The organism is Planococcus alkaliphilus (assembly GCF_057031095.1).
In genome coordinates this window covers 397536-512084 of record NZ_CM168060.1, presented here as the reverse complement: position 1 = coordinate 512084, position 114549 = coordinate 397536, and the positions used below count along the sequence as shown (strand labels likewise).

Here is a 114549-nt window from a genome sequence, read left to right as displayed (position 1 = left end):
ACCGGCACTTTGATCGCCCGCACCAACTCATCCGGTTCATCGCCATGAAGCTGCACCATTGTCAGCGGAACCTTTTCCACCGTTTCTTCAATCTCTTCTAAAGACGCATTGACAAAGACGCCGATTTTCTCTGTGCTCACTGGCACAAGCTTCGCTAATTCCGAAGCCCGTTCGATTGATACACGCCTTTTGCTCGGCGCAAAAACAAACCCGATTGCATCGGCTTCTCTTGCCGCTTCGACGTGCTGTTCTTCCATGAGCCCGCAAATTTTCACTTTCGTCATTTGATCGCCTCCTCTGCCGTGGCTTCTTCGATCCATTGCCCTGGATCCTCTGCTCTCATCAGCGTCTCCCCAACCAAAATTCCGGAAGCGCCGCAGCCATAGACAAATGCCGCGTCTTCTTTTGTCCGGAGGCCGCTTTCGCTTATTAATACGCGATCGCCCCCAAAAGGAAATTTCGCTGCCAATTGAGCCGTACGGTCAAGCAATACATCAAATGTTTTCAAGTCTCGGTTATTGACGCCAATCAATTGGGCTTCAATAGCCAAAGCTCTCATCAATTCTTCTTCGTCATGGACTTCGACTAAAACTTCGAGCTCAAGAGAAACGGCATAGCGGTATAATCGCCGCAATTCCTGATCTTCCAAAGCCGCCACAATCAATAGAATAATCGTCGCCCCAGCTTGTTTGGCCCGGTCGATTTGAATTTCACTGATCATGAAATCTTTGCATAAGACCGGAATTGAAACAGCCTGAGCCACTTTCTGTAAATCCAGGATTGAGCCTTTAAAATAACTTTCATCCGTCAAGACCGAAATTGCCGCAGCCCCTGCTTGTTCATATTTCTCAGCTTGAGCAACGATGTCCACATCCATCTGGATAGCCCCTTTTGAAGGGGAAGCCCGTTTTATTTCCGCAATGACCCCCTTCTTTTCCTTAAGTTGGTCTATCAGCTTTGATTTCCCGGGAAATAATAGTGACGTTTGTCCCTCTTGCTTGTAAGCCTGTATTTCCTGCCGTTTAGTTGCGATGATTTTGTCGAGAATATTCACACCAACACCCCCACAGCTAGACGGTGAAGTTCAAATACCCGCGCCGTTTCCCCGTCAACAAGAGACTTTCGTGCCTGATGCACGCCTTCTGATAAGGTTTGTGCACGTCCGCTAATATAAAGTACCACTCCTGCATTTAAAGCCACCGTATCTAAATACGGGCCTTCTTTCCCCTCCAAAACCGACATGAAGATTTCAGCATTCCGCTTCGGATCGCCTCCGCGTATGGCACTGATCGGCACTGACTCCAAACCGACATCATTTGGATGAATAGACATTTTCCGCATCCCTTCTTCATCAAATACAATCAATTCGTTTATTCCGGCTAATGATAGTTCATCCAATCCGCCTGCTCCGTGAATAATGGCGCCGCGCTTTCTGCCAAGCCGCATTAAGGCTTCCGCCATCGGCTCCATCATGTCCCGCCGGTAAACGCCGGTCATCTGCACCGTGATTGGCAACGGATTCGCCAGCGGCCCAACCAAATTGAAGATCGTCGGAGTCTCAATCGATTTTCTGACAGCACGCAAATTGCCAAGTGCCGGATGGATCGCAGGCGCGAACAAAAAGGCAATTCCTGTTTGATCCAGCATTTGCGGAATCGAAGCTACATCCACTCCAGTGGAAATGCCGAGTTCTTCCAACACATCCGAACTGCCCGTTTTGCTCGATACGCTCCGGTTGCCGTGCTTTGCAACTGTCATGCCGCAGCTTGCCAAGACAAATGCGGTCAATGTGCTGATATTAAAGCTATAAGAGCGGTCGCCGCCCGTGCCGCACACATCAACCAATTCCCCTTGAACGTCCGGCAAAGCCACCGCTTTTTTACGCATGGCTTTTACCATTCCAACCAATTCGTCTGCTGTTTCGCCTTTTTCGTGGAGGCCGATCAAAAACTTTCTCACCTCAAGTTCCGGAATATCTCCGTTCAATAAATCCAATGATTTTTCGTACATGCTCTGCTCTGATAAATTCTCTGCTCTTCTCATGCTATCTCTCCTCAGCTCGTATTTTAAATGCAAAAATCCCCGCAACCGGATTCTATTCCGGTTGCGGGGACGGGGGTTAACCGCGGTACCACCACGCATTAATGCAAATTTGCACTCACTTAAAACAGGCTCTTACGCCTTTCCCTTTAACGCAGGGCCTACGTCTCCCTTACTCGCTTCCGCTTTCAGGCCAGCTCTCCTAAGTCCATTCGCGCAAGTCACCTAATCAGCTTCCACCAGCCGCTGACTCTCTACATAGATGTTCTCGCCTACTCGTCTCAATCCTCGATTTAAACACTCTTCTGTTCTTAACTCTTCTAAGCTCTGCTCTCAAATAGACTTGCCGCTCGTCCAACAAGTTGTCACTCATATTAAATTCTTTTGTTTATTCTGTCAAGCATGAAATGCTGAAACGGCCGTTTAGATTCGAAAGGCATAAGACGGACTGCCGAAGCGGCGCTTTTTGCCGTACAGGCTGGACGGCTTATGTCCCGAGAATCTGGCCGTTGAAGCTGGATCATTGAAATGCTGAAGCACCCATCTAGCCTCGACAGGCTTAAGGCAGAACACGCCGGAAATCCTGATTTCCAGAGTGGGCTGACTTAAGACCCCGAGAGGCTGGGTGCTGAAGCTGGACATCGAAATGCTGAAACGACCGTTTAGATTCGAAAGGCAAGAGATGACCCAAATCTCTTTTGGGTCATCTCTTTGCGACGAAGCACGAAGTGCTGCAGGAGCAATAGGGGTTTTAGACGGACTGCCGAAGCGGCGCTTTTTGCTGCACAGGCTGGACGGCTTATGTCCCAGAAGTCCATTATTGAAGTTAGACAACTAGATAAATCGAGATTTATTGAAGCCGCTAAAGGATCAAAGCGATTTGACCGCAGAATTACGCGTTTGAAAAAAAGGATGTTCATGCCGTTCATAACCTTTTAAGACCGGCGCAAGGCAGCAATCAATTTCAAGCGATAGCTGATACCATTCCTGCCAGTCTTTTGTTTTAAAATAGGCTGCGACTTCAGCATGTTTAGAAGTTCCTTGCGCTAAGCCGCACCAAACTTTCCATTCCGGCTTGCACGCGAAATCACAGAAATGGTGCCAGAACTTTTCTTCAAGAGCACCTAAAGTAATGTGGCGTCCATCCTGCGTTTCGTAGATAGCATAATTGAGAATCGCACCCGAAATTTCAGGAACACCATTTTCCGAAAGGCCTTCTCTAAAGTAAATATCATGGTTGCCTTGAAATTCCGCCATCACTTCTGCTAAAGCGATGTCCAAATGAATGCCTTTGCCGCTTCGACTCCTGCTAAATAATGCAGCAAGGATTTTCTCCGAAGCGAGCAACCCGCCTGTATAATCGGCAAAAGTATTTTTAGGATGGACCGGTTTCCCTGCGGCATCTGATAATTGATCGAGTGCACCGGATAAGGCCAGATAATTTAAATCGTGGCTCCCTAGCAACGCCAGCGGACCTTCTTGCCCATAGCCAGACAAGGAACAATAAACCAACCCTGGATTGATCTTATGTAAGACTTCATAATCCAAGCCAAGTTTTTTCATTACACCCGGACGGAAAGTTTCAATCAACACATCGGCGTCCTTCACTAATTCAAGCATGCGCCGCTTGCCTTCCGCAGATTTTAAATCAAGATATACGATCGTCTTCCCTATATTATTAGCCGTATGGACATGGCCGCCGCTTATATGGCTGGCAGGATCGCCTGTGGGCGGTTCCACTTTGACGACATCCGCCCCCATTTCAGCTAGTCTCATGCCAGCATACGGCCCAGGCACATAGTAAGTGACATCCAGAACTCGAATTCCTTGCAATGCACCTTCCATCTTAAAGCCCCATTCGTTTAGCGATGATGGTTTTCATGATTTCATTGGATCCGGCGTATATGGCAGCTACAGGTGTATCCCGGTAGCGCCTTGCAATTTCGTATTCCTCCATATAGCCGTATCCGCCGTGCAGCTGCATACATTCCGCCGCCACTTTTTTCGCCCGGTCCGTCAGCCAATATTTCGCCATCGATACTTTTGAAACAATATCTTTGCTGGCCATATGGTCTTCAATCAACGATTCCAGGAAGGAGTGGCCAAGTTCAATCTCAGTAGCGATTTCCACTAATTTAAATTGCGTGTTTTGGAAAGAGCCGACCGATTTGCCAAACGCTTTTCTGGATTTCACATAATCGAGTGTCATGTTCAGCATTTCTTCAGAAGCCGTCTGCGCAGCAATCGCTACCACTAAACGTTCCTGCTGTAATTTTTCCATTAAATAGGTAAATCCTTTGTTTTCCTCGCCAATCAGGTTTGCAGCAGGCACGACGCAATCTTCAAAATACAATTCGGATGTATCTTGGGCATGCAAACCGACTTTTTCAAGCTTACGGCCTTTTGTGAATCCAGGCATCCCTTCTTCCACCATCAGCAATGAAACGCCCCGATGCTTGGACTCCGCCTTCGGATCCGTTCTGACCACCACTACGACATGCGTCGAATTGATGCCGTTTGTAATGAACGTTTTCTGGCCATTTACGATGTAATTGTCTCCATCTCTCACCGCAGTTGTTGAGATATTCGCCAAATCAGAGCCTGCCCCCGGTTCAGTCATGGCAATGGCCGTGATGTATTCACCTGTCACGCAACCCGGAAGCCAGCGCTGTTTCTGCTCTTCATTGCCGTAAGCTTCGATATAAGGCACGGTAATGTCATTGTGAAGCCCTACCCCCGTCAAGCTCGTTCCTACCCGCTCCAATTCTTCGCCAATAATGACCGCATAGCGGAAATCAAGGCCAAATCCGCCGTATTGCTCTTCAACTTGCGGACATAAAAAGCCCATTTCACCCAGCCGGCTCCAAAATGACTTTGGAATGATATGGTCTTTTTCCCATTGCCCGTATTGAGGAATCGCTTCTTTTTCCAAAAACTTGCGCAATGATTTGCGGAACATTTCGTGCTCTTCTTCTTCAAATCTATATTTTGCCATGGTAATTCCCCCCTTATCCCTTGCTTTTTATTTATTTCGGTTGCATGCGAATCGCACCGTCGAGGCGGATGACTTCCCCATTCAGCATGGTATTTTCAGCAATGCTTTCTACTAATTGAGCAAATTCATCCGGACGTCCAAGCCGCGCTGGAAATGGCACGGAAGCGGATAGCGACTGGACAGCCGCTTCCGGCAGCCCGTCGAACATCGGAGTCTGCATCAAACCTGGCGCAATGGCCATTACGCGGATTCCATCTCTCGCAAATTCTCTGGCAATCGGCAAGGTCATCGAAACGATGCCTCCTTTTGACGCGCTGTAAGCAGCTTGGCCGATCTGCCCTTCGTAAGCAGCGACCGAAGCTGTGGAAATAATCAGCCCCCGCTCACCTTCTGTATTCGATTCATTTTTTTGCATCGCTGCTGCCGCTACCCGAATCACGTTGAAAGAACCGATCAAATTGACGCTGATGACCTTTTCAAATTGCTCAAGCGGCATTGGTTCGCCTTTTGATACGACTTTGCCTGGTGTCCCAATGCCCGCACAATTGATAACAGCTGTAATTGAACCGAACCGTTCAATCACTTGAGCTATATTCGCCTCTACTTGTCCGGCATTTGTCACGTCGGTTTCTATATAAAACACCCGATCTTCCCCAAGTTCTTCGATCAATGCTTCTGCCCGTTGTTTATTGAGATCAAAGATGGCCGCTTTTCCGCCCGCTTTCGCGATGCGGCGAACTGTCGCTTCGCCCAATCCCGAAGCTCCTCCTGTGACTACTGCTTTAACTTCCGCTAACTTCATGCATGGTCCCCCGTCCCTTTATAAACGCTCAATAATCGTTGCATTCGCCATGCCCATGCCTTCACAAATTGCCAGCAAGCCGTACTTGCCACCCGTCCGATCTAATTCATAAAGCAAAGAAACCAACAATTTCGTGCCGGTCGCACCAAGCGGATGCCCCAGTGCAATGGCTCCACCATTGACGTTGAGCTTTTCTGGGTCCGCACCCGTGTCTGCAAGCCACGCAAGCGGAACTGGCGCAAATGCTTCATTCACTTCATAGCGATCCATTTCATCAATGCTTAGGCCTGCTTTCTCCAGCACTTTTTTCGTCGCGGCAATTGGACCGGTCAACATAAGCGTCGGGTCCGATCCAACGACCGCCCGCGCGATAATCCGTGCTTTCGGCTTAAGTCCCAGTTCATCCGCCTTTTCACGTGACATCAGAAGAACAGCAGAAGCACCATCGCTCATCTGGCTTGCATTTCCAGCTGTAATCACGCCATTTTCATCAAAAACCGTCTTCAATCCACCTAATACTTCCATAGTTGTTCCAGGGCGCGGCCCTTCGTCTACAGCAACCAGATGCTTTGCGCCGTCTTCACTTTCTATTTCTATGGGAACGATTTCTTTCTCATAATGTCCTTGATCAATCGCGTTTTTCGCCCGTTGATGGCTCTGTACAGAATAAGCATCCAGCTGTTCCCGGCTCAATCCCCATTTCGCAGCAATCCGTTCAGCCGATAAACCTTGATTGATGATCTCGTACTGTTCAGTCAGTTTTGTGCTGGGTTTGGCTCCCTGCATATTCGAGAACATCGGCACCCGCGTCATGCTTTCTACACCGCCGGCAATGACGATATCCATATCTCCTGCTATAATGGCCTGTGCTCCAAAATGCACAGCTTGCTGGCTCGATCCACATTGGCGGTCAATCGTAACACCCGGCACGTAATCCGGGAATCCTGCGATCAGGGCCGCTGTTCGCGCAACGTTCCCCCCTTGTTCCGCGACTTGCGAAACACAGCCTAAAATGACATCTTCCACTTGCCCTTTGTCTACTCCAGCGCGCGCTACCAGTTCTTCAAGCACCAAAGCAGCCAGTTCATCTGGACGCGTTTCTGAAAACATTCCTTTTCTTCTCCCTACCGCTGAACGAACGCCTTCGACAATCACGACTTCTCTCACAATTTTCACCCCATCATTTCATTTTCTTCTATTATAATGTAATCGTTTTCATTTAATTGAATTGAATGACTATTCACTCATTATTATCATTGTACAAGAAGGTTTTAAGAAATACCATAAAAAAAGAACCGCGGATCATCCCGCGGTTCAAACTTACTCTTCTTCGATCAATCCTTTTTCAATTAAGAATTCACGTGCAACGTCGCTTGCCACTTCCTGATCGACATCCACTTTTGCGTTCATCGCAAGCATTTCTTCTTCCGTAATTTGACCAGCTAGCCCGTTCAGCACTTCTTCCAATTCCGGATATTCTTCCAGGGCTTCTAGGCGGACAACCGGTGCCGCATCGTATTTCGGAAAGAAGGATAGATCATCTTCCGTCGTCTCTAAATCAAATAATCCAATCCGGCTATCCGTTGTAAACGCCGGAATAACATCTACATCTCCGTTTTTCACAGCTTCGTACATGATGGCCGGATCAAAACTTTCTGTAGCTGAAAATTCGAATGGATACGTGGCAATCATGTCATCATAGCCATCGCCTTGGCGTTCATAGAACGGATGCGGTGCACCGAAAGACATTTCTTCCGTCTTAGAAATTTCAGCAAGGTCCGAATAGGTGGCCGCATCATAGCCGCTGTCTTTTGAGAAAGCTAATGTATAGCCATTTTCAAAGCCCAGTGGTTCAAGCCACGTTGCATCCAAGGTTTCTTCATAACCTTTTCGTACGCGATCTAGCACTTCTTCAGATGACTGGCCCGAAACCGCTTCTTCTTTTAATACATCTTTTAATCCCGTGCCCGTATATTCGACATACAAATCAATATCGCCTTTTTCGAGAGCCGGCGTTAAGATTGATACTTCGCCGAGTCCGTCTTCATACTCTACCGTGTATTCAGAATTCGCTTCAATATACTGCCCGAGAATATGCGGGAGAATATACTGCTCCGTCCACGGCTTCCCGCCAATAACGATCGGCTCGCTTTCAGACGATCCTGAGCTGCAGCCAGCCAGTACTGCAGAAGTGAGCAAGGCCATTCCTAATAAAGATTTCTTCATCAATGATTCCCCCTAAAGTTTAAGGCCTTTCGGCGTTGTTCTTTTTTCAATCCATTTTAGTATCAAATCAAAACCGATGGCCAAAAGTGCAACCGGCAATGCACCAGCGAGTACCAAGGAATTGTTGTAGGATTGCAGCCCTCGATAAATGATGTCCCCGAGCCCGCCTGCTCCGACAAAAGTTGCCAGCGTGGCAATTCCTACTGTCAATACAGTCGCAGTCCGGATGCCGGCCATAATGAAAGGCAATGCGAGCGGCAACTCGATTTGCCGAAGAATTTGCGTTCGCGTCATCCCCATGCCGCGCCCTGCTTCAATAACAGAACCGTCGACTCCGGTAATCCCCGTATACGTATTCCGCAAGATTGGCAGCAGCGCATAAATGATAAGTGCGATAAGAGCCGTCGGCGAGCCAATGCCAAGCAACGGCACCAGAAACCCGAATAGCGCCAAACTGGGAATCGTTTGAAAAATAGCAGTTACGGCAATAATCGGTTCTGCGAACCGCCGATATCTCGCAATCAAAATTCCGGTAGGCAAAGCGATGGCGATACCTATGGCCACGGCAATGAAAGACAGGTAAATATGTTCCAGAAAGGCCGTTTGGATCATATCTTGGCGGCTGACTAAAGTATCAAAGAAATTCATCAAACCAATTCACCTTCTTCTTTTAACAAAGCCGCTTTCAATAATTCCCGTTCACTGGCATAAACACGGCGATTGTGACCTACACGGATGGCCAAGTGAGATTGACCGCTCTTTTCCAGCACCTCAAAAGCTTCTTTTACTGAGATCGCGCCGGATACTTCTTGGATATCGTCTGGCCCATCTTCTTTAAACAAGTTCACAAACTCGCTTAAGTTCTTATCTCCAAATGGCCGTTGCCGTTGTATCCGCTCGACGCCGATGAAATTGCGCACAAAATCATTTGCAGGATTGCCCAATATTTCCGCAGGCGAGCCGACTTGCTCCACTTGCCCTTTACGCATCACAATAATGGTATCTGCTATTTTCAGTGCTTCATCCATATCATGGGTAACAAAGACGATCGTTTTTTGGATGGTCTGCTGCAGATTCCGAAGTTCATCCTGCAGCTGCTCACGGCTGATCGGATCAAGTGCCGAAAAAGGTTCATCCATTAAAATGATATTCGGATCTCCTGCAAGCGCCCGGACCACACCGACACGCTGCTGTTGGCCGCCGCTCAATTCCAGCGGATAGCGCTCAAGATACGTGTCGGGATCCAGTCCCGTCAATTCCATCAATTCTTGGATCCTCGAAGCTATTTTTTCTTTTGGCCATCCCAAAAGCTTCGGGACTAGCGAAGCATTTTCTTTAATGGTCATGTGTGGAAACAAGCCGATGCGTTGAATGACATAGCCGATTTTCCGGCGAAGCTCTACTTCTTCCAAGTCGGATATCGGCTTTTCATCAATGTATATTTCGCCCTGCGTAGGCTTTTCAAGTTTATTGACCATCTTCATCAGCGTCGTTTTTCCGCATCCACTCGGTCCGATAATAGCGGTCAATTGATGGGACGGAAAAGTTAAACTGACTTTTTTCAACGCTTCCGTTCCATCCGGAAACTGTTTTGTGACTCCTTCAAAACGGATCATTGCATCCGCTCCTTTCTCTTCAACAAACACCACCTACTTCTTTACCCTTAAGTCGAACGAGTTATTCTCGCGTTTCCGCTTTATAAAAATAAAAAAATCCTCCTGAAAACTTTGGAGGATTCGATAAATGCACCCGTCTGATTGCCAATGCAGAATCCCCGAAATTAAGTCGACCCTAAATTTCAACCGTCTCTATCCGGACCTTTGGTTGTTCTGATTTCCGAGAGCAGGAAGCTTTATTCGTCAGCGGATTCTTCTATGATCAAGTGTACAGGATTCGCGATTTGCTCATAGCCGATTTCTTGGTAGATTTTATTGGAAGTTGGATTTTTCAAATCGGTGTAAAGCATGGCAAAATCATATTCGTTCAATAGTTCTTCCGTCACTTCTGCCACAAGCGTTCTTGCATAGCTTTTGCGGCGGTGCTCTTTCGGCGTGAATACAAATGAGACGGTGATCCCTTTTTTAGAAGGGCGTGATTTCTTCATGCAGGAAACCATTTCCCCTTCCACTTCCCACACATAAATTTCTTTGCCTTCGATAAAGGAAGCGATTTTGCGGCCGGCTTCTACTGCGGAAGAAACGCCAATCCCTGTTTCTTCTTCAAACAGCAAATACCATTCTTCCAATCGCGCCGAATCTTTTCTGTTCGCTACCCGCCAAGTGCCCAGACTTTTAGAAAGCCCTGGATTAACCGAATCGGTGCGGTAAAGCCCTTGATCCATGAATACACGGGCCTGTCCGCCTTTTTTCTCAGTCCAAGCATCGGCAAAATTCCAAGCCGTTTCTTGGTCTCCTATGACTGCATCCACTTCAATCCCGAGATTCAGCAGATGACGAGCCACCCACTTCTCGATGCCAGGCGACTCTCTCAATACGATGAGCTGCAAGGGATGCGGAGGCGTCATCAAACAAACTGCCGCAACTTTCCCGTCTTCTTCTGCAGTGGCCAATAAATATTCTTCATACTTCCCTTCTTTTATCTGATTAAGAATCCCCAAAAACAAGCTATGCACGTCTTCACGCTGATAAAGCGGACCTTCGACTTTATTTGCAAAAGCAATCGGCTCCGTCCAAACAATCCATTCCATTTCCCTCACTCATTTCTTTTCACGCCTCTGTTTTACTCTGTTCTATAATGTATTAGCCATAATAGTGAAAATCCCTTTTTTTCGTCCGGAATTTTTCAAATCCGCCGCTTTCTTTGCAGCAATAAAAAATAGCCTGAACCGGATTGACGGTTCAGGCTACGCAAAAATCATTCCAATTCCACTTGTTTCGTCTCTACGCCCAAGAAAGCTACAGCCAAAGCACCGATGATGATGGAAACACAGAAAATACCGAAAATCCATTCGATGCCGTATCCCGCAGTCAACATAGAACCGACCAATAACGGGCCTAAAATCCCGCCGACGCGCCCGAATGATGCAGCCATTCCCGTTCCCGTCCCGCGGATGACCGTCGGATACTGTTCCGGGGAGTAAGCATAGAGCGCTCCCCAAGCACCTAAATTGAAGAATGACAAAAACGCACCTGCGGCTAACAGCATACCGACGGTTTCAGCATTGCCGAAGACGAGCGCACTGGCAGCCGTACCGATTAAATACGTGACAAGCACAAATTTACGGCCGATTTTTTCAATCAGCCAAGCGGCAGAGAAATAGCCCGGCAACTGAGCCAACGTCATAATCAAGACGTAACCGAAACTCTGGATTAAAGTGAATCCTTTTAATACCATGACGCTCGGCAACCACAAAAACATTCCGTAATAAGAAAAGACGACTGTAAACCAGACTATCCAAAGCATCAATGTCGGTTTCCGATATTTTTTGGACCATACGTCTTTAATATTGGTTGAAATGGACCGCAGCACATCTTTTTTCGCCGAAAACTGCGGCGAATCCGGAAGATTGATGCGCAGGTAAAGCGCATATAATGCAGGCAATGCAGTCAGCAACAACGCAATGCGCCAGCCATATGAAGGAATGACGAAATAAGAGATCAATGCTGCAAGCAGCCAACCCGCTGCCCAAAAACTTTCCAGCAGCACAACGACTCTTCCCCGTTCTTTTGCTGGCACACTTTCAGATACGAGCGTAGAAGCAACCGGCAGTTCGCCGCCTAGGCCCATTCCCACAAAGAAACGCAAAATCATGAAAGCAGCGAGCGTCGTCGTAAGCGCCGAGATTCCGCTTGCCAATGAAAAGAGCAATAAAGTAATGATAAATATCTTTTTGCGGCCGACCCGGTCAGCGTAGATGCCGAATACAAAAGCACCAACCGCCATTCCGATTGAGTTGACGCTGCCGATCCAGCCCATTTGGGCAGTGGTCAAACCCCAATCTTCGTGCAGCGCGGCGATGACGAACGATAGGATCCCTACATCCATCGCATCGAAAAGCCAGCCTAAACCTGCAACGCCCAGTAATTTATTTCTTGAAATAGGCGCTGTATTTTTTTCACTTATCGTAGCCATTTGAACTCCCCTTGTCTTTACACATGTATACTACTGTCTTTACACAGTAACTATACCGTTTATCCATAGAAGTGACAAGGATCTTTAAAAAGTCCAACTTTTCAATTTATTCAACTTCCATTGCCGCTATTGCTTGTAATGATGGCTGCATTGATACTTGAATACATGGCCGCTTGCTGAGCTTGCATAAGCATTTCAAGCGACGTCGAAAAAGTGACGGCTGAGACTTCCTGCGCTTCAATAATATCTTTCATCCCGAATTGGACAGCCGTTGTAAACGCTAAATCTTTATACCACTTGAATGATTTTGTTTTTTCCAGCCGGCGAGTGCCTTCGATAATCTCTTTCAATATCTGGCCATCCGCTTCTGCAACTGCCAAAATTCCTAAAATCGGGTATTGCGGACCCCTGATTTTCAATTTCTCATTCTGGAAGAAATCCCGGATGGCAACGACGCGCCCAACAATATCCGGGCGGTAAGCGGGTGAATTGAATGTCATGATCTGCGAAAGCCATTGAAGGTCGTTGCCCATATAAAATCCATGCTCACGCAAATCTTTGTAATAGGCATTCATGGTAGCTGCCCGTTCTTTAATATCCCCTTCTAAACGCCCGAGCAGCACCGCATAAGGAATATCTTCCTGTGATGTCAGGAATTTATGATGCAGTTTCATTTCTTCGTGCAGTAGTTTTGCCCTTTCCGCTTCTCCCGGATTCTGTACAATCATGGCCGCGATATAGGTATAAGGCGAACGCCGGAAACCAGCTGCATTCAATTCATCTTGCCAAGCATTGATTTTCTTCAATCCTTCTTCCGGCGACTCCTCCTGCAAAGTGAGAAAAGCGGCCGCAATATGATGCATATACGACTTCAAGGGTGATGCCCAGCCTTCATTTTTCTTGATGATCTTCGAACTTTCCATATGGCCTTTTTCATCAAAATCTTTTTCTTGAACCAAATAAAAATTAGCGACAGCAATGGCAATCCGTTTATCGACTGACCAACCAAGCGCTTTCGAAACTTCAGCTACTGTTCCTTCAATTTTCTCGATGTCCATAAAAACGCCTCCTTTTCTCAACATACGAGATCAGGAGGCGTAAAGTTTCATTTATACGATCAAAACTAGGCTGATTGCCATAACGGCCATTCCAGCCACCAAGCCATAAATAGAAAGATGGGCTTCATCGTAGCGTTTAGCTGCCGGAAGCAACTCATCTAATGAGATGAAGACCATGATGCCAGCTACCCCCGCAAAAATAAGTCCGAATAGCGTATCGCTCAAGAAAGGCATTAAAATCAGCCAAGCCGCGATTGCACCGACCGGCTCAGAGATTCCGGAAAGAAAACTGTACTGGAATGCTTTTTTCCGGCTTCCGGTTGCATAATAAATCGGCACCGATACAGCGATCCCTTCTGGAATATTGTGGATAGCCACCGCTATCGCAATGGCCACACCTAAAGTCGGGTCTTGTATAGCCGACATGAATGTCGCAATTCCTTCCGGGAAATTGTGAATACCGATGGCGAGCGCCGTAAAGATTCCCATTTTCCGCAAACGCGCATATTCATCGTTCGTTGGACCATCGTCCATATCCTCGACCGTTTTGACTTCATGCGGATTCCCCAACTGCGGCAAGATCCGGTCCAAGACCGCCATAAAAATCATACCGCCGAAAAACCCGACCAAGGTCAACCAATAGCCCGTACTTTCGCCATGAGCATTCGTCAAGGAATCTTTGGCTTTCACAAAGATTTCGATTAAAGATACGTAAATCATGACTCCCGCTGAAAAACCAAGGGAGACAGATAAGAATTTTGTATTCGTTCTAGATGCAAAAAAAGCGATTAAACTTCCTATCCCGGTTGCTAACCCAGCAAGCAGAGTTAATCCAAGCGCAAATAACACCGCACTATCCATACTCCCAACGTCCTTCCATACAAATTGAATAGGGTAATTGTACGTTAAATGTTTCCTTAATGCAACATTTTTCAACTAAGAAAGATTTCCCATTATTCCTATTAATGAATCATGCAGAATTTGAGCGTCGAATTAACCCAAGTCATTTCATGCGCAATAATTCTCCAAGCTTCTTCCAGTCCTCGTCTTTCAGCACTCGTACGGGTGGATTATAAAAAACGCTGGCAGGATGAAAGGTTGGAAAGACATGATAAGTTTCTTCCGTTTCCACAAATCGCTGGCCGCCTTCGTCCCATTTTAAAATCGGCGTTTCCATCAATACGCCATGTAGTTGAGTCACTTTAGCATCCGGGCCGATCAGGCGCTGCAATCCGATATTCCCAAGAGTCACAATGATAGGCGGTGCCACATCCCTTATTTCCGCATCAAGCAGCGGAGCATGCGCTATAATTTCTTTCTTCTTCGGCGCACGGTTGTATTTTCTCTCTGTAATCCGTCCATCCCGTTCCTTTTTCTTTCCCCATTTATAAGGGCGGCTCCGGACTGCACTTGTTATGTAGACATCTTCCCTTTCCAAACCAACGCTCCTTAAAGAAGCCATCAGCTCTTTGCCTGCTCTTCCGGTAAAAGGAATGCCGGTTTCCAGTTCATTTTCTCCCGGCGCTTCTCCGACGAGCATTAAAGCCGGATGATCCGGCCCCCGCCCACGGACAAACCCCTCTACTGGAAATCCTTTAATCCTTTCGATTCCAAGTTCGACCAACTCATCAGCTAATTTATACATTTCGCCACTCCATTCGGATAAAAATTAGTTTAATGTTAGGTTTACTAACATTAATTAAAATAAAAGCTTGCATTGTCAGAATATATTGTTTAATATGTTAACAAACCTAACATCGAAAAAATGTTAGAAACTTTGTATCAAGGAGGAGATAAAATGAAAAAGATTGAAACGATCATTCGCCCTTCCGTTTTCGCCAATGTCCGCCAAGCGCTGGCTCTTGAAGGCATCGATGGATTAAGCGTCACTGAAATCGCTGGAATCGGCAAACAAGAAGGCCGAGTCGGACTTTTCAGAGGGAACGCTTATACCATGGAATTCTCTCCGAAACTCAAACTTGAAATGGTCGTCGACGATTCAAAAGTCGAAAATATTGTAGAGGCACTGCTTGAGTATGCTTCGACCGGCGAAGTCGGAGACGGCAAAATCTTCATCCTGCCTGTTGAAGAAGCCATACGGATCAGAACGAAAGAACGCGGCGTTGTCGCGGTCGGATAAGGGGGAATTCAAATGGAAGCAGTACAAAGTTCAGTCGATATGATGTGGGTGATGCTCGGCACCATCTTAGTATTCTTTATGCACGCCGGGTTCGCGATGCTTGAAACCGGATTTACCCGTTCTAAAAACACACTCAATATTTTAATGAAAAACTTGATCACGGTAGCCCTTGGCTCTATCCTTTATTTTTTCGTCGGATTTGCACTTATGTTTGGGACTTCAAGTTTCGGGCTTATCGGAACAGACGGATTTTTACTCAGCGGGCGTGAAGATATCGGATTCTTCGTCTTCCAAGCTGTTTTTGCTGCTACTTGTGCAACAATCATTTCAGGAGCAGTCGCTGAACGCATGAGATTAGGCGCTTATATCTTGGTCACTGTAGCGATGACAGCTGTCATCTACCCGATTGTCGGACATTGGGTATGGGGCGGCGGCTGGTTGTCCCAAATCGGATTTATCGACTTTGCCGGATCGACGGTTGTCCACTTGACCGGAGCAACTGCCGCATTCATCACCGCTTGGAAACTCGGTCCCCGCATCGGAAAATACAGCGGGAAAATTGTCAATTCAATTCCCGGCCACAACTTGCCGCTCGGCGCACTTGGTGTGTTCATCCTGTGGCTCGGCTGGTTCGGCTTCAACGGCGGCAGCACACTTGCCGCTGACCCTGAACTTGTGCCGCCCGTCATTCTAAACACATTGCTCGCAGCTTCTGCGGCCGTTTTATCTACAGCAGTCTATACCCGTTTCCGCTTCGGCCGAATCGACCCTTCTTTGACGATGAACGGTGCGCTCGCCGGGCTCGTCGGAATTACAGCAGGTGCAGCCAACGTCTCGTTCATCGGTGCCATTGCCATCGGACTTTTGGCAGGCATCATCATGACAGAAGCCGTTCGCTTGCTCGATTCTAAAATCCGGGTGGATGATCCGGTCGGCGCCGTTGCTGTCCACGGCGTAGCTGGCATCTGGGGAACCCTCGCTCTTGGTTTCTTTGACACAACAGGCGGCTTATTGTACGGCGGCGGCGCAGAAATATTAGGGATTCAAACAGTCGGCATCCTCGCGGTCATCGCTTGGACTTCCGTCACAGCCGGAATTGTCCTATTTGCTGTAAATGCCGTTGTCCCGCTTCGCGTCACAGCAGAAGATGAAGAAAGCGGACTCGATTTTTCAGAACACGGTTCTCAAGCTTATGCTATGCAAGATGTTTTAAGCGGCACTTCCCCAATCAACGAAAGTTTTGCAGAGCGGCTTAATCAGCTCGGAAAGCATAGCGTCGCACAAAAACAGTCATAACACTTTAACAAAAAAGCTGGCGCGAAATTCGCAGCCAGCTTTTTTATGTTCTATTGTTTTTCTTAAGAGCCCGGAGCCTCGATTCATACCAAATGGCCACTGCGATAAACCATGTGTATCCGGCAAACCAGCCTGCCAAAACATCTGAAAAATAATGTTCACTGCCAGCTACCCTGGAAAGCCCGATGCTCAGAACCAATCCAATTGCGATGATCCAGACAATCCACCTCACTGTCTTGGAAAGCCCATTCTCCGCAATGAAATACGCTGCAGTAAAAAGGTAAAGCAATCCCACCATTGCATGTCCTGAGGGAAAGCTGAAACTTTCGAGGCCATGAGGAAAATCCGGCCGCTCTCTTTCAAAAAGATGCTTCAGCAATTGATTTAGCGCATTTCCTGCTCCTACTGATAAAACGACAAAAAGCATAGCCCTATAATTTCGCTGCGACAGCCAAAGGTATAAGAGCAGCGCGATACTAACCGCAAAAATTACCCATTGGTCACCGAGCAGTGACATTCCGTCTAGCACTCTCATGTCTTTAAGGTATTGCGACATCGTCCGGTCAATTTCCCGGAAAGGTTCACTGGAATAACTGAAAAGGATTGCAAAAAAGCCGAGTAAAGTCGCCATTCCGAGCGGATAAAACAAACGCTTCATGGTCCCTCACCTCCCTTTCTTTCTTATCATCAATGATAGTCGTTTTACTCGCTCGTGCAAAATTAAAACCCCTGGCAACTTTCGCTGCTAGGGGTTTTCTCATCCATTTTGTTCTTGTAATTTCAAAACGCCATCCACCATTTTATAGACCTTATCGCAATACTCGACCAACCGGATGTCATGGGTCACGACAATAGTCGTCGTTTTTTTATTTTTCGTTTCGTTTTTTAATAGCTGCATCACTTCATATGCGCGGTCCGAATCTAAAGACGCCGTCGGTTCATCCGCTAAAATAATCGAAGGATTGCTGTATAGCGCTTTCGCAATTGCTACACGCTGCCGTTCCCCGCCGGATAAATCCGATGGGTATTTATTGCGGAGGTCCGCAATCCCAAGATCGTCGTAAAGCTGTTCCAGCTCTTGCTTGTTCATATTATCCTTTTTCACTTTATCCAAGAGCTTCATTTGCTTATCCACCGTTAAAAAAGGGATTAAGTTCGAAGCTTGGAGAATGAAGCCGATTTCTTTCAGGCGAACTTTGGACAACTCTTTTTCATTTAGGGAAGCAATATTTTTCTCATTGATGAAGATATCTCCACTGGTCGGCGACAACAAACCGCCTGCTATCGTTAAAAATGTACTTTTCCCAGAACCCGATGGGCCGATGACGGCAATCAACTCGCCTCTTTCAGCCTGAAAGTCCGTTTTCTTAAGGACGTCCACTTTTTTATGGCCGCTGCCGAATGTTTTGTTGATTTGGTTCATTTCCAATACTGCCATTTGTTTAGCCTCCTATTGCTTTCAATGGATCGATTTTGACAATCGTCAATACAGAGAATACGGCTCCGATGACTGCTACAGCCACCAAGACCACTCCGTAAAAAAGCATTGTCGGGATTACAAACGCAACCGGTACAGCTGCCGGCAGGAATGCGCCTGTTACCAGTGTAAGGATAAGCCCAATCGCTACTCCGATAGCCGCTAGTATGAATGTTTGGGCTACGACCGATCGCGCCAAGTAGCCGCTCGGAATTCCTTGTGCTTTCATCACGCCGAACATGCTGATTTTCTGTACCGTTAGAACGTACAGGAAAATCGCAACAATCACGGATGAGATGCCGAACAAAAAGTAAATCATGAAATTCAACGTCAAACTTTGCGCCGTATAGCCTGGCAAGTTTTCAATGAACGTTTCCGACTCGATGGCTTCCAGCTCGCTATTATCCGTAATAGCTGCTATGTCATCCGTGCGTACGACCACTCCGTTGATTTGGTCTTTATTCGCTTCAGCTGCTTCACCGAATTTCACACGTTGAAAAGTAGCTAAATCTCCGTAAAGAACCGGTGCTGCGTTAAAGCGGGCATCTTCTGTAAAGCCGACAATCGTCAGTTTTTCATCGGTAGAAGACAATTCCAGTTCATCGCCTAAAGCAAAGCCGTCTTCTTTGATGGTGTCGCTCGCAATCACTTCATTGTCTGCCGAAAAACCCTCGCCTTCCGATACTTCCGGCATGATGAATTCATCTTCACGAATGCCGAAAAGAGATATGTTGGCTTTTTGGTCATCTGTGCGGGCAATGGTGTTGATCTGGCCAAGAACTGCCGTCTCATCAGCATTCATAGCCTCTGCTTCATCAATTGTCATCGTTGAAGCCACTAAGCTTTTATCCGATTCTTCGGTTAGGACAATTGCAGAAGCATCCCATTTGTCCACCGCTTCCCGGTTCAAACTAGCCAATCCGTTGGCAAGCCCTGATAAAAAGAACACAAGATAAGCAACTAGCATTAAAACACCGATGATCAAGGTGAATCTAAGTTTATTTTTTTGAATTTCGTTCCAAGCTAAAAACATCTTTCCACTTCCTATTATTTAATATGTAAAACACTTTCACAAACTACCCAATAAGTTGTACAAAACCTATACATTTATTATATACCCATTCCTTCGATTTTAACCGTCTTTTTGAAAATAAAAAAAGACAAACCTGTGACAGTCTGTCTTCGCTTCTATTATTACATGACATGGTAGGTGCTTTGTTCTACTTGGATGATGTGCTCGGGCTTCGGTTTACCGATCTGCGCTTTATGTCCAGCGATGTGGTCGGGATGCTTCTCCCAATTTTTCCAGTCCGTCTCGGATTCCCAGCGCACATACAAAATGACCTCCTCATCGCCACGGCGAATATTTTTCTTCAAAATCGTCCGGTCGATAAACCCTGGCTGTTCAGCCAATTTGTTCTTGCCGGCGAAACGATTAAGCACAAGATCAGATGTTCCTTCCTTCACCATAAAACGCTTCATTTGTACAAACATTTTCAACTCTCCATTCCTAATTGCTGTATTTTATAAAACAACACTCAGCGGGAAGCAGCCCGCTGAGTGTTGTTTGCCTTTTCATTCAGTTGAAGCACCCGGTTCCGCGAATGCTTCAACCGTTCTTGCTGTACAGCTCCAACGGCCAGGCCCTCGGGGCCTTACCGGCCATTTTCGCTTTTCTTACTCAAATGCTGATTGGATGTCTGCTACCATTTGGCTGACCGATTGCAATCCGCCACCTGATAGGTACCAGAAGTCTGGATCCAAGTAGATGATTTTATCGTTTTGGTAAGCCGTTGTTTTTTGCACTAATTCGTTTTCAAGTGAATCTTTTGCACTTGCATCATTTCCTACTGCCGCATTGCGGTCAACTACGAACATCATGTCCGGGTTTGTTTCCAAGATGTATTCGAACGAAATGCTCTGGCCGTGAGTTGAAGCTTCGATGCCTTCGTCCGCTTGTTTTACACCGAATACGTCGTGGATGATTCCGAAGCGTGAAGCTGCTCCGTACGCACTTACTTTTCCTTCATTCGCAAGAACGATTAATGCTTTTTCATCTGTAACGCTTGTTTTCAAGTCTTCGATTTGCTTATCGATTGCTGCTAGTTCTTCTTTCACTTGGTCTTCTTTACCGAAGATTTCCCCAAGCGTGTTCATGTTTTGTGTGAAAGAATCCATGTATTTTGTCGTATCTACACCCATGTGGATAGTTGGAGCGATGTCAGCAAATTCTTCATACATTGCTGCCTGGCGTCCAGAGATGATGATCAAGTCTGGATCTAATGCGTGGATTGCTTCAAAATCAGCTTCTTTTAATGTACCGACGTTCTCGTATTTCTCAGCGTCATTGTATTTTTCCAAATAAGTCGGAACGTTTCCTTGAGGAACTCCAGCTACAGCTTCAATTCCTAATTTATCCATTGAATCAAGAACACCAAAGTCAAAAACCACTACTTTTTCAGGGTTTTTATCGAATGTCGTTTCGCCTAGTTCGTGTTTCACTGTTACCGTTTCAGTTTCCGCTTCTTTTGTATCCGCCTCAGCAGAGTTTGCATCTGTTGCTTCGTCAGAACCGCAAGCTGCAAGGAAAGCAACCATCATCAATGTAAATGCTATTAGTAACCATTTTTTCATCTTTATTCGAGCTCCTCTTTTTTAAGAATTGAAGTATACGCAAATCCGGCAATTATCCAATTGCTGAATCGGAATATCCATATCATAGATTTCTTTCAATGCTGCACTTTGAATAATTTCTTCTGTCGGTCCGTCTTTCACGACTCTTCCGTTTTTCAAAGCCACGATTCGGTCGGAGTAGACAGAAGCAAAGTTGATGTCGTGCAAAACGATAATGACGGTCTTGCCCAGTTCATCGACCAGGCGGCGAAGGATTTTCATGATTTGGACGGAATGCTTCATGTCCAGGTTATTCAACGGTTCATCAAGCAGAACGTAATCCGTATCTTGCGCAATAACCATGGCGATAAAGGCACGTTGGCGCTGTCCGCCGGATAATTCATCCATATAGGAATTTTCCAGTTCCTTCAAATCCATGTATTCGATCGCTTGATCGACCATTTTCTCATCTTCATCATTCAACCGGCCTTTTGAATAAGGAAAGCGGCCAAAAGAAACCAGTTCGCGGATTGTCAAACGGACATTCATGAAGTTCGACTGCTTTAGGATAGAGACACGTTTGGAGAACTCATTGGACTTCAATTTTTTCGTGTTCATCGAATCAATCAGCACTTCTCCTGTATCTGCATCCAATAGCCGGCTGACCATTGAAAGAAGCGTGGATTTCCCCGCGCCGTTTGGTCCGATAAAGGACGTGATCTGGCCGCGTTGAATATCAACTGAAACATTTTCCACCACTTGCTTTTTACCGTATAACTTTGTCAGTTCGCGAACTTGGATCAATTAGATCGACTCTCCTTTAATAGTAAATAAATGAAGTAAACTCCACCGATGAAGTTAATGATGACACTTAAGGTAGTATTGAATGTGAACACACGCTCCACTACCCATTGGCCGCCCACTAACGCAACAATACTAATGACAGCAGCACCGAGAATGACAACCGAATGTTTATAGCTTTTAAAGAATTGATACGATAGATTCGCAACGATCAAACCGAAGAACGTAATCGGTCCGACAAGAGCTGTTGCAATGGCAATCAAAACTGCAGCTAATACGAGCATCTTTTTAACGAGTGCATCGTAGTCGACACCAAGATTGACTGACGTATCACGCCCAAGCGACAGCACATCCAAGGATGAATTATGTCTCCAGGCAAAAATGATCAATACCGCAATGACGATGACCGAAAGCCAAACCAGATCCGAATTGACGTTGTTGAAGCTCGCAAACATCTGATCCTGGACAATTTGGAATTCGTTCGGATCAATCAGCACTTGCAGGAACGTCGAGATGCTTCCGAAAAACGTCCCGCAAATGATTCCAATTAATAGAAGAAAGTAAATCGGCTGATTGTTTTTTCTAAAGAGCAGATGATAGAACAACAAAGCGAAAACGACCATCGCTGCGATTGATAAAACAAAATTGACTTGCTTGTTCATAATGGTGATATGATCTGATCCCAAGAAAAAGATCAGCAGCGTTTGAAGCATCATGTAAAGTGAATCCAAGCCCATGATGCTCGGAGTCAGGATCCGGTTATGCGTGATGGTTTGGAAAACCACGGTTGCATAAGCGATCGCAACTCCGGTAAGAACCATAGCGAACACTTTCACGCCGCGTCTTGGCAAGGCGTAATCGAAACTCCCGTTTAAGTCTTGGAACAGGTAGACGCCGCAAGCCGCTAATGCCAAACCGATCAGTATGAGCATCTTATGTAGATCACGCATAGGCTTTCCTCCTAAACAGAAGGAAGAGGAAAATAAAGCTTCCGATGACACCGACCATTAAACTGATGGAAATTTCATACGGGTAAATTAATACTCTTCCTAAAATATCGCATGCCAGCAAGAAAATGGCCCCAAGCATCGCCGTATGCGGCAATGTTTTTTGAAGGTGGTCACCTTTGAAAATTGAAACGATGTTCGGGATGATCAATCCGAGAAACGGGATCATACCGACCGTCAAGACGACAGTCGCTGTGATCAATGCCACGAGCACCAGTCCGATATTCACGACGCTGCGGTATTTCAACCCCAGATTCTTCGAGAAATCTTCCCCCATTCCAGCCACTGTAAAGCGATTCGCGTAAACATAGGCAATGATAAAGACCGGAACACTGATGTAGAGGAGTTCATAACTCCCTTTCATGATCATTGAGAAATCTCCTTGCAGCCATGCTGACATGTTCTGGATAACATCCGCTTTATAAGCGAAGAACGTCGTAATGGAAGAAAGGATATTCCCGAACATCAATCCGACTAACGGAATGAATATAGCATCTTTGAATTTGATGCGGTCAAGAATTTGCATAAACAGAAAAGTTCCGGCAAGTGCAAAAGCGAATGCCACTGTCATTTTCTCAAGCATCGATGCATTGGCAAACAATAGCATCGAGACGAGAATCCCCAGTCGAGTAGCATCGAGTGTACCTGCCGTCGTCGGAGACACAAATTTATTGCGGCTCAATTGCTGCATGATGAGTCCTGCCATACTCATTCCTGCACCCGCCAACAATATAGCGACCAACCTTGGCAGACGGCTGATCAAGAAAATCTGCGTTTCCTCCGATTGGAAGTCAAACAGATCGACGATGCTGATACTGCTGACTCCGACAAACAGCGAAATAACAGACAGTATGAGCAGTGCTGGTATTAAATAACGTTTTTTCATAGCTGCCCCTCATCCGTGTTCAATAAAACTATTGATTAATTCGAGAGTGATAATCATTATCACTTACTCACAAGTTTTAGTATAGCAGTTTGATGAGAAGAGTCAACGAATAATTGAGAATTATTTTCATTTAGATGAGAAAGTCTCATTTAGCAAATGATCTTTCCCCTCTGTTTTCTTCTTTTCAACGGCTAATCCATCTGAAAACAACAAAAAAACTGCAGAATGGCTAGTTTCCTACCATTCTGCAGCTCATATGATGAATTAAATTTCTTGCGCTTGCTCGATAACTTCTGCTGGTACTGTGATTGAATCAATCTCATCGTATTTGCTGTACTCAGAGTCAACTACCGATTTGATATTCATCGACTCTCCTTCAATTTCCATATCCAGGTCCATATCGATGTTAATGACGCTTGGCAAGAACGTTTCTTTATCAATGAAGATTTCATAAGCTACTTCATTGATTGTCATGCCTTCCAAAACAGTTTGCACTTCCATATCCATTTGTCCGAGCATCTGTTCCATCTGCTCGCCGATCAATTCTTGATACTCTTCACCAGAAGCGTTCAATTTCAATACATAATCATCCGCAGTCTGTTCGAATGTAAAATCATCTTTGAAAGCTTCCAGCTCTTCCATTTGTTTAGACGGATCTGCTGTTTGTTGATCCATCATTGTCTGCAGCTGTTCCATTTCAGTTGATGGCATTTTCATCCACGTTTCCATCGTTGGTTCAAACATATACATGCCTTCTTCTGTGTAATACATTTCCATCGTCATCGGAGGCATGTCGCCCATCTCTTCAGAGTTCATTTTTGTTTCGCCAGTTTGGTAGAATGCCATTGGCTCCATTGTCATGTCCATGGAAATATCAGAAACCGTTTCAATTTCCATTCCTGCTGATTCCACTGTCATCATTTGGCTGGTTGCCATATCGGCATGCAAGCTATTGATTTCTTCAGAAGCTTCATTTGTTTTTGTAAAAACTTCCTCTAAAGTCAAGTCACTGTCTGCCCCTTTTTCTCCTTCACTGCCTGCTGCCGGTTCTGCCGTATCACCGCATGCAGCCAGTCCTAGCGTCAAAATCCCTGCGCCCATTGCCATTGCCCATTTTCTCAAAATAATCATCCTTTCAGTTTCGTCTTACCTAATGATACGATGCTCAATGGAAAAAGTTTCAATATTTATTTCGAATTTTGAAATTGTATTCGTTTATTTGCAGTTTATCGCTTATACTTTTGTTTATGGTCAAGTAGAAACTTCATGAGGAGACTTCGCAATGAGATTAAAAAACTTTTTTAAATACTATAAGCCGCATAAGCGATTATTTGTCATCGACTTTTCCAGTGCTGTCATTGTCGCTATTCTGGAATTGGCTTTTCCAGTAGCAGTCCAATGGTTTATCGATGACCTTTTGCCAAGCGGCGAATGGAACAGCATCGTCACAGTCAGCATCCTATTGCTCGCTGTTTTTGTACTCAGCACATTCCTGCAGTATGTGGTCAGTTACCTCGGCCATAAACTCGGCATCAATATCGAAACGGATATGCGGGAAGAATTATTCACGCATGTCCAGCGCCAGTCTTTCCGTTTCTTCGATAATGTAAAAACCGGCCATGTCATGAGCCGCATTACGAATGATCTGTTTGATATCGGAGAGCTTGCCCATCATGGTCCGGAAGATTTCTTTATTGCCATCATGACGTTCTTTGGCGCTTTCGGCATCATGTTCTGGATCAATCCACAGCTTGCGCTCGTGACATTGATTGTCATTCCGTTCCTGATTTGGCTCATCACTTACTGCAACATTAAGATGAACACCGCTTGGAGCAATATGTACGGCAAAATTGCTGACGTTAACGGACGCGTAGAAGACAGCGTCTCCGGAGCTCGGGTAGTCCAGTCTTTCACGAATGAAGAATTTGAAATCAGCCGCTTCAAAAATGACAATGGTCGCTTCCGTTTAGCGAAACTTGTCGCTTATAAAGTCATGGCTGCGACACATTCAAGCATTTATATGATGACTCGGCTTTTAACGTTGATCGTCCTTGTCTACGGTGCATGGCTGAATTACCAAGGCCAGCTTTCATACGGTGAATTGGTCAGTTTCGTCTTGTTCTTGAACGTTCTCATTAAGCCGATTGATAAAATCAGCGCCTTATTGGAACTGTACCCGAAAGGGATGGCAGGGTTTGGCCGCTTTCAGGAATTGCTCGAGCAGCAGCCGGACATTCTCGACCGTAAAGATGCAATGGAAGTAAACGGGTTAAGAGGCGATATCGTCTTTGACGATGTCCATTTCGGCTACGATGACCACAAACAAGTATTGAATGGCATCAATCTTCAATTGCGCGCAGGCGAAACGATAGCCTTCGTCGGCCCTTCAGGCGCCGGAAAAACGACAATTTGTTCGTTGATCCCCCGCTTCTATGATATTCAAGAAGGAAGCATCTCGATTGATGGCATCGATATCCGCGATATGACCAAGCATTCGCTTCGTTCACATATCGGCATTGTCCAACAAGATGTATTCTTGTTCACTGGCACGATACGCGAGAATATCGCTTACGGACGACGTGATGCAAGCGATGAAGAAATTTTAGCAGCAGCGAGAAAAGCCCATTTGGAAGACTTCGTCAACAAGCTTCCTCAAGGCTATGAAACGCAGATCGGTGAACGCGGACTGAAGCTTTCCGGCGGCCAAAAGCAGCGTCTTGCGATTGCCCGCATGTTCTTGAAAAATCCACCTATCCTCATTTTGGATGAAGCAACATCTGCTCTCGATACCGAGACAGAACGCGTCATCCAAGAAGCTCTTACGGAACTAGCTGAAAACCGCACGACATTGGTTATTGCCCACCGTTTGGCGACCATCCGCGACGCTGACCGGGTCATTGTCGTCACAGAAGACGGAATTGCCGAACAAGGCGGATACGCCGAATTGATCGAACGAAATGGGATTTTCGCCAATCTTCACCGCATCCAATTCCAGCAATCCTAAAGGCTAAAAGCCGGCTCTCATTATGAGGGCCGGCTTTTCTTATTTGCCGATTACAAATTCTTCGAAACGATCGTAGTCGACTTTTCCCAATTCGATTTTCAGCAAGGTCCCTTCTTCCTCGTAGGCTGTTTCCAGAATAGTTGCATGGTCATTCAAATACGCTACTACATCGCCCCGATCGAACGGAACCATCATGCGGCATGTGACATGTCCTGAGAACAGATGCTGTTTGATCATCTCGATCAATTCATCCAGTCCGCGCCCTTCTTTTGCGGAAACCCACAAACTGTCGCCGTTCACTCTCGGGTACGGAATGCCAGCTAAATCGGCCTTGTTGTAGACATAAACAGTCGGCACCCCTTCCACTCCCACTTCATGGAGTGTCGCATGGGTAACGTTCATCATATGGCGATATTCTTCGTTGGACACATCAACGACGTGTAGCAGCAAATCCGCATTCCGTGCTTCTTCTAACGTTGAACGGAAAGCTTTGACCAAATGGTGCGGAAGTTTACTGACAAACCCGACCGTATCGGTCAGCAGAAAGTTTTTATTGTCCTCCAGTTTGATCTGGCGGACGGAAGTATCCAAGGTAGCAAACAGCATGTCTTTTTCAAAAACCTGTTTTTCTTCCTGCTGCCCGGATTTGTTCAAAAGCTCATTCATGATGGTGGATTTTCCCGCGTTCGTGTACCCGACAAGCGAAACGACCGGCGAGCCTGTCTTTTGTCGCTGTTTGCGCTGGGTTTCCCGCTGCGCGCGAATCTGTTCCAACTCTTTATGAAGCTTTGACAATTGCTCTTCAATTTTCCGGCGATCCAGTTCCAGTTTCGTTTCACCGGCACCACGGTTTGCCACTCCGCCGCCGCTGCTCCCGCCTTGACGGCCGAGCGATGCGCGCAAGCCCACTAAACGGGGCAACATGTATTGCAATTGCGCCAATTCCACTTGCACTTGCGCTTCACGCGTCTTAGCGCGGCGCGAGAAGATATCCAAAATCAACATTGTCCGGTCGATTACCTTACATTCCAGGTCTTCTTCCAAGTTGCGGATCTGCGACGGTGAAAGCTCGTCATTGAAAATCACCAGATTCGCATCCGCTTCTTCGTAGAAGGCTTTGATTTCTTCCACTTTCCCTTTCCCAACATAATGGGAGGGATTGATCCGCTCTAGATTTTGATGGATTTCCCCTGCCACTTCTACATTACAGGCTTCTGCTAAATTGCGGAGTTCTTCCATTTCGTATTCAAAATGAAGATCTTTTTGCAATTGCACACCCACTAAGACGGCTTTTTCATGTAATTCATCCATTTAATTTCCTCCTTCATGCTAAGTGGAGAATTTGCTTCCAAAGGCAAAAAAACATCAAATTATTTGCCCGTAAAATTCGATCCAACTTAATGCTCTAGTTCTCTCTATTCCCTTGTACTGGCAGCACGTAAACGCCAGCCTCGTAGGCCTCTTCGGTCTGCCCCTGTTTAAAAACAACTTTCTGAAGCCTTTCTTTTTGCCCCGCAATTTTTTCGAAGTCAATTCGGCAATTCGGCAGTTGCAATGAACCGCCTAATATCCGCACCCATTTCGAGCGGCTTTCTTCAGGATCGTGGACGCCGAAAATTAAAGAATCCAATTCCAGTTTTTCATTGGATGGCTGAATAGCTTGGCGTTTCCGCAAACTTTCATAGCGCATTTCATCTGTCTCTTCCCATTCGATGAAAAACGGTGCTGGCAATTGATCGGAAATTTCTTCTGTCAGGAACAACATTTTCCAGCGGATAACGTCACCGCTCCCTGTTTTTCTTTGGGCATTTAAGATGCCTGTAGTTTCAAACCCTTCTTTTATCAAGCGCTCATTCAGCGCTTCGATTCGATCGGTACGAAGGCAAACTGCCCCAAAACCTTGACGGTCATGGAGAAGCAATGCCGTTAAAGGATGATTAGCGTTTCTAGCGATGTCCATTTTCTCAACAGCGAGCCATTCAACATAACAGTTTTTCAAATAGAGAAGCGCATTATGCGTCCCCCATTGTTCGTGCCGGCCGCCGACAGCCGCATAAAACCCTTTTTCGCTCCAATGCGCAGCAGCCTGTTCCGGCGTTTCTTCGATAAAATGGACGATATGATCTAAATGCATAACTTACCTCCGTTAAGGGCATTTTGGCGAGTTTGCCAAGGTTTTTACTGGTTTCTTTTATTATGCTGCTGTTTGATCTGTAAGGCAAACTCTTAAGGCAATTGCCGATTAGGGGTGGTTTTCCTGTGTATTTTTCGTTACGGTAGGGTATAAGGAAACAGACAAAAGTAAAAAAGGAGGAAATTATGGATAAAAAACTACTGCGAAATCCAGTATTTATTGTTTCTGCTGCAGTTATTTTATTGCTCGTCATCATCGGGGCCGTTAATCCGATCGGCTTTGGCAACTTGGCTGGAACCTTATTCAACTTCACGACCATCAATTTCGGCTGGTTTTATTTATTGGCTGTGTTTATCATCATTCTATTTTTAATCTTCATTGCTGTAAGCAAATACGGCAGCATTCGGTTAGGGGCAGATTCCGATCGTCCTGAGTTTCCTTTTTTCACTTGGATCGGCATGCTATTCTCCGCCGGTTTTGGAGCAGGACTTGTTTTTTGGGGAGTCGCTGAACCGATGAGCCATTTTTTTACAACTCCATTCGATAATCCAGCGCAGACAGAAGAAGCCGCAAGAATTGCAATGGGCTACTCATTTTTCCATTGGGGCATTAGCCAATGGTCGGTTTTTGCCATCGTCGGCCTCGTTATTGGATTTCTGCAATTCCGCAAGAAGAAACCCGGATTGGTTTCAACAGCCCTTGAACCAATTGTCGGCAGCAAGCCTCTCGTTAAACACTCCATTGATTCTTTAGCAGTCATTGCTACCGTAATGGGAATTGCTACATCGCTCGGTCTTGGCGTTCTGCAAATGAACGGCGGATTGAACGCTGTATGGGGAATTGAAAATTCCTTCGGCATCCAATTGACGATTATCGGGGTTATGTTTTTAGCTTATACCCTTTCTTCATCTACTGGCTTACATAAAGGCATTGCCTACCTCAGCAATTTAAATCTCGGACTTGCACTTGTCTTAATGATTTTCGTCTTTTTCGCAGGGCCGACAGTTTTCATTTTAGAAACGTTTACGTTGGCAATCGGCGACTACATCACAAATTTCGTCCAGTATAGCCTGCGCCTTCAGCCTTACCAAGGCGGCGATTGGGTTCTGGGTTGGACTATTTTCTATTGGGCCTGGGCAATTGCTTGGTCCCCATTTGTCGGTGCTTTTGTTGCCCGCGTATCGAGAGGCCGCACCATCCGCGAATTCATACTGGGTGTCATGGTCATTCCTCCTGCAATTGCATGCGTCTGGATTGCTGTATTTGGTGGAACCGCGCTTTGGTACGACTTGAAGCAAGGATCTAATATTGCAGAAGCAGTGGACGCTGATTTGACATCGGCTTTGTTCCAGACTTTTGACCAACTTCCATTAACCGGCATCATGTCGGTACTGGCAATTCTGCTGATTTTCACGTTCCTGGTCACTTCAGCAGACTCCGCTACTTATATCTTAGCCAGCATGACGAGCTTCGGCAGCTTGAATCCCCCTACCTTTTTCAAAATTGTTTGGGGTGTCTTAATGTCCGCTATCGCTGCTGTCCTGCTTTATGCAGGCGGGCTTGAAGCGCTGCAGACTGCCTCACTCATATCAGCATTGCCGTTTACGCTGCTGCTCCTGTTAATGGTATTCGCTTTCTTGAAGATCATTAGAGGGGAAACTATCCCGATCCGGCAAGCGGATCTTCGCCGCTTCGAAAAATTGCAAAGAGAAGCGAGAAGAATGCAAGAGAAAAAACGGTAAGCATGGATTCAAAACAAAAAGGCTTCAGAGATCCATACGGATTTCTGAAGCCTTTTTAACATTACTTAACAGGCACTTCTTTGATCAACCGTTCAGTTTCACTGAACTCTTTTTCAATTTCGTCGTTCTTCTTGTAAGTGATTAAGCTGACAATGATTGCGACAAGCAAGCACAGGATAAATCCTGGAATAATTTCATAGACACTGCCGATGAAATTGGTCACAGCTGTTGCTCCTGCATCCTCCGAAGTCGTACCGATGGCATCCCAGATGATGACAGTAGCAGCTCCGACAATCATTCCAGCAAGCGCACCCCAAGTTGTAAGCTTGCGCCAGAATAGAGCCAGCAGGATAAGCGGTCCGAAAGCGGCACCAAAACCTGCCCAAGCATAAGCAACCAAGTCGAGAATGGTTTCATTTTGTTCCCAGGCAAGGAAGGCAGCGATTAAAGCGATAACCAATACCGCTAATCGGCCTAAACTGACATATTGCTTGTCTGTTGAAACTTTCTTGAATGCGATTTTATAAAGATCTTCAATCAACGCTGAAGAAGTAACGATCAACTGAGATGAAATCGTGCTCATGATTGCTGCCAGTACCGCAGCTAACATGAATCCGGCAATTAACGGATGGAAGAAAATCTGTCCAAGGACGATAAAGACGCCTTCCGGATCGCCCAGCTCCAAATTCGGATTTTGCTGGAAGTACGCAATCCCTACCAATGCCGTCGCTGTAGCTCCAAGCAAACTCAAAATCATCCAGCTGATGCCGATGCGGCGCGCTTGGCGTACTTCTTTCAAAGTTTTGATTGCCATAAAACGGACGATGATATGAGGTTGGCCAAAGTAACCTAAGCCCCAAGCTACGGCCGAAAGGATCCCGATGAACGAAGCGCCGGTTGTGAAGTTCAACAGTGTCGGATCCACAGCACGGATGCTGTCAGCCGTTTCACTGAATCCTCCAGTCACAAATACCCCAATAAGTGGGACCAAGATAAGCGCTAAGAACATCATCAAGCCTTGGACAAAATCCGTATAGCTTACAGCCAAGAATCCGCCGAATAATGTATAGGCGACGACAACTGCTGATACGATGACCAAGCCGAGATGGTAATCCAAGCCAAACGAGCTTTCAAAAAACACACCGCCTGCTACCATTCCTGATGATACATAAAATGTGAAAAAGATTAAAATGATAATTCCGGAAACGATACGCAGTAAACGAGAATTGTCTTTCAGACGGTTTTCCAAGAAACTTGGAATGGTGATTGAATCACTGGTGACAAATGAATACATGCGAAGGCGCGGAGCTACGAAGAACCAGTTTAAATAAGCACCGATTGTCAATCCGATTGCAATCCACACTTCTACAAGACCGCTTACGTAGATAGCCCCTGGAAGGCCCATCAATAGCCAGCCGGACATATCTGCCGCTCCAGCACTCAATGCCCCGACTGCTGCTCCTAATCCTCTTCCCCCAAGCATGTAATCGGTCAAGTTGACTGTTTTGCGGTAGGCATACCAGCCAATAAATAGCATGGCAGCCATGTAAATGACCAAGGCAATTATTTGATACGTTGTATCTGACATTTCATCCCCTCCTTTCCCATTATTGTATCACCCTAAGTCTTTAATACCAGTAGATTTTTGTTTTTTATTGAAGGGAAATGGGAAAAGAAAATCAAGGAGGCGATGACTGTGCCATGGAGCAAAAAAGACTACCCCGATTCTTTTAAAAATCTGAATGCCGATGTCCGCGATAAGGCAATTGAAATCGCAAATGCCTTGTTGCGTGATGGGTACGAGGAAGGCCGCGCGATTCCAATCGCGATGAGCCAAGCGCAAAAAAATGTCGAAGGCGATAAGGAAAAAGTAATTTATGAAATCCGTTCGCATGATGACGGATGGCAGCTAAAGAAAAAAGACAGCAAAAAAGCGATTCTCATCGAAGAAACCAAAAAAGAATTGATGGGTGAAGCAAAGCGCTACGTGAACAAAAACCACGGCGAATTGCATATTTACACCGAAGACGGTTCGCTCGAAGACACTTTGTACGAAGACTGATTGTGAATTCAGCTCGGCCAATATAAAATGCCGCTGTCTATTGGACAGCGGCATTTTATATTGATCGGATTCAAACGTATAGCTTGTCGGTTCATAAGCCAATTTGGCTGTGCGGCAAAGAGCGCCGCTTCGCCGGTCCGTCTTATGCCCGGCAGAGCTACATGGGCGCTTGCGCTTTTCTTCTTGTCCAGACTCCATCGCCCAGCTCTTTGGGTCATAAACCGACCCGGCTGTGCGGCAAAGAGCGCCGCTTCGCCGGTCCGTCTTATGCCCGGCAGAGCTACATGGGCGCTTGCGCTTTTCTTACTTAAACCAGCCTTTTTCTTTGAAGCGGGAAATGGCTTCGATGCGGTTGCCTACTTCTAATTTATCAAGAATGGTTGAAATGTAATTGCGGACGGTTCCGCTTGTGATGAATAATTCCTTGGCGATGTCTTTTGTGCTTTTGCCTTCAGCAATCAATTCCATCACTTGCTTTTCGCGTTCCGTCAGCGGATTTTCGTCGGAATATGCCAGATCAACAAGTTCTGGTGCGTAAATCCGGCGTCCATCCATAATCGTTCGGATGGAAGTCGCCAAATCTTCGCTTGGGCTGTCTTTCAGCAAATAACCGCTGACTCCCGCTTTTCGTGCACGTTCAAAATAACCGGAGCGCGCAAAAGTGGTTAAAATGATGATTTTGCAGGGATGGTCTTTTAAAGCTTCTGCCGCATCCAAGCCGCTCTTTAGAGGCATTTCAATATCCATAATGACAATATCCGGCTGATGCTGCTCTACGAGTGCAATGGCTTCTTCGCCATTGCTCGCTTTTCCGACCACTTCCAGATCTTCTTCCAAATCCAATAAGGAACCAAGTGCCCCGAGCATCATCCGCTGATCTTCAGCTAACACGATTCGAATCATCTGACTTCCCCTTTCGTTTCATATAAAATCACATTCGGCACCCGGATATTCAATGTTGTGCCATCCATCGTCTGAATGTCCACGCTGCCGTTTACGAACTCTAAGCGTTCGCGCATTCCCGCAAGTCCATTGCCCTGCTGTTTTTTAGTTCCTTCAAGGCCGATGCCGTCATCTTGAACTTGCACAAGCACTTCTTCCGGTTTTTGCTTGATTAAAATGCTGCAGCGTGTAGCTTGGCTGTGCTTAACGACATTCGTCACGGCTTCTTTCAAACACATGCTTAACACATTTTCTACTAAAAGCGGCGTATTTGTCAGCTTCGCATTGCCGTATAAGACAAAATCGATTTCTGCCGCTTTTAAAATTTGCTGGATCCGCAGCAGTTCATCTTCAACTTTCGTACCGCGCATATCCGACACCAATTCCCGCACTTCTTTCAACGCTGTGCGGGCTGTTTGCCGGATGTCGTTAATTTCGTTCAAGGCTGCATCCGCATCTCTATGGAGTAATTTCCCGGCCAAGTCACTTTTCAATCCGATCAGCGAGAGTTTTTGCCCTAAGGTGTCATGCAGATCACGGGCAATCCGCTCCCTTTCCTCAATGACCACGAGCTGGGAAATTCGTTTGTTTGCATCTTCCAACTGTCCTTCAAGCTTCTCGCGCTTATTGCGGTTGTAAGTATTGAATGGCAGCAGGATGACGCCGAGTATCGTGAGTACGATAAACGGCAATTGCGATAAATATAACGTGCTGTGCTCAATCATCCCAAGCACAACAGCCAAAATCGTCGTGCCGATCAGGAAGCCATAAATGATGAAAAATCCGATTTTGTTGCGGATATTGCCGATGAAAAAGGCAAGGAAAATGGCTAAGTAGACATATCCGAACAAAAACGTCATCGCAACGTTGATCATCATTTCAATGCCGATCCATACGTAGACAAAACCGGTCCTTGAGTTGAATGACAGCCGGTATGCGATAAAGAAAATCAGCAAAGACATGATTCCGAGCAGAACGTCGATAAACGATGAAGAGCGGAAAATGAAAAAGAACGGCAAGATGCAGAATATGACCCATGCGTAAAGGCTGAGCCATGGGTTTTTCGGGAAAATTTGATACCAGCTGTGCATAAAAGGGCTCCTTCTCTTCTAATACTATCAATCATACCAAACAACTAAAAAAAGAAAAAACCATTCAAAGTGAATGATTTTTTCTTTTCGTTATTGTGCAGTCATTTTGTTTTCATTCAGCAAATGCTTGATGTCGCCAAAAGTGACAAACGTTTTGTTTTTCGCATCGTACACTTTATAGCGCAATGATTTAAGACTTGTTTTGATATCGATTGTCGTCGCTTGTTGAAGCGGCGGAGTGGATTCATGCGCTTTTTCCAAATTGTAGTTCGGAACCCGCGGGCTCAAATGGTGCACATGGTGGAAACCGATATTCCCTGTTACCCACTGCAAAACTTTCGGAAGTTGGTAATATGAACTTCCTTCTACAGCTGCTTTCACATAATCCCATTCGTTTTCATCTTCGAAATACGAATCTTCAAATGTATGCTGGATGTAGAACAGCCAAATGCCAAGTGCGCCTGCTGTAAACATTGTAGTTCCTTGAACAATCAGGAATGCCTGCCAGCCGATTGCCCAGATAAGAAGTGAATAAATCACGACAAGAGAAATATTGATCAAATACGTATTGTTGCGTTCTTTTTTACGTGCATCTTTACGGTTGAAACGGCTTGAGATCAAAACCAAGAATAATGGCCCTAAACCGAACATTACTAATGGGTTGCGGTACATACGGTATTTGAAACGTTCCCATTTAGAAGCTTCTACATATTCTTCGATCGTCATGACCCAAATATCGCCGACGCCGCGCTTATCTAAATTTCCGCTTGAAGCATGGTGGATCGAGTGCTCGCGTTTCCATTTTTCATAAGCGAATAATGTCATAATTCCCGTAATTGTTCCGACAACTGCATTGGCTTTTTTGTTCTTAAAGAACGAACCGTGTGTGCAATCGTGGAAGATGATGAACGTACGAACGACAAAACCTGCAGCAACGATACATAAAGCGATCGTTAGCCAAATGGAGAAGTCAAGAGCGAAGTATGCCAAAGTCCATGCGATGATGAATGGCGGAATCGTATTCACCAATTGACGTACACTTGCTTTTACATCTGCTTTTTCGAACGGTGCTACAAACTTGCGTAATTGCGCTGTTTTTTCTCTGCTCATGTTCTTCCTCCTTATACGGGTTTGTCTGCCCGGATAACTTATTATCCTAATCATAAAGAATCCGGCTATGACAAAAAAGGCATAAACGCATGGATGTTATATGACACTTGTCATGTATTGCTGGTTTTGGTAATGCCCTTTTGTGGAATACCAGTAAAGAAACGAAGAATTCTTCCATTAAATGCCGTCAATATCCTTTTTCATTTACTCATCATCAGGTATACTGAAATAAATCAGAAAATTCAAAAGAGAGGTGAACAGTGTGACTGGGCTCGTAGCTGTGATTATGATTTTTTCAATTCCACTCGCTGGCATCATTACCTCCCATTTCCAAACCCAAACGAAGCTTAAGAATAAAATGATCGAAAGCCAATTGGAGCTTGAACGGTTGAAGCATGAGAATTTTGTGATTGAGACGCAAAAGATGCGATTAGAATTAGAACAGATGAAACTTGAAGATGCAAAAAGAGAGCAAAGTTTCTATATCGAAAAGGAAAAAACACTCTTATAGACTTTTCTATAAAAGCTGGTCTAGCCGACCGGCTTTTTTTGCCGGTAAAATTATTGCCATAATCCTCTTCCTAAAAAAACGGAAGGCCCTCGCTTGAATGCGATGCCTTCCGTTTTTTGTTTATGCAAATATACTTTTTTCGACTTGCTTCAATTTATAGAAATACCCTTGCCGCTTCATCACTTCTTCGTAAGTACCGGTTTCAATGACACGGCCTCGTTCCATGACGATGATTTGGTCCATCTGTTCAAGACCGGATAAATCATGGCTAATGATGATAAAGGTATTCTTTTCGCCGTTTGCAAAAAGCTCTTTATAAATTGCTTGAGCAGTGACACTGTCGACAGATGAGACAGGTTCATCAAGCAGCCAAATCGGTTTCGATTTCAACAAAGCTCTGGCAATCGCAAGACGCTGCTTTTCGCCGCCCGACAAATTTGCCCCTTTTTCACTGACTTTCGTGTCTAACGAGAACTGGTCCAGCTGAACCTTGTTCAATGCTTCCTGCATCGCTTCCTCTGACGCCTCTTCATTGGCAATCAATAAATTGCTGCGGATGGTGCCAAAGAAGAAATGATTTTCCTGCAGCACGACATTCATTGCATTCCACAAATTTTCCTGGCGTACATTTTGAAGCAATTTGCCGCCGATGGTAATATCCCCGGAATCAATGTCCGCAATATTCAATAGGACCTGCAGCAAAGTCGATTTCCCCGAACCGCTCGGCCCGACAATCGCTGTTTTCGTTCCTTCTTTAATTGTCAGGGAAACATGGTCAAGTGCTGGCCGTTCCTCATTCGGATACGTAAAGGCCACTTTATCCAATTTGAAATCCAGCGGCCCGCTAGGCAGCCCAAGCAGTTTTTCGCTATTTTCTTCTTGGGCTACAACATTTTCCAAACGGACAGCCGCTTTGCGGTTGTCTTCGAAATAAGCAGGAAATACAGCCATTGGCGGAACGCTTTCAAATACGGCCAACGAAATCATCACGAGCATAGCCAAATACAGGCCGTCCAACTGGTCAGTGGCTACAAAATAAGTTCCTAGCCCTAATACGAAAAAGGACACAAGAAGTGCCACAAAACCATTCACTGACTGGCTTAAGTTTTCTTCAAGCCCTGCTTTTCGCTGCTGTTCGGCATAGTCATCTGAAAAAGCAGCTAGCTGCTGTTCTTTACTTTCCAATTGCTGATAGATTTTCAGGTCACGGAAACCGAAAAGAAATTCAGTCGCTTCCGATGATAGGGCAGCCCGGCTTGTCCGAGTAGCGGAATCGATTTTCCGTTGGCGCCACGCAAAGATCGCTGGCACTACGATAATCGTTAAAACCATGCCTCCGGCAATCACAAGCGCAATGGCGAATGAAAAGAAAGAGGTAAAGAAGATGGTGCTTAAAAAGACGATGCCAAGAACGACTGGCGGATAAAATACCCGCAGCAAAAAGTTCTGCAAACTTTCGACATCGCCAACAATACGCGCCAATAAATCTCCGCTTCGATATTTCTGGAAGATTTGCGGCGCATGCGGTTCAAGACGTTCGAAAAAGGACACGCGCAAATTGCTGAGCATCGAAAAAGTTGCACGGTGCGAGAATAAACGCTCCGCATAGCGGCTTAACGCTGACACCAAACCGAATAATTTCAGGCAGGCACCCATGATGATCAAAATGGTCATCTGCGAAGTCAGCGCCGCCTTCGAGATTAAATACCCGCTTGAAGCCATTAGGGCAACTCCTGCGATACCCGCTAGAAAACCGAAAAAGATTGCGATGCTGACGTCTCTTTTTTCCCGGATCGTCAGCAGCAACACTTGCTTTAATTCCTTCATTGCAAGACACCTCCTTGCTGGATAGCCAGCATCTCCCGGTAAGGGCCGTACATTTCCAACAATTCCTCATGGCTGCCTTTTGCCGCTAACTTCCCGTCAGCCAAAACTAAAATTACATCTGAATTTCTCACTGTATGCAGACGGTGCGCCACAGTAATAATGGTCGCTTCCCGGCCAAGTTCTTCAATCGCTTCCTGCAGAAATTTTTCGGTAGTTAAATCCAATCCCGATGTAGGCTCATCAAAGAGAATTAGAGAAGGTTTTTTAAGAAAAGCACGTGCCAAAGCAATGCGCTGTTTTTCACCGCCGGACAATCCTCTTCCCGCTTCCCCAACAGGCGTATCAAAGCCGAGTTTCAATGAATAAACCATTTCCAGAATTCCAGCTTTCCGTGCAGCTTCCACCAATTCATCTTCTGTCGTCGGCCGGCTCGTGCCGATTAAAATATTTTCTTTAATTGTACCTGCAAATAAATACGGATTTTGAGAAATATAACTCAAGTGATTGAACCAGGACTTCTCGGCGATTTCATTTCTAGGGATGCCATTCACTAAAATTTGCCCATGCTGTACGGGCAATAAGCCCGCAATGGCATGCAGCAAAGTCGTTTTTCCTGATCCGCTTTTCCCGATAATCGCTATTTGGCTTCTAGGAGAAACCGCTACATCAATTGGCCCTAATTCGAATCCACTTTCGTATCGGAAAGACAAAGCATTCACGTTGACAGCAAGCGGCTGTTGAGGCATTTCAACCTCTCCCCAAGCGACTGGCTGATGTTCTTTCTCAAGCTCGGCCGCCAAGCGTTTCGCTGCTGCTGCACTGCCGCGCCCCGTATGGAATGCACTGCCAAAATCTTTCAATAAGTTGAAGAAATCAGGCACTAAGATCATCACAAAAAATGCCGTAAAAAAAGTTAAATTATCATAGACCACAAGCCGTAAACCGATTTCCAATGCAATGATCCCCATGCTGAGCATGGAAATGTATTCGAGCATCAGCGAAGACAAAAACGCTGACTTCAATACTTCCATTGTTGCGTCCCGAAAATCGAGGCTGCTTTTTTTAATGACTTGCTTTTGCTGTTCCGCACGCCCAAATAGTTTTAAAGTCGTCAATCCTTGAAGGACATCCAAAAAAGTTCCTGAAAACTGGCCGAGCTTTTCCATTTGTGCATCGGCTTTTTCCTTGGTCTTAATGCCGACAAGTGCCATAAATACAGGAATAAATGGAGCCGTGATCAATATGATAAGCCCCGTCACCCAATGTTGAGAAAAAATCACCACTAATAGAAGGACAGGGATGATTGCACTTTGAATCATTTGAGGGATGTATTTATTAAAATAACCGTCTACTTCGTCGACTGCATCCAGAAGCAAGCTGACTTTTTCACCTGATTGCCCTTGGACAGAAGCTTGAAGCGGATTTCCAGCAAATGAGGCAGTCAACTTCGTTCGCAAGGTACTTTTGGCTTCGGAAGCTAAATTCACACCCGTTCTGCCAATCGCATAGCCACTAGCCGCACGAATCAATATCGCTGCAAGCAAGCCCCAAAAATAGGGCAGAACTTCTTGGAATGAGGCATCTTTTAAGAATACCGCATCTGCGATCCAGACAAAAAACAACGCTTGCCCAATCATCGCAAGCCCTTTTAATAGAGAAGCGACAATCAACCAAGCCATTCTATTTTTCCGTTCAAACGCTAGCTGTTTAAGATCAAGCATGCAATTCTCTCCTTTAGCTGCTGTTACTTCTATTATAAGGCATAGAAGGTTAAATTCCGCTCCAGCGGCCCGCTGTTAGGCGTTTTTCCGGTATGTTTGTTACAAAGCTGTTCACAAACGCACCGGACAGAAAAAGGCAGTCAAATAAAAAAATCACAGCGGCCTTCCGCTGTGATTTTTATGAATGCGTTGAACGTGATTGCGACTCTCTTTTCTGCGACCTTTGAAGGACTGATGACAAAAAAGAAATATCTTGTTGAATTTGCGATTTTAAATAATCGTCCATGCATTTCTGATATTCCAAACTAAGTTTATATAGTTCGTATTCAAAAATAGTCTGTTCCTCTTTTGTCATCAAGATCCTCACCCCACTTCATGGTAGTTTCAAAGACCCAAGCTGATGTACCTATTAATTTGTGCCATCATACCATTAATTTTCTGAAAAGTCAAATTATATAGGCCTTTTAATATAGCAATTGAAGTAAAAATACCTATAATTTGACTGTTTGTCAATCTCTGTCTAGATTTATTTCTATTTTTACTATACCCCATTTTAAAAAGTTAAAGCAGGCAACTGCTAGTAGATAGCCTGCCTGCTCCGATTAATCATTATTGGCTGCGTCCATTTTTGATCCATTGCGCCACTTCGACCGTATGTCTTGCTTGATAAGCGACGGCATCTGCAACATCTTCAACCATATTTCCCTCTTGATCTACACTCACACTTGTACCATATGGATTTCCTCCAGCTTTGAATAAAACCGGATCATTATAGCCTGGCGCCGCAACAATCGCTCCCCAGTGGAACATCGACGTATAAACTGCAAGCACGGTCGCTTCCTGTCCGCCATGCGGGTTTTGAGCCGACGACATGGCACTGACAACTTTATTCGCCAATTTACCCTGCGCCCATAATCCACCGGTTGTATCAAGGTATTGTTGGAACTGCGACGGGACATGCCCAAACCTTGTCGGAACGCTGAAAATTATGGCGTCCGCCCATTCCAATAAATCGACTTCTGCTACCGGCACATCCGCGGTCGCTTCTGAATGCGCTTTCCATGCAGGGTTCGAATCGATCGCTCCCTGCGGAGCATTTTCTCTCACTTTTGCTAATTTGACTTCAGCACCCGTTTCTTTAGCAGCTGCTTCAGCCCATTGTGCCATCTGATAATTCGTTCCTGTTGAACTGTAATAAATGATTGCCAGTTTAATGTTAGCCATAATTTTCTCTCCTTCTTGTATAAAGTCCGTGACTGATACGTAAAGACAAGAATTATCCTGAATTTGAGATTTCTCTTACGTTTACACTTTTCCCTTTCTCCAGAAAAATTAAACAAGTAAAGGAGCAGTGTCATCCAACGCAATCTATAAAAAAAAGAACGCCTTTGCCAGGCGCTCTTGCTGTTCAATTATTTTTTGACATTATAGCCTCTATCGCCGTAAGGTTTAAGCTGATCCAGCCACTTTTCTTCCAGCAATTCCAATTCCTTTTTCGGATTGGCCATCGGATCTTCCAGCTCTTTCATTTCTTCAAGGATCTCAATCTCAAACTGCTCCTCGCCTAGTTCTAGCCAATCTTCTTGTAGTTGCTTATTCGTATGATTTGCATTTCGCAGCATGAATTTGACACCGTTCAATGTTTTTAAATTATTTGTGCTTCCGACGAAGCATTTGCCCGATTGCTTGCTTTGGATTTTATAAACACCTGCTTTAATGGGCATTTCTTTATATTGCAGCTTCAATTCTTTTTTGCGTTCCATTTTACACAAGCCTTTCTTCCGCTTTAATTTTCCAGCCAATATTCGCTGCCATCTTTTTTCCGTCCCAGGAACCCATACTCGATCAAGTATCTACGGATTAATACATAATCACTGAACACAGATTCAATTATGCTATTGATTTGCTGTTCACTATAGCGTTCTCCCGTACTGAACCGCTTGCTGATTTCTTTGATTACAACTAGCCGCTGCTTTTCTTTCGGCGGAAATTTCTTCAGTTTTCCGCCTATAAAGAATTTCTCTAAAATATTCTGTTCTTCTTCAGTTGTGATGTTATACCGATCATCAACCATTGCTGCAGTTTGATGAACTTCAATAAAGGCTGGCGCATATTCATCCTTTTCTTTTAATAATTCCATCGTTGCCAAAAATAATTTAGCTTGCCGTTCTTTTTCCTTCAGCACAAACCGGTGGTTGCGGATTGTAGATGCACTGCCGATCTCCATTTCCTGCTGAATTTCGGCATCCTTTTTGCCTTCATAGAAAAACCGGAGCAAGCGGTTCTGGTGCTCAGTTAACCCGGTCAACTTCTTATCCATACTCATTAAGTACTCGAAAACCGAACCATGCGCAATTTCAATATGCAAACGCATATAGCGTTCTGCCTCATAAAATACATCTTCATGGCGGTAGATAATCCCTTTCTCTATTTGTTCATCGCACAATAAGCATCTAAAATGGCCTTTTTCCTCAACAAATCCATTTTTCAACTCATCTATAGAGGCATTCCAAAATCTCTCTGAACTTTTCAAAATAAACACTCTTCTCTTTTGTTTGTAATATATTAAACATTTTATAATATTGTTTGTTATAAAGCAATAAAAACCTCTGTATAAAATCACAGAGGTTTCATGAATCATTTATATTTCCATTTGCTGGCTGCGCTCTATAGCCAGTTCCCGCAATTTAAATTTTTGAATTTTGCCGGAAGCAGTCATTGGATATTCTTTTGTGAATTCGATATAGCGCGGAATTTTATGATGCGATATTTTGCCTTTGCAATAATCCCGCAACTCGTCCGTGCGCATTTGTTCGCTGTCTTTGAGAATGACCCAGGCCATCAGCTCTTCCCCGTACTTCGGATCCGGCACTCCGACTACTTGAACATCTTGGACTGAAGGGTGTTGATATAAAAATTCTTCTATCTCGCGCGGATAGATATTTTCCCCTCCCCGGATGACCATGTCTTTGATGCGCCCAGTCACGGCAATATAGCCATCCTCGTCTTCGACAGCGATATCGCCCGTATGCAGCCAGCCGTCTTGGTCGATGGCTTGCTTTGTTGCTTCTTCGTTTTGATAATAGCCTTTCATGATATGGTAGCCTCTTGTACAGAGCTCTCCCGGTATTCCGATCGCGACTTCCTCATTCGTCACCGGATCCACAATCTTCACTTCCACTTCAGCGTGCGGTTTGCCGACCGTCGCGACTCGTTTTTCAATATTATCATCTGCCCGAGTCTGGGTGATTACCGGCGAGGATTCGGTTTGGCCGTATGCGATCGTAATTTCCGAAGCACCCATCTCGCTAATCACTTTCTTCATCACTTCAATCGGACAAGGCGAACCTGCCATGATGCCTGTCCGCAAAGTGGACGTATCGAAACTCTTAAAATCCGGATGATTCAGCTCTGCGATGAACATCGTCGGGACGCCGTGCAATGCTGTACATTTCTCATCCTGTACCATTTGCAGCACCCGTCTCGGTTCGAATTGTTCCGCGATGACCATGGTCGTCGAATGAGTCACCGCTGCCATTGTTCCAAGGACGCAGCCGAAGCAATGGAAAAAAGGCACCGGGATGCACAGACGATCATTTTCCGTTAAGTTCATTGTGTCACCGACAAGCTTGCCGTTATTTACAACATTCAGATGCGTCAGCATGACACCTTTTGGAAAGCCGGTCGTACCGGATGTGTATTGAATATTGATGACGTCATTCGGCTCCATCGAATCAAAGCGACTTTCCAATTCCTCGTCGCCCACTCCATCCGCAAACGCTTCGAATTCACTCCATGTGTAAATTCCAGGGTGCTGATTCTCGCTCATTACGATAACGCGTTTGAAATGCGGAAGTTTGCTGCTTGAAAGGTTCCCTTTTTCCGCAGCATTTAACTCTGGACAGACCGTATTCAAAATTTCAATATAATTGGAGCTTTTAAACTCTTCGCCTAATATTAGGGTCGTCGCATCGGATTGTTTCAAAAGATACTCAAGTTCGCTTGCTTGATAACTTGTATTGACGGTCACTAGCACTCCGCCCATTTTCCCTGTCGCGTATTGGCTGAGCAGCCATTCGCGCTTATTGTCAGACCAAATCGCAATGTGTTCGCCTTTTTCTATCCCTATTCCTATAAATGCTTTCGCAAGGCGGTCTGTTTCTTGGTCGAACTCCCGATAATTCTTGCGTATGCGGTGTTCCGGATAAACATAGGCTTCTGTTTCCGGATGGAGAGCTGCTTGCTCACGCACAATTTGGCCAACCGTCTTTTCTAAAATCCCCATTTTCATCCCTCCGTAATGTAAACGTTTTCAATATACTTATCCATATTATCATAAAATTCCAACAATATAACATTCAAACAAGATGTTCAAACTAAGCTTTCGCCCTTTAGATGCTATACATGATAAAATGGAAAGTATTCTGGACCACGAAAGGGAATTGAAATGGAATTACAATCAATGCATGATTCACTCGCCGCTCGTTTGCAGCAGCGGGAACTTGTTTCGGCCACCATCAGCCAGCCGCGTTTAAAATCGAATGACATCAAACGGGTGAAACTAAAGCCTGTGGAAATAAAAAATGACTACTTTATTCAATTTGAATATCAATTTGAACATGTACTCAAACATGAAAATTTAACATTGGATGAGGTCCCTGCTAAATTAGCAAGCTTATTCGAAGAGTTCCGCCAAGGGCTTTTCCAGTTTTCCGAAGAAAAAGTACAGATCCAACTTTCTAAGAAATTTAAAGTTTCCTGGAAAACAGAACAGACGGAAACGAAAAAAGCTGAGCTTTCCCATAACCGCAAAAAACAGTACTTACTGGAAGACGGCGTGTCTTATCCGTTTTTGGTGCGTCTTGGCGTACAAAGTCCGGACGGCAAAGTCAAAAAGCAGAAATACGATAAGTTCCGCCAAATCAACCGGTTTATCGAATTCATTGATGATGCACTTGCGCATTTGCCGAAAGACCGCACAGTGCGCATACTTGATTTCGGTTCAGGCAAATCTTATTTGACTTTCGCTCTTTATCATTATTTGCGGATTGAAAAAGGGCTTGATTTGCGGGTCACGGGACTCGATCTAAAAAAAGAAGTTATCGAAGAATGCCAGCGCATCGCTGAAGATTTAAATTACAGTCAGCTGGAGTTTTTGGTTGGCGACATCAATGATTACAACGAAGAATCCGCAGTCGATATGGTTGTCACGCTTCATGCCTGCGACGTCGCTACAGACATGGCTTTATCCCGCGCTGTAAAATGGAATGCGAAAGTCATTTTAAGTGTTCCTTGTTGCCAGCATGAACTGAATAGCCAAATCGAGGCGCCGGAACTTGGCATCATGCTTCAGCATGGTTTGATCAAAGAGCGCTTCAGCGCACTTGCTACCGATTCCATCCGCGCAGAATTATTATCGCTGGTCGGTTATGAAACGCAATTGATGGAGTTCATTGATATTGAACATACGCCGAAAAACATTTTGATCCGCGCATATAAAACAGGAAAAAACCCGCTGCCTGGACAATTTGAACGCTATCAGCAATTCACCCAGCTCTTATCAGCTAAGCCTTTTCTTGAAAACGAATTAAAGGAGCTCCTATGACACGGAAAAATCTCGCCAACGGCATCGTGCTCGCTTTTACCGTAATCTTCGTCCGCTTTATAGATGTAAAAATCTACGATATGCATTTAATCGTGAATTTGCTGCTGATCGTCGGCTTGATTGCTGGACTGATGAAACTTCTCGACCGTTTCCCTTCCCTCGAAAAGCCGGTCGGCAAAAAAGGGGCGATGGCAACCAATTTTATCGTCGTCATCACGATTTTCCTGGCATTTTTCATTTTTGAACTTTAAAGCGGGAAAAGCCGCCTGTCCATTTGGGACGGGCGGCTTTTCTTTTACGCACAGTTAAGAATTCAGGTTGTCTTCATTATATTTTGCAGCTTCCAATTCAATTTTGTAGCTCTTTTTGTATTCGCGGGTTTCCAGGAAAAGATTGACGGCGAAAACAAGTGCCAACAAAAAGGCCGGCAATGACTGTTGGACAATTCCATAGACGAGCGCGGCGAGAATTCCGGCGATCAAGAAGCCCATTGCTTGAGCTGACTTACTATTGCGTTCTTTAATTTCTGTTATCGAAAAATGATTCATATGCTCATACCCCCAATATAAGCATTATAAACATAATTCATGAAAACAAAAGAGGAAATTATCTTTTTCACAGTTTCTTAACATTTGAAACGAAATGAAGTTAAACGTAAAAAACCGCGGAGTCGCTCTACACAAGCAATGCCGCGGTTTCTATTTTATTCAATCTTACATTTACTTTTGTTGGCGAATCATTTCTTCTATATAGGTTTTGACGGGTTCCAAGGTCAATTCCAATCCGCTTGTTTTTAGATTATTGTCCAAGTAATCCAATTGATGGTCCTCTACTGCATCGGATTGAAGATTTAGGGTGTTATTGATGTAAAGCATTCCTTCATTGGTTGCCATCGGAAGAGGCGGACCCTCACCCTCTTCTTCTTTTACTAGATCCAGTCCATTAATAAGCCCTTCTTCTTTCAATTCATTCATTGCTTCTTCATACCGTTCTTTGCCAATCCCTTGGGATAGCCGCTCATCGAGCGCGGCTACATCTTCAGTCGTGGCAGCTGTATAATATTGGGTGTAATAAGCCATTAAGATCTGCTCTTTGTCTTGAAGTTCCTTCATGATCAATCCCTCCGATTTCCTGGTTTCTAGTCTCCTTATTCCCCTTTTCAATTTGTTTATGCTTTTATTTTCATTCCATCTGTTGAATAAGAAAGGGATTTTTGAAACTTCAGGCCTTTTCAATCGTTAATACATAATGACACACGCAGCGGAATCAAGCTGCGGAAAGCGGGTGGAAGAAGATGACAGAAAAACCGATTGTGCAGATCAAGAACCTTTCGAAAACAATTGGAAAGAAGAATATCATTAAGAATCTGAGCCTCGACTTATATAAAGGCCAAATCACTGGTTTTCTCGGGCCAAATGGCGCCGGTAAAACGACGACCATTCGCATGATGGTCGGATTGATGCGCCCGACAGAAGGCGAAGTATTCATTGATGGACAATCAATCCAATCCAACTTTGAAGAAAGCATTCAGAAAGTCGGGGTAATTGTTGAAAATCCGGAAATGTACAAGTACATGACCGGCTACAAAAACCTTTTGCATTTTTCCCGAATGCACAAAGGGATTTCCAAAAAACGCATTGATGAAGTCGTCCAACAAGTCGGCATGCAGAATCGCATCAACGAAAAAGTCAGTTCCTATTCTCTCGGAATGCGGCAGCGGCTCGGCCTCGCACAGGCACTTTTGCATGACCCGAAATTTTTGATCCTGGACGAACCGACAAATGGCCTGGACCCCGCAGGCATCCGGGAATTCCGAATGTACCTGCAAAAAGTCGCAAGCGAAAATGGCGTCGCTGTTTTTGTTTCCAGCCATCTTTTATCAGAAATCGAATTATTATGCGACCGGATTGCCGTGATTCAAAATGGCGAACTGATTGATATCAAGAACGTCAAAGAACTCAATGTTTCGCGCTATTATATTCATGCGGAACCAAATGAACTGGCACTCGAAGTTTTGAGCGGCGCCGGCTTCCCGGTTACTGCGCATGACAAAGGCTATTTGATCGATACGGAATCGCAGCACATTCCTGGAGCCGTTAATATGCTCGTCTCTGCCGGTGCGAAAATCTATGCTGTTCAACCGCATCGCGCAACGCTTGAAGATCAATTCCTTGAAATGACCGGAGGTGGCCAAATTGCTGAAACTCATTCAAAATGAATGGATGAAATTATGGAGCAAGAAAACAAGCTGGATCATGGCCGCTTTGCTGGTTGTCATTTTGTTCGCATCGATGGGCATTACCAAATGGGTCAATTCCAGCATGATGGTCAATGAAGAAGAAACGTGGCAAGAAGTGGCTGCCAATCAACAGGCTAATGCAGAAGCGATGTTGATGGACCCGAATCTTAGCGGCCAGCAAAAAGACTATTACGAAGGCCAAGCAGCAATTGCGGAATATCGCCTGGCAAATGAAGTCCCTGCTTTTGAATATACAAGCATGCAGCAGCAAGTAATCGATGCTCATGCGATGCTGTCTCTCGTCACGCTGTTTACCGTGATTATAGCTGCAGGGATAGTCGCTTCAGAGTTTTCTCAAGGCACCATCAAAATGTTGTTGACTCGCCCTGTTAAAAGGTGGAAAATATTAACTTCTAAATACATCACTACTATGATCTATGCGATTCTGCTCTCTATTTTAACGATCGCCGTTAGCGCACTCGCAGGATTGATTTTCTTCGGCATCGGCGACGGGACTTTCCTTGTCTGGAACGGCTCAGAAGTCGTTGAAGGATCTTATTGGATCGAAGCGTTGAAAATGGCCGCTTTAAGTTTTGCAAGCGTCTGGATCATCGGAACTTTCGCCTTCATGCTCGGCACCGTTTTCCGTTCCAGTTCACTTGCAATCGGCTTGTCGATTTTCCTGATGTTCACTGGAATCCAAGCCGTCTATTTACTCGCTAATTACGAAATCGTCAAATACTATTTGTTCACCCATACGGATTTAACCCAATTCTACACCGGATTTATGCCCGTACCGGATATCACCATGACCATGTCGCTTATTGTACTGGCCGTTTACTTCCTCATTTTCATGGCCGTCAGCTATTGGACATTTTCAAGAAGAGACGTTACTGCTTAAACGAAAAGCGGAAGCGGCCATTTAAGTTCGACGGACATAAGGCGAATTGCCGAAGCGGCGTTTTGTGCCGCACAGGCGAGACGACTTATGACCCGAGAACTTGGCCGCTGGAGTCTGGACACTAAAAAAGCGAAGGCTGCCGTGTAGATTTGACGGGCATAAGACGAGCTGGCGAAGCGGTATGTCCTCAACCGCACAGCCAGCTTGGCTTATGACCCGAGAATCTGGCAGCCGGAGTCTGGACACTAGAAAAGCGAAGGTTGTTCTCTAAAAATAAAAAGGATCTGGCCGTCAGTTTACTGACTTCCAGATCCTTTTTTATTTGTCTTCCATCCAATTCAGCAATGCCTCAACAACCAAATCCTGCTGTTCAAGCGGCTGGATATCTGCCGGATTATCGCCTTTTTGTTCGCCGTAGAGCCCGAACTGGGCATGGTTGCCTCCAGGAATCTCAACAAATTCACTATTGGCTGAAAATAGGATGCGATTGTTCTCAATATCATCCAAAAGCGTCAAACCATCGTTTTCACCATAAACCGACAGCATCGGCAAATCGCTTAAAGCAAAGTCACCTGAAGGATAAGAGCCTAGGAAAAATAAGCCCGCCAATTCATTTTGATGCTCATCGGCATATATCGCAGCCGCAACTCCGCCAAGCGAATGGCCGCCGATAAACCAAGAACCGATTTCCGGATAATCCGCGATTACCGCTTCTGCTTTATCCACTCCAAAAATCCCGAATTTCAGCGGCAGATCCGGAATCGACACCGTGTAGCCTTGCTCGCTCAGTTTCTTGCCAAGATACGCATAAGCTTCCGCTTCCACTTTTGCCCCTTGATAAAGGATAAGGCCTTGGCCATTCGAATCTTCCGGCATGAAGATGAGTCCTTGGTCATCCCGTTCAACCGCTTCGAGATCGACTTGTTCTTCCAGAATTTCACTTGGCCCGTAATCGAATTGGCTATAGACGATAAAGCCGATAACGATCAAAGCAATCAGCGCAATAAAACCAAGCAAAATCCGAATGGTCCATTTTTTCGCCTTGCTTTTCCCCGCACTCAATAGGAAATTCCGACACGGGTTTTGAAGAACTCCGCGCTTTCCATTTGCTTATACGCAAAATCAGCTGTGTCGCCGACTGTGATTTCTCTGCCTTCTTCCGGGAGAAAATCTTTTTCTGTCCGGTAATTGCCGCGTGCTTCTCCGTCCGGCAAGTATGTGGGGCAGACAATCGTCCAATCCAATTCCGACGCTTCGAGCAAACGGAAAACCTTCTCATGTTCTTCTGCAGCGAATGTCAATTTGCGGTTGGAATCTCCGCCTTGGTATCGCAATACACCAGGCGTCAGCCGGCTATTCAAGATCCCTGCCGTTCCAATCGTAATCAAACGCTTGATGCCCTCTTTTTCCATCGCCGCTTTAATGAATGGAACGGCTTCTGACAAAGTTGTCGTCCGGTCCGTTCCCAGTGCACTAAAAACCAAGTCGGCGCCTTCTACAGCCCGTTCGATATCTTCTTGATTGCGCACATCGCCTGCCAGTGTTTCCAAGTTTTCATGGTCTTCCAGTTTAGGTGAACGCACTAAGGCTTTTACTTGATGCCCCTCCGCTAACGCCTGCTTTAAAATTTCTTGGCCGACACGGCCGGTCGCGCCAAAAATGGTAATGTTCATATCCATCCTCCTCTTAAGAACTGTTTATGATTTATTTGAATAAGAATCCTTTTTTGGCCAGCACGCCTTTCAAGTCTTGGCGATGCGGGCGCTTCAGGAAATTCGCCATTTGCTGCGTCCAAGTCTCTGACTTCTGATTGGTGCTGCGGCGCTCGTAATATTCCTGAATCGCTGCATCGTATTCAGGAAGCAAAGTTTCATATTTCGCTTCATCATACTCGTTCTCATGAAGAATCGCTTCGACCGGCAATCTTGGTTTCACTTCATTGCCTTCATTCGGCAAGCCTACAGTCAAACCGTAAACCGGGAACACGCCTTCCGGTAAGCCGACCAGTTCGCTGATCGCTTCCATATTGTTGCGGACTCCTCCGATATAGCAGATGCCGTAGCCTTTCGATTCAGCAGCCAAAGCTAAATTCTGGGCAAGCAATCCAACATCTGTAACAGCGACCAGCAGATTTTCTGCTTGATCAAAAATGATTTTCTCGCCTTGGATTTCTCCCGCATGCTTCAAACGATTGTAATCTGCGCACATGAGGAAAACCGCGCCTGCGCCTTCCATCTGTTTCGAATTGCGTGAGAGCTCCCCTAATTTTTTACGTTTTTCTGGATCCGTCACCCAGACAACGGAATAAGCTTGGACAAAATGGGAAGTGGCCGCATGCTGCGCTGCCTGGATCAACTCGCTGACTTCTTCTCTTGTCAGCTGCTTTTCTTTATAATCACGCACCGAAGCGTGGGATTTCATCAATTCAATAACCATTCTTCTTCCTCCTTTGACTCTATTCTCTTATCCTATCAAATAATCTGGGATGATACTCTTCCAACGATTTTTGCTACAATAAAAGAAGATGAGGTGAGCAGTTTGAAGCGAGCGAAAGCCATTGTTTCGATTCTTTTTTTATTGGTGCTCGGCAGTTTTTTGTTTGTTTGGCTACAGAACGAATGGGCATTCCGTGAAGAACTGGCAAACCGGCCGGCACCTTCCGGACTGCATCCGATTGTAGCTGAAAAAAGTGAACAATTGATTCAGCAAGCCGAAAGCATCGGCATTGAAATCTTGATCACGGACGGATTCCGGTCGTCTGAAGAACAGAATAATTTACACAATCAAGGCCGCAGCGCCCCCGGCAATGTCGTTACTTATGCGCGCGGCGGCGAATCTTACCATAATTATGGCCTTGCAATTGATTTTGCACTGCGTCTCGAAAACGGCGACGTGGTTTGGGATATTCAGCGAGATGACAACGGCAACGGAGAACGCGATTGGTACGAAGTTGCAGCCATCGGCAAAGAGTTAGGGTTTGCTTGGGGCGGCGACTGGCAGCGTTTTAAGGATTATCCGCATTTGGAGATGACATTCGGCTTGTCGATCGAAGAGTTGCAGCAAGGCTATCGTCCGGAAGATGTCCTGGAATAGAAAAACAGCGTGGTTCACTTGGAACCACGCTGTTTTTATGAGTTTGTTTGCGGAATCGGTTGTTTTATTTGCGGAATCCCGATAGTTGTTTGCGGAATCCACTGTTTTGTTTGCGGAATATCTGCCTTTATTTGCGCAATCCGTTTTTTCTTACAATTCCTGGCGCAAAGCTTGAATAACGTCAATTTGAGTGGCTTTGCGCGCCGGGCGCCATCCTGATACCATGGCGACTCCGATGCTGATGACAGCAGAAATCAGCACCAATTGCCAAGGGATAACTGAAATCAGGATACTGACATCGCCCATTCCCTCCCCATCTTCACCTAAAGAGCTCATGATGATTTTCGGTACAATCCAGTTGGCGAGGATGCTGACGCCGTAGGAAACCAAAACAGCGAGCACCGTGCCGATAATGCCGATGGCCGCACTTTCCATGAGGAATAGCTTTTGGATCAGCTTCGGCTTGGCGCCGATCGCTTTCATGACGCCGATCTCACGTGTCCGTTCTGTCACCGCCATCGTCATTGTGTTGAAAATACCGATGGAAGCGATGAGGACTGCAACGGTCCCAACGACAATCAATCCCGCTTTCAAAGCGGTAAAGAACATATTCATTGAACCCAATTCTTCTGTAACCGAGTAAACATAATAGCCATCGTCTTTTAAAGTCTGCGTGATAGTAGAAACATTTTGCAGATCGTCTGCATAAACAAGAACTTGGCGCCCGCTTTCTTCTAGTGCCAACTCTTCCTGGAACACAGGAGCCCACGAATCATCTACTAAAAATGCATTATCTACAATCCAATCCTTGCCCGGTTCTTCCTTGATTCCTGAAACCGTAAATTCCCACGTAGCGGATTCTTTTTCTCCTTCATAAGGGGTTATCTCCAACTTGATCGTCTGTCCGATCAGGCTTCCGGCAAATCCGCCCGAGACTTCCTCGCCTTCATCCATTTTTTTCTGCTCTTCTTCAGTCAACAAATTTTGCGCAAAATGATAGCCGACAATCACTTCGTCAGCTGATGCAGGCATTTTGCCTTCCGCCAGTTTCAAACCCGCTTTTTGTTCTTGCTCCATATTAACGGTAGAAGTGGCTGCAAACCCGCTTCGGTCACCTAATCGGGCGACAGTTTCAGCAACTGGCGAAGTCCGGTCCGTCACTGCTTTTACATGCGCAAGCTGGTTCATCGCTTCCACTTCTTTATCGGTAATCGACTCGCCATCTTCTCTTCCAGCTACTTCGATTTCCGTTACAATCTGATTGTCGAGCACCTGATCCGTCACGGTTTTCTGCATGCCGAACCCGACAGATGCGAGGATAATCAAGAAGGCACAACCCATCATCGCCGCCAAAATAGTTGTCGCTACCCGGAGCTTATTGCGCTTCATATGTTGTTTAATAAAATCCAGTTGATCTTTAAATTGCATGGCGCTTTTCTCCTTTCACTAATTCCCCGTCGTGCAGACGGTATTGCCGATGCGCAACATTTGCGACTTCATCGTCATGGGTGATGATGACAAACGTCAGCCCGAGCGACTGGTTCAGCGATTGGATCAACATCAAAATATCCTGTTCGGTCTCCGAATCCAAACTTCCGGTCGGCTCATCTGCCAGCAGAATCGGCGGGTCGGTGACGAGAGCTCTTGCGATGCTGACGCGCTGCTGCTGGCCGCCTGACAGTTCATTCGGATAATGGTCAGCTACCTCCTGCAATCCTACTTTTTCAAGCAACGCGCGAACTTTCGCCTGGCGCTTTTTCACCGTCTCTCCTTTGATCTTCAAAGGCAGTTCCACGTTTTCGAAAGCGGTGAGGCCCGGCATCAATTGGAAGTTCTGAAAGATGAACCCGAAATTGGCTAAACGGAAATCCGCTTTCTCCTCTTCTTTCATCTTGGCAGTCTCTTTTTTATTCACTAAAACCGAGCCTGATTCCGGTGCCATAAAACCGGCTAAAATATGCAATAAAGTCGATTTCCCAGAACCGCTCTTTCCGAGGATGGCAACAATTTCCCCTTTTTGCACGTCTAAAGTTACGCCTTTTAATACAGGAACTTTCCGTTCGTGTTCTTTTTTGCCAATCGCAAACGTATGGCGCAGGTCTTGGATTTCAATCATGGCTTAATGCCCCTCTCTTACTGGATAATTCAAGTATAGAGATCAAATCTTAACGATTTCCAAGGAGTTTTATGAAGAATTTCTTAAGATGAGGGATAAATAGGAAAGAAGGAGGGTATTTTGCTTATAAGGTTTTTGACTTGCCGCTGAGGATATGCAATTCTTGAAGAAGACCTGAAAGATGATACATAAAATAACTTTTGCCCCAAAAGAGAAGAAAGAAGGGATTTCGTGAAACAATTCGCTATCATTATTCCGGCTTATAAACCGGACCATACATGCGAAAAACTGATCAACGAAATCTTGGCAGCCGGATTTCAACGGATTATTGTGGTCGATGATGGCAGTGGTACTGAGTACGCATCTTTTTTTGAATCCCTGGTGCCATTGCCGGAAGTGACTGTGCTGCGACATGCAGCCAACCAAGGAAAAGGGCGTGCGTTAAAGACCGCCTTCCATTACATACTCAATCAAAACCTTCCATATGAAGCGGTGATTACGGCGGATGCCGATGGACAGCATTTAGTTGCCGACATGTTGAAAATTGCCAAGCAATTATCGGACACTCCAGACCATTTTGTAATGGGTGTTCGGGATTTCGCCCAAAAAGACGTGCCATTCCGGAGCCGTTTCGGCAATCGTTTCACCCGGCTGCTATTCCGTTTATCGACTGGCACTTCGCTCACTGATACGCAGACGGGACTTCGCGGAATTCCAGTGAGCCAGCTGCCCCTGCTGCTGACAGTTCTCGGGGAACGGTTTGAGTACGAAATGAATATGCTCGCTGCTTTGAAACCCAAAGGCATCCAAATAGCTGAAGTGCCGATTGAAACCGTTTATATCGATGAGAATAAATCTTCGCATTTCCATCCTTTGCGCGATTCTTTTCACATCTATAAGATATTCCTGCTTTACGGCCTTTCAGGCGCCGCTTCATTTGGTCTCGATATCGGATTGTATTGGATTTTCCTGCAATTGTTCCGGCCGGAAGCACCGCAATTATTCATTATTTTCGCAACGGTTGCCGCACGGGTCTTATCGTCCCTCTTCAATTACTATGTCAACCGCCACAAAGTATTCGGCCAAGGTTCTCGGAAGTCCTTAATTCGCTACTACTTGCTGGCCGCGTTTATTATGCTGGTTTCTGCCGGATCCGTCCATTTCCTATATGCAGAATGGCTTGGACGAGGAGAAGTCATCCTCAAAGTGCTTGTCGACACGCTGTTGTTCATTTTCGGATTCGTCGTTCAGCGTGCCTGGGTTTTCAAGAAAGAGTAAAAAACTCCGTTTTCCTTTTTGGGGAAAATGGAGTTTTTATTGATTTTATTCCTGGTATTCAATTCGAGTGCCACTTGGTTTCATTGCTAATGCAAGCAGCTGATCGACCACTTTCTTCCGGGTTTCAAAATCAAATGGTTCTCCGCATGGCCGCCCTAATTTGAAAGGCACGTGCATTGTTCTCGGAACACCGACTGCATCGGTTACTTCGGGCAAAATCGTAATCATGGCAGTCGCGGTACCTCTTTCTTCTAAAGCCCGGGCATACAGCCCAAGCACGTTATGGCAAGAACCTCAGCCCGGGACCAGTAAAGCGATATCCACTTGTTCATTTTCAAAAAGCGCCATGACTTTTGGAATCGCTTCTTGTTCCACTGCGCTCGTTTCAAGGATGCCGCCGTTCAATCCAATATTCACATCCGCTACAGAGCGGATTTCGCCTTTGTCTTTAAGCGCTCTTAGCTGCGGCAAAGGAAAGACGATTGTCGGATCGGTTTTAGCAAATTTTGTATTATAGTAAATATGCGTGACCGTCAATTCCTCTTCTTGTGCCGCGGCCGGGATAAGGCGATATGTGGGGTCACCGGCAGGATTATCAACATCAAATGGGCGATCTGATTTCAAATGGATGCCAGCGGTTGTGATTAATGCTACCTTGCATTCTCTCAAAGGCTTAGCCAGAACCGTTTCCGGCATCCCTTGGCGTTCATTGACATGCTTAAGCGTGAATTTTTTATACGCTTCAGGAAAATTCGTTGAAAAAGCGACAGAAAGTTTCGATTTGACTTTTGTTTTCCGTTTCAAGCCTCTAGCCTCCACTTTTTATTCTTGGCCATGCGCCCAGGCAATTCGCGGATCGATTTGCCGTGACATGCGCACCATTACCGGTTCAAAGCCCATACGCGGCCAAAAATAGGAAGAGAGGTGATTGGGCGTATGCCAATCGGTGTAAATATAGTCGAAGCCCAGCTTTTTTATTTCCATGAAACAATGGTTGGCAAGCGCTCGGCCAAACCCTTTCCCACGCATCTCCGGATTCGTTGAAGCTGCTGGAAGTTCCGCACAATTGGATGGAACGGCTAAAATCTGCGGATCTTCTTTTCGGTAATATATATGGAAGCCTGCAATACGTCCGCTTTGTTCAGCCAACCAAAACAGCGCCTCTTCATCGTTCGCGACCTCGCTGTAACTTTGCTTGATCGCATCCAAAAGTTCTTTTGTTATCGGATTCCAAGAAGGAGCCGTTGCCTGGTGGATGCTGTTCCAAGCAGCCATTTTCCTGAGAAGCGGGCCATCAGCCGGTGTGCCTTTTCGAAACTCCAACCCGGGCTCCGATTCATTTTCGGCTGGCGTGAAATCCTTTAGCGGCAGCACCGCATATTTTTGTTCATAGCGGAAAGACTGATCCAGCATTTCTTCGATTAGAAGGGGATGCCCAAGCGGTGCCATTAGGACATGATGAAAATAGCCATGTTTGACCCATTCCGCTCCAGCATCTGCATACAATAGCCGCAAAAGCCGAGGATGTTCATTTTCGCTGATAGCCAGCGAAGCATAATCGATGAACACATGCCGCCCGCGTTCGGCACTTTCCTTAAATTCATAAAGAAGGTAGCCGATAACATCGATTCCCCTCATCGCGACGATTCCGCTGATGTAAGGACGGTCCAATAGCTTGCGCAATATGACTTCCGTTTCGTCAATCTCTTCAAATATGGCTTTTAAAAAAGAGAACCGCTTTCGTTCGCGTTCCTGGCGCTTTGCCAAAAGCACAGCCATCTGGCGAATATGGCGATCTTCGATACCCATAAACTGAATCAATGAAATCACTCCCCGGATTGAAGTTTGACCTCCAGCATACGATAATTCCCTGCTTCAAATGAATCTCCGAAAATAAGCGGCACCGGCTCGACAAAAATCGGGCCGTCAGCAATCACTGTATGAAACTCGCCTTCTTCCCCGCAAGCATCCACTCCGGCTGCCTCCAGTTCTTCGATTAAATCAAGTGTAAACTCCCGCCCTAAAAACTTCGGATCTAACCGTGTCATATCCACTACCGTGATGACGGCTTTAAAGCCCTCTTCTATTAATTCTTTAAGCAATTCCTTCCGTGCTTCCTGCCATAGCGGGTGATGCACTTCCATCGTTGCCTCCGTGCTGACTTTCTGGACCCAAGCGCGGTGGTCCTCCAAATCGATGTCCCCATAGACACCCATCTGGATTCCTTGCTCGTTGAACGTCTTTAAATGTGCGATAAACTCTTGTTCGTAGCCGGACCAATCTGCCTTTCCGATGACGAGCGGCAATCCCATCCGCTCTGCCTGCGCTTCCATTACCTCGAGCGGCAATCCGTGCGAACGCGATTTCGTGCCATCCTCTTCGAACATCGTGAATAATGCGATGGGCACGTGCCCCCCCATAACGGCCCGGTAATACGCAAGCGCCGAATCTTTCCCGCCGCTCCATGACATGACAAACGTCTTTTGCATGCTGCACCTCTTTATCTGTTTTCTATTGTAGTAATTTCGACATCGTGAGACTAAATCCTTTTGGAACTCTACGCTTTTGGCGACGTGCTCGTATTTCTTTGGAAGTCGCTCGTATTTCCTCGAAAGTCGCTCAAATCCGTTGCAAAGTCGCTCGTATAAGTTTTCATCCACCCATTTGCAATAAAAAGGCGGCCAGAAATTTCCTGGCCGCCATTGATTTTATTTTCCTACCATGTTTTCTGGTTTAACCCATTCGTCAAACTGGTCAGCCGTTAAATGGCCGCTCTTCACAGCAGACTCTTTCAATGTTGAACCATCAGCGTGTGCTTGTTTTGCAATAGCTGCCGCTTTTTCGTAGCCGATATGCGGGTTCAATGCTGTAACGAGCATCAATGAATTTTTCACGTGGTTGCCGATGACATCCAAGTTCGCTTCGATGCCCACTGCACAATGTTCGTCGAAACTGATCAAGCTGTCTGTCAATAAGCGCACAGATTGCAGGAAGTTGTAAGCGATAACCGGTTTGAATACGTTCAATTCGAAATTCCCTTGGCTCGCTGCAAATCCGATCGCTGCGTCGTTCCCCATGACTTGAACTGCAACCATTGTCAACGCTTCACTTTGCGTCGGGTTGACCTTGCCTGGCATGATCGAGCTGCCCGGCTCGTTTGCAGGAATCGTGATTTCTCCGATGCCGCTGCGCGGACCGCTTGCCAACCAGCGAACATCGTTGGCAATCTTCATTGCATCCGCTGCCAACGCTTTGATCGCGCCGTGTGTATAAACCATTTCGTCGTGGCTTGTCAGTGCATGGAATTTGTTTTCAGCTGAAGTGAAGGCAGTACCTACCGCTTCCGCAATAAATTCTGCAACCGATGGACCGAATGTCGCGTCAGCATTGATGCCTGTTCCGACAGCTGTTCCGCCAATCGCAAGTTCGCGCATTTCTTCAACGCTTGCACGGATCATGCGCTCACTTTTCTCAAGCATATGCTTCCAGCCGCTGATTTCCTGGCCAAGTGTAAGAGGCGTCGCGTCTTGTAAATGCGTACGTCCGATTTTGATGATGTCATCGAATTTTTTCGATTTCTCGTCCAATGTCGCTTTCAATTGCTGGATTGCTGGCAGCAAGTTTTCAGTAACCGCCATAACGCCTGCAACGTGCATCGCTGTCGGGTAGGTATCGTTTGAACTTTGGGACATGTTGACATCGTCGTTCGGGTGCAATTTCTCTTCCGAAGATTGCTCAGCCAAGATTTCATTGCCGCGGCGGGCCAATACTTCGTTCATGTTCATATTGGATTGTGTACCGCTTCCTGTTTGCCAAACGACTAATGGGAAATGGTCATTCCATTTGCCTTCGATCACTTCATCAGCAGCTGCTACAATCGCTTTCATTTTTGCTTCGGATAATTTTCCGAGTTTATGGTTCGCTTTCGCTGTCGCTTTTTTCAATTGAGCAAATGCCATAACAACTTCATGCGGCATACGCTCAGTGCCGATTGCAAAGTTCTGCACGCTGCGTTGAGTTTGAGCTCCCCACATCTTGTCAGCTTCTACCTGAATTTCACCAATCGTGTCTTTCTCTGTACGATATTGCATTCCATTCACTCCAATTCATTTTCTATATGTAACCTTCTCTTCTATTAAACACAAACCAATCAAAAAAAGCGACCTTTTATGCAAGAAAAGCGCAAACAGCCGCCTAGGTTCGAAAGGCATAAGACGGACTGGCGAAGCGGCGTTTTTCAGCCGCACAGCCAGAACGGCTTATGACCCGAGAACCTGGCTGTTGGAGCCTGGACAATAAGAAAAGCGCAAGCGCCCGTGTAGTCTCGACTGGCTTAAGATCCCGAGAGACTGGGCGCTGGAGTCGGACAATCAGAAAAGCGCAAGCACCCAAGATCAGATCATAAAAAAAGCGCGAGCACCTTATAGCTTCGATTAGCCATAGACACTCCACGCAATAAATCCTTATATTTACTAAAGTCCACTTTAGCTTTGCTTTAGAAAAAACCCTTCAATGATTTCTTCATCTGAATGGGGAATGTACTCACCTTTGATGATTTGCGCCCCGTTGATGCAACCGCTCGATAAGAGGATGATATCGTTCGGCCCGCTTTCTTTCAGCGCGGCAATCACAGCATCATGCCTGGAAGTGGCCGTGACCACTTCTTGCTGATAAGGAACCGTAAAGCCTTTTAATACTTCATTGATCACATCGGTTGGATCATTGAAGCCCGGATGGTCGACAGTAACTACGAGGACATCGGCTTTTCCTTCAGCCGCTTTCGCCATCTTTGGCATCTTGGCAAAATCGCGGATGCCAATGCCCGCTATTAAAGCGATCAACCGGTTATGCGGCAGCTTATTCACTTCACGAAGCACAAAATCCAGTGCTACCGGTGTATGCGCATAGTCCAAAATGATTTTCCGGGATTCCGGGCCTTCAATTACTTGAAAGCGCCCTTCCACTTGAGACATATTCGGCAAGACTTTAATGATTCTTTCCATATCTGCTCCCGCTAATAATGCCGCGCCGATCGCAGCTGTTAAATTCCCGGCATTGTATTCGCCGTATAGCGGAACTTCCACTAAATAGCTTTGGCCTTGATAACGCAAATCGAAATTCATGCCGTTTTGCATCACCCGAATATTGTCCCAAACGAGATCTGCTTCCGAATCGCGATGCTGGCTATACGTTAAAGCTGGATAATTGACGGCCGCCAGAATCTCTTTAGACATGCCTGCATCGTCGATATTGATGACGGCCGCTTTAGCTTGTTTGAATAATAGTAGTTTTGATTTTAAATAATGTTCAAATGTATGATGATATTCCAAATGTTCTTCTGAGATATTCGTATGGATCGCTACATCAAAAATGATGCCCTCCACCCTTTTCTGATCAAGTGCAATGGAAGACACTTCCATGGAAGCTGCTCGATCCCCAAGCAGAGCCAGTTGTGAAAAGATTTGGTGGATGTCCGATGACATCGGGGTAGTCGGCGTGCTTTTCTTAACCGCCATCTTTCCTTTAGAATTCCAGATGCCCGTCGTTCCTAAAAAGCCAGAGGGGATACCAAGGAGGTTGAAAAGGTTATAGACATACGTGGATGTCGTGGTTTTGCCATTCGTTCCCGTTACACCGACCTTAATTAAACGATCCTGTGCATTTCCAAAAAAATGAAAGGATGTCCAGGCGAGCGCCGCCTTGGAATCTTCGACGATAAGAAACGTCAACTCTTCATGCTGATCGGCAAAACTTTTTAAAACTGGGGCATCTGTACCGATAATGGCAGAAGCCCCTTTATCGATGGCTTCTTGAATGTATAAATGGCCGTCCGTATTTTCTCCGGCAATACAAAAAAAGGCGGTCCCTTTTCCCACATCCGCCGAGTTGTAAGCGAGAGCATTGATTTCCTGTGTCTCCGGTCCATAAAGGCCAGTAGTCGAAAGACGCGGAATGCGATTGAATCGAATATCCATTGGACACCCCTTAAACATCTATTTTTTCGTGTCGGCAGTTTTCAGGCCGCACATACTACAATTCGTTGGGCTTATGATATTCACTCCATATTTTACTTATAAACTCAAAATCTTGCAAAATCAAGTCTTCTATAAATTCAATATTTCATACCTTCTGCCTATCTTTTATTACCCTAATTTCAATATAAAAAAACCGCCTGAAGCGCATTTCTGCTTTTCAGGCGGAATTAAAAGATTAAATTTCAGTTTCAATCGCTTCTTTTTCTTTCTCAGTCAGTTCATAGCGCAATTGTTCGATTGTCTGGCTATAGTCATTTTTCCCGGATAAATTCTCCAGCATCTCGCGTACGTCGATTCCGGAGGATTCTTTTAAGGTTTCCTGCAGCGACGACATCAGGTTCGTTGCGTAAGAGGTGATTTTGTTCGCTCCGCCGCCTTCACCGCCGCCAGTATCCACGACCGTGATCTTATCGATATTGCTGAGCGGGCTAGCAATTTGCTTCGCGTATTCAGGAAGCATGTTGACGATCATATCAAGTGTTGCCGCTTGGCCGTACATTTCGAAGGCTTCCGCAATTTTGCGTTTGGCTTCCGCTTCTGCAAGACCTTTCAAGCGGATAACATCGGCTTCCGATTCACCTTGTGCACGCTGGGAGTCGGCTTTCGCCAAACCATCCAAACGGATTTTTTCTGCGTCGGCTTTCGCCATCGCTTCCACGCGGTATTTCTGGGCATCGGCATCAGCCAATTGCTTCGACTTTTCCGCTTCGGCAGCTTGCTCAACCGAGTAGCGGTCGGCATCGGCCTTTTTCTTCACTTCTGAATCGTATTGGCGCTCCCGGCGCTGGATTTCTTTTTCTTCCAGTTCGATCTGCTTCTGGCGCTCGATGATGCGGATTTGCATTTCCTGTTCGACAACTTCCTGTTTTGAACGGGCAGTTTCGAGTTCATATGCTTGGTCGGCGCGTGCTTTCGCGCTATCCTGCTCGCGTTTGTACTCGGCCACTTTCAGCAAATTCTCTTTTTCCGCTTCGGCAATTTCAGTCGCGCGCTGGATTTCCGCACGTTGTGCATCTTTGCCGGCTTCGGCGCGTTTAATGCGCGTCTCCATTTCAGACTCGGCCGTTGCAATATCCGCATCCCGTTTCACTTGAGCGATTCTCGCTTTCCCTAAGGAATCCAGGTAGCCGTTTTTATCGCGTACATCTTTAATTGTGAAAGAGACGATGATCAATCCCATTTTCGCTAAATCATGAGATGCAACACGCTGCACTTCCTGTGAAAACTTATCACGGTTCTTATAAATTTCTTCCACTGTCATAGAGCCTAAGATTGAACGAAGATGGCCTTCCAGCACTTCTTTCGCTTCATTTTCCCGGTCTTCTTTTGACTTTCCTAAAAATTGCTCAGCGGCTGTCGCGATTTCTGAAATCGATCCGCCGATTTTGATGATGGCTGTTCCATCTGCCATTACCGGTACACCTTGTTCCGTATAAACTTCCGGCGTGGTCACTTCAAGCTTGCTGGATAAAAGACTTAGCGGCGCTGCCTGCTGGAATACAGGAAGCAAGAACGTTCCGCCGCCGCGAATGATTTTGATCCGGTTGCCCGAGTCATCTGTATGCACATTTTTCGACCCTAAATAACTTCCTGTGACAATCAGCGCCTCGTCCGGCCCGACCGTTTTGTATTTCGTGATGTAAACTCCGACAATCGCGAGCACAATAAAAGCCGCTGTACCAATTGCAATCCATGTCATTTCCATATCAATTCCCCCTTTTTATTTGTTGAATGTAATGGGTTCATAATCCCGTACATACAAGGTTCCATCGCACACTTCAATGATCAGCACTTGCCGCTCCTGGTCAATCGCTTCATTGTCGTAGCCAGCCGCTCTTTTAGAGATCATGCCGCTGTAAGTTTCAATGACCACTTCTCCGTAGCCGTCTATCGGTATCGGGATGATCACTTTCCCGACTTGCCCGAGGAGCGCATCTTCCGTATAAGCAAGAGAAGCTTCTGCCGACGACATCGGCAAGAGAACAAAGAAATAAAGCAAGAGATCAAGAACAGCTGCACCTAATGCCGAAATGCCGAGAACCGCCATACTGCTGAGCCCTGTTGTTGCTTCTAGTACAAAGCCCATTGCTGCAACTAAGGTGAAAAATGCTAGAATGACCGCTGGATTGAAGAACGGAATGCCTTCACCCGCTTCTGCAATATCACCAAAAAATACATATAAGACCGTAAGCGCGCCGGCAAGAATAAGTGTATACATATAGACTTGTTCCATCGGCAATCCAAACAATTCCATTCCAGAACCTCCCATCTTATACATTCTATCCTATTTACGGATAAGTCCTTCGAAAGTTTCAGAATTCTTCAACAAAAAATAAAACCTGGCCTTTTAATAAAGGTCAGGTTTAGCAAATTCAATTTCATGGAAGCCATTCACGAGCCGGAAACCGATTCCAACATAGCCGTCAGAAAGCAATTGCTGCTGTTTTAGCAAATCATCAATTTTCGCACTCGTATGGCCGGTATAATGCGGATCCGGTTTTTTTAAATCTTTCACTAAAATGTAGCGGCACATGCTTCCGTATTTTTCTTTTAAGGCGGCAATATGCATATCCTGTGTGAATTTGTCTTTCAAGCTCGGAATATTCATCGGTGCTACCGTGCAGCAAACATATCGGAACTGCTCCTCTAAATTCGGCAATTCTTTCATGATGACTTCAGCCAGTTTTTGCTGCAGACGATTTCCGCGGTATTCCGGCAGAACAACCGATATTTCCTGGTAAATGACATGCGGCAACTCCGCTTCCGGCAAACCAATGTCCAGGCCAAGATGCTCTTCATCAATTTTCGGTATCAGCAATGCCCGAAACCCGATTAATTGATCATCTACATAAGCACCGATCAATAATCCGCGTTCATTTAAGATGAAGAGAAATTCCTCAGTCGTTAATGGCTGGAGCACAGCTTTTTCCGGAAGTGATTTGATGACCAGATCCTGCACTTTCTCTATAGCAGGCAAATCCTCTAAGTATAATCGTTTCATATAGAAAGGCTGCTTTTTACGAAGCACTTGATTGTTGATGGTGCCTTCATATAAAAATTTCATAGCCATTCCCCCACTGTCTTGATATGTTAATTTTAGAATACCATTTCCAAAGTCACCCGTGTTGCCCTTTTGATAGAAACTCTTAATTTTTATCAGAAAATTGGTATATTATTTATGGATGGTCTTCAAGAATCCGGAAATCTGTTTTTTATTCGCTAAGTAAATGGATTGATTGGCAGGATCTGCTTCTGAAAATTGCTGCATCCGTTTATGCATTTTGTTTTTACGCTCAGCATATGTTGTAACGATAAATTTCAGAAACGCTAAATCCATTTTTTCTGTACAGCCATCAGCCATATCTGGCCGGTTCTTTCCAATATGGGTCATCCATCTTTTTAACACCCGATAAAGGCAAACCCAAAGCGGAAGCTCCAGATAAATGAAGGTATCCGCTTTCGCAATCCGGATATCAAAACTATTGCTGTAATTTCCCTCAATGATCCACGCATCGCCTTTGACGATTTCTTCCTGTGCTGCCCGAAATTCCGCCAACTCGGATTCAACCCATCCCGCTTTCCAATAATACGAATCCAAATGGTGGACCGGCAAATCCAATTTCTCCCCTAACTCTGCAGCAAACGTCGATTTGCCTGCTCCTGCCGACACGCCGACAACCATGATTTTCTTCATTGTCCATCCCCCTTTTACACAGTCTTTTTAGTATATAGAAAATCAATTCAAAAAAATAGATGAGCTAATTTCAGCTAAGTACTTGCAATATCTGTAACCCCATGTTATTCTAAGGAAGAATTATTTTTGTTCGGATAACTTTTTATAAAGTGTCAGATGTTCATCTGCAAGATTTGAGCAAGGATAGTAATACAATGTATGCATTCGCATACGAGGAGGAAACACACATGGAACAAGGTAAAGTAAAATGGTTTAACTCAGAAAAAGGATTCGGCTTCATCGAGCGCGAAGGCGGAGACGACGTATTCGTACACTTCTCAGCTATCCAAAGCGAAGGATTCAAATCTTTAGACGAAGGTCAAGAAGTTACTTTCGACATCGAGCAAGGCCAACGCGGTCTTCAAGCTACTAACGTACAAAAAGCTTAATTTTAAGCTCTTATTACGGACTCTCCTTTTGGAGGGTCCGTTTTTTTATGGATTTTGCACTGTCCCTTTGGCGAACGCGCGCATTTTCTTTTGAACGCGCACAAATCGTTTTGAACGCGCATATTCTCTCCTGAACGTGCACAAACTACCGCGAACGACCCTATCCCCATACATCGAACCCCTCTCTTCTCAACACAACTAAATCCAGCCGTTTCTCTCCGTTTTCACCCAAAATAGAAAAGAAGGCGGAAAAAATTTCCCGCCTTCTTTTTATTGTGTTGGATTCAAGTTAAAGTACAACTGGAATCCAAAGAATATCAACGCGCATGCCAGAATCGTGCCGATGATGACATATAAGGCCAATTTCTTTCCATCCATGCTCTTCACTCCTTTATTCATTGGATAATTCGCTATCGACTATAAGCGATCCTATTTCCTTTATCGTACACCTTCAATTAATTTTACAACAGCATAGGCGCCTTTGCTCTTATTGGATAATACGGTTAAGGTGCTGCGGTCTTCCGGATAATAAGCCGAATGGAAACTCACTCCAGGGTCGTAGCCCATCACATGGAACTTCTTCACTTCGCTGTCTTGCCGATCAATCCAAACGCCATAGCCATATTCCCCGTCTTCATCTCCGGCGTGTGGGGTCAACATCCGCTCAGTCATTTCCTTCGATAACAACCCTGCCCCCATCAGCTGATCCCAGAAGGAAGCCATATCTTCAGCAGTCACATAAGCACCGCCATCTGCCCCGCCTTTAATCGGCAAAGCGTATTGGTTCGTTCGCCATGAACTTCCTTCCTCGATATAGCCGAAAGCGGTCTGTGCCGGAAGCTGATCCATCCGGAAATACCCCGATGCACTCATTCCTGCACGTGCAAAAATTTGTTCTTCTACATAATCCGTAAATGCCTTGCCCGAAATGTTCTCAACCACAAGCCCGAGTGCGACGAAGCCAGCATTGTTGTAATGGAACTTTGCTCCAGGTTCGAACATCACAGGCGCGTCTTTGAATAAAGGCACGAAATCCATTCCCGTTTTCATCAAATACATCGGATGCTGAATCCATAGTTCTTCGAAATCTTCCATCGTCTCTTCATCGAAATAATCGGGAATTCCTGAAGTATGGGTGAGCAACTGATGGATGGTGACATCAAAATTCGGGAAAATTTCCGGCAGCAATGCCGAAAGCCGATCTTCAAATGTGAGCTTTCCCTCTTCGGCCAATTGGCAGATAGCCACCGCCGTAAAGATCTTACAGCCGGAAGCGATGCCAAAACGGGTATCAATTGCGTTCGGCCGTTCATTTGCCCGATCCGCCAAGCCTTTTGCAGCCATCCAAGGATTTTCTTTCTTCCATAGAACAACTCCCGAAAAATCCATCTCTTCCATTCCGTCAGAAATAGGATTATCGGTTGAGGCTTGCTGGTAATTTCCTTCTTCATCAATGACAATCTGGCGGCCGTCCCGCAATTCAATCGACAACGGATGCACTTCGCTCTTCTGTTTTGAAAAATACCAAACCCGCTTAGGGGCAACAAGGAGGATAAAGGCATCGCCGCTTCCCAGGAAGTTTAAAGCGGAAGGCTCAATTCCTTTATTGCCGCGGACCGGAATTTCCAGACTTTCCAGTTGCTCTCCCACTTCTTTTACGTGCGGGGTGGTGATGCTCACTTCGCTGATATCCAGCAGCGAGTCGATCGAGAAATTCCCCATCCGGTCCACGTTCCGGCGGCCGATAAATTCCACCACATTGCCTGCCGGATCTTGAAAATAAAAAGCATCTGCATCAAAGTTTGCGTAATAGATTTCGTCCATGCCTTCCTGGCGGTTTAAGTCTACACGCGAACTGGCCCAACTTTTAGCAAGCGAAAACTGATTGCCCGGAATATTGAATGCGAAATGGTAGCTGGCTGAGCGGTCACTTTCAGCAAAGACCAGTTGGGAATCTCCAATAGACAAAGTAAAACTTGCGGCGTCTTCTTCGACAATCCGAAAACCCATCTGATACTCATAGAAACCTTTCATCTCTTCTAATCGATTTGTATATAAAACGACTTTTTTGAACATGAAATCACCTCTTCCTTTAAGCATACCGAACTTGTTCCTTTTTTTCCTCTATAAAATTGTCAGACAATGAAAAAGGCTGTTCCTTTCCCTTGAGTCCACAAGGAAACGAACAGCCTTACTCGATAGAATTTCTACCGCATTCGATGATTAGTTTTTCGCTAAGTCGTTGGAAACTTTGCTGAGCTCAAATACTTCTTTAAAGTTCACTTTCTCGCCTTCCTGCAAACGTTTCTTGTATTCAGCTGTTGCTGTGAAAAGAACATCTGTGGATGAGTTAAGCGATGTTTCGAATGAGTCTTGCAAGACGCCGATGATAAAGCCTACCCCTACTACTTGCATCGCTACATCAGCCGGAATTCCAAACAAGCTGCATGCCAATGGAATCAATAGAAGCGAACCGCCCGCTACGCCTGAAGCCCCGCATGCACATACGGCTGCCAGCACACTCAAGATGACGGCTGTCGGAAGATCCACTTGAATGCCAAGCGTGTTTACAGCAGCCAGCGTCAAAACTGAAATTGTTACGGCAGCACCTGCCATATTGACCGTCGCGCCTAACGGAATCGATACCGAATACGTTTCTTTATCCAGACCTAACTTTTCGCATAAAGTCATGTTGACTGGAATATTCGCTGCCGAACTCCGGGTGAAGAATGCAGTAATGCCGCTTTCTCTTAAACACTTGAATACAAGCGGATACGGATTTTGGCGGATATTGATGAAGACAATGATTGGATTGACGACAAGCGCCACCACAAGCATACAGCCGATTAATAGAGCTAATAGCTTTCCATAGCTTAATAAAGAAGAAAGCCCGTTTGCTGTAATCGATTCAATTACCAAACCAAAGATTCCAAGTGGAGCAAATTTAATGACCCATCCGACCATTTTCGCAATGGCCTCTGAGAAATTTGTAATGGCTGTTTTTGTTGAATCGGCTGCATTTCGAAGTGCCAATCCAAGAACAATCGCCCAAGCCAAGATGCCGATATAATTTGCATTGATCAGGGCATTTGCCGGATTATCAACCACATTCAACACTAAAGTCTTGATGACTTCAATTGCATTGCCTGGCGGTTCTAACCCTTCTGCCCCCTGCGTCAGCGTAATGCTCACCGGGAAGATAAAGCTGGCCACTACTGCGATTAAGCCTGCTAAAAACGTACCTAATAGATAAAGGAAAACAATTGATTTCATATTCGTCTGCTGCCCTTTTTTATGCTGGGCAATTGATGCCATAACCAAGAACAGCACCAGTACCGGCGCGATTGCTTTTAAAGCGCCAACAAATAAGGTTCCGAGAATGGTGAATGATTCGGCTATTTCTGGAATTAAAACCGCAAGTAAAACCCCTAGAACCAGACCGATCAATATTTGTTTCACAAGGCTAATCCGATTCCACATCTTCAATAATTTCATACCCGTTCCCCCTTGATGATTTTCAACTAGCATCACACGACATCCAGCGCTCTGCTGTTCATTGCTTTCAGCAGCCAATCCCCGTGGACACCGGTAAATGGTTAATCTAATCCTATTCTATAGAAAGGGAGGACTGAATTAAACAAATTTTTTATAAAATCAAATTTAATTTTCCTCATTTGATTCATATGGACTGCTGTTTTATTTTAAATGCCTGTAATTTAGGAACTAAATGTAAGTACATGGGATTTCTTGCTTTTCAAACACGATTATCTGTATAGAAAAAGAACGCCCTCAAAGAGGACGTTCTTTTTTTGTTAAGACAAGGCACCGATAAATTGCAATTCTTCGCTGCTCCGGTGATTAGCCTGGCCGTTTAAGATGCTTTCGACATCAGCCAAAGTCTGTTCAAGAGGTACCGTCTGCCCTTTCTGTCCGGTGAATTCTTCCGCAGTATAAAATGCTTGGGTGAAATATGCTTCAAGCAGCTCGCCCTTACGATACGTCGCCAAATCATCTTCACTGATTTTATCGAGACCCCGCACTTGTACGAGCGATCGAAGTTCGCGGTAACGGCGCAGCACTTTCTGCGTACGTTGGCGCAATTGGAAATGGCGTTCATCCAGCTGAGCGTCTTCAAGCAAAGAGGAAGTGGAATGAAGCGGGCTTAATGCCGGATATTGATGGCGGGCAGCTAAATCTGCATCCAGTTGCCACACTGTCTCAAGCGGCCCAAAAGGAAAATCATCGTCTACCGCTTCACCAGATAAATCGACTAGCAAGGTGGTCAAGGATTCATGCCCTAGCTGTTCCTGTATTTCAAAAAGTGCGCCTGAATCCATATGGCTTTTGTCAGTTACAAGAACCGCTTCTTTTCCGATTTTTTTTAACTTAGTGATGGTTTCTTCGATTGTTTCTGTGAGGTAGCTTGCCAGTTCCGTAATACCTTCCAGTTCTGCCGGAGATCCGGACGGAACTAAGAAAACAGTAGAAAGGTTCTGCTCTTGATAACGGTGCAGAAGTTCTGCAACAATGACCAATTGTCCCATTCCAGGACGTGCGACAATACCTGTCGATCCATATTTCACAATGGGCGCGAAAAAGTCTAAAGCTTTGATTCCTGTTTCAATCATCTTCATCTTCTCCCCTCGAAGTATCAATTCATCTACCGTGCAATTTGCAAGTTTAGCCAGGCCGACCAAGGTTTTCACTTCCGCCTTCCCGAGATCGATTTTTCCTGTACACAAATTCGATACTGTAGCTGGACGAATGCCTACTTCTTTTGCAGCAGTTGTTAAATTAGGCACCCTTTTTCTAAGCAACGGAACATTTAATCGGATATCTTCCATTTTCTCTCCTCCCCCTTACTCTATATCGTAAATTAAATTACTTTAAGGAACAATAAAAATTTCCTTATAACGTAATTTATTTTACGCCAAAAAGAAAAACCCTTCCAAATAGAAGGGTTTAAAAAGTGAATTCCAGACGCACCATATCCCGGCACTCTAAGCCATTTTCAATAATCGGCTCGGGATAGTTGCGGGTGAAAAAGTCCCGGTCAATGGACTTCATCCGAAAACCGCATTTTTGATACAAGGCTAACTGAGCGAAACTTGAATTCCCTGTACCGATTTCTACATGCCGGAACCCGGCTTTTCGGGCTTCGTCCAGCGCATGTTCAATCACTCTGTTGCCATAGCCTTTGCCTCTTTCCATTTCAGCCACGGCAATATTTTTTATTTCGGCAGCTGATTCCGACAGCGGCAGAAGCACGTAGACGCCAATCACTCGACCGTCCAATTCTGCCACATAGCAATGCCCTTCAGCCAAATAAAGACGGATCAGCTTTTCGGAAGGATCGGCTTCAAGGAGCAATTCCATTGGCGGCTCTTCGCCTTTTGCAAGCAGCTGGATATCCATTACTTCGGCTCTTTAAAACCTTGATCGATCAAATAGTCTTCGGCATCGCTAAACGTTCCGAAGCTTTCTTCCAGGTTTTTTCCTGTGTAGATATTCCAGAAAGGCTCTTCGTAAACCAGATCCAGCTTTTCGTTTTCGCGGTTTGTCCACGTCTTGTCATATGGCGGTTCCGGCTCAAGGGATAAGTAATCCAATGAATCTGCAACGATGCTGCGAAGTTCCTTTTCAGAGAAATCGCGTACGTTAACAAAGCCTCGATCATCCGCTTCATACTGCGGCAAGTTTCCGACATAGACAAAACCGTTGCCGTTCGGATGCAAGTGATAGACCACAATTTTCTTATCGTACAAGCTTTCTTCGTAATGGAAATTCACACGTTTCATCGATACGTCTTTACGCGCCAATTCTGGGAACGATTCAATAATCGCCAGTTTCTGTTCAAATGTTAACAATAGATTTACCCCGTTTCTTAAGTTCGCTCTGCCCCTAGTATAACACGGACAGTGGATTCCGACACATCTGCTTCAACGCTCCGCCAACTCCAAAATCCACTGTACTTTCATCTCCTGTAGGCTGTGAATGGTTCCACCAGGACCGCTGACTGCGATCAGTAGTTCCACCAATACCCCATTTCTTTAAAAGCCACATCCCATAACATCACTTCGCCTTCAATCGTGATAATAAGTTCATTGACTTTTTCCATGGCAGTTTCAGAAGCATTCGGATAATTCATCCCTTTATCTACGGAATAGGAATCTACTTCTTTGCCATCAACAGAAATGCGGATCTGTCCCTTATCGCTTTTTGCATTGGACGGGATTCCGTAGTTTAAAGACAGCACGATATCTTTTCCATCTAATTTATAGGAGAATTCTGTTGTGCCTTGACCATTTCCCTTATACAAGTTTTTTGTGGGTTCGACTTTTACGGGGCCCACTTTAAAACTTTGATAGGATCCATCAGAGATTTTCCCAGCCTCATTCAAAGCTATTTCCGGACCTTCTACTGGGGTCGTCATTTTATTTAGCAGCTCTGAAAAACCAATTACCGCAATCGAAAAGAGGGTGATACATATGCATGTGGCAATGGCTCTCTTCCCAATACCCGTATAGTGAGATCCAAATCTGTACGCATAAAAACCGATCGCTGCGCCTGCGGCATTTACCAGTGCATCATCTATATCAAAACTCCCGAGAAACGTCAGCATCTGCATCGTTTCTAATGCCAGAATTGCGATAAAAAATAAGAAGATGAATTTGGGAAATTTCCAACGCTGCAACAAAGGGATCAAGATGCCAAATGGAATAAAAGCAGCCAAATTGCCTATGTTAAAAAACCAAAGATGGAAATATTTTAAATCCGACATGCTTGGAAATTTTAATGCGAGTGCATGGGGTATGAGATTAAATTGGTATTCGTGAACCCCTCCCGCTGCAGTTGGCCTTCCAAAGCCAAAGAACATAAAATAGACGATTAGAATTGAATAGATGAACAAAACGCTCCCGATGATCCGTTGTTTTGTACCCATAAGTTTCCTGCCTTTCTGCACCAAGCATCCTGAAATACCTCCTGAACTAGCTTGGCATTCTCACTATTTATAAAAATAGCCGATAATGTTAAAGAATTAAGCAGGAAAAACCTTAAGAATTTCTTAAATTACAAACATGGATCCGGTTTCTATCGTTTCCCCGCGTCTCGCCAATTAAATTTAAAAACAGAAAAAGCTGCCCGCAGGCAGCTTTTTCTTAGCGTTTATGTTGTTTATTGCCGAATGGCCACCAGACTCCACGGTCGAATGAAACCGAAATTGCTGGAATCAGGAGCGGCAGTACGATCAAGCCGTACAACAGCAAGCCTGTGATGACGATTGTGGCAATCTGCACGAGGCTCAAGACGCCGGACGGCATCATTGCACCGAAAGTACCCGCCAGGATGATGGCGGCGGTGATGATGACCGTACCCATTTTCGCCATGGAAGTTCTCATCGCATCGCGAACGCTGATGCCATTGAATGACTCTTCGCGGAAACGGTCGAGTAAGAAGATCGAGTAATCGACTCCAAGGGCAACGAGCATGACGAAGCCGAAGAATGGAACCGCCCAGCTGATGCCGTCATAGCCAAGGCCGTTGACGAAAATCAGTTCCGCAATGGAAATGGAGGTGTAATAGGTCAATAAGAGCGACCCGATCATGTACAGCGGCATGATCAACGAACGGAATAGGATTGCCAACACCACGAACAAGCTGATCAGCATGATCGTCACTGTGTTTGTGAAATCATTCGAAGATACATCTTGAAGATCGCTATTGATGCTTGAAATTCCGCTGAACGCAATTTCTGCATCTTCGAGCGGCGTGTTTTTCGCACCCCGTTCTACCGCGTCTTTAATATTAGCCGTTGTTTCAATAGCTTCATGGGAGTAAGGATCATCCGACAAAATGACCTCCATCGTTACTCCTGTCCCTTCTGCAAACGTATAGCGGTCTAACACTTGTTCAAAATCTTCACTTTCAAGCGTTCCTTCTGGAATGAACAAACCGGTATCGCGAACTGTTTCACTATCGCTCATTGTCTGCATCATATCGACTGCTTCTGTCAATCCGGCTTCAATCTCGCCTAAGCCTTCATTCGCAGCGCTGATGCCATCTGAAAGTTGGGAAATGCCTGCACCGAGTTCTCCCGCTTGTCCAGCTGCGCCTTCCAATCCTTGCTGGATTTGCGTAAGCCCTCCGCTAATTTGCGATAAAGCGCCAACCGTTTGCTGGATATTGCCTGTTGCCTGCAACCCTTGCGTTACTTGGCCAAGTTGGCCGTTCAATTGAGCTAAGCCAGCTGCAGCATCGCCTAAGCCGCCCGCTCCCCCAGTTTGGCCACTGACGCCGGATAATCCGTTTTCGATTTCTGTAAGGCCGGCTTGAACTTCTCCGAGGCCATCACGTGCTTCGGTTAATCCATCAGCCAATAAGCCCAGCTGTTCATCTACATACAATTCATTAATCACTTCGCCTGTAGGGCGTGTAATGGCACGAACGTTTTCAACGCCGTCCACTTTTTCGATTTCTCTGCTCAATGCTTCAAAATAAGGAACAGTCGTTTCATCGATTAACGATTCATCTGATTTAACAACAACTTCCACCGGCAAGGAATCTCCTTTGCCGAAGCCTTTTTCAATAGCGCGGAGCCCTTTCACCGATTCGTATTCCGAACCGATTTCGTCTACCGTATTAAACGATAGCGAGTTGTTATACGTAAACAATAGCGGGACAGTAATGACCGCTACGACAAGCATCGATAATAACGGACGGTTGATCGACAGTTTGCTCATCACAATCCAAAGATTGCTGTCTTTATGGGCGGCCGATTTTTTCGCCGGCCAGAATAATTTCTCTTTTAGTAATGACATAAAGAACGGTACGACAGTAAACAATACGAGCAGCAGAACGAAAATGCCGACCGCTACTGCAACAGCGGATTTAAAAATTGGGAAGTCTGCAAATCCAATAGCGAAGAAACCGATAAATACGGCGATTCCGCTGATCAGCAGCGTTCTTCCTGCTGTCTTATACGTATTGATGATCGATTCTTCGACGCCATGCCCCGCAGCCAGCTCTTCTTTATAGCGGCTTAGCAGCAAGATGCAGTAATCTGTCCCAATTCCGAAAAGAATTGCGACAAGGAAAATCTGCGTATAGTTAGATACCGGGAAGCCAAACCAATCGATGAAAAAGGCCACAATTGATTGGCTCAATAGATAAGAAATACCCACTGCGATAAGTGGAATAAACGGTGTTACGATTGAACGGAACACTGCAAGCAAGAGGCCGAAAATCAATACGACCGTGATGACTTCTGTCCGTTTCAGCCCTTCTTGCGCGCTGATATTCACATCATTATTGATAATCGCTTCACCTGTAATATAGGCGGTCATGTCGTCAGGAAGGATGGATTCGCGAATTTCATCCGCTACTTTATTCACTTCTTCATCTGTCCCATCGACTGTCACTGGGATTAAAACTGTCTGCCCGTTTTCTGAAATTAATTGTTCTTCCAGTTCAGGGCTTTCAACAGGATTTAACACACTGGTAATCGGACCACCTAAGTCTTCCACTTCTGAAGCAAGGGAAGAAAGGGATTCCTTCATGCTTTCATCTAATTCATCATCAAGTTCAATGACTAGGGAAATCGTTTGTTCCGCGGCCCCAGCGTCTGATAAGATCGTAGCTGCCAATTGGGAAGAGGCTTCTTCAGAAAGCTGGAAAGATCCTGCTTCTTCTGCCTGCTCCGTTAAATTGGGAGCCAGTAAGAACAAAGCGACCGTCAACACGATCATGGCAATCGTGATCGGCCATTTTAGTTTCAATACCGTTTTCATTTATTCCACTCCATCCATTTTGATAATATGGCTCAATTTCCGGAAAAACGATAGAAATTGTTCAATTTCCTCGTCTTCGATATTGCGCGCTAAAAGGTTCTCAATATACTCGGTCACTGCTTTATCCGACTTCATAAGAATCTCTTTTCCCTTGTCTGTCAGTTCAATAAACTTCTCTCTTCGATCTTGCTGGTCTTCCTGAACAATACGGATCACATCTTTTTGCAGCAATTTTTTGATCCGATTGGAAATTGCACTTTTATGTACGGACTGCAAGATTGCTAGCCGGCTGGAAGTAATCTTCCCTTCTTTGCCAATCAGCTTCAGCATCTGCATCTGTTCCGGGGAATATTCTTTCCAAAGCGGATTATCTACGCCTTTGATGACTTTCTCCGTTCCATAAAACATCACTTCCTGGAAAAGATCAACGGCTTCTTTTATTCGGTCATCCAACTAGTTCACCCCCTAAACCAATATCACTAGTTTAGGGGGTGAACTAATCAGAGTCAAGTAATACGCTACACAAAAAAATCCCAGCAGGCACGGGCGGCCGACTGGGATTTCTTTAAACTTCTTTTGTGGCGGTATGACGGATTTCCTGTCTGCGCGCATAAATGTTTTTCGCGATTGTTTTAATAACCGCATAAACCGGGATAGCAAGAATGATGCCCCACAACCCGGCAATATTTCCGGCTGCTAAAATCAAGGTAATAACAGTCAGCGGATGGACATCCAGCGATTTCCCCATGACATTCGGTGTAATGAGGTTGCTCTCAATCTGTTGGGCAATGAGCATGATAATGGCTACGTAAACGGCCATGATCGGATCTTGTACAAGCGCTATAATGATGGCGGGAATGACCGCAATATAAGGCCCTAAAAACGGAATGACATTGGTAAACATGCCGATTAATGCCAACAATAATGCATAATCCAAGCCAATGATCAGATAGCCGATCAGCAGCATCACTCCAACAAGGAAACTGACGAATAGCTGTCCTTGAATATAGGCTTGCAGCGTTTCATCCACATCACTCAAGGTTTTCCGGATCCAGGTTTTGCGCTCCCCTTTAAAGAATCCGGCTACAAACGGCGCAAATTTCTGATGATCTAATAGAAGATAGATTAAGAAAAACGGAACGAGCACAAGGGTAACGACACCGGATACAAAACTCGCTAAGAACGAAATGACCCAGCCGCCGATATTGCTGGCAAATTCTCCAACGCGTCCTTGCAGTCCGTTGATCTGCTCCTCAATGGAATCTGGCAATCGGTCCCGTTGTTCGAATAGGTACATGCCGTAATCTTCTACATCTTCGATGATTGCAGGTGCGTTATCAACCAAGGAATTTACTTGTTTCGTCACCATTGGACCGATCATCGCATAAAACAGATAAAATACGAGAACGATTAATAGAATAATGGTAATGACTCCAGCCCATCGAGGAAATTTTCTCTTTTCTAAAAAATGCAGAATTGGGCGGCTCAGGTAGAATAGGACTCCCCCAAGCAATAGCGGTACAAATACGGTTTGTGCAATAATGAACAACGGATCAAATATGGCTTGGACTTCAATGAATAATCGTATGATTACTAAAGTTAATATAATTCCAATGCCTACTTGAAACCATAATTTATTGGTCAAAGCGATTCACTTCCTTTCTTCTATCGTGTATACCCAGTTTACCATGAAATATCATTTATATTTCTGTGCGGCCGAACTTTTCGAACTGCCATGCGTCCCGTATAATGGGTGAATGATGAAATTTTTGGAGGACTTATTCTATGGAACAATTATGGCTAACCATTAAGTTTTTACTGCTCGGGCTTTTTCAAGGCTTGACCGAACCGATTCCCATCTCTTCAAGCGGGCACCTTCTGATCGCCCAATATTTTTTGGACGTGGAAATCGAAGGCAGCAACTCGACATTCGCTCTTTTAGTGAACAGTGCGTCATTGATCGCTGTCCTGATTATTTACCGCAAGGATATTAAACGGCTGATTATTAACGGGCTTCGTTATTTCAAGGTGAAAAATGAAGAAACGAAACGCGACTTCATGTTTGTTGTGTATTTAGTAGTCGCAACAATTCCAGCAGGCTTGGTAGGTGTTCTTTTCCAAGACCAAATCGACGAAAATCTCTCCACCATCGTTACAGTTGGCGTCACGCTCATCGTTACCGGTGTCGGCTTATGGCTCATCCGCAATATGCGCGGACAGCGTAAGGATGGCAATATGACGATGAAGGATGCCATCATCATCGGCTGTGCCCAGGCTGTGGCATTGATTCCAGGAATCAGCCGAAGCGGTGCAACGATCGTGGCAGCGATGGCGCGGGGCATCAACCAGGAGACTGCTTTGCGCTTTTCTTTCCTTTTGTTTATCCCTGTCAGTTTGGGCGGGGCTGTGCTTAGCTTTACAGATATTTTGAACGACAGCAACTTGGCTCAAATGGCCATTCCTTATACAGTGGCTTTTCTTGGTTCCCTTGTGGCTTCCTATTTCTCATTGAAATGGTTTATGAACATTATGGCAAAAGGACAGCTGAAATATTTTGCCCTTTACTGCTTCATTGTCGGACCACTTGTCATACTGGCTTGGTATTTGATGAACTAAAAAAACAGCATCCGCCATTTGCGGATGCTGTTTTTCATTTATTGATAGAAGCTTTTTAAAAGCTATCGGTTAAAAAAGTTTTCTGTGTAATAGGGCTGATTTTCATCATTATAGGCAACGCCTACTCCTAAGTAGCCGAAGTCCCGTTTTACGATATTTTCCCGGTGCCCGGCTGAATTCATTAAGCCTTCGTGGGCAAAAATGCTGTTGTACTGCCCATAAGCCAGATTTTCGCCTGCTACAAAGAACGTGATGCCGTCATCACCCATCCGGTCAAACGGCGACTCTCCAGCCAAATTGGTATGGCTGAAATAATCATTGTCTGCCATGTCCTGGCTATGTTTGCGTCCTGTTCCACGCGCAGTTTCATCCCATTTCAATAGAGGAAGTTCGCGTTGGATGCGGGCTGAGTTGGTCAATTCGTATAGCAAAAACTCATAGCCTTCTTTCAATTCCTTATCAGGCTCTGCATAAATGCCAGAACGCTTCGCCTCTAGTTTCTCATCAATTACTTGTATAGCGGTCACCGTGTTTTCTTCATGGATATCATAAAAAACCGTAATATAGAGATTATTGACCTTGAACATGTCGTACTCGTTACGTGTATCAAGAATGTATTGCACATTTCCTTTTTGAAGGCTTTTCAACGGTTTTCCAAAAGCGGCTCTGACCGCTTCCCGGTTAGAGGCCATCGTGATCCCTTTGGTTGAAGAGATTAGATCCTGGTTGGTAAACATGCCATTTACTTGGCCTTTATCGTTATAAGAAAGCAGCATATAATTTTGATAATCTTGATGATAGCTATGCCAATCCGTGCCGTACTCGTTTCGCATCAAGCGAAGCGGCAAGCCAACCACCGCTTGGGCCTCTTCTTTGGACATCCCAAGCGTAATGTTATGGATCGCAACTAAGGACTCGGTTCCCTCAAGCTCCGGCTTGTCGACTTGTTCCGGCATCTCTGCCGAACTTTGGCCGACAAACGTCTGCAATTGTCCGCCGAGATCCGCGGTGAATTCTTTTGCCTGATCGACCGCTTTCGTGATGGAAGGATTTCCGGCCACTTGCTCAATCATTTCATCAATCGATTCTAAAAAACTCACATCCACATACTCACTGGCTTTTTCTTCCCACAACGGCCGTGCGAAAAAAAGAAGCACCAGCAAGACAACCAACCAAAAAACTTTTCGCACGCGCATCACCTCTCCATCAGTTTAATCGCAAAACCCTATTCAATAAAGCAAAAAGAATTTCCTGAAAAAGAAAAGCCTCTTTGCATTCGCAAAAGGCTTTCCGTTCGATCAATTGACTCCTTCAATCACCAATTCCTTCACCGGCAGGAAGATATCGCCTGTCTGGAAATAAGTCATATTCACTTGATCATTTTCCTCCAAATAGATGGCTAACGGCACATTTTCAGAAGAGACGATGTAGTTGGTTCCATCTTCAAGCAAGAACGAAACGGAAGTGAAATCCCCTACCCGTTCTTTAAATACCCGCTCTACTACTCCAGAAGTTTTTGCTTCTTCCGCCTCAGAACTTCCGTCTACTGTACTGCCGCCTCTTTGCAGCGCGGTCTTATAGAGTTTCAATGCCTCATTTGGCGTTCCTGCGTAAACGGAGATCTCCGGATTTGCTGCTGAAACGATAAAATAGTTTTGCAGGAAACCGTTCGAATCGAGAACCGGCGTCAACCAGCTAGCTTCCCCGTAGAAATTATAGAGGACCGGCATTTCACCAGACCACTCCTTCTCGATAAATTGCTTTTCAATGATTTGCAAATTCCCTTGCGAGTCCATATAGGAATCTTCCAGACTTCCCGTAAAATAAGTCGATTCCCCGCTGCGGGCATTCGTCAATGAATAGCCCAGCATCGAATCCACGCCTTCTTTCGGACTTGTGAAATCGGTGAAATAATACATCTCGCCATCAGCGTCAAAAATCGGGCTGACATTCGCTTCTGTGCCTTCATCCGAAGGAAGCTTCACGTCTTTTTTGCCGAATTTGCTGTTCCAAAAACCATGTACATAGTTCCCGTAGTAGCTGTTCTCCAAACTCACCGATTCCGGCGAAACGGCTCCATCGATAAATGCGGGTACGTCTTCCAGTTTATACGTAATGCTTTCCCCGGAAGATGGATCGATTGCGACAATTCCTTTTACATCAAAGCCGTTTCTAGCAGTGACGAAATCACCGTATGACCGGATATAGTATGGCTTGCCCTCATCATCTACTTCCAACTGAACTTCTCCATAGAAAATTGCTTCCGGATTTTCCAAACGCATATGGCGCTCGATGTTTTTATTGAAATAAGAAGAAGGCGTATAGCTCATTTCAGATTGGATGAATTTTGGATTAGCTGATGCATCTGTCGCACTCATAGTGAAATAACCCGGGGTGACATCCGCGTTCCACCATTTAAAGAAACCCGAAAATTCGACTGGCGCAATATAAACGAATTCTTCGTTCACTTTCTGTACTTGCAGCTGCCCCAATTCATAGTAGCTCGTATTTGGCACTTGTCCAAATGCTTTCTTCATCTTATTTCGTGCAAATTTTGGCGGTACGCTGGCTGGAGTCTGTGTTTCATCAAATGCTTCGATTTCCACTTCCTCATCCATCTCCACCATTTTAAATTTCTCATCTGCATTTAAGAGCGGCGCTGCAAATAGATAAGCTGCAAACAAGAGTGTGGCACCGAACAAAACGCTTTTGGCTTTTTGTTCCAACCCTTTTGAAAACAATGCGCCAAGGCCGGCTGCTACTGCGAGCACGGGCCAAAGCGACGTTAAATTCCGGTCAATATTGAGGAAATAATAAGCGAGCGCAATAACGATTGCCCCAATCACTGCAGTAAACAAAAGTGCCGGGACTACTAATGACTTGCCCTTTTCCTCTTCCCCTTTTGCACTGGTTAACGGAACAATGATAACAGCGGCTGCGATTGCAACAACCACTGAAAATAATAAAATACTTCCCATAACGAATTCTCCTCTATACTTGCTGATTTCTTGATACCTTTTATACGATTCAATCATCTAAAAGTTTCAACCAAACAAAAAGCGGCCGATAGGCTCAGCCGCCAAAACAAAACTTATTCCGCTTTACAGAGCGCTTCTGCGCGTTCTACGATTGAATCGATCATTTCCTTGGCGCTTTGTCCATTTTCCAGCATCCGGGTCGATTGCCCAGCCCATAAAGACATAAATTCGCTATTCCCTTGCTTTGCTGCTGCCGCACGAATATCTTTGGTGGCAGTATTTTGAGAAGGAAAAGGCAGTGGCGCCATGCCTACTTTCTCAAACTCAGTGATAAAACGATTTCGCAATCCTCTCGCCGGCCTGCCGGAAAAGCTTTTTGTAATCACTGTGCTTTCTTCTGTGCTCTCGGCGATTGCCTGCTTATAGGCGTTATGCGCACCGGATTCAGTTGCCAGCAAAAAGCGGGTTCCAATCTGGACCCCTTTCGCTCCAAGTGCGAGCGAAGCAACAAGTCCACGGCCATCCGCAATCCCACCTGCTGCAATCACCGGAACTTTCACAGCATCTGCTACCTGAGGCACCAATGACATGGTACCAACCAATGCGCCCATTGGATGTTCTTCAAGCGAAAAGGTGCCTCTGTGTCCGCCCGCTTCACTGCCTTGCGCAACGATAGCATCGACTCCCGCCTTCTCTGCTTGGATTGCTTCTCGCACGGTAGTTGCCATCGCAATCAATTTGATGCCTCGTTCTTTTGCCATGATCGCTTGTTCAGTGGGTAAGCAGCCAAACGCCGTACTAATAATCGGCACTTCCAGTTCAAGGCAAATCTCAAATTGCTGTCGGCTCCAATTCGGGGAAGCGTAGGCAGCCGGTATTTCTTCAATCCCTAATTCTTTTCGAAAAGGATTTAAAACTTGCTGCACTTCAGCGAGACGGCTATAATCATCTTCTGAGCTTTCAGAGAAAATATTCACCGCAAACGGTTGGCTGGTCGATTCTTTTATTTGCCGGATGGTTTTTCGCAAATCTTCCGGAGCGAGATAGGCAGCTCCCAAAGTTCCAAGTCCGCCTGCCTCGCTAACAGCGGAAACCAATTCTGCAGTCGTCGGCCCACCAGCCATACCTGCCTGAATAATGGGGTATTGAATATTGAATAGCTTGCAAATTTCTGTTTTCAATGTAAGCATCCCTTCGCCTCCTTGCGGTTTCTTTTTTAAAAACATCATTTACCTTACATTATTGCGCAAACGGGAACTTTTAAACAGAAAATACGTTAAAGATTACTAAGAAGCAACAAAAGAAAGCGGGGGTTATTATGAAAGGGTTTCTTTCCCTTTTAGGCATTACTTTAATCGTCGGGGCATTTGGACTGATCCTCTTATCTTTCTACGGCAATCCATTGGAAGAAATGAATAGCCAGGAAAGAATGTACGCATATATGGAAACACGTGAAAACCATTCCACGGAAAATAATACGATTCAAGATATAAGCGAACTGGAAACCAATTCTGCAGCCGAAGCTGCTCCATTAAAAGCGATGGTTGCCAGTGATGAACCAGGCTACGTGAATTTGGCAGAAAGCTGCGGTCCAGCAACTCCATAATAACAAAAAAAGGGGCTGTCCCAAAAGTAGTTTGGGACAGCCCCTTTTGCGACGAAGCTAGCGAAGCGTTTCAAAGACAGGAACAATGGTAAAACTACATGCTTTATTAGAAACAAAGGAGCTATCCAATCATTCAAGTAAGACTGATTGGATAGCTCCTTATTTTAGATTAAACGACTAAACGGATCCAATTTCCTGCTGGGTCTTGGGTTTCCATATAATCTCCGCGATTTTCCACTTTTGCCCCCAATTGCTGAAGGCGTGCAGCAACTTCTGCTTGCTTGGCTTCATCTGCCATGACCAATGTGTAATAATGCAGCCCTGCCGTTTTTTCAGGAAGCGCTGGAATTCCGATCCCGTTCCATACGTTCACGCCAATATGGTGGTGGTATTTTTGGTCCCCTAAGAACATGGCTTGCGCCCCCATTGAAGTGAGCACTTCAAATCCTAGTCCATCCACATAAAATTTCTGGGTCTGTGCCATATTGGAAATGTGGAGATGGATATGCCCCATGACCGTATCCGCCGGCATGCCTGTCCACACTTCTCCTGAATCGATGGCCGCTTGTACGACACCTTGAGCATCTAAAGGATCCACCGCCATTTTAACCTCTTCGCCGTCCCAGTCCCATTGTTCAGGTTCGCGGTCCCGGTAAATTTCAATCCCGTTCCCTTCCGGATCAGATAAGTACAATGCTTCGCTTACCAAATGATCCGACGAACCGAGGCGAATCCCATTGTTGTGAAGATGAACCAAAATTTTCCCCAGCTCTTTCCGGCTCGGCAAGAGAATGGCAAAATGATACAAACCGGCATAACGTCCAGTTTTCGGTTCTACGCCTTCAAAAGTCTCCAAGTTCAATAAAGTTTTGCCTTCTATTCCTAAAGCAGCTGTTGTATCGCTTTTAGAAAGCAATTCAAAACCGATTGTTTCTGTATAAAATTGGACCATTCCTTCCAGGTCCATTACTTTTAATCCGACTTCGCCTACATAAGTGACAGGCTTTTGATGAAAGTTCATAGCTAATCCCTCTTTCTTTAGTTACTTTATGTAACCAATTATATAAAGAGAACTATAATATGTCAAGTAACTTAATTCTTTTGCTCCACAGCATAATTATGCTATGATATAAAAAAGGAGTGATTGATATGGATACTGCTGTCATTTGTCCCCGGTTTGAAAGTGCTATTTCTCTTTTAAGCCAACGCTGGACCGGCTTGATCATCTATCAACTTTTAGCAGGGCCTCAACGATTCAGCCATTTAACTGATGTAATCGGCATTAGCGGCCGCCTCCTATCCGAACGCTTAAAAAATTTAGAAGCACAAGGAATTGTGACGCGAACTGTCTATCCGGAAACGCCAGTACGGATTGAATATGAGTTAACTGAAAAAGGCTTTTCATTAAAACCAGTCATGGACGAAATCCAAAACTGGTCTCAAGTATGGGTTGACCCCATAGAAACCAAATAAAACAGCTTATCCTTTCAGAGGATAAGCTGTTTTATTTTTGGTTCTACACTAATTGTTGGGGTGTTGAAACAATTCGGCCCAAAAAAAGACACGCAATCTCCAAATTCTTTTATACTTGAAATGTCGAATAACAAGTAAAGAAGAGGAGATGCGTGCACTTGAATTTTACCATGAAATTTCCCGGATTAGAAGATGTGAAAATAACGAAAATGGAACAAGTGGAGGACCGTGTGGCGCTACATGTGGAGTTGGAGGTGGGGGCCCAAAGCTGTCCGCGCTGCCAGGAAAAGACCCGGCGTGTCCACGATTACCGCATCCAAAAGATTAAGCACCTGAAATGGTTTGAACGGCTGACCTACCTGTTTTACAAGAAAAGACGTTATGCTTGCGGGGCGTGTGGCAAGAAATTTGCCGAGAAGAATTCATTCATCGATCGCTATCAACGGTTCTCAAAAGAGTGGAACCAAGCGGTTCATGTGCGCAGCGTCAAGGCGAAAACGTTCAAGGAAGTGGCCGGACAATACGGCGCTTCCGCTTCGACCATCGTTCGGCGTTTCGATCTGGTGGCGCTCCAGGAAGTTACTGAAACCGCAAAATTACCGCGTGTGATCGCCATCGACGAATACAAAGGCGACACCCGTGAAGGAAAGTACCAACTGATTATCGCCGATGGCGAAACGAGAGAACCGATCGATATCCTGCCCAACCGGAAAAAAGAGACGATCAAACAGTATCTCCAACAGCACGGAGCTGCGGTGGAAATCGTCGTCATGGACATGAGCCATTCCTTTAAAGCCGCGGTCAAAAAAGCACTCGGCAAACCGGTGATCATCGCCGATCGCTTCCACTTCTGCCGGTACATTTACTGGGCGCTGGACGCGTGCAGAAAAGTTGGAACGACTATGACCGCAAAAAAGGCAAACGGATGCGCTACGTCTTTTACAAAAACAGTGAGAAGTTAACCGAAAAGGACCGTTGGTACTTGAAGCGGTATCTTGAAATGGATGAGGAGCTCAAACGAGCATACGAACTGAAGGAAGCGTATTGCACGTGGTTTCAGGCAAGCAAAAAAAGAGATCCCGAGGAAATCCTCAAGACCAAAGAAGCGTTGCTGGAATTTTATCGGCTGGTGGAACAAGCGGGCATTCCCGAGTTCCAGAAAGCCATGGGCACCTTCCGAAACTGGCAGACGGAAATCTTGAACAGCTTCTCGTTCAAGTATTCCAATGGTTTCTTGGAAGGCATCAATAACCTGACAAAAGTGATTAAGCGGAACGCGTTCGGCTTTCAGAATTTCGAACGCGCCCGCGCCAAAATACTACTGACACACAAGTATAAGAATATGGGAGTTCACGTTGGTTAGAGTGAGGAAGATTTCACCTCACCCCAACATTTGACGGAGAACCTTATTTTTATTCTCCTATTACTTCGTCGCCATACTGATTGCAGTCTTTTTTTCCCGGGCAAAGGAGTAATTCCCGTCAAATCGTTCCATCGTCTTGTCGCAGATCCAATAAGTGACCGGAAAAATTTTATCCAGGAAGTACCGGTCGTGGGACACTGAGATAATGGTTCCCGGAAATTCTGAAAGGGCTTCTTCCATGACTTCTTTTGCTTCCAAATCCAAATGATTGGTCGGCTCATCCAAAATCAAGAGATTATGGTTCATGTGCATGAGCTGCGCCAATCTGAGACGCATTCTTTCACCGCCGCTCAATTGGCGAACCGGCTGGAAGACCATGTTGCCAAAAAATAGAAACTTCGCCAGCATCGGACGCGCATCATACTCAGAGACGGAAATGGCATCACGGAACTCTTCGATTACGGTCCGGTTATTGTCCATTTCAAGCGTGTGCTGGGAAAGGTAGCCGATTGACACACCGCTGCCGAGCTTGACTTCGCCAGCATCCGGTTCGCCTTTACCCAGAATCATATTCAATAGCGTCGATTTCCCTGTACCATTTGAACCGACAATCGCAACTCTCTCACCAAAACGGATATGCATATTCACATCTTGAAAGAGCGTTCTGTCGCCAAATTCTTTCCAAACCTCTTCAACGCGTACAACGTCTTTGCCACTCCGCTCATCCATCTGAAAACCGAGCGCCATCTGTTTTTTAGCCCGTACAGGACGATCGAGCAATTCGATTCGAGCAATCGCCTTTTCAATGCTTTTTGCTTGCCTGTGCATGCCGGCATTCGGTGGATTAGCCCGGTTCGCCCACTCTTTCAGCCGTTTGACTGTGTCTTTCATTTTCTTAATCTTTTTTTGCTGGTCTTGATATTGCTGAAACTCGATTAATAACCGGGCTTCCCGCTCTTTGACGTAGGCAGAATAATTCCCTTTGTATTGGATGAGATCGCCTTGGTCCAATTCCCAAATATGAGTGACAGCTTCATCTAAGAAATAGCGGTCATGCGAGACCAGCACAATAGTGCCTTTGTAGTGGCTAATAAACGCACCGAGCCATTCAATCGCTTCGAGGTCCAAATGGTTCGTCGGTTCATCAAGGAGCAGAAGGTCCGGTTCTTGCAGCAATAATTTGGCCAAGCCGACTTTCGTCCGTTCGCCTCCACTTAAATGGCCCCATTCCTCAAACTTCAACGCTTTGATTTTCAAGCCGTTCAAGACTTGATCGATGCGTGCTTCAATTTCGTATCCTCCGCGTTGGATGAAATCCTCTTGCATCGTGCCGTAGCGGGTAAGCAAGCGTTCCATCTCTTCTGGAGCAGCGGATGCCATCTGCGTTTCCATCGCTTCCAGCTTTTCCTGAATCTGGACAAGCCCGGAAAAAGCCGTCTTCAAGAGTTCTGCTACTGTCCACTCTTCCGGTTCATCCGGTGATTGTTTCAATAATCCGATCCGGCAGCCTTTTTTCCAGGTTACTGCCCCTTCTGTCGGCTGAAGCTCGCCGGCCAACACATTTAACAGCGTTGTTTTTCCTTCCCCGTTTCGTCCGACCAATCCGATCCGCTGGCCTTCCGCTATATCTCCTTTAATCTGATTAAATAATTTTTGATTCGCAAAATGGCACATGATTTGTTGAAATTGACTAATAATCATCGTTCTCTCCCTTTCGTTCTGAGAGACGCGCGCAAAACAAAAAGGCATGCGAAGACGCATGCCTTTTTACAAAATCCGTTTGTAGGCAGATGTCTCTCACTGGTTTATTTCATTCCATGCAGTTGTCTGAAAAAAGACAGACTTATCCCGTACAGCTGCTGAAGTGAAAGTAACGCCATGCAGAATATAAAGATATTCTTGACATTCTGTCATGCGCTTACCAGTTTGATTCATCATACCCACCTCCTTCGTTCATTTCTTTTATCATAATGGAAAGACGGAAATCAGTCAATAAAAAGTCAGAATCTTTATATTTTATTCAAAAATAAAAGGGTTTTCGGGTCTACATGCGGAATAGATAGGGAAAAGATTTTTAAGAACAAGTTGAGAGGAAGGTGGTGGAGACTTTGTCAATGTATTCGAGGATGACTTTTGAAAACGACACGAAAAAAGTGGAAAAAGCATTGAAGAAGTACGAGGATAAAAAGAATGAGGCACTCGTTTTACTCGCTGAAATTGATATGTTTGAGAAAATGGACGATGTGAAGGACGCTGAAATGTGGAGAAGGCAATCGTTGAAAGAAAAGTTGGTAACCGTGGAGCGCCAGCGAAAGGAATTGAAGACCTTAATCATGTCCTATATCGATAAGCACGGAGATCAGGATTTGCAGCGTTACGCTGAATTATTGGCGGAACTGGAAAAGGACAAGCCAAAATATTGAGGAGTTCAAAAAGCCTTTTAAAAAAGGACGGACCTGACTAACGGTCCGTCCGTTCCTTGTTTCGTTCCTTTTTATTGCTGAGGGATTTGAGGATATCGCCCGTCCATCCGCGTTTTCTCAGATACCAGTACATGAACAGGGTCGAACCGACGATTAAGAGCAGCGAACTCAAATAACCGTAAGTCCACTTCAATTCAGGCATGTGATCAAAGTTCATCCCCCATAAAGCCCCGAAGGCCATCACCGGCGTGAATAAGGTAGTCAGCACCGTCAAAGTTTTCATGATTTCGTTTCCTCTGTAATTGGCTACAACATTCTCCATGTCCACCATATTATTGATTTCATCTTTATAGGAATTGACAAGCATCCGACAGCGGTCAATCCGCATAGATGTCCGGCTGAATTCAACTTCCTCTATTACTTCTTTCCCGAAAGCTTCAGGGATGGCCATTTTTATTTCTTGAAATCCCAAAATCAAATTTTTCCACAGCAAAATACGATGCCTTAAGGTTTCAATTTTATTCAAAGTGCTGCGGTCGTTCTTCTCCCGGATTTCCCATAACAGGTTGCGCAATTGTTCTTCGAATACATCAATCTTATGTAAAATAGAGCTCACCATATGCCCAAGAATGATCATCATCAGTTCAACAGCGGAAGATGCTGATTCCATCTGCTCAAGCAGCGGCTCTCTCTTTAAATCTTCGTCCGATTCAAAGTCCAATTTACTGGTCAACAAGAAATCGGTGGACAAGAAAAAATGAAAAGCTTGTATGTCATGCTTTTTCTCAGCATTTTGCCGGTAAATTAGCGATCCCCAGATCACTTCGGAACCTGGAACCGATGTTTCCATATGCAAAATATTGACGGTTAAATTTTGGGAATCCTTTATCCATCTCCGCATTTTATGGCTTTTCGGCAAATGTTGTTGAAACTCTTCATCTGTAATATTCGCTTCTTCTTTCCAAATAGCATGTTTAAAGTTATATTGAGGCATTGGAACCCCTCCTTGGCATTTTCCCTATACTAAAAAACAAGCCAGGTTCGGCTTGTTCAATCTTTTTCGCTTGTATTGTCCCTGTATTTCTCATTTGAGTTTTCTTCGTATTCCAGGTCGCGGTCAGGCATCGGGTCTAAGGTTTTTTCATCTGGCATATTGCGGCGCGGTTCCACTTCCGGAAGCAATTCTTCTCCTTCGTGGCCTTGCTTTTCCTTTTTCATAACCATCCCTCCCTATCCCCTTAAATACCCTTTCCCGCATTTTTTAATCCTCACTTAACTGGGACGAACCCGGTATCTTCAACTAACTTTTGCCCCTCGCCAGAAAGAATCCATTCAAGGAACGGCTCGACATTCGGATTTTTGCTGCCAGCTGTAATTGCATAAAATTCCGAGGCTAATGGGTAGTCGCTCGAGCGGATATTTTCAATGCTCGGCTCTATTCCATCAATCGACAATAGCTTGATTTTATCGTTCTTGACCATTTCAGTGGAATAGAACCGGAACGTATAGCCGATTGCATTTTTATAGTTCCGGTAACTGGCCACCTCTTCGATAATGCCGCCCATCCCGCTCTCGAGATTTTCTGTTTCAGGTTTTTCAATTTCAGTATCTCCCATGAATTTGATGAACATCGTCTGGCTGCCGCTGTCTTCCGGACGCTGAAATGGCCTGATTTCATCGTTCTTCCCGCCGAGTTCTTTCCAATTCTCGATATCCCCGGAATAGATTCCACGGATGTCTTCACTCGACAAGTCACTTATCTTATTGCGCGAATTAACAAAGAATACGAAAGCTTCGCGCCCAATCGGCGTTAACTCCAATTCCACACCTGCTTCTTTTGCGTCCTGCAATTGGCCGCTTGAAGGCTCTGCAGCAAAAATAATATCTGCATTCCCTTTAATCAAGCGGCTATAAGCGGAAGGAGTGGTGGTCGTAGCAACTGGTCCTCTGTGGGGTTCATACACCCCTTCCGGATAAGTCGCTTCAGCGAATGCTGCAAATAACGGATAAAGCGCCGTTGCACCGTCTAGAATGGGAAGCTCGCCTTCAATAGCAAAAGAAGCCTTACTGTCCAGCCTAGCCATTTTCCTTAAAAGGCTCATAAACAAAAAGATCCACTTCTGAATCATCGACTTTCGCAAAACTTTCTTTGTAATAATAGGGAGCTGCAAACCCAATCCCTACAAGCAAACAGAGCGATATCCATATCGCCGTTTTCTTGCCGTTGCGGCGTTCTAAGATATAGATAAGCAGTATCATCATCGAAACAAGGACCGCTCCTAAAGTTACGAGCAGCCCCTCTTCTGCGGTATTAAAGACGTATAAGCTGCCAAAAACAAAAACCGCCAACATGCCGGCAATGCCCAATAAAGTAATCAGTGTTTTTACAAAAGCGTTCATGCAATCTCCTAACATTCTTCGTATTTTGGCTATTGCCCAATCAACGATTCAAACAATTCCTGGTCGTCGGGATAAGCCATATCCAGTTCTGCCAGTCCAGCAATCGGTTTCCAGGCGACTTCCTGAATCCACGGATCGTTTTCATCTACGTGGATCTCACCTCCGATGATTTCCACTCGGAAATAATGCACTTCAAATGAGACAGCGGAATTCTCGTATTCGCCGTTTCTCACTTTCAGTTCTTCCTGGACCATAACCTGGAGTCCGGTTTCTTCAAAAAACTCCCGTTTGCAGCAGCCTTGGAGGCTTTCTCCTGCTTCGAGTCCTGCTGCCGGCACTGACCATCTTTTATCTTCATCAGGCGGCCCTTGGAGAACCAGCAAAACTTCTTGCTTGTCGTTTATACAGACGCCTGCTGCACCTTTCCAGTTCGCCATTTCCATTAAAACTCCTCCAATGCCCGTTTTTCCATTTCTTTCACAAACGATTCTTTGCCCTCGATATACCGTTCGATATCCGTCGGGTATTTCATGGCCAATTCCTTTTTTAAAGTACCATATTTTTCCGCTTCTTGGGGATGTTTTTTCAAATAATCCCGAAATGCTAAGTGGCGATAAATTTCACCGCTGCCGTTTTCGTAGATATGCATATGGTGCGTGCGTAAGTCGCCGCCTTTTTGAAAATACCTTCTGCCTTTCAATCCGTTTTCTCCTTTGCCTTCATAACCCAATAGCTCAAATTTGGGATTGAATCGATCAACCGTTTCAATGTTTTTTACAACCGGCAGCAAATCGATGACAGGTTTAGCCGCCAATCCTCTCACAGCTGTGCTGCCGATATGATGAACCGCTACACACTCCTCTCCCAAAATCCTCTTAATTTCTTCTGCTTCTTGCCGGAACAGCTCTTCCCATTCTTCTTGATAATCGCAAATCTCTACTTTTCGCATCTAAACATCCTCTCGCAGACAGTAAAAAGCGGCTTGCAGGCGCAAGCCGCTCTTCCTTCTTTATTATTGGGCAGCTTTAGACGCTTCCTGATCCAAAGTGATACCGTGCGTCGCTTCCGGAAGCCCCAGGTCTGCCGAAAATCCATTGGCCCGGTAGAACGCATCAGCCATTGATGAGTCTGTGCGGACCACGATCTCTTTAAAATGGCCCCGCCCATAATTAATGATTTCTTTTAATAGTTCCGTGCCAATGCCTTGTCGCCTCGCACTCGGAGAAATGTAAAAGCGCCGGAGCCTCCCCACACTCTCTTTTGGCGAATACGGATCCCGGTTTAAACCGCCAATGGCAACCAAATGATCATGATGGTCCCATACACCATAGAGCACTTCGCCTTCTTGATTGAACGTATTGGTGCCATCTTCATACTGGCTAACGAGCCTTCTAAGAAAGCGATAGCCTTCGGCTTCACTTTCTTCCACCAGTTTTGAGACATCCACCGATTTCAAATCAGTTATTTGCTTTAAGTTATTCGTCATGTCGCTCCTCCTCATCATGGTTTTGAATTGCCATTTCTTACGGATTCCAACATTTCTTTCACCTTGCTCTTTTAGTGTATAGAAAAAGCGCTGAACAATCCATAAAAGAGTGAATTTTCGAATAGATTAAAAAGAAGCCTTGTATTTACAAGGCTCCTGTCTGCATTTATACCGCGGAAGATTCAATATCCGCTTTTTTGGCTTCCATTTTTTTGACGAGGTAAATGCTTGCTTCATAAAGGATCGCCATCGGAATCAACACCAGCAATTGGCTGATGAAATCCGGTGGAGTAATCAAAGCCGAGACTATGGCCAGCACAAGATAAGACCACCTTCTTACATTTTTCATCGAGGCGGAAGTCAAAATTCCAATGGAAGATAAAAACAATGCCACAATCGGCAATTCAAACAATAATCCCAAAGGTACAGTGGTCATGATCAAGAAATGTACATATTCATTCGCTGAAATCATTACGGCAAAATTGGCCGCTCCAAGACCCACGAGGAATTGATAACTTAACGGATTCAAGATAAAGTAGCCGAATGCTACGCCGAGTATGAATAACAAGAGCATGACCGGTGAATACAAACCGAGAAATTTCGATTCTTCTTCTTTTAATCCCGGTTTTACGAACTGCCAAAGAAAATGGCTTAAAAACGGCAATGACAAACCGAGTGCCAAAGTGACAGAAATCGATGTATAGAATTTAATAATTTCCAGCGGGCCAAGAATTACAAGATCATGCCCTCTCACCACATACGGAAACCAAAAATTCAAAGTGGAAAAGACCAACAGCAGGAAGAACAGAAAAACAAAAGCACTTTTAATTAATTGCTTGCGTAATTCTCCCAGATGGTCCACCAAAGTTTCTACCGGTTCTTCAGAAGGCCCTTTTGGCGGTTCCGTCGGCGGCTCTGCTGCAGTTATTTCTGCAGCAGGGGCCTCTGGAATCTTCTCCGCAGGGATTTCTGGCTGTACCGCTTTTTTATGCAGCGGGCTGATTAATTTGCGTTCGCCATACGGATCCATTTAACCACCTTCAAATTTTTTCGGATTTTGTTTCTTCTTTCACTTCCGGTTTTTCGTCGTCATCCATAATGTCTTTTGCGGAACGTTTAAATTCAGACAGGGTTTTTCCGACTGCCCCACCGATTTCCGGCAATTTTCTTGGTCCGAATAAAATCAGAACGATTACCAAAATAATAATCAACCCTGGAACTCCAATTGATGCTAAACCGCCCATAAGATGTTTCCTCCTTTTTGTCGCTTATGCAATTTCTGTGCTTTCTTTTACACTAAAGACCCGCCATTTTTGCTGTAGTTGATGATTCCTTCTGCACAGCGGTAAGCAAGAGCCCCGACTGTTCCGGTTGGATTGTATCCGCCGTTGTGCGCAAAGTTCCCTGCTCCTACTACGAAGAGGTTTTCCATATCCCAATGCTGGAGGTAGTTGTTGACTACGCTCGTTTCAGGCTCTGCTCCCATAATCGTACCGCCGGTGTTATGGGTCGTCTGGTAAGGCACGATGTCGTAATCGGAAATCGGGCTTCCTCCTACTACCGTCTTCGCACCCATTTCCTGCATGATTTCTGCAGCCCGTTCTGATACGTATTTATGCATCGCCCGGTCCTGGTCGGTAAAGTTATACGTCATTTGCAGCAATGGCACGCCATAAATGTCTTTATAGGTGCTGTCTAGAGATAAATAATTGTCACGGTGCGGCATGGAAGCACCCTGCCCGCCAATCGATAAAGATTTCAAGTAGTTTTCTATGGAAGCTTTCTTAAAATCGGCTCCCCATGACGGCGTATCCGGCGGAATAGGGTTGGTCAAAATTGGACGATTCCCGGTTTGGGTAATCGACAAACTCGCTCCATGGATAAAGTCCAAATCGCTATGGTCAAAGTTGTCGCCATTAAAATCATCAATGGTCATTCCTAACGCGCCAGCGCCCATGAAGACATTCATCTTCTCATCAAAGAAGCCGGATGCTCCTGGAAGGATTTGATAGCCATAGTTTTTGCCCAGCGTTCCTCTTCCAGTTTCCGGATCGTACATTTCGCCGATTTCTGATACCATGAGAAGTTTTGCATTGTTCAGCATGTAACTGGTCAACACCACCACTTCTGCCGGCTGGATAAATTCTTCGAAAGTTACGGTGTCAAAATAACGGACTCCTGTTACCCGGTCCCCCTCTTTCATGATTTCCACTACATTTGAATTAAATTTAATTTCATAATTCCCTGTATCTTTTGCCGTTGGGACGACCGTAATTTCCGGTGAAGTTTTCGCTCCATACTCACAGCCGAAACGTTCACAGAAACCGCAGTATTGGCAAGCATTGATTTGCTGGCCATCCGGATTTTCATAAGCTTCAGATAAGTTTGCGGACGGCATCATAAACGGCGAATAGCCGAGATTAGTTGTTGCTGACTCAAACTTTTTCAATATCGGCGTCTTTTTCATTGGCGGAGTCGGGTAATCGCTTGAGCGTTTGCCAGCGAATGGATTTTTGTCTTCTCCGGAGATGCCTGCGGTCTTTTCAAAACGGTCAAAATAAGGCTCTAACTCATCATAAGTTATGCCCCAGTCTTGAATTGTGTATTCTGGAGGAAGTTTATTGGCACCATATTTCTCATCTGTCATTGTTTTAATTTGGAAATCATACGGCAGAAACCGCCAGTTTTGGCCATTCCAGTGCGTACCAGATCCTCCAAGGCCTTCTCCGAGCAAAAATGAGCCCATTTGGCGCATAGGTAAGGCTTTTTGGTCCCGTCTGTTGCGGAACGTAATCGTTTCTTTCGACAAATCCTGCATCAATTCATAACGGACCGCATAGCGGTATTCGTCATGGACAATCGCGAAATCTTCCGTTCCGCGTTCCCGCCCGCGTTCGAGGCCCACGACTTTCAGTCCTTCTTTTGCACATTCAGCAGCAACAATGCCGCCCGTCCAGCCTACTCCGACTGTTACGACGTCCACTTTATCCAAAGTTGTGACCATTGAGATTCCCCTTCCTTGTTAATGCTGCATACCGAGAGATTTCGGTTCAATTTCTACATATTCTTCGCTTTCAATTTGATTAATATAGGAAGCCTGATGCCCTGGGAAGCCTTTCATTTTCCAGCCTTCCATTCCTTCATTGCCTGAATAGATTGGATCTGCATAGGCTCCTTCAAGCGTCGCCATGCGCAGTAATTTAAAGAAAAACAAAGCCGAAACACCTTTCATTTCGATTTCGTCTTCCTGGAACGCTGTTAAAATTTCATCCATTTGCTCTCCTTCAAGTTCTACGAAATCCGTTTCGAAGCGGCTTTGCGCTTCCTGCTGCATTAATTGCAGCCCTTGGCGGAACATTTCATTTCGCTTCAGGCGGCTCTGGTAGCCTTGCGTAGTTTGGCCTTCTTCAAACGGCCCTTGCATATATTCTTTTGAATTTTCGCCGTAGGCTCCTGCCAATTGCTTATCGATAAAATAAGGCACCCCGAGTCCAATGGCTCCTGGTCCAAGATCGTCTTCGGGAAAAATACGTTCTGTTGCATTTGCTAAAATTTGAAATTCGGCATCATTTTTAAAGAATATTAATCCCCTGACTCCGCCGGCTGACCCTTCCCCGTGCTGTTCCCCATTTGGGGCTGGCGCATTGGAGGAAGCGTTGTTGTTGTTTGAGTTCGCGCCAATAAGACCGCCGATAATTCCACCGCCGATAAGAGCTCCTGTCGCAATTCCTGAAGTCTTTAGAAAGTCGCGCCTTGAATAATTTTTAGTTTCTTTTGCCATTTTCCTTGCCCCCCTTTTCATAAATTAAAAATAATGAATATTTTCGTATAATACCCTTTTGAAAAAAAAATACACGCATTATAAGAAAAAAGTTTTGAATTTTTTAGAAAAAAAAGATTAAATAGCTCTACTGCGGGATTCCGCTCTTTTATTTTCCATAAAAAAAGGCCAAGGGGATGGTCACCTCGGCTTTGTAGCATGTACTATTTTAGTTTAAGATTTTGATGTTAATGGATTTGCGTCCCCAGTCCAAAGCTCCGCTTTGAGTCGGGATGAAAACGTCGATTTTGTTTCCTTTGATTGCGCCGCCAGTATCGCCGGCAATTGCTTCTCCGTATCCTTCAACCCAAACTTTTGAACCAAGCGGGATGACAGTTGGATCTACGGCAATGACTTTTTGGTTCGGATTTGAACGAAGATCGATTCCTGTTGCAGTTACGCCAGAGCATCCTGCACAATAAGCTGTATAAGCTGTTGCTGAAACCGTCATTTCTTTACCAGATTGCTCTGATGCTGCAGGTGCTGCTGTTTTAGCAGGAGCTGCTTGAGATGCCGTTTTTGCTGGTGTTGCTTCCTGAGGTGCTTTCGGCACAGAAATTGGAGATCCGCCGCTGACTACTAATTTGTCGCCAGGATAAATCCAATGTCCTGTAATTCCGTTCCAGCTCATTAGCGTATCAAGTGAAATACCATGGGCTTGTGCAATTTTGAATAGGGTGTCGCCACTTGCTACAGTATATGTAGACTTTTCTTGTGACACTTCAACCTTTTCTTCTGATGCGACTTCAAGCTGCTGTTTTGGGTAAATGATGTCGGATGATAAATCGTTCCATCCCTTTAATTGTTCTACTGAAACGTTCTGCGCTTGTGAAATGCTCCACAGCGTGTCACCGGATTCTACTGTATAAGATGATTGAGCGCTAGCTTGGCTGGCTGCTCCTACACTTAATGCTGCAATTGCAGTTAGTGTAATGATTTGCTTCTTCATAAAATGAATTTCCTCCTTTTCACTAACAGGAGTCATCATACCACCTACAGATTTCAAGACAATGACAAACCGACAGATGAAAAATAACAATTACGTTACGTCACTCTATTATTTATTACAAACTGTAATATATCTGACTTCGTCGATTATTTAAGGATTTTATTTACATTTTTTGTTTTTGTTGAAGAAATCAGACTTTTTGGTATAAAAAAAACGGAAGCTCCTGAAAGCCTCCGTTCTTTTCTTATTTAAATACACTTGTGCTGTGAAGCGGTTGGATTTTCGATTTCGGATCCAAATATGCCTTTGCGTTATTAATCGCTGTAGGTGCTTCGCCGAAGCCGACAGCAATCAACTTCACTTTCCCTTCATACGTAGCGATATCCCCAGCTGCATAAATTCCTGGAATATTGGTTTCCATTTTCGAGTTTACGACAACGGAGTTTTTCTCCATCTCAAGGCCCCATTCTTTGATTGGCCCAAGTGATGTGATATTGCCATAGTTGACGATGACATGGTCCGCTTCTAAGCGTTCTTCGTTTCCTTCTTTATCGATCAGCACCAATTCACGGACTTGTCCGTTCTCGCCGGCCAATTCCTTAACGCCGTAAGGTTTTTTGATCTCAACTTTCGATTCCACCAACGTATCGATATTCGCCTCATGTGCAGTCATCTTCTCTCTGCGATGGCTTAATGTAACATGGGACGCGACGTTCTCAAGCATCATTGCCCAGTCGACAGCCGAGTCGCCTCCGCCAAGCACAACCACTTTCTTGCCGCTGAACATCGTCAAATCCTTAACTCCGTAATGCAAAGATGTGCCCTCAAATTGTTCAGAACCTTCAACACCCAATTTACGCGGTTGGAATGCCCCTACTCCAGCAGTTAAAAGAATAGCCTTCGTGTAATGCAAACCTTTATCTGTCTGGATTACAAAATGGTCCTCTTGACGTTCAACAGTGGAAACCGTTTCTTCTAAACAAATGGAAGGATCTCCGTAATTTGCTTGGACGACAAGATTGTCTACTAAATCCTTCGCCAGAACTTTCGTAAATCCGCCGACATCGTAAATAAATTTATCAGGATATAATTCAGTCAGCTGCCCGCCTAATTGAGGCAAGCTGTCTAAAATTTTAACTTTCATTTTTCTCATGCCGCCATAAAAAGAAGCAAATAAGCCAGTTGGACCGCCGCCGATGATCGTTATATCAAAAATTTCACGCTCTTCCATTTCAACACTCCTAATCTACTCAATAATTATATCCTATCATATTGTCCCCTATTTCACGCAATCAGACTATTGATTGAAATTGAAAATTTAAAAGTCGAATAATTTAGTTTATTAACTGCATTTTATATGTTTTTTCCGTACACTGAATGGGAGAGCAATGGAGAAAGGATGGAGACAAATGGACTTAGGTTTAACGGACAAAGTGGCTGTCGTTATGGCTTCCAGCAAAGGGCTGGGAAAAGCCATCGCATTGGAATTGGCGAGAGAAGGCGCGATTGTCATCATTTCGAGCAGGCATCAGAAAGATTTGGAGTTAGCAGGCAGGGAGATTAAACAGCAAGTACCGGGTGCTTCCGTGCATTCAAAAGTTTGCGATATGTCGAAAGAGGAAGACATCATCTCTTTCTTTGGAGCGATTCTTGGTGAATTCGGCAAGATTGATATTCTCATCAATAATACAGGCGGACCGAAATCAGGCGGATTCGGAGATATCGGAGATGAGGACTGGTATGCCTCATTCGAACAAAATCTATTGTCCTATATCCGGACAACCCGCGCTGTACTTCCTTCTATGAAAGAACAGCGATTTGGGCGCATCATTAATGTCTCTTCTTCTTCGACAAAAGAAGTAATAGATGGATTGATTCTGTCCAATACTTTCCGCGCCGGAATGGTCGGCTTTGCCAAAACCCTAGCACGTGAAGTTGCAAACGATAATATATTGGTCAACACCGTCGGCCCCGGCCGCATACAAACAAACCGGATTATCGAACTTGATCAGCTCGAAGCCGATAAGCAGCAAATCCCAATCGAAGAACTGACGAAACAAAAACAAGCAGGACTGCCGATCGGGCGCTACGGGCAGCCGGAAGAATTCGCGAAAGTCGTGGTATTCCTCGCTTCCTCCGCCAATACGTATATGACAGGTCAATCATTGGTCATTGAAGGCGGCTTGCTGAAAGCACTGTAAACGGCAAATGATTATACAGCTAACCGAAAAATCGATATACTGGAAAATGAACCAATTAAAAAGGAGATGTTTTTAATGGCTAAAAAAGGTCACATCCACATGGAAAACGGCGAAATCATCAATTTCGAACTTTTCCCAAATGAAGCACCAAACACTGTAGCAAACTTTGAGCAACTTGCAAACTCAGGTTTCTATAACGACGTAACATTCCACCGCGTAATTCCTGGCTTCGTAAGCCAAGGCGGCGACCCAACCGGCACTGGTGCAGGCGGCAGCGGCAAAACGATCAAATGCGAAACTGAAGGCAACCCGCATAAGCACCAAGCAGGCAGCCTTTCAATGGCACATGCCGGCAAAGACACTGGATCTAGCCAGTTCTTTATCGTCCATGAACCACAACCGCATCTTGACGGCGTCCACACAGTATTCGGCCAAGTTGACGAAGCTGGCGTGAAAATTGCCCGCGCAATGAAAAACGGCGACAAAATGACGAAAGTCCACGTGTTCGACGAAGAATAAGAGAGCGAATGGCCCGGCTTGAATAATCAAGCCGGGCTTTTTTATGACTTTTTCTAGATACGCACAGAAGCTAGCCGAATACGCCCCAATGCTGACAAAATACGCTTCTAACTGAAAATCCCCATAAAAAAACACGCGCAAGGCGTGTTCTTTATAATACTTTGCTTAAGAATGATTTTGTCCGTTCATGCTGTGGATTTCCGAACAATTCATCCGGCACGTTCTCTTCGACAATATAACCGCCGTCGATGAACATGACACGGTCACCCACTTCACGTGCGAATCCCATTTCATGCGTTACGACGACCATCGTCATGCCTTCTAAAGCCAATTGCTTCATGACATCCAGCACGTCCCCCACCATTTCCGGATCGAGTGCAGAAGTCGGTTCATCGAAAAGCATGATTTTCGGATCCATCGCAAGTGCACGGGCGATTGCCACCCGCTGCTTCTGTCCACCAGATAATTGGCCGGGGTAGACATTCGCCTTTTCACGCAAGCCGACTTTATCCAATAGTTCATACGCTTTTTCCGTAATCGCTTTTTTATCGTTCTTCTTCAATTTCATTGGCGCCAAGGTGACATTTTCGAGCACGCTTTTATGCGGGAATAAATTAAATTGCTGAAATACCATTCCAACGTCCTGGCGAATTTTATTGATGTCGTTTTTGGGTTCGGTGATATCGACGCCTTCGATATACACATGGCCCCCGGTAATATCCTCTAATCGGTTCAAACACCGGAGAAACGTGCTTTTCCCTGATCCGGACGGACCGATTACGCACACCACTTCTTTTTCTTCGATTACTGTGCTGATGTCTTTCAACACTTCCAATTTGCCGAATGATTTTTTCAAATTCTCTACTCTGATCATTGTCATCGCAATACAAACTTCCTTTCCACAAAACTAGCCAACATTGAAAGCAAGTAGATGACCACGAAATAAATGATGCCGACAATCAGATACACATTAAAAGCATCAAATGTGGCACTCGCTTGGATCCGCCCTTCTTGCGTCAAATCCGCAATTCCGATTACCGATAAGAGCGACGTATCTTTCAAAGAAATGATGGCTTGGTTTGTAATGGTTGGCAGCATTCTTCTAAACGCTTGCGGCAAAATGATAAAGCGCATGTTTTGCGTGGCATTCAGCCCAAGCGAACGTGCTGCTTCTGTCTGCCCTTTGTCAATTGACTGGATACCTGCCCGAATGATTTCTGAGAAATACGCTCCGGCGTTGATGGCTACAGTTACAATTCCGGCTGTAGTGTTGTCCAATGAGAAAAACCCAAGGGAATTCAATCCAAAATAAATGAAGAATAGCTGGACGATGAACGGCGTCCCCCGAATAGCATCTACAAAGATTTTAGCGATCCAATTTAATATTTTAATCGGCGCAAGCCTAAGCAAAGCGACAACTAGACCGATTAAGAATCCAAGAATAATGGCAATGACAAAGATATAAAGCGTGACTTGCAAACCTTCCATCAAATAAGGAAAGGCATTTCTAATCGTATCCATCGAGACATCTCCTTTGTAAGAAAAGCGCAAGCGCTCATTTAGCTCTGACAGGCTTAAGATCCGGCGGCTGAGTGCTGAATTCTAGACACCGAATGCGCAAATCAAATTTCTATGCTGTATAAAAAATGCAGCGCACAAATGCGCGCTGCAACCCATTCTTATTCTGCGATGTATTTAGCAAGAATCTCATCGTATTCTCCGCTATCACGCAATTCTTGAAGACCTGCATTGATCTGCTCTAACACATCTGCATTTTCGCCTTTCAATACAGCGATTCCGTATTGGTCGCCGTTTAAGCGCTCCCCAACAGTCTTCAGATCTAATCCACTTTCAGAAATCGCATAAGCGATAACCGGATAGTCCTCGATCAATACATCTGCGTTGCCATTTGAAACTTCCTGGAACATAGATGGGCTGTCTTCAAATTGTGAAACCGTGAAGCCGTATTCGCCTTCATTTGCTCTTGCAAATTCTGCTCCAGTTGTTCCGCTTTTAACCGCTACTGTTTTGCCTTCTAGATCTTCTAAAGTTTCAATGTCCGTGTTGTCTGATGAAACTACTAAAGTTAATCCTGCCTCAAAGTAAGGGTCTGAGAAATCCACTACGTTTTTGCGCTCATCTGTAATACTCATCCCAGCAATCGCAATATCCAATTGGCCTGCTTGCAAAGCCGGAATAATTCCGCTGAAATCCATTGGGCTAAATTCGATGTCGAAGCCTTGGTTTTCGGCAATTGCTGTAATTAAATCAATGTCGATACCCGTATATTCGCCTTCTTCTTCAAACTCAAATGGTGGATATGTAGTATCGATACCAACTGTATACTTTGTGCCTTCGCTTCCGCCATCTCCTGACGAACCGCTTGAATCATCAGCCGAATCGTCTGATCCACAAGCTGCGATAATAAGCATGACTGCCATAAGAAGCATTAATAAACTAATCTTTTTCAATTCATTTCCCCCTTTATGTGATGAAATTCATCTCTCCAACAATATATCACAATATTCTACAAATCAGAACCTTCAAAATAAAAAACAGACAACTAATTCCTTAGTTGCCTAGTTCTTTTTAGCTACTTCTTTGGAAATTTGACGTTTTTTTCTCAGCCGAATAAATAAACGGAGGTTATGAACTACTGTTTTTAACACTGCGTATAATGGAATAGCGATTAATATACCGACAAAACCGTAAAGCGCAGCAGCTATCAGCAGCAAAAGAATGATCGTCAACGGATGGATATTCAAACGGCTTCCCATAATATTCGGCGTGACCAAATTCCCTTCTAATTGCTGGACTACTAAAAGCACGATGAGAACTTTAACAGCCATCAGCGGCTCACCGCTCATTAAAGCCACGAATATGGCCGGTATGATCCCGATCAATGGCCCTAAAAACGGAACGATAATCAAAAACATCGCGAAGACTGCCAGTGCTAAGGCATAATCCAGGCCGATGATGCTGTAGCCGATGTACATCAATACGCCTACCGTAAACGCGACAATCGCTTGGCCGACAATATAGTCGGAAAGTGTCTGATCAAGATCCCGCAATAATTTCCTTCCTTCTAGCCGATGTTCTTCTGGCAGGTACCTCATTAAATGAGGGTTTAGTTTTTCATCGTCCTTCAATAGGAAGAAAAGAATGAAGGGCACAACAATCAAGACTACAGCGATATTCATTAGCATGCCAAGAATCCCCATAACATTCTCCATTAAACCATCCGATAAATTTTCCGTGTAGGAAGTTAAATAACTTTTCAACTCAGTTCCTGTCACTCCGGCAAACTCGAACTCAGAAACTGCTTCATCGGAATCTGCTGTCACTTCTTCGATTGTTTCCGGTGCCAGCTCTGCGAGACTTGTCACTTGGTCTTTTAGCAGAGGCCCGAAGAAATAAGTGACGGACACCAGGACAATCGCTATCAAAGAAAAAATAAGGGCAATTCCTGCTAGTTTCGGGATGTAGCGCGTCAGCAGCTTCAATAATGGACGCAGAATATAATACAGAAGGCCAGCAATCACGATTGGCGCAAATACCGTCGCAATAATCACTTTGAATGGCCAAAAAGCGTAGTCGATCTTTCCTAAAAAGAATAAAATAATAACGATTAATAAAGTGCCAGTTGCATACTCAAAAAACGGTTTCTTAATCCACATAAAAAGCCCTCCTTTCTTTTTTCAATTTAAAAATTCCAGCAAAAAAGAGCGAAAGCAAGAGTTGCCTCCACTTTCACTCTTTTGCCGGAATTGTTTATTCTTCTTCAAGTTCTTTCATTTCTCTATGAGTTTGCGGGAATCCGTTTGCCTGCCATTCATCACGATAAGCAGAATCCAATTGGGTCAAGCCTTTTTCAGCTGGGTCCAGATCCGCTTTAACACTTTCCCGGCGGTCTGCTTCTACGCTATTGCGCATGTCCGAGTCTTCTTGAACCTTTACGCTATTTTTTTCCTGATACGCTTTAAAAACAAAAATTCCTGCAGCCGCTGCCAAAGCGCTGCCGATTACTGTATTCATTGTTGATTTTTTCATTTATACCCCTCCAAATAGAAACTGATAAACTGTCTTCTAATCTGTATACCCTTAAAATTACTTTTTAACTACTCATTGAAAAGATTTTTTTGCTGATGCTAGCCGTTTAATTGTTGCAGCGCTTTTTCTTCAGCTGGAATCCGCACGAACAAAAGAAGCAATGCATTAGCAATACTAAATAGGATAGCTGTCCGCCATGCATCGAATAGAAGTGGAGGCGAAGCGATTTCCAGTGCTACTACCACCTAATTCGGATGCGGAATCCAGCGGTAAGGACCGCTCTTTACTTTTTCTGCGCCAGGAAGAACCAATATTTGAGTATTCTAAAACGTCCCCAAAGAAGCGAGCGCCCACACACGTAAAATTTGGGCGAAAATGAAAATCATCAAGAAAAGCAGTCAAACACTCCCTAGATCCCCCCCATGTAAGAAACTTCTATCCCCTCCTGCTTTTACCGTTTTTAAAACCGTCCTTTTGATTGAATGGCTGCAGATAACTTCTTTGGTTTTATCGACTTCCGTTATTTCAATAAATTATTTCCAATAATCTTTAAGTTAGTTGACTCTTTTCGAAATAAACGTTTAAGACCTCTCGCTATGGGAAAAGTTGAGTAATCTACCAAAAAGTAAGGAGGGATCGATATGGCAATTCAACAATACAAGCCACTTTCCGGCTTCAAGAATTTCAATGATTTTTTTCATGCATTGGCCAGCAAATCCTATCCTTTCTTTGCAGCAGCGCATAGAGGAATCTGCGGAAATGTTCCTGAAAATTCCATTAAGGCTTTTCAAGAATGCTTCAGGCAAAACGTTTATATCATTGAAATCGATATTCAGCGTTCTAAAGACGGGCATTTAATCGTTATGCACGATATCACAGTTAATCGCATGACGAACAGCGAAGGCAGGATTTCTGAACTAAGCTTAGAACAGCTTCAAATATTATTTTTAAAAGAAAAAAGCGGCGGCATTGGCGCAAAACTCACCAATGAGAAAATACCGACACTTAAAGAAGTTCTCCTTTTGGCAAAAGGCCGAGCTTTACTGAATTTAGATAAAGCATGGGAATACCGAGAAGAAATTTACAATTTGGTCGAAGAAACTGGAACATTCGACCATGTATTACTGAAAAGCGGCGAACCCATCGCGAAAGTCGCTGCATTTTTACAATCTAAACCAAAGCCGCTCCATTATATGCACAAACTGCAGGACAGCAACCTTTATGAATTGGACGATTTAATAGCCCGGATTTTACCTTTAGCAATTGAAATTCTCTTTGCGCATGAAACAGATGAAGTGGTTTCGAAGCCTGTTCTGGCGAAAATGCGAAATGCCAGCAATGTGTGGGTGAATGCACTCGACACCGGTGAAAATGCCCATCATACGGACTCATTGTCTCTATTGGAACCAGATAAAGGCTGGGGTTGGTTTTTAGATCAGCACATGAACATCATCCAGACAGATTACGCTGCTGAAATTATGGAGTACGCTGAGAGATGGAAAAGCAAAGCCTAATCCTACTCTCTGTGCGCGGCAGCTTCGTGCTTCAGTTTCGGCCATTGTTCAACAAGTTTTTGCGCAACTCCTTGTGCCGATGCCGGGTTCTGCCCTGTAATCAGTCGGCCTGACTGCAGCACACAGGCAGCCATTGGAAGAGAAGCTTGTTTGTATAAAGTGCCGCGTTCTTTTAATGCCTGTTCGAGCGAAAAAGGAATGTGCTTGTACAAGCCCATCAATTTTTCTTCCCGATCTGAGAACCCAGTGACGACGTGTCCAGATAACAGATACCTTCCATCCGACAACTTTACATTCTGTAGTCCGCTCGGTCCGTGGCAAACAGCTGAAACGATCCCGCCGTTTTCATAAATCGCTCTTGTAAGATCTTGCAGGCCTGTGTTATCCGGGAAATCCCACATCGTTCCGTGTCCGCCTGCAAAATAGATAGCAGCATAGTCAGCGGCATTTACTTCTTCGGGCACTTTCGGATTTTTCACCTTGTCCATCAGCTCATCATTTTGGTAATAAGCACGTGTCTTTTTATTTGTCAGAACCGCCATTAAACTTCTTGGATCCAACGGAACCCGCTCGTGCGAGGTGCTGACGATATCCACTTCAAAATCATTTTTCACTTCATGGTAAAAATCTGTCAGTTCCCTCAGCCATAACCCAGTTTTCTTCCCCTTCGTTCCAAGAGCTGCATGATTGGTTACAGCAATCAGTAATTTATCCATCGAAATCCCCTCTCCTGCTTCAGATCTTTTTCTTCGTATTCCCTTTCCTAAATGAAGAAAAACGTGAATCAGCGGCACATTTTCCACTTTGCCTTATTACAAATAAAAAAGAGGATGTGCCTCTGTCTAAAAGGTTTAAATAAACACTTATATTGTCAGAAAATACAGTCTTTTTATATATTTCCGCTCGTATTTGTGTTAAAATTGCAGTAACTAGGGAGGGATTAAAGATGAAAACGCTCTTGTCGTTTGCAGCCTCTATCATCCTTGCTTTCAGTATGTTTTCTCTTCCCGCTTCCGCTGTCGTAACTTTTGATGATGTCCCAGCGACCCATGGATTCGCCTTCGAAATCATCTATCTCCACGAACAAGGAATTGTGTCCGGCTACGATGACGGAACATTCCGGCCCAATGCCACAGTAAGCCGCGCCCAAGCCATTGTAATGATCGGACGTGCACTCGAACTGGATGGCACAAAACGCAAAACGCCATTTAAAGATGTAGGTGCCGGCCACCCAGCTTCAGGCTATATCGACTCTGGCGTAAAAGAAGGCATCATTTTCGGCTTTCCGGACAATACGTTCCGGCCGAATGCCCATCTGAACCGCGGCCAAGCTGCGATGATCCTTGACCGGGCTTTTAATTTCCCTGCTGCTCCACCTTCCGGATTTTTGGATATGGGACCAAATACCGTTTCGAATGAAGCTGTAGCAAGGCTTGCCCATCAAGGCGTCGCGAAAGGTTTCCCGGACAACCGGTTCCGTCCTTCAAACCCTGTCACACGCGCTCAATTCGCTGCTTTCCTTGCACGGGCCATTGAACCTACTTTCATTGAAGACAAACGTGAATTGCTTGCCACTGCCAACGAGATTTTAGGCGCTTTGCAGGGCAAAAAATTTAACGACGTTGCCAAATATGTAAGCTCTTCGAAAGGGCTTGTTTTCTGCCCTTACAGCGGCGGATGTTTGGATGGCAATGGCCTCACATTCTCCAAAAACCAAGTAAGTGCTTTTATGGCAGACCAGCAGGAATATGAATGGGGCTTTGAAGATGGCAGCGGATTCCCCATCCGGCTAACACCGGCAGCATATTATGATGAATACCTGATGGACGCTGCTTACCAGAAAAAAGAACGGTATGGACGGACGGATCAGCCGATGACAAGAGAGCAGATTACAGAACGTTTCCCGAATGCAACCATTGTCGAATTCTATAACGCCGGTTCGGCAGAATTTGAATACATGGACTGGCAAAACCTGAATATGGTCTTTGAGAAAAACAGCGAAGGCAAATGGATCTTGGTCGCAATTGTGAATAATCGCTGGACCATCTGACACGATTGAAGCAAATTTATATAAGCGCATAACGAAATGCTCCGGGATAAAATTTCCCGGAGCATTTCGTTATTCAGAAACAATCTCATTGAATAATTCCACCAAACTTTGCTGAAATTTTTCATTGTCTTCCGGCTTTCTTTTTTTGGGGCCTTTCATGCGTCCGCCGCTTTGCCGAATTTTTTTAGCGACATGGCGGCCGTGAAGCAATTGATCAATATTTTCCGATGAGTAGATTCGGCCATTTTGATCGATCGGATGCCCTTTTTTCGCAAGAACCATGGCAGCTAAACCGTAATCTTGCGTAACGACTACATCTCCTTTTTTTACACGGTTGACTAAGACAAAATCGACTGCATCCGCACCTTTGGATACCGTAATCGTTTCCGCCCCCTCGCGCTGCATAATATGGGAAGTATCGCAGATCAGCAGAACCGGCAGCTCGAATTGCTTGGACAAAGCGATCGTCAAATCCACAACCGGGCAACCGTCTGCATCGATCAATACTTTCGTCATCGCAATTTCCTCCGTTCCACCAAATCATCCACTAATTTTTCAGCTGCTCGTTTGTATAAATTGCTCGTATGCACAAGAGAGGCAATTAGCAAAACCTGTTCCAATTCATCGGGATTTTCCATGGCAGCCGCTTCTTTCTTTGCCAAGTCAGCTTGGCGGTCGAGCCCTTCTTTGAAAAAGTCGACACCGCCTTGTTGGATATGCAAATAACTTTCATAAAAACTCTCTAAATTCAGCTGCTCTTTTTCCGCCCGTTCATTTAAACCATCCAATACTTGCTTTACATCATTTATCGATAGCACGCTCTTCATCTGGTAAATCAGGTGGATCAACATAATATGATTGCGTGTATACTTCTTATTTTGCACAGGATAAAACAATTTCCCTTTGGCGTAATTATTGATCATGGTCTTCGTCAAGATTTTCTCTTCGCCCGTTCTTTTCGTTTCCGCAAAGCTCGTTTCGAATAATTGAATGACTTGATCAATATATAAGTCGATTTTGGGTATATCTTCTAAAAAGATGGTTTTATCAAGCGCCAAACCTTCTGCCAGCTTTTTTATTTCAGCCACATCTTTCACCTTCGCCCTGTTAGTTATTACTTTTTATTCTACATGATTATTCAATATCCTCCAAGCTTGACCATCGAATTAAACAAGAGTATCATCTTAAGTAGTTTTAATAACTACTTAAGACAAGGGGCACATTATAATGAAAACTTACGTACGCGAACCTTTTAATGCATTATCCCACCTTTTAGGTGCCGTTCTATCTTTTATAGCTTTGCTTGCTATGGTGATAAAGGCTGCCTATGATCAAGCGCCGGCATCACATTTGAGTTCGGTCATTATTTTCGGAGTGAGCTTGATTTGCCTTTATTCGGCCTCTGCAATTTACCACAGCGCTCTCGCCAAGCCATCCGTCATTGCGTTTTTGCGGAAGTTGGACCATTCCATGATTTTCGCTTTGATCGCTGGATCATATGCTCCTTTTTGCTTGATCGCATTAAACGGCAAGCTCGGAACTCTTCTTTTTACAATCGTGGCAGTACTCGGAATCAGCGGGATTCTCTTTAAGATGGTGTGGTTCCATTCTCCGCGTTGGCTATCCACTGCCATCTATATCGCCATGGGATGGATCATTATTTTTGCAGTCGTCCCTCTAGCAGACAGTTTGTCTGTCCCTGGTCTCGTGCTTCTCGTTGCAGGAGGGCTTTTCTACACAGTCGGCGGAATCATCTACGGGCTCAAACCCGATTTTCTTTCTTCCAAGTATTTGGGCTTCCATGAGATTTTCCACCTCTTCATTTTGGCCGGCAGCCTTTGCCATTTCCTTTCGGTTTACTTCTACGTTCTGTAAAAAAAGTCTATCGCTGCAAAAGGAGTTGTTCCAAATTACTTTTGGACAACTCCTTTTCTTATCCTCCCTGCTTTCTTCGAAATTAAATGATATGATTATTCTAATAATTCCGGAGGGAGAGAGACAATGGAACAATTTGACTTGAACGATCAGCGATTGGCTGATGCCTTATTTGAGGCCTACATCCATAGAAAGCCGCTTTCAAAAGACCAAATTCCCGCTTTTCTTGAAAAAGAAAAAGCTTACGGCATCCAGCATGCGTTAACCGCCAAAAAAGCCGATGAAGCCAATGAAGAATTAAAAGGGTATAAAATCAGTTTGACGAGTAAGGAAACCCAGGAACTTTTCCATTCCGATACACCTTTATACGGAGCTTTGACGACTCCTGCTCTTTCAGAAGGAACGATTGAACTCGATGGAATGTGCTCGCCTTTAATTGAACTCGAATTGATTTTCATTGCACAAGAAGAATTGTCGGCAGAAGATGATGTCGAAACGATTTTGCAAAAAACGCTTGTAGCTCCTGGAATCGAAGTACCGGATTCCCGGTTTGACGATTGGTTTCCGAAGCTCTCACTCGGCCAAGTCATTGCCGACAGTGCCGTAGCAGGAAAAATCGTCACTGGCGAGCCAAAAAGCGGGCTCCGCTTTGAGGACCTTGCCGATATTCAAGGCCGATTGACTTTCAACGGAGAGGAAATCGCTGCGGACTCCTCAAAAGCGGTTTTGGAACATCCCGTCTATGCTGTCAAATGGCTGACAGAAGAACTGGCTAAACACGGATTAATTGTTGAAAAAGGCATGTCGATTTCCTCGGGCACTTTCATCCTTCCGAAAAAGCTTGAAAAAGGCGTCTACACAGCGAGCTATGAAGGAATCGGAGAAGTTTCCTTGAATGTAATTTAATCCGCGAAAAAAGGCGCCCCGTTTAATAGGGCGCCTTTTAATTTATTCGGCTGCAGCAATGCGGCCTTTCATAATCCATAGATAATAAACAGCGATCAACAGAACCATAGCCGCTAACACTAAATACAGGTTCGAATAACCGAGCGAAACGGCGATGATGCCGAGCGAAGCTGTCCCGATTGCCAGTCCTGAATCATAGAAAGCAAAAAATGTACCAGTCGCATAGCCGCTCCGGTGTTTGTCTGCGGCTTGAATGGCAAGCGTTTGGAAACTTGGCAGCAATGTGCCGTACCCAAAGCCCACTAAAGCTCCAGATAACAGGAGCATCCACGGCGTTTGCGTAATGCTTAACGAAAACAGGCCAATGGCAAACATGATGCAGGAAGGAATAATGACGATATGCGGACCTCGCTTATCGAAAATCCGGCCGCTGAATGGGCGGATGAGCAGCATGGCGATGGCGTAAACCAAGAAGAAATAGCTCGCTGTTTTCAGCAACCCTAATGATTCTGCATAAACCGAGATAAACGACACGATGCTCGCATAGACGAAAGAAACAAAAAATCCGACACTTGCTATCGGCAATGCCTTTGTTTCGATAAAGTCCTGCAAAGTGAATTTATGTTTGCTCTCCCGAACCAACGGCGGTGCTTCTTCCACTCTTACCGCCAATGCACAGAAAAAGCCGATGATCATGATCATGCTGAAAACCATGAAAATCGTTTTTGCAGCCATTAATGGCTGCAGCGTCAAAGCGATGAACGGGCCTGCGACAATCGCGATATTCATTGCGATGCCGTAATACCCAAGCCCTTCTCCCCGGCGTTCAGGCGGAATGATGTCTGCTGCAATTGCTCCGCCGACTGTCGTCACCAAGCTAAACCAAATTCCATGGAAAAACCGGAGAAATAACAATAAGGTAAAATCATTAATGAAAACATATAAAATGGTGCTGACCGCGAACATCAGCACACTGAGGATCAAGATTCTTCTTTTTCCATACTTCTCTAAAATCATTCCTGCAAAAAACCTCATAACAATGGCGGATACTAAAAATACGGAGACAGCCAATCCGCCTTGGGCCGCTGTGCCGCCCAAGGCGTTCATTACATAAATCGGCAGAAACGTTAATAGTGCATAAAATACAGTAAAAATAAAAAAGGTACTAACTGCAATATTGATAAAACTTTTTGTCCAAATCGGTCTTTTTTCAGTCATGGCTTACATCCTTTTCTTGTCCAGCTTCGTTGCCTATTTTCTTGAGCAGCCCGATTAACTGGGCCTGCTCATTTTCGGTCAGTGAAGAGACAAGCTTCTCTTCCACTTCCAAGATGCACTTCGTAATTTGCGGTACTGCTTCTTCCGCACGTTCGGTCAGATAAACGATGCGCTCCCGTTTATCCACCCCTTCTCTCCGTTCAACCCAGCCACTTTCCTCAAGCCGTGCCACCGTTCTTGTGACCGTCGGAGCCTCAACATTCAAGTATTGCCAAATCTCCTTTTGTGTCATGGAACCAAATTGTTTGATGCAAAATAGAATCGACCATTGCGTGCTGTATAAATCAAATTCTTTAAGTGCTTCGTTTACTTCTTTAACAGAAAGCCGCGACTTCTGATGAATTTCATGGAATAATAATTTTTGCATATCTAACCGCCCCCATAATTACTTACTTAGGTAAGTATATAGCAATTTATTTCTCTTGTATAGTTCATCTAATTGCAAAAAAATAGAACCTCTCCTCAATTTCTTAAGGAAAGGCTCGCCATGGCCGCTTTTATATTAGATGATGATTCCTTGTTTTTTTGCGTCAAACGTCAATTCATCGCGGAATTTCGGGTGCGCAATTGAAATGAGGCGCTTCGCCCGTTCTGAAATGGATACGCCGTGCAAGCGGGCCATTCCGTATTCCGTTACGATGTTGTCCACGTCGTTTTTGCCTGTGGTGACGACCGATCCAGGCGTCAACCGAAGGTTAATGCGGGAAATCTCATCGTTCTTCGCGGTCGACGTCATGCAGATATAGCCTTTGCCGTTCTCAGCAAAACGCACACCGCGGGCAAAGTCGATTTGGCCGCCGCTTGAAGAATAGTATTTGCCGCCAACGGTTTCAGATGCGCATTGGCCGAATAAGTCGACTTCCGTTGTCGCGTTGATGGAAACGATGTTCTTTTCCAATGCAATTTCCCGTGGATCGTTGACAATGCTTACCGGCAAGAATTCGACAACCGGATTGTCGTCGATAAAATCATACAATTTCTTAGAACCGTATGCAAAAGTCGCGACGATTTTCCCTGGATTTGTAAATTTGCGTGTACCGTCCACTGCTCCCGCCTCCACCAAATCCACAATGCCATCTGGCAGCATTTCGGTATGGATCCCCAGATGGCGATGGTCTTTCAACATGCTGATGACGGCATTTGGGACTGAGCCGATGCCAATCTGCAACGTGTCGCCGTCTTTAATGTCTTCGATCACAGAAGAAGCGATCAAAAGATCCTTATCCCCAATCGGCGACGCTTTTTCTTCAGTCAATGGCGCGTTATGTTCCACATAACCTGCAATTTGGCTGATATGGATTTGATTGCGCCCATAAGTTCTCGGCATCTGGTCATTTACTTCTACGATGAACGGGACTTTTCCAACAAATTCAGAAACGTAGTCAGCCTGTGTCCCCATAGTGAAAAATCCATGCTCATCCATTGGCGACACGACCGTCATCATCATCGACATCTTCGTCACTTTTTGCAGCATGCGCGGAACTTCGTGGAAATTATTCGGAACAAGTTCCATCTTCGCCTGTTGATAGACTTTCCGTGTAGCACCGCTTAGAAAATAAGAAACGTGTTTAAGGCCTTCGTATGCGCCTTCGATATAAGGGCGATTGTGCAAAGCCAGCATTTGATGGATTTTTACTCCTTGCAGCTGGTCTGCATGTTCTTCTAATAGATCAAGCAAATGGATCGGTTCGCCGTTAGCGATCGGAATGATAATATCTGCTCCTCGTTCGATTAAGCCAACCACTTCTTGCGCACTCAATTTTTTCGTCATTTATTGGTTCACTCCCGACTCTCTGGATATCTAAATTTTATCATATTTCCTATAGCTCTCTCTAAAGGCGAAATAGACATTCTATTCAAAAAAAGACCGTCATTTTTTATGACGGTCCCGTTTTGACAAAGTAAAAATAAGCCCTGCAATTCCAAAAGCCGCAAGCAATCCCCAAAGGATCAAGACGACAATGGAACCTATTCCATAGTCTCCGCCTGAGTTCGCATATAATTGCAGAACAAAGAAAGCGATGCTGACCAGTGCAATTATCGCAAAATAGATAATGCGTGTTTTAACCGTAAAATTTTTCATAGCTATGCTCCTTCATGTATGGCGTCGTCGTTCCAAATGCACTTTGGTCCAGACCAATGTTGTTAATAAGAAAAGTTCAAATGCATTCGTTGCTGCTGAGCTATCCACCGGGATAGGCACCGCGCTGCCGATTGTCATAACGACTGCTCCCACCAGCATCCATTTCCATCCACGTTTTTTCCATAGAACCGCCCCTGCTGCAATAAGTACCACTGAAACAAGTAAAACCATGATAGGCGGTCCGGATGCCGGATCGGCAGACACATATCGCAAAACGCCGTATTCTTTTTCAAGTTCCAACTCCATGCCCACCGTTTCAAGCAGCAGTTCGATCCCTATCAAAGCGACGGTATAGATAATCGCTGCGACACAGATTATCCTCTTCCTGCTCCATTCTACTCCAGCTTCCCGCAAGGCACCATAAGAAAACAACACTAAAGTAGGCGTCAATAAAGCATGGCTCCAAAAACGCAGCAAGCTCAAATTTTCTAGAAGCGGGCCTTCGCCGATAAATTTCCCAAGTGCAATCATGCCATTGTCATAGATCAGCCCAAGCAAGACGAGATAGATGAATGACATGAAATTCCACGAACGCTGCCGGCGGAGTCCCCATATCACAAGCCCCATATAAGCAGCAGTAAATAAAAAATAGAGAAGGGTATCCATATGCACCTTCCTTCCGAAAAGTGGGTGTTACTTTACCATTCACTAAACGGAAGGCCTTTAAACAATGGATGCTTTTGGCCCCCTCCTCTATGCTGTTTTATTTCAGGACGAACTTCGTTTGGCTGAATCCTTCTTTCGATTTCTTCACTTCCAGAACAGCAGGGATCGCCGCTTTTAGTTCCTGGACGTGTGAAATGACGCCGATCATTCGGCCTGACTTCTGCAAATCGATCAGCGTGTCGATCGATTTGTTCAATGACTCGTCATCCAGCGAACCGAAACCTTCATCGATGAACATCGTATCGATGGCGACATTGCCTTGGAAACTTTGGATAACATCTGCCATGCCGAGCGCCAGGCAAAGCGAAGCATTGAATTTTTCGCCGCCGGATAAAGTTTTCACGTCGCGTGTTTGCCCCGTATAGGCATCATAAACGTCCAACCCGAGGCCGCTCTGTTTGCCTCTTGCTTCTTGGCGGTCGCTGCGGATCAAGTAAAACTGGCCGTTGGATAGGTTCTTCAATCGCTCATTCGCTGAATGGATAATCTGTTCCAAGTATTCAATCTGCAAATAGCGTTCAAATGAAATCTTCAGCTGATTCTGTCCACGGATCATATCATACAAATCAGCGACCCGGTTCATCCGATTTTCCATTTCAGCGGCTTGCCTAGAAGCTTTGGAAATGTTGTCCGACAGCTGATTGATCTGGAGCTGGCATTCTTTCGCACGGTTCCACGTGGCCAAGGAGTCTTCATAGGCTTGCTTCAAGTGGGCGAGTTCCGCTTCCATTCCCTGCAAATCCGCTTTCGCTTTTCCTTGGAGTGCTTCCTGCAATTCCTTCACTTGCTCGCGCAATGTATGATGGCTTTGCTTGAATTCCTGAATTTCATTCTTTAACGCCGTTTGCTGCTGGCTCGATAATTTCGCTTGCTGGTACGCTTCCGCTGATTCGAAATCCGATTTCTGCAGCGCTTCTTTGAATTGCTGTTCGGCTTTTTCTTTTTTCAATCGAATTTCTTCTGCCGCTTCTTTCGTATGCTTGACAGTGATCACGGCCGTTGCCTGCCGTTCTTTCGCTTCCTGCAACTGCTGCTGCACTTTTTTCCAGGCATCCGCCAGTTCAGTTTTCAAGGATTTCACGGTGCGTATTTTCTTTTCCAGAATCTCTAAATGCTGCAGGTCTTCCGGAATCGCCAATAAACTTTGTTCAAACACAGCAGCTGCTGTCTGGAAAGATGCAGCCAATTGCTGCGCTTTCTCTGCAGCTGCATTTTTGCCGGCCTCTAAAGTAGCCAGTTTTTCCGTGTGGAGATTAAGTTGTTCTTTCAAGGAACGAAGCTGCTTTTTATCCGCCGACAAGGCTGCTACTTCAAGTTCTAACGCTTTTCTCTTCTCTTCTGTTTCTTCGTATGCCGTAGACGCACCTTCCAGAACGCCCCCAAACTGGGCTGCTCTTTCTTTTTTCAAAAACAATTGCTCTTCCAAGGCATTCAATTTGGCGGCTGCATTTCGGTATTCTCCGTCTGCTTGGCTGAATT

The 114549-nt window shown here is 45.1% G+C and carries 118 protein-coding genes, 2 pseudogenes and 1 other annotated feature (2 of these 121 running past the window's edge); of the genes and pseudogenes, 24 read left to right on the top strand and 96 right to left on the bottom strand.

The annotated features are described in order from the left end of the window. From trpB to AC2EXB_RS02660, 15 genes are all read right to left on the bottom strand, one after another. Positions 1–284 carry the beginning of a tryptophan synthase subunit beta gene (gene trpB / locus AC2EXB_RS02730; RefSeq protein ID WP_483603522.1) on the bottom strand. The gene continues 1513 nt to the left of window position 1, outside the view, so 284 of the gene's 1797 nt are visible here — the first part of the coding sequence; its start codon is at positions 282–284; its stop codon lies beyond the left edge, outside the window. Next, the gene (gene trpC, locus AC2EXB_RS02725) at positions 281–1054 is read right to left on the bottom strand and encodes an indole-3-glycerol phosphate synthase TrpC (protein ID WP_483603520.1); all 774 of its coding nucleotides are present in this window, start codon (positions 1052–1054) and stop codon (positions 281–283) included. Before trpC ends, trpB begins: the two co-directional genes overlap by 4 nt. Beyond that, a complete protein-coding gene (trpD, locus tag AC2EXB_RS02720; RefSeq protein WP_483603518.1) occupies positions 1051–2043 on the bottom strand; it encodes an anthranilate phosphoribosyltransferase in 993 nt (330 codons plus the stop codon). Before trpD ends, trpC begins: the two co-directional genes overlap by 4 nt. A gap of 62 nt (positions 2044–2105) precedes the next feature. Beyond that, positions 2106–2338, bottom strand: a binding site (T-box leader). 572 nt (positions 2339–2910) lie between these two features. After that, complete coding sequence (locus AC2EXB_RS02715) at positions 2911–3885, bottom strand: CaiB/BaiF CoA transferase family protein (RefSeq protein WP_483603516.1); 975 nt, start codon at positions 3883–3885, stop codon at positions 2911–2913. Position 3886: 1 nt separating this feature from the next. After that, positions 3887–5035, bottom strand: coding sequence for an acyl-CoA dehydrogenase family protein (locus AC2EXB_RS02710; RefSeq protein WP_483603514.1), 1149 nt, complete (start codon positions 5033–5035; stop codon positions 3887–3889). A gap of 31 nt (positions 5036–5066) precedes the next feature. Further along, entirely contained in the window at positions 5067–5837 is a 771-nt protein-coding gene (locus AC2EXB_RS02705; protein ID WP_483603512.1) for an SDR family NAD(P)-dependent oxidoreductase, read from the bottom strand. A gap of 18 nt (positions 5838–5855) precedes the next feature. Next, positions 5856–7004 (bottom strand): thiolase family protein, encoded by a 1149-nt coding sequence (locus tag AC2EXB_RS02700; RefSeq protein ID WP_483603510.1) that lies wholly within the window; start codon positions 7002–7004, stop codon positions 5856–5858. A 153-nt stretch (positions 7005–7157) separates the two neighbouring features. Continuing rightward, a complete protein-coding gene (locus AC2EXB_RS02695) occupies positions 7158–8063 on the bottom strand; it encodes a glycine betaine ABC transporter substrate-binding protein (RefSeq protein WP_235198135.1) in 906 nt (301 codons plus the stop codon). A gap of 12 nt (positions 8064–8075) precedes the next feature. Beyond that, complete coding sequence (locus tag AC2EXB_RS02690) at positions 8076–8711, bottom strand: ABC transporter permease (RefSeq protein WP_235198134.1); 636 nt, start codon at positions 8709–8711, stop codon at positions 8076–8078. Continuing rightward, a complete protein-coding gene (locus tag AC2EXB_RS02685; protein ID WP_483603509.1) occupies positions 8711–9679 on the bottom strand; it encodes an ABC transporter ATP-binding protein in 969 nt (322 codons plus the stop codon). The genes AC2EXB_RS02690 and AC2EXB_RS02685 overlap by 1 nt, the downstream gene beginning before the upstream one ends. 236 nt (positions 9680–9915) lie before the next feature. Further along, the gene (locus AC2EXB_RS02680) at positions 9916–10770 is read right to left on the bottom strand and encodes a GNAT family N-acetyltransferase (RefSeq protein ID WP_483603508.1); all 855 of its coding nucleotides are present in this window, start codon (positions 10768–10770) and stop codon (positions 9916–9918) included. A gap of 167 nt (positions 10771–10937) precedes the next feature. Then, positions 10938–12155 (bottom strand): MFS transporter, encoded by a 1218-nt coding sequence (locus tag AC2EXB_RS02675; protein WP_483603506.1) that lies wholly within the window; start codon positions 12153–12155, stop codon positions 10938–10940. Between the two features lie 110 nt (positions 12156–12265). After that, on the bottom strand, positions 12266–13213 hold the full coding sequence (locus tag AC2EXB_RS02670; protein ID WP_483603505.1) for a DUF4003 family protein: 948 nt from the start codon (positions 13211–13213) through the stop codon (positions 12266–12268). Positions 13214–13264: 51 nt separating this feature from the next. Beyond that, on the bottom strand, positions 13265–14074 hold the full coding sequence (zupT, locus tag AC2EXB_RS02665; protein ID WP_235198130.1) for a zinc transporter ZupT: 810 nt from the start codon (positions 14072–14074) through the stop codon (positions 13265–13267). Between the two features lie 142 nt (positions 14075–14216). Next, positions 14217–14858 carry a uracil-DNA glycosylase gene (locus AC2EXB_RS02660; RefSeq protein ID WP_235198129.1) on the bottom strand — a complete coding sequence of 214 codons (642 nt, stop codon included), beginning with the start codon at positions 14856–14858 and terminating at the stop codon, positions 14217–14219. A gap of 153 nt (positions 14859–15011) precedes the next feature. On the opposite strand from AC2EXB_RS02660, the gene AC2EXB_RS02655 reads away from it, so the two are divergent. Together AC2EXB_RS02655 and AC2EXB_RS02650 are read left to right on the top strand one after the other, a co-directional pair. Continuing rightward, positions 15012–15353 carry a P-II family nitrogen regulator gene (locus tag AC2EXB_RS02655; protein WP_235198128.1) on the top strand — a complete coding sequence of 114 codons (342 nt, stop codon included), beginning with the start codon at positions 15012–15014 and terminating at the stop codon, positions 15351–15353. A gap of 12 nt (positions 15354–15365) precedes the next feature. Next, a complete protein-coding gene (locus AC2EXB_RS02650; protein ID WP_483603502.1) occupies positions 15366–16649 on the top strand; it encodes an ammonium transporter in 1284 nt (427 codons plus the stop codon). A gap of 43 nt (positions 16650–16692) precedes the next feature. Here AC2EXB_RS02650 and AC2EXB_RS02645 read toward each other — a convergent pair whose 3' ends face one another. The 9 genes from AC2EXB_RS02645 to AC2EXB_RS02605 form a co-directional block, all read right to left on the bottom strand. Then, positions 16693–17307: a phosphatase PAP2 family protein gene (locus AC2EXB_RS02645; RefSeq protein ID WP_483603501.1), complete on the bottom strand. Its 615-nt coding sequence runs from the start codon at positions 17305–17307 to the stop codon at positions 16693–16695. A 99-nt stretch (positions 17308–17406) separates the two neighbouring features. Then, complete coding sequence (locus tag AC2EXB_RS02640) at positions 17407–18087, bottom strand: ABC transporter ATP-binding protein (protein ID WP_483603499.1); 681 nt, start codon at positions 18085–18087, stop codon at positions 17407–17409. A 4-nt stretch (positions 18088–18091) separates the two neighbouring features. Further along, the gene (locus AC2EXB_RS02635) at positions 18092–19159 is read right to left on the bottom strand and encodes an ABC transporter permease (RefSeq protein WP_483603498.1); all 1068 of its coding nucleotides are present in this window, start codon (positions 19157–19159) and stop codon (positions 18092–18094) included. Positions 19160–19320: 161 nt separating this feature from the next. Next, a complete protein-coding gene (locus AC2EXB_RS02630) occupies positions 19321–19620 on the bottom strand; it encodes an antibiotic biosynthesis monooxygenase family protein (RefSeq protein ID WP_235198123.1) in 300 nt (99 codons plus the stop codon). A 183-nt stretch (positions 19621–19803) separates the two neighbouring features. Beyond that, complete coding sequence (locus AC2EXB_RS02625) at positions 19804–20760, bottom strand: siderophore ABC transporter substrate-binding protein (RefSeq protein WP_483603496.1); 957 nt, start codon at positions 20758–20760, stop codon at positions 19804–19806. 21 nt (positions 20761–20781) lie between these two features. Further along, positions 20782–21543: an iron ABC transporter ATP-binding protein gene (locus AC2EXB_RS02620; RefSeq protein WP_483603494.1), complete on the bottom strand. Its 762-nt coding sequence runs from the start codon at positions 21541–21543 to the stop codon at positions 20782–20784. Further along, entirely contained in the window at positions 21540–22490 is a 951-nt protein-coding gene (locus tag AC2EXB_RS02615; RefSeq protein WP_235198121.1) for an iron chelate uptake ABC transporter family permease subunit, read from the bottom strand. The genes AC2EXB_RS02620 and AC2EXB_RS02615 overlap by 4 nt, the downstream gene beginning before the upstream one ends. Next, the gene (locus AC2EXB_RS02610; RefSeq protein WP_483603491.1) at positions 22483–23433 is read right to left on the bottom strand and encodes an ABC transporter permease; all 951 of its coding nucleotides are present in this window, start codon (positions 23431–23433) and stop codon (positions 22483–22485) included. The genes AC2EXB_RS02615 and AC2EXB_RS02610 overlap by 8 nt, the downstream gene beginning before the upstream one ends. Before the next feature lie 264 nt (positions 23434–23697). Next, a complete protein-coding gene (locus AC2EXB_RS02605; RefSeq protein WP_483603490.1) occupies positions 23698–24555 on the bottom strand; it encodes a DUF6612 family protein in 858 nt (285 codons plus the stop codon). Between the two features lie 160 nt (positions 24556–24715). Here AC2EXB_RS02605 and AC2EXB_RS02600 point away from each other — a divergent pair, with 160 nt between their 5' ends. After that, on the top strand, positions 24716–26437 hold the full coding sequence (locus AC2EXB_RS02600; RefSeq protein WP_235198118.1) for an ABC transporter ATP-binding protein: 1722 nt from the start codon (positions 24716–24718) through the stop codon (positions 26435–26437). Positions 26438–26476: 39 nt separating this feature from the next. Here the strand turns inward: AC2EXB_RS02600 and hflX are convergent, their stop codons facing one another. Both hflX and AC2EXB_RS02590 read right to left on the bottom strand, forming a co-directional pair. Next, positions 26477–27748: a GTPase HflX gene (hflX, locus tag AC2EXB_RS02595; RefSeq protein WP_483603489.1), complete on the bottom strand. Its 1272-nt coding sequence runs from the start codon at positions 27746–27748 to the stop codon at positions 26477–26479. Positions 27749–27842: 94 nt separating this feature from the next. Beyond that, positions 27843–28571: a VOC family protein gene (locus AC2EXB_RS02590; RefSeq protein ID WP_483603487.1), complete on the bottom strand. Its 729-nt coding sequence runs from the start codon at positions 28569–28571 to the stop codon at positions 27843–27845. Between the two features lie 185 nt (positions 28572–28756). On the opposite strand from AC2EXB_RS02590, the gene AC2EXB_RS02585 reads away from it, so the two are divergent. Next, positions 28757–30313: a BCCT family transporter gene (locus AC2EXB_RS02585; protein WP_483603485.1), complete on the top strand. Its 1557-nt coding sequence runs from the start codon at positions 28757–28759 to the stop codon at positions 30311–30313. Between the two features lie 61 nt (positions 30314–30374). Here AC2EXB_RS02585 and putP read toward each other — a convergent pair whose 3' ends face one another. Beyond that, the gene (gene putP, locus AC2EXB_RS02580) at positions 30375–31901 is read right to left on the bottom strand and encodes a sodium/proline symporter PutP (protein ID WP_483603483.1); all 1527 of its coding nucleotides are present in this window, start codon (positions 31899–31901) and stop codon (positions 30375–30377) included. Positions 31902–32009: 108 nt separating this feature from the next. Here putP and AC2EXB_RS02575 point away from each other — a divergent pair, with 108 nt between their 5' ends. Further along, positions 32010–32375, top strand: a complete 366-nt coding sequence (locus AC2EXB_RS02575) for a DUF2188 domain-containing protein (RefSeq protein ID WP_235199245.1) — start codon at positions 32010–32012, stop codon at positions 32373–32375. Between the two features lie 303 nt (positions 32376–32678). On the opposite strand, the gene AC2EXB_RS02570 is transcribed toward AC2EXB_RS02575, so the two are convergent. The 3 genes from AC2EXB_RS02570 to desA all read right to left on the bottom strand — a co-directional run bounded on the left by AC2EXB_RS02570 (position 32679) and on the right by desA (position 35518). Then, a complete protein-coding gene (locus AC2EXB_RS02570) occupies positions 32679–33278 on the bottom strand; it encodes a response regulator transcription factor (protein WP_251477475.1) in 600 nt (199 codons plus the stop codon). Next, positions 33275–34408, bottom strand: coding sequence for a sensor histidine kinase (locus tag AC2EXB_RS02565; RefSeq protein WP_483603481.1), 1134 nt, complete (start codon positions 34406–34408; stop codon positions 33275–33277). The genes AC2EXB_RS02570 and AC2EXB_RS02565 overlap by 4 nt, the downstream gene beginning before the upstream one ends. Positions 34409–34498: 90 nt before the next feature. After that, complete coding sequence (gene desA, locus AC2EXB_RS02560) at positions 34499–35518, bottom strand: Delta(5) desaturase DesA (protein ID WP_483603479.1); 1020 nt, start codon at positions 35516–35518, stop codon at positions 34499–34501. Positions 35519–35780: 262 nt separating this feature from the next. Between desA and AC2EXB_RS02555 the strand changes: the two genes are divergently transcribed. After that, positions 35781–36029, top strand: a complete 249-nt coding sequence (locus tag AC2EXB_RS02555) for a hypothetical protein (RefSeq protein ID WP_251477484.1) — start codon at positions 35781–35783, stop codon at positions 36027–36029. Between the two features lie 120 nt (positions 36030–36149). Here AC2EXB_RS02555 and cydC read toward each other — a convergent pair whose 3' ends face one another. The 6 genes from cydC to AC2EXB_RS02525 all read right to left on the bottom strand — a co-directional run bounded on the left by cydC (position 36150) and on the right by AC2EXB_RS02525 (position 43862). Then, positions 36150–37856 carry a thiol reductant ABC exporter subunit CydC gene (cydC, locus tag AC2EXB_RS02550; RefSeq protein WP_483603478.1) on the bottom strand — a complete coding sequence of 569 codons (1707 nt, stop codon included), beginning with the start codon at positions 37854–37856 and terminating at the stop codon, positions 36150–36152. Then, the gene (cydD, locus tag AC2EXB_RS02545) at positions 37853–39577 is read right to left on the bottom strand and encodes a thiol reductant ABC exporter subunit CydD (protein WP_483603477.1); all 1725 of its coding nucleotides are present in this window, start codon (positions 39575–39577) and stop codon (positions 37853–37855) included. The genes cydC and cydD overlap by 4 nt, the downstream gene beginning before the upstream one ends. 609 nt (positions 39578–40186) lie before the next feature. Further along, a complete protein-coding gene (gene wrbA / locus AC2EXB_RS02540) occupies positions 40187–40801 on the bottom strand; it encodes an NAD(P)H:quinone oxidoreductase (protein WP_483603476.1) in 615 nt (204 codons plus the stop codon). A 188-nt stretch (positions 40802–40989) separates the two neighbouring features. Next, positions 40990–41340 (bottom strand): GIY-YIG nuclease family protein, encoded by a 351-nt coding sequence (locus AC2EXB_RS02535; RefSeq protein ID WP_483603474.1) that lies wholly within the window; start codon positions 41338–41340, stop codon positions 40990–40992. Positions 41341–41363: 23 nt separating this feature from the next. After that, positions 41364–42110, bottom strand: a complete 747-nt coding sequence (locus AC2EXB_RS02530) for a DUF2087 domain-containing protein (RefSeq protein WP_483603472.1) — start codon at positions 42108–42110, stop codon at positions 41364–41366. Positions 42111–42218: 108 nt separating this feature from the next. Further along, entirely contained in the window at positions 42219–43862 is a 1644-nt protein-coding gene (locus AC2EXB_RS02525; RefSeq protein ID WP_483603471.1) for an AMP-binding protein, read from the bottom strand. Positions 43863–44024: 162 nt separating this feature from the next. Between AC2EXB_RS02525 and AC2EXB_RS02520 the strand changes: the two genes are divergently transcribed. After that, positions 44025–45182 (top strand): class I SAM-dependent methyltransferase, encoded by a 1158-nt coding sequence (locus AC2EXB_RS02520; RefSeq protein ID WP_483603469.1) that lies wholly within the window; start codon positions 44025–44027, stop codon positions 45180–45182. Next, positions 45179–45433 (top strand): hypothetical protein, encoded by a 255-nt coding sequence (locus tag AC2EXB_RS02515; RefSeq protein ID WP_483603467.1) that lies wholly within the window; start codon positions 45179–45181, stop codon positions 45431–45433. Before AC2EXB_RS02520 ends, AC2EXB_RS02515 begins: the two co-directional genes overlap by 4 nt. Before the next feature lie 54 nt (positions 45434–45487). On the opposite strand, the gene AC2EXB_RS02510 is transcribed toward AC2EXB_RS02515, so the two are convergent. After that, on the bottom strand, positions 45488–45730 hold the full coding sequence (locus tag AC2EXB_RS02510) for a hypothetical protein (protein WP_483603465.1): 243 nt from the start codon (positions 45728–45730) through the stop codon (positions 45488–45490). Between the two features lie 171 nt (positions 45731–45901). Continuing rightward, the gene (locus tag AC2EXB_RS02505; RefSeq protein ID WP_483603464.1) at positions 45902–46294 is read right to left on the bottom strand and encodes a hypothetical protein; all 393 of its coding nucleotides are present in this window, start codon (positions 46292–46294) and stop codon (positions 45902–45904) included. Positions 46295–46476: 182 nt separating this feature from the next. Here AC2EXB_RS02505 and AC2EXB_RS02500 point away from each other — a divergent pair, with 182 nt between their 5' ends. Together AC2EXB_RS02500 and AC2EXB_RS02495 are read left to right on the top strand one after the other, a co-directional pair. Further along, a complete protein-coding gene (locus AC2EXB_RS02500) occupies positions 46477–47400 on the top strand; it encodes an ABC transporter ATP-binding protein (RefSeq protein WP_235198106.1) in 924 nt (307 codons plus the stop codon). Further along, positions 47378–48322: an ABC transporter permease gene (locus AC2EXB_RS02495; protein WP_483603462.1), complete on the top strand. Its 945-nt coding sequence runs from the start codon at positions 47378–47380 to the stop codon at positions 48320–48322. The genes AC2EXB_RS02500 and AC2EXB_RS02495 overlap by 23 nt, the downstream gene beginning before the upstream one ends. Before the next feature lie 318 nt (positions 48323–48640). On the opposite strand, the gene AC2EXB_RS02490 is transcribed toward AC2EXB_RS02495, so the two are convergent. The 3 genes from AC2EXB_RS02490 to AC2EXB_RS02480 are packed head-to-tail and all read right to left on the bottom strand — an operon-like array spanning position 48641 to position 50758. Next, a complete protein-coding gene (locus tag AC2EXB_RS02490) occupies positions 48641–49384 on the bottom strand; it encodes an alpha/beta hydrolase (RefSeq protein WP_483603460.1) in 744 nt (247 codons plus the stop codon). Beyond that, entirely contained in the window at positions 49381–49995 is a 615-nt protein-coding gene (locus AC2EXB_RS02485; RefSeq protein WP_483603459.1) for an NAD(P)-dependent oxidoreductase, read from the bottom strand. Before AC2EXB_RS02485 ends, AC2EXB_RS02490 begins: the two co-directional genes overlap by 4 nt. 31 nt (positions 49996–50026) lie before the next feature. Further along, complete coding sequence (locus tag AC2EXB_RS02480) at positions 50027–50758, bottom strand: NADPH-dependent oxidoreductase (RefSeq protein ID WP_483603457.1); 732 nt, start codon at positions 50756–50758, stop codon at positions 50027–50029. A gap of 102 nt (positions 50759–50860) precedes the next feature. On the opposite strand from AC2EXB_RS02480, the gene AC2EXB_RS02475 reads away from it, so the two are divergent. Next, positions 50861–51415: a M15 family metallopeptidase gene (locus AC2EXB_RS02475; RefSeq protein ID WP_483603455.1), complete on the top strand. Its 555-nt coding sequence runs from the start codon at positions 50861–50863 to the stop codon at positions 51413–51415. A 150-nt stretch (positions 51416–51565) separates the two neighbouring features. Here AC2EXB_RS02475 and AC2EXB_RS02470 read toward each other — a convergent pair whose 3' ends face one another. After that, entirely contained in the window at positions 51566–52843 is a 1278-nt protein-coding gene (locus AC2EXB_RS02470; RefSeq protein ID WP_483603453.1) for an ABC transporter permease, read from the bottom strand. Further along, positions 52833–53531, bottom strand: a complete 699-nt coding sequence (locus AC2EXB_RS02465; RefSeq protein ID WP_251477533.1) for an ABC transporter ATP-binding protein — start codon at positions 53529–53531, stop codon at positions 52833–52835. The genes AC2EXB_RS02470 and AC2EXB_RS02465 overlap by 11 nt, the downstream gene beginning before the upstream one ends. A gap of 231 nt (positions 53532–53762) precedes the next feature. On the opposite strand from AC2EXB_RS02465, the gene AC2EXB_RS02460 reads away from it, so the two are divergent. Then, the gene (locus AC2EXB_RS02460; RefSeq protein WP_483603451.1) at positions 53763–54809 is read left to right on the top strand and encodes a glycosyltransferase; all 1047 of its coding nucleotides are present in this window, start codon (positions 53763–53765) and stop codon (positions 54807–54809) included. 45 nt (positions 54810–54854) lie between these two features. On the opposite strand, the gene AC2EXB_RS02455 is transcribed toward AC2EXB_RS02460, so the two are convergent. The 10 genes from AC2EXB_RS02455 to AC2EXB_RS02410 form a co-directional block, all read right to left on the bottom strand. Further along, a complete protein-coding gene (locus tag AC2EXB_RS02455) occupies positions 54855–55037 on the bottom strand; it encodes a hypothetical protein (RefSeq protein ID WP_235198098.1) in 183 nt (60 codons plus the stop codon). A 66-nt stretch (positions 55038–55103) separates the two neighbouring features. Beyond that, complete coding sequence (locus AC2EXB_RS02450; protein WP_483603449.1) at positions 55104–55613, bottom strand: glycine/sarcosine/betaine reductase selenoprotein B family protein; 510 nt, start codon at positions 55611–55613, stop codon at positions 55104–55106. Positions 55614–55631: 18 nt separating this feature from the next. After that, positions 55632–56639, bottom strand: a complete 1008-nt coding sequence (locus AC2EXB_RS02445) for a GNAT family N-acetyltransferase (RefSeq protein ID WP_483603447.1) — start codon at positions 56637–56639, stop codon at positions 55632–55634. Further along, entirely contained in the window at positions 56636–57298 is a 663-nt protein-coding gene (locus tag AC2EXB_RS02440) for a Dph6-related ATP pyrophosphatase (protein WP_483603446.1), read from the bottom strand. Before AC2EXB_RS02440 ends, AC2EXB_RS02445 begins: the two co-directional genes overlap by 4 nt. 219 nt (positions 57299–57517) lie before the next feature. Further along, positions 57518–58900: a class II fumarate hydratase gene (fumC, locus tag AC2EXB_RS02435; protein ID WP_483603444.1), complete on the bottom strand. Its 1383-nt coding sequence runs from the start codon at positions 58898–58900 to the stop codon at positions 57518–57520. Between the two features lie 393 nt (positions 58901–59293). Then, positions 59294–60784 carry a UDP-N-acetylmuramoyl-L-alanyl-D-glutamate--2,6-diaminopimelate ligase gene (locus tag AC2EXB_RS02430; RefSeq protein ID WP_483603443.1) on the bottom strand — a complete coding sequence of 497 codons (1491 nt, stop codon included), beginning with the start codon at positions 60782–60784 and terminating at the stop codon, positions 59294–59296. Positions 60785–61019: 235 nt separating this feature from the next. Beyond that, the gene (locus AC2EXB_RS02425) at positions 61020–62549 is read right to left on the bottom strand and encodes a flotillin family protein (RefSeq protein WP_235198092.1); all 1530 of its coding nucleotides are present in this window, start codon (positions 62547–62549) and stop codon (positions 61020–61022) included. A 15-nt stretch (positions 62550–62564) separates the two neighbouring features. Then, the gene (locus AC2EXB_RS02420; RefSeq protein WP_483603441.1) at positions 62565–63098 is read right to left on the bottom strand and encodes an NfeD family membrane protein; all 534 of its coding nucleotides are present in this window, start codon (positions 63096–63098) and stop codon (positions 62565–62567) included. A gap of 93 nt (positions 63099–63191) precedes the next feature. Further along, positions 63192–63908, bottom strand: a complete 717-nt coding sequence (locus tag AC2EXB_RS02415; RefSeq protein ID WP_483603440.1) for a hypothetical protein — start codon at positions 63906–63908, stop codon at positions 63192–63194. Between the two features lie 108 nt (positions 63909–64016). Beyond that, complete coding sequence (locus tag AC2EXB_RS02410) at positions 64017–64538, bottom strand: P-loop NTPase family protein (RefSeq protein WP_483603439.1); 522 nt, start codon at positions 64536–64538, stop codon at positions 64017–64019. Positions 64539–64765: 227 nt separating this feature from the next. Here AC2EXB_RS02410 and AC2EXB_RS02405 point away from each other — a divergent pair, with 227 nt between their 5' ends. Further along, complete coding sequence (locus AC2EXB_RS02405) at positions 64766–64966, top strand: cold-shock protein (protein ID WP_006830093.1); 201 nt, start codon at positions 64766–64768, stop codon at positions 64964–64966. A 438-nt stretch (positions 64967–65404) separates the two neighbouring features. On the opposite strand, the gene AC2EXB_RS02400 is transcribed toward AC2EXB_RS02405, so the two are convergent. From AC2EXB_RS02400 to AC2EXB_RS02360, 9 genes are all read right to left on the bottom strand, one after another. After that, entirely contained in the window at positions 65405–67042 is a 1638-nt protein-coding gene (locus AC2EXB_RS02400) for a serine hydrolase (protein ID WP_483603436.1), read from the bottom strand. A gap of 147 nt (positions 67043–67189) precedes the next feature. Then, on the bottom strand, positions 67190–68461 hold the full coding sequence (gene sstT, locus AC2EXB_RS02395; protein WP_483603435.1) for a serine/threonine transporter SstT: 1272 nt from the start codon (positions 68459–68461) through the stop codon (positions 67190–67192). Positions 68462–68778: 317 nt separating this feature from the next. Further along, complete coding sequence (locus AC2EXB_RS02390; protein WP_483603434.1) at positions 68779–69810, bottom strand: ATP synthase beta subunit C-terminal domain-containing protein; 1032 nt, start codon at positions 69808–69810, stop codon at positions 68779–68781. Between the two features lie 118 nt (positions 69811–69928). Next, positions 69929–70381 (bottom strand): GNAT family N-acetyltransferase, encoded by a 453-nt coding sequence (locus AC2EXB_RS02385; RefSeq protein ID WP_483603432.1) that lies wholly within the window; start codon positions 70379–70381, stop codon positions 69929–69931. Further along, complete coding sequence (locus tag AC2EXB_RS02380; RefSeq protein ID WP_235198085.1) at positions 70381–70833, bottom strand: hypothetical protein; 453 nt, start codon at positions 70831–70833, stop codon at positions 70381–70383. The genes AC2EXB_RS02385 and AC2EXB_RS02380 overlap by 1 nt, the downstream gene beginning before the upstream one ends. A 155-nt stretch (positions 70834–70988) precedes the next feature. Further along, the gene (locus AC2EXB_RS02375) at positions 70989–71930 is read right to left on the bottom strand and encodes a VanZ family protein (RefSeq protein ID WP_483604708.1); all 942 of its coding nucleotides are present in this window, start codon (positions 71928–71930) and stop codon (positions 70989–70991) included. Positions 71931–72126: 196 nt separating this feature from the next. After that, a complete protein-coding gene (locus AC2EXB_RS02370; RefSeq protein WP_483603430.1) occupies positions 72127–74754 on the bottom strand; it encodes an MMPL family transporter in 2628 nt (875 codons plus the stop codon). After that, positions 74755–75207, bottom strand: a complete 453-nt coding sequence (locus AC2EXB_RS02365; RefSeq protein ID WP_235198082.1) for a MarR family winged helix-turn-helix transcriptional regulator — start codon at positions 75205–75207, stop codon at positions 74755–74757. Between the two features lie 112 nt (positions 75208–75319). Beyond that, entirely contained in the window at positions 75320–76399 is a 1080-nt protein-coding gene (locus AC2EXB_RS02360) for an AI-2E family transporter (RefSeq protein ID WP_483603428.1), read from the bottom strand. A 140-nt stretch (positions 76400–76539) separates the two neighbouring features. Between AC2EXB_RS02360 and AC2EXB_RS02355 the strand changes: the two genes are divergently transcribed. Next, on the top strand, positions 76540–77370 hold the full coding sequence (locus tag AC2EXB_RS02355; RefSeq protein ID WP_483603426.1) for an undecaprenyl-diphosphate phosphatase: 831 nt from the start codon (positions 76540–76542) through the stop codon (positions 77368–77370). 62 nt (positions 77371–77432) lie between these two features. Here AC2EXB_RS02355 and AC2EXB_RS02350 read toward each other — a convergent pair whose 3' ends face one another. The 3 genes from AC2EXB_RS02350 to AC2EXB_RS02340 all read right to left on the bottom strand — a co-directional run bounded on the left by AC2EXB_RS02350 (position 77433) and on the right by AC2EXB_RS02340 (position 81538). Further along, complete coding sequence (locus tag AC2EXB_RS02350) at positions 77433–78566, bottom strand: CAP domain-containing protein (protein WP_483603425.1); 1134 nt, start codon at positions 78564–78566, stop codon at positions 77433–77435. Between the two features lie 102 nt (positions 78567–78668). Beyond that, positions 78669–80348, bottom strand: a complete 1680-nt coding sequence (locus AC2EXB_RS02345; protein ID WP_483603423.1) for a sulfite exporter TauE/SafE family protein — start codon at positions 80346–80348, stop codon at positions 78669–78671. Positions 80349–80461: 113 nt separating this feature from the next. Next, positions 80462–81538, bottom strand: a complete 1077-nt coding sequence (locus AC2EXB_RS02340) for an NAD(P)H-dependent flavin oxidoreductase (RefSeq protein ID WP_483603421.1) — start codon at positions 81536–81538, stop codon at positions 80462–80464. A 128-nt stretch (positions 81539–81666) separates the two neighbouring features. Between AC2EXB_RS02340 and AC2EXB_RS02335 the strand changes: the two genes are divergently transcribed. Further along, complete coding sequence (locus AC2EXB_RS02335; protein WP_483603419.1) at positions 81667–81954, top strand: hypothetical protein; 288 nt, start codon at positions 81667–81669, stop codon at positions 81952–81954. 169 nt (positions 81955–82123) lie between these two features. On the opposite strand, the gene AC2EXB_RS02330 is transcribed toward AC2EXB_RS02335, so the two are convergent. Beyond that, complete coding sequence (locus tag AC2EXB_RS02330; protein WP_483603417.1) at positions 82124–82975, bottom strand: VOC family protein; 852 nt, start codon at positions 82973–82975, stop codon at positions 82124–82126. 128 nt (positions 82976–83103) lie between these two features. On the opposite strand from AC2EXB_RS02330, the gene AC2EXB_RS02325 reads away from it, so the two are divergent. Continuing rightward, positions 83104–83427 carry a winged helix-turn-helix transcriptional regulator gene (locus AC2EXB_RS02325; RefSeq protein ID WP_483603415.1) on the top strand — a complete coding sequence of 108 codons (324 nt, stop codon included), beginning with the start codon at positions 83104–83106 and terminating at the stop codon, positions 83425–83427. A gap of 230 nt (positions 83428–83657) precedes the next feature. Continuing rightward, positions 83658–84790: pseudogene (locus tag AC2EXB_RS02320) on the top strand (ISL3 family transposase). Positions 84791–84850: 60 nt separating this feature from the next. Here the strand turns inward: AC2EXB_RS02320 and abc-f are convergent. Further along, positions 84851–86491 carry a ribosomal protection-like ABC-F family protein gene (gene abc-f / locus AC2EXB_RS02315; protein WP_483603413.1) on the bottom strand — a complete coding sequence of 547 codons (1641 nt, stop codon included), beginning with the start codon at positions 86489–86491 and terminating at the stop codon, positions 84851–84853. Between the two features lie 96 nt (positions 86492–86587). Next, positions 86588–86725, bottom strand: coding sequence for a hypothetical protein (locus AC2EXB_RS02310; protein WP_235198071.1), 138 nt, complete (start codon positions 86723–86725; stop codon positions 86588–86590). A 179-nt stretch (positions 86726–86904) separates the two neighbouring features. On the opposite strand from AC2EXB_RS02310, the gene AC2EXB_RS02305 reads away from it, so the two are divergent. After that, on the top strand, positions 86905–87213 hold the full coding sequence (locus AC2EXB_RS02305) for a hypothetical protein (RefSeq protein WP_251477611.1): 309 nt from the start codon (positions 86905–86907) through the stop codon (positions 87211–87213). A gap of 37 nt (positions 87214–87250) precedes the next feature. On the opposite strand, the gene AC2EXB_RS02300 is transcribed toward AC2EXB_RS02305, so the two are convergent. From AC2EXB_RS02300 to AC2EXB_RS02240, 13 genes are all read right to left on the bottom strand, one after another. Further along, a complete protein-coding gene (locus AC2EXB_RS02300; RefSeq protein ID WP_483603411.1) occupies positions 87251–88207 on the bottom strand; it encodes a magnesium transporter CorA family protein in 957 nt (318 codons plus the stop codon). A 56-nt stretch (positions 88208–88263) separates the two neighbouring features. Further along, the gene (locus AC2EXB_RS02295) at positions 88264–88431 is read right to left on the bottom strand and encodes a hypothetical protein (protein WP_483603409.1); all 168 of its coding nucleotides are present in this window, start codon (positions 88429–88431) and stop codon (positions 88264–88266) included. A gap of 50 nt (positions 88432–88481) precedes the next feature. Beyond that, complete coding sequence (locus tag AC2EXB_RS02290; protein ID WP_483603407.1) at positions 88482–89297, bottom strand: PstS family phosphate ABC transporter substrate-binding protein; 816 nt, start codon at positions 89295–89297, stop codon at positions 88482–88484. Further along, positions 89290–89613, bottom strand: a complete 324-nt coding sequence (locus AC2EXB_RS02285) for a hypothetical protein (RefSeq protein ID WP_483603405.1) — start codon at positions 89611–89613, stop codon at positions 89290–89292. The genes AC2EXB_RS02290 and AC2EXB_RS02285 overlap by 8 nt, the downstream gene beginning before the upstream one ends. A 29-nt stretch (positions 89614–89642) precedes the next feature. Then, positions 89643–90050, bottom strand: a complete 408-nt coding sequence (locus tag AC2EXB_RS02280) for an NUDIX hydrolase (protein WP_483603404.1) — start codon at positions 90048–90050, stop codon at positions 89643–89645. Positions 90051–90055: 5 nt separating this feature from the next. Beyond that, positions 90056–90562 carry a GrpB family protein gene (locus tag AC2EXB_RS02275; RefSeq protein WP_052653390.1) on the bottom strand — a complete coding sequence of 169 codons (507 nt, stop codon included), beginning with the start codon at positions 90560–90562 and terminating at the stop codon, positions 90056–90058. 63 nt (positions 90563–90625) lie between these two features. After that, positions 90626–91099: a GNAT family N-acetyltransferase gene (locus AC2EXB_RS02270; protein ID WP_052653392.1), complete on the bottom strand. Its 474-nt coding sequence runs from the start codon at positions 91097–91099 to the stop codon at positions 90626–90628. Positions 91100–91265: 166 nt separating this feature from the next. After that, positions 91266–92129 carry a twin-arginine translocase subunit TatC gene (tatC, locus tag AC2EXB_RS02265; RefSeq protein ID WP_052653394.1) on the bottom strand — a complete coding sequence of 288 codons (864 nt, stop codon included), beginning with the start codon at positions 92127–92129 and terminating at the stop codon, positions 91266–91268. Positions 92130–92139: 10 nt separating this feature from the next. Further along, positions 92140–92343 (bottom strand): twin-arginine translocase TatA/TatE family subunit, encoded by a 204-nt coding sequence (tatA, locus tag AC2EXB_RS02260; RefSeq protein ID WP_052653396.1) that lies wholly within the window; start codon positions 92341–92343, stop codon positions 92140–92142. Positions 92344–92390: 47 nt separating this feature from the next. Continuing rightward, positions 92391–94103 carry a GMC family oxidoreductase gene (locus tag AC2EXB_RS02255; RefSeq protein WP_052653398.1) on the bottom strand — a complete coding sequence of 571 codons (1713 nt, stop codon included), beginning with the start codon at positions 94101–94103 and terminating at the stop codon, positions 92391–92393. Between the two features lie 18 nt (positions 94104–94121). After that, positions 94122–94880: a gluconate 2-dehydrogenase subunit 3 family protein gene (locus tag AC2EXB_RS02250; protein ID WP_483603400.1), complete on the bottom strand. Its 759-nt coding sequence runs from the start codon at positions 94878–94880 to the stop codon at positions 94122–94124. A 208-nt stretch (positions 94881–95088) separates the two neighbouring features. Next, complete coding sequence (locus AC2EXB_RS02245) at positions 95089–95868, bottom strand: 3D domain-containing protein (protein WP_483603398.1); 780 nt, start codon at positions 95866–95868, stop codon at positions 95089–95091. A 244-nt stretch (positions 95869–96112) separates the two neighbouring features. After that, positions 96113–97099 carry an NAD(P)/FAD-dependent oxidoreductase gene (locus AC2EXB_RS02240; RefSeq protein WP_483603396.1) on the bottom strand — a complete coding sequence of 329 codons (987 nt, stop codon included), beginning with the start codon at positions 97097–97099 and terminating at the stop codon, positions 96113–96115. 178 nt (positions 97100–97277) lie between these two features. Here AC2EXB_RS02240 and AC2EXB_RS02235 point away from each other — a divergent pair, with 178 nt between their 5' ends. Together AC2EXB_RS02235 and AC2EXB_RS02230 are read left to right on the top strand one after the other, a co-directional pair. Beyond that, positions 97278–98069 carry an SDR family oxidoreductase gene (locus AC2EXB_RS02235; protein ID WP_483603394.1) on the top strand — a complete coding sequence of 264 codons (792 nt, stop codon included), beginning with the start codon at positions 97278–97280 and terminating at the stop codon, positions 98067–98069. Positions 98070–98144: 75 nt separating this feature from the next. After that, on the top strand, positions 98145–98588 hold the full coding sequence (locus AC2EXB_RS02230) for a peptidylprolyl isomerase (protein WP_483603392.1): 444 nt from the start codon (positions 98145–98147) through the stop codon (positions 98586–98588). A 151-nt stretch (positions 98589–98739) separates the two neighbouring features. On the opposite strand, the gene AC2EXB_RS02225 is transcribed toward AC2EXB_RS02230, so the two are convergent. The 6 genes and pseudogenes from AC2EXB_RS02225 to AC2EXB_RS02200 form a co-directional block, all read right to left on the bottom strand. Further along, on the bottom strand, positions 98740–99468 hold the full coding sequence (locus AC2EXB_RS02225; RefSeq protein WP_311195604.1) for an amino acid ABC transporter ATP-binding protein: 729 nt from the start codon (positions 99466–99468) through the stop codon (positions 98740–98742). Next, a complete protein-coding gene (locus AC2EXB_RS02220) occupies positions 99465–100109 on the bottom strand; it encodes an amino acid ABC transporter permease (RefSeq protein ID WP_235198056.1) in 645 nt (214 codons plus the stop codon). Before AC2EXB_RS02220 ends, AC2EXB_RS02225 begins: the two co-directional genes overlap by 4 nt. Positions 100110–100267: 158 nt before the next feature. Continuing rightward, entirely contained in the window at positions 100268–101059 is a 792-nt protein-coding gene (locus tag AC2EXB_RS02215; protein WP_483603390.1) for a transporter substrate-binding domain-containing protein, read from the bottom strand. 108 nt (positions 101060–101167) lie between these two features. Further along, positions 101168–102265, bottom strand: a complete 1098-nt coding sequence (locus AC2EXB_RS02210; RefSeq protein WP_483603388.1) for an AI-2E family transporter — start codon at positions 102263–102265, stop codon at positions 101168–101170. 94 nt (positions 102266–102359) lie between these two features. Continuing rightward, positions 102360–102638: a hypothetical protein gene (locus AC2EXB_RS02205; RefSeq protein WP_483603387.1), complete on the bottom strand. Its 279-nt coding sequence runs from the start codon at positions 102636–102638 to the stop codon at positions 102360–102362. Positions 102639–102736: 98 nt separating this feature from the next. Further along, positions 102737–102949, bottom strand: a pseudogene (locus tag AC2EXB_RS02200) (isoprenylcysteine carboxylmethyltransferase family protein). A gap of 330 nt (positions 102950–103279) precedes the next feature. Between AC2EXB_RS02200 and AC2EXB_RS02195 the strand changes: the two are divergent. Then, a complete protein-coding gene (locus AC2EXB_RS02195; protein ID WP_483603385.1) occupies positions 103280–104152 on the top strand; it encodes a glycerophosphodiester phosphodiesterase family protein in 873 nt (290 codons plus the stop codon). Positions 104153–104154: 2 nt separating this feature from the next. Here the strand turns inward: AC2EXB_RS02195 and AC2EXB_RS02190 are convergent, their stop codons facing one another. Further along, positions 104155–104868, bottom strand: a complete 714-nt coding sequence (locus tag AC2EXB_RS02190) for a type 1 glutamine amidotransferase domain-containing protein (protein WP_251477651.1) — start codon at positions 104866–104868, stop codon at positions 104155–104157. Between the two features lie 230 nt (positions 104869–105098). Between AC2EXB_RS02190 and AC2EXB_RS02185 the strand changes: the two genes are divergently transcribed. Continuing rightward, positions 105099–106202 carry an S-layer homology domain-containing protein gene (locus AC2EXB_RS02185; protein WP_483603383.1) on the top strand — a complete coding sequence of 368 codons (1104 nt, stop codon included), beginning with the start codon at positions 105099–105101 and terminating at the stop codon, positions 106200–106202. A gap of 69 nt (positions 106203–106271) precedes the next feature. Here AC2EXB_RS02185 and AC2EXB_RS02180 read toward each other — a convergent pair whose 3' ends face one another. Both AC2EXB_RS02180 and AC2EXB_RS02175 read right to left on the bottom strand, forming a co-directional pair. Continuing rightward, positions 106272–106718 carry a YaiI/YqxD family protein gene (locus AC2EXB_RS02180; protein ID WP_483603381.1) on the bottom strand — a complete coding sequence of 149 codons (447 nt, stop codon included), beginning with the start codon at positions 106716–106718 and terminating at the stop codon, positions 106272–106274. Continuing rightward, positions 106715–107290: a DUF1836 domain-containing protein gene (locus AC2EXB_RS02175; protein ID WP_483603379.1), complete on the bottom strand. Its 576-nt coding sequence runs from the start codon at positions 107288–107290 to the stop codon at positions 106715–106717. Before AC2EXB_RS02175 ends, AC2EXB_RS02180 begins: the two co-directional genes overlap by 4 nt. Before the next feature lie 139 nt (positions 107291–107429). Here AC2EXB_RS02175 and trhA point away from each other — a divergent pair, with 139 nt between their 5' ends. Together trhA and AC2EXB_RS02165 are read left to right on the top strand one after the other, a co-directional pair. Then, positions 107430–108077, top strand: coding sequence for a PAQR family membrane homeostasis protein TrhA (trhA, locus tag AC2EXB_RS02170; RefSeq protein WP_483603378.1), 648 nt, complete (start codon positions 107430–107432; stop codon positions 108075–108077). A gap of 126 nt (positions 108078–108203) precedes the next feature. Next, complete coding sequence (locus AC2EXB_RS02165; protein ID WP_483603376.1) at positions 108204–108983, top strand: 2-keto-4-pentenoate hydratase; 780 nt, start codon at positions 108204–108206, stop codon at positions 108981–108983. A gap of 42 nt (positions 108984–109025) precedes the next feature. Here AC2EXB_RS02165 and AC2EXB_RS02160 read toward each other — a convergent pair whose 3' ends face one another. From AC2EXB_RS02160 to AC2EXB_RS02135, 6 genes are all read right to left on the bottom strand, one after another. Further along, entirely contained in the window at positions 109026–110201 is a 1176-nt protein-coding gene (locus AC2EXB_RS02160; protein ID WP_483603374.1) for an MFS transporter, read from the bottom strand. After that, positions 110194–110628 carry a MarR family winged helix-turn-helix transcriptional regulator gene (locus AC2EXB_RS02155; protein WP_483603372.1) on the bottom strand — a complete coding sequence of 145 codons (435 nt, stop codon included), beginning with the start codon at positions 110626–110628 and terminating at the stop codon, positions 110194–110196. The genes AC2EXB_RS02160 and AC2EXB_RS02155 overlap by 8 nt, the downstream gene beginning before the upstream one ends. Positions 110629–110763: 135 nt before the next feature. Continuing rightward, entirely contained in the window at positions 110764–112032 is a 1269-nt protein-coding gene (locus AC2EXB_RS02150) for an acetyl-CoA hydrolase/transferase family protein (protein ID WP_483603370.1), read from the bottom strand. Between the two features lie 99 nt (positions 112033–112131). Then, a complete protein-coding gene (locus AC2EXB_RS02145) occupies positions 112132–112344 on the bottom strand; it encodes a hypothetical protein (protein WP_235198043.1) in 213 nt (70 codons plus the stop codon). Between the two features lie 12 nt (positions 112345–112356). Further along, positions 112357–113010: a hypothetical protein gene (locus tag AC2EXB_RS02140; protein WP_483603368.1), complete on the bottom strand. Its 654-nt coding sequence runs from the start codon at positions 113008–113010 to the stop codon at positions 112357–112359. A gap of 97 nt (positions 113011–113107) precedes the next feature. Further along, on the bottom strand, positions 113108–114549 hold the 3' portion of the coding sequence (locus AC2EXB_RS02135) for an SbcC/MukB-like Walker B domain-containing protein (RefSeq protein ID WP_483603366.1). Its footprint extends 1651 nt past the window's final position; only the last 1442 of its 3093 coding nucleotides appear in the window; its start codon lies off the right edge, out of view; its stop codon occupies positions 113108–113110.

What these genes read in the sequence shown, in the direction of transcription:
- trpD (WP_483603518.1), bottom strand. Translation starts at nt 2,043, where the DNA reads ATGAGAAGAGCAGAGAATTTATCAGAGCAGAGCATGTACGAAAAATCA.
- AC2EXB_RS02715 (WP_483603516.1), bottom strand. Translation starts at nt 3,885, where the DNA reads ATGGAAGGTGCATTGCAAGGAATTCGAGTTCTGGATGTCACTTACTAT.
- AC2EXB_RS02710 (WP_483603514.1), bottom strand. Translation starts at nt 5,035, where the DNA reads ATGGCAAAATATAGATTTGAAGAAGAAGAGCACGAAATGTTCCGCAAA.
- AC2EXB_RS02705 (WP_483603512.1), bottom strand. Translation starts at nt 5,837, where the DNA reads ATGAAGTTAGCGGAAGTTAAAGCAGTAGTCACAGGAGGAGCTTCGGGA.
- AC2EXB_RS02695 (WP_235198135.1), bottom strand. Translation starts at nt 8,063, where the DNA reads ATGAAGAAATCTTTATTAGGAATGGCCTTGCTCACTTCTGCAGTACTG.
- AC2EXB_RS02690 (WP_235198134.1), bottom strand. Translation starts at nt 8,711, where the DNA reads ATGAATTTCTTTGATACTTTAGTCAGCCGCCAAGATATGATCCAAACG.
- AC2EXB_RS02685 (WP_483603509.1), bottom strand. Translation starts at nt 9,679, where the DNA reads ATGATCCGTTTTGAAGGAGTCACAAAACAGTTTCCGGATGGAACGGAA.
- AC2EXB_RS02680 (WP_483603508.1), bottom strand. Translation starts at nt 10,770, where the DNA reads ATGGAATGGATTGTTTGGACGGAGCCGATTGCTTTTGCAAATAAAGTC.
- AC2EXB_RS02675 (WP_483603506.1), bottom strand. Translation starts at nt 12,155, where the DNA reads ATGGCTACGATAAGTGAAAAAAATACAGCGCCTATTTCAAGAAATAAA.
- AC2EXB_RS02670 (WP_483603505.1), bottom strand. Translation starts at nt 13,213, where the DNA reads ATGGACATCGAGAAAATTGAAGGAACAGTAGCTGAAGTTTCGAAAGCG.
- zupT (WP_235198130.1), bottom strand. Translation starts at nt 14,074, where the DNA reads ATGGATAGTGCGGTGTTATTTGCGCTTGGATTAACTCTGCTTGCTGGG.
- AC2EXB_RS02660 (WP_235198129.1), bottom strand. Translation starts at nt 14,858, where the DNA reads ATGTATAAATTAGCTGATGAGTTGGTCGAACTTGGAATCGAAAGGATT.
- AC2EXB_RS02655 (WP_235198128.1), top strand. Translation starts at nt 15,012, where the DNA reads ATGAAAAAGATTGAAACGATCATTCGCCCTTCCGTTTTCGCCAATGTC.
- AC2EXB_RS02650 (WP_483603502.1), top strand. Translation starts at nt 15,366, where the DNA reads ATGGAAGCAGTACAAAGTTCAGTCGATATGATGTGGGTGATGCTCGGC.
- AC2EXB_RS02645 (WP_483603501.1), bottom strand. Translation starts at nt 17,307, where the DNA reads ATGAAGCGTTTGTTTTATCCGCTCGGAATGGCGACTTTACTCGGCTTT.
- AC2EXB_RS02640 (WP_483603499.1), bottom strand. Translation starts at nt 18,087, where the DNA reads ATGGCAGTATTGGAAATGAACCAAATCAACAAAACATTCGGCAGCGGC.
- AC2EXB_RS02635 (WP_483603498.1), bottom strand. Translation starts at nt 19,159, where the DNA reads ATGTTTTTAGCTTGGAACGAAATTCAAAAAAATAAACTTAGATTCACC.
- AC2EXB_RS02630 (WP_235198123.1), bottom strand. Translation starts at nt 19,620, where the DNA reads ATGTTTGTACAAATGAAGCGTTTTATGGTGAAGGAAGGAACATCTGAT.
- AC2EXB_RS02625 (WP_483603496.1), bottom strand. Translation starts at nt 20,760, where the DNA reads ATGAAAAAATGGTTACTAATAGCATTTACATTGATGATGGTTGCTTTC.
- AC2EXB_RS02615 (WP_235198121.1), bottom strand. Translation starts at nt 22,490, where the DNA reads ATGCGTGATCTACATAAGATGCTCATACTGATCGGTTTGGCATTAGCG.
- AC2EXB_RS02610 (WP_483603491.1), bottom strand. Translation starts at nt 23,433, where the DNA reads ATGAAAAAACGTTATTTAATACCAGCACTGCTCATACTGTCTGTTATT.
- AC2EXB_RS02600 (WP_235198118.1), top strand. Translation starts at nt 24,716, where the DNA reads ATGAGATTAAAAAACTTTTTTAAATACTATAAGCCGCATAAGCGATTA.
- hflX (WP_483603489.1), bottom strand. Translation starts at nt 27,748, where the DNA reads ATGGATGAATTACATGAAAAAGCCGTCTTAGTGGGTGTGCAATTGCAA.
- AC2EXB_RS02590 (WP_483603487.1), bottom strand. Translation starts at nt 28,571, where the DNA reads ATGCATTTAGATCATATCGTCCATTTTATCGAAGAAACGCCGGAACAG.
- AC2EXB_RS02585 (WP_483603485.1), top strand. Translation starts at nt 28,757, where the DNA reads ATGGATAAAAAACTACTGCGAAATCCAGTATTTATTGTTTCTGCTGCA.
- putP (WP_483603483.1), bottom strand. Translation starts at nt 31,901, where the DNA reads ATGTCAGATACAACGTATCAAATAATTGCCTTGGTCATTTACATGGCT.
- AC2EXB_RS02570 (WP_251477475.1), bottom strand. Translation starts at nt 33,278, where the DNA reads ATGATTCGAATCGTGTTAGCTGAAGATCAGCGGATGATGCTCGGGGCA.
- AC2EXB_RS02565 (WP_483603481.1), bottom strand. Translation starts at nt 34,408, where the DNA reads ATGCACAGCTGGTATCAAATTTTCCCGAAAAACCCATGGCTCAGCCTT.
- desA (WP_483603479.1), bottom strand. Translation starts at nt 35,518, where the DNA reads ATGAGCAGAGAAAAAACAGCGCAATTACGCAAGTTTGTAGCACCGTTC.
- cydC (WP_483603478.1), bottom strand. Translation starts at nt 37,856, where the DNA reads ATGAAGGAATTAAAGCAAGTGTTGCTGCTGACGATCCGGGAAAAAAGA.
- cydD (WP_483603477.1), bottom strand. Translation starts at nt 39,577, where the DNA reads ATGCTTGATCTTAAACAGCTAGCGTTTGAACGGAAAAATAGAATGGCT.
- wrbA (WP_483603476.1), bottom strand. Translation starts at nt 40,801, where the DNA reads ATGGCTAACATTAAACTGGCAATCATTTATTACAGTTCAACAGGAACG.
- AC2EXB_RS02535 (WP_483603474.1), bottom strand. Translation starts at nt 41,340, where the DNA reads ATGGAACGCAAAAAAGAATTGAAGCTGCAATATAAAGAAATGCCCATT.
- AC2EXB_RS02525 (WP_483603471.1), bottom strand. Translation starts at nt 43,862, where the DNA reads ATGGGGATTTTAGAAAAGACGGTTGGCCAAATTGTGCGTGAGCAAGCA.
- AC2EXB_RS02520 (WP_483603469.1), top strand. Translation starts at nt 44,025, where the DNA reads ATGGAATTACAATCAATGCATGATTCACTCGCCGCTCGTTTGCAGCAG.
- AC2EXB_RS02515 (WP_483603467.1), top strand. Translation starts at nt 45,179, where the DNA reads ATGACACGGAAAAATCTCGCCAACGGCATCGTGCTCGCTTTTACCGTA.
- AC2EXB_RS02510 (WP_483603465.1), bottom strand. Translation starts at nt 45,730, where the DNA reads ATGAATCATTTTTCGATAACAGAAATTAAAGAACGCAATAGTAAGTCA.
- AC2EXB_RS02505 (WP_483603464.1), bottom strand. Translation starts at nt 46,294, where the DNA reads ATGAAGGAACTTCAAGACAAAGAGCAGATCTTAATGGCTTATTACACC.
- AC2EXB_RS02500 (WP_235198106.1), top strand. Translation starts at nt 46,477, where the DNA reads ATGACAGAAAAACCGATTGTGCAGATCAAGAACCTTTCGAAAACAATT.
- AC2EXB_RS02485 (WP_483603459.1), bottom strand. Translation starts at nt 49,995, where the DNA reads ATGAACATTACCATTTTTGGCGCGACCGGCCGTGTCGGCCAAGAAATT.
- AC2EXB_RS02480 (WP_483603457.1), bottom strand. Translation starts at nt 50,758, where the DNA reads ATGGTTATTGAATTGATGAAATCCCACGCTTCGGTGCGTGATTATAAA.
- AC2EXB_RS02470 (WP_483603453.1), bottom strand. Translation starts at nt 52,843, where the DNA reads ATGCAATTTAAAGATCAACTGGATTTTATTAAACAACATATGAAGCGC.
- AC2EXB_RS02465 (WP_251477533.1), bottom strand. Translation starts at nt 53,531, where the DNA reads ATGATTGAAATCCAAGACCTGCGCCATACGTTTGCGATTGGCAAAAAA.
- AC2EXB_RS02455 (WP_235198098.1), bottom strand. Translation starts at nt 55,037, where the DNA reads ATGATTACGATTTTGCCCGAAGTAACCGATGCAGTCGGTGTTCCGAGA.
- AC2EXB_RS02440 (WP_483603446.1), bottom strand. Translation starts at nt 57,298, where the DNA reads ATGCAAAAGACGTTTGTCATGTCATGGAGCGGCGGGAAAGATTCGGCG.
- fumC (WP_483603444.1), bottom strand. Translation starts at nt 58,900, where the DNA reads ATGCAATATCGTACAGAGAAAGACACGATTGGTGAAATTCAGGTAGAA.
- AC2EXB_RS02430 (WP_483603443.1), bottom strand. Translation starts at nt 60,784, where the DNA reads ATGGATATTCGATTCAATCGCATTCCGCGTCTTTCGACTACTGGCCTT.
- AC2EXB_RS02425 (WP_235198092.1), bottom strand. Translation starts at nt 62,549, where the DNA reads ATGGAAATGACATGGATTGCAATTGGTACAGCGGCTTTTATTGTGCTC.
- AC2EXB_RS02420 (WP_483603441.1), bottom strand. Translation starts at nt 63,098, where the DNA reads ATGGAATTGTTTGGATTGCCGATGGAACAAGTCTATATGTATACACTT.
- AC2EXB_RS02415 (WP_483603440.1), bottom strand. Translation starts at nt 63,908, where the DNA reads ATGAAATTTTTATATGAAGGCACCATCAACAATCAAGTGCTTCGTAAA.
- AC2EXB_RS02410 (WP_483603439.1), bottom strand. Translation starts at nt 64,538, where the DNA reads ATGAAGAAAATCATGGTTGTCGGCGTGTCGGCAGGAGCAGGCAAATCG.
- AC2EXB_RS02405 (WP_006830093.1), top strand. Translation starts at nt 64,766, where the DNA reads ATGGAACAAGGTAAAGTAAAATGGTTTAACTCAGAAAAAGGATTCGGC.
- AC2EXB_RS02400 (WP_483603436.1), bottom strand. Translation starts at nt 67,042, where the DNA reads ATGTTCAAAAAAGTCGTTTTATATACAAATCGATTAGAAGAGATGAAA.
- sstT (WP_483603435.1), bottom strand. Translation starts at nt 68,461, where the DNA reads ATGAAATTATTGAAGATGTGGAATCGGATTAGCCTTGTGAAACAAATA.
- AC2EXB_RS02390 (WP_483603434.1), bottom strand. Translation starts at nt 69,810, where the DNA reads ATGGAAGATATCCGATTAAATGTTCCGTTGCTTAGAAAAAGGGTGCCT.
- AC2EXB_RS02385 (WP_483603432.1), bottom strand. Translation starts at nt 70,381, where the DNA reads ATGGATATCCAGCTGCTTGCAAAAGGCGAAGAGCCGCCAATGGAATTG.
- AC2EXB_RS02370 (WP_483603430.1), bottom strand. Translation starts at nt 74,754, where the DNA reads ATGAAAACGGTATTGAAACTAAAATGGCCGATCACGATTGCCATGATC.
- AC2EXB_RS02355 (WP_483603426.1), top strand. Translation starts at nt 76,540, where the DNA reads ATGGAACAATTATGGCTAACCATTAAGTTTTTACTGCTCGGGCTTTTT.
- AC2EXB_RS02350 (WP_483603425.1), bottom strand. Translation starts at nt 78,566, where the DNA reads ATGCGCGTGCGAAAAGTTTTTTGGTTGGTTGTCTTGCTGGTGCTTCTT.
- AC2EXB_RS02345 (WP_483603423.1), bottom strand. Translation starts at nt 80,348, where the DNA reads ATGGGAAGTATTTTATTATTTTCAGTGGTTGTTGCAATCGCAGCCGCT.
- AC2EXB_RS02340 (WP_483603421.1), bottom strand. Translation starts at nt 81,538, where the DNA reads ATGCTTACATTGAAAACAGAAATTTGCAAGCTATTCAATATTCAATAC.
- AC2EXB_RS02335 (WP_483603419.1), top strand. Translation starts at nt 81,667, where the DNA reads ATGAAAGGGTTTCTTTCCCTTTTAGGCATTACTTTAATCGTCGGGGCA.
- AC2EXB_RS02330 (WP_483603417.1), bottom strand. Translation starts at nt 82,975, where the DNA reads ATGAACTTTCATCAAAAGCCTGTCACTTATGTAGGCGAAGTCGGATTA.
- AC2EXB_RS02325 (WP_483603415.1), top strand. Translation starts at nt 83,104, where the DNA reads ATGGATACTGCTGTCATTTGTCCCCGGTTTGAAAGTGCTATTTCTCTT.
- abc-f (WP_483603413.1), bottom strand. Translation starts at nt 86,491, where the DNA reads ATGATTATTAGTCAATTTCAACAAATCATGTGCCATTTTGCGAATCAA.
- AC2EXB_RS02310 (WP_235198071.1), bottom strand. Translation starts at nt 86,725, where the DNA reads ATGAATCAAACTGGTAAGCGCATGACAGAATGTCAAGAATATCTTTAT.
- AC2EXB_RS02305 (WP_251477611.1), top strand. Translation starts at nt 86,905, where the DNA reads ATGTATTCGAGGATGACTTTTGAAAACGACACGAAAAAAGTGGAAAAA.
- AC2EXB_RS02300 (WP_483603411.1), bottom strand. Translation starts at nt 88,207, where the DNA reads ATGCCTCAATATAACTTTAAACATGCTATTTGGAAAGAAGAAGCGAAT.
- AC2EXB_RS02295 (WP_483603409.1), bottom strand. Translation starts at nt 88,431, where the DNA reads ATGAAAAAGGAAAAGCAAGGCCACGAAGGAGAAGAATTGCTTCCGGAA.
- AC2EXB_RS02290 (WP_483603407.1), bottom strand. Translation starts at nt 89,297, where the DNA reads ATGGCTAGGCTGGACAGTAAGGCTTCTTTTGCTATTGAAGGCGAGCTT.
- AC2EXB_RS02285 (WP_483603405.1), bottom strand. Translation starts at nt 89,613, where the DNA reads ATGAACGCTTTTGTAAAAACACTGATTACTTTATTGGGCATTGCCGGC.
- AC2EXB_RS02280 (WP_483603404.1), bottom strand. Translation starts at nt 90,050, where the DNA reads ATGGCGAACTGGAAAGGTGCAGCAGGCGTCTGTATAAACGACAAGCAA.
- AC2EXB_RS02275 (WP_052653390.1), bottom strand. Translation starts at nt 90,562, where the DNA reads ATGCGAAAAGTAGAGATTTGCGATTATCAAGAAGAATGGGAAGAGCTG.
- AC2EXB_RS02270 (WP_052653392.1), bottom strand. Translation starts at nt 91,099, where the DNA reads ATGACGAATAACTTAAAGCAAATAACTGATTTGAAATCGGTGGATGTC.
- tatC (WP_052653394.1), bottom strand. Translation starts at nt 92,129, where the DNA reads ATGGATCCGTATGGCGAACGCAAATTAATCAGCCCGCTGCATAAAAAA.
- tatA (WP_052653396.1), bottom strand. Translation starts at nt 92,343, where the DNA reads ATGGGCGGTTTAGCATCAATTGGAGTTCCAGGGTTGATTATTATTTTG.
- AC2EXB_RS02255 (WP_052653398.1), bottom strand. Translation starts at nt 94,103, where the DNA reads ATGGTCACAACTTTGGATAAAGTGGACGTCGTAACAGTCGGAGTAGGC.
- AC2EXB_RS02250 (WP_483603400.1), bottom strand. Translation starts at nt 94,880, where the DNA reads ATGGCAAAAGAAACTAAAAATTATTCAAGGCGCGACTTTCTAAAGACT.
- AC2EXB_RS02245 (WP_483603398.1), bottom strand. Translation starts at nt 95,868, where the DNA reads ATGAAGAAGCAAATCATTACACTAACTGCAATTGCAGCATTAAGTGTA.
- AC2EXB_RS02240 (WP_483603396.1), bottom strand. Translation starts at nt 97,099, where the DNA reads ATGGAAGAGCGTGAAATTTTTGATATAACGATCATCGGCGGCGGTCCA.
- AC2EXB_RS02235 (WP_483603394.1), top strand. Translation starts at nt 97,278, where the DNA reads ATGGACTTAGGTTTAACGGACAAAGTGGCTGTCGTTATGGCTTCCAGC.
- AC2EXB_RS02230 (WP_483603392.1), top strand. Translation starts at nt 98,145, where the DNA reads ATGGCTAAAAAAGGTCACATCCACATGGAAAACGGCGAAATCATCAAT.
- AC2EXB_RS02225 (WP_311195604.1), bottom strand. Translation starts at nt 99,468, where the DNA reads ATGACAATGATCAGAGTAGAGAATTTGAAAAAATCATTCGGCAAATTG.
- AC2EXB_RS02220 (WP_235198056.1), bottom strand. Translation starts at nt 100,109, where the DNA reads ATGGATACGATTAGAAATGCCTTTCCTTATTTGATGGAAGGTTTGCAA.
- AC2EXB_RS02210 (WP_483603388.1), bottom strand. Translation starts at nt 102,265, where the DNA reads ATGTGGATTAAGAAACCGTTTTTTGAGTATGCAACTGGCACTTTATTA.
- AC2EXB_RS02205 (WP_483603387.1), bottom strand. Translation starts at nt 102,638, where the DNA reads ATGAAAAAATCAACAATGAATACAGTAATCGGCAGCGCTTTGGCAGCG.
- AC2EXB_RS02195 (WP_483603385.1), top strand. Translation starts at nt 103,280, where the DNA reads ATGGCAATTCAACAATACAAGCCACTTTCCGGCTTCAAGAATTTCAAT.
- AC2EXB_RS02190 (WP_251477651.1), bottom strand. Translation starts at nt 104,868, where the DNA reads ATGGATAAATTACTGATTGCTGTAACCAATCATGCAGCTCTTGGAACG.
- AC2EXB_RS02185 (WP_483603383.1), top strand. Translation starts at nt 105,099, where the DNA reads ATGAAAACGCTCTTGTCGTTTGCAGCCTCTATCATCCTTGCTTTCAGT.
- AC2EXB_RS02180 (WP_483603381.1), bottom strand. Translation starts at nt 106,718, where the DNA reads ATGACGAAAGTATTGATCGATGCAGACGGTTGCCCGGTTGTGGATTTG.
- trhA (WP_483603378.1), top strand. Translation starts at nt 107,430, where the DNA reads ATGAAAACTTACGTACGCGAACCTTTTAATGCATTATCCCACCTTTTA.
- AC2EXB_RS02165 (WP_483603376.1), top strand. Translation starts at nt 108,204, where the DNA reads ATGGAACAATTTGACTTGAACGATCAGCGATTGGCTGATGCCTTATTT.
- AC2EXB_RS02160 (WP_483603374.1), bottom strand. Translation starts at nt 110,201, where the DNA reads ATGACTGAAAAAAGACCGATTTGGACAAAAAGTTTTATCAATATTGCA.
- AC2EXB_RS02155 (WP_483603372.1), bottom strand. Translation starts at nt 110,628, where the DNA reads ATGCAAAAATTATTATTCCATGAAATTCATCAGAAGTCGCGGCTTTCT.
- AC2EXB_RS02150 (WP_483603370.1), bottom strand. Translation starts at nt 112,032, where the DNA reads ATGACGAAAAAATTGAGTGCGCAAGAAGTGGTTGGCTTAATCGAACGA.
- AC2EXB_RS02145 (WP_235198043.1), bottom strand. Translation starts at nt 112,344, where the DNA reads ATGAAAAATTTTACGGTTAAAACACGCATTATCTATTTTGCGATAATT.
- AC2EXB_RS02140 (WP_483603368.1), bottom strand. Translation starts at nt 113,010, where the DNA reads ATGGATACCCTTCTCTATTTTTTATTTACTGCTGCTTATATGGGGCTT.